This is a genomic window from Micromonospora sp. DT63 (genome assembly GCF_049841615.1).
Lineage (GTDB): Bacteria > Actinomycetota > Actinomycetes > Mycobacteriales > Micromonosporaceae > Micromonospora.
The window spans coordinates 160,099-275,441 of record NZ_JBNCKQ010000007.1; the positions used below are offsets into that span (position 1 = coordinate 160,099).

A 115,343-nucleotide genomic window follows, 5' to 3' on the forward strand; every position below is an offset into this window, starting at 1 on the left:
GTATACTTCGCGCTGATGTGGGCCGGCTCGTACGCCCTCGGCCGGGCGCTCCGCCTCGGCTACCCGCGCACGACCACCCTCGCGTTCACCGCTGCCGGCAACAACTTCGAACTCGCCATCGCCGTCGCGATCGGCACCTTCGGCGTGGCCTCCGGTCAGGCGCTCGCCGTGGTCGTCGGACCGCTGATCGAGGTGCCCGTGCTGGTCGGCCTCGTCCACGTCTCGCTCTGGGCTCGCCGCCGCTTCTTCACCCCACCCCTTGACCGAGAGGCGTCCCGATGAGCGACAAACCGAGTGTCCTGTTCGTCTGCGTCCACAACGCCGGTCGCTCCCAGATGGCCGCCGGCTGGCTGCGCCACCTCGCCGGCGACGCCGTCGAGGTCCGCTCGGCCGGCTCCGCCCCGGCCGAGACGATCAACCCCGCCGCCGTCCAGGCCATGCGCGAGGTCGGCATCGACATCACCAACCAGACCCCCACCCTCCTGGAGTACGCCACTGCGGAGTCCTCCGACGTCATCGTGACGATGGGCTGCGGCGACGCCTGCCCGGTCTTTCCGGGCCGGCGCTACGAGCACTGGAAGCTCGACGACCCGGCCGGCAAGGGCGTCGACGCCGTCCGCCCGATCCGCGACGACATCCGGGTCCGGGTGGAGCGACTCGTCGCCGAGCTGACCGCCCCCGCCTGAGCACGGACGAGGCCGACACGCGGTACTGCGGGCCAGTGCCACGACGCGACCCACCGACGGCTTCCGGCGTCCACATAGATGTGATGTATCGCCTCAGCGGCACCGGTGCGGCCTCGGGCAGCAGACGTCGATCATCGCGGTGAACATCTAATCTTCATCGTGCCCCGCCGATGTTCGTGGCACCGCCCGGCTCCGGCCGGGGCGGTGCCGTGCGAACCGGTCCGCAGCGTGGCGGAGCAGGTCGACCGGCCTGCGGGAGGGTCGGCAAGCAGCGCCGGCGCAACCCGACACCCGTCGCAACCCCGACGCGTCCGTTCGTCCGACGGGCCGGGCGGACGCCCCGACGGGCGAGGAACAGACGCGGTCACCGGAGGCCGCCCACGAGCATAAAACATTAGATCTATATCGGCACAGGTCGATCGATGTCGTTGACGCACCCGATCGAGCCTCCGTATACTCCAAATGATCATCAGATCTTTAGCCTAGTCGGGCGAGGAGCGCATGCCGCAGATCACTGGCGTCACCGTCGAGGACGTCCGCTTCCCCACCTCGCTGACCGCTGACGGGTCCGACGCCATGAACAAGGACGGCGACTACTCGGCGGCCTACGTCATCCTGCACACCGACGGCGTCGACAGCGCCGGCGTGCCGCTGGCCGGTCACGGCCTCACCTTCACCATCGGTCGGGGCAACGACATCGTCGTCGCGGCGGCGGTGCACCAGGCCCACCGCCTGGTGGGCATGGACGTGACGACGATGGCCGCCGACATGGGGGCCGTCTACCGCCTGCTCACCTCCGACTCCCAGCTGCGCTGGCTCGGGCCGGAGAAGGGCGTCATCCACCTGTCGTTGGCGGCAGTGCTGAACGCGGCCTGGGATCTGGCCGCGCGACTCGCGGACAAGCCGCTGTGGCGGCTGCTCACCGACATGTCCCCCGAGCAACTCGTCGACGTCGCCGACCTGCGCTACCTGTCCGACGCGCTGACCCGGGACGAGGCGCTGGCCATCCTGCGCGCCAAGCAGGGCACGAAGGCCGACCGTCTGGCCGAGTTGGGGCGCACCGGCTACCCGGCCTACACCACCTCGGCGGGCTGGCTCGGCTACGGCGACGACAAGCTGCGCCGGCTGTGCCAGGAGGCAGTCGACTCCGGCTACGGGTACGTCAAGCTCAAGGTCGGCGCCGACCTCGAGGACGACATCCGGCGGTGCCGGATCGCCCGGGAGATCCTCGGCCCGCACCGCAACCTGATGATCGACGCCAACCAGGTGTGGGACGTCGACCAGGCCATCGAGTGGGTCAAGGCCCTCGCCCAGTTCTCCCCACTGTGGATCGAGGAGCCGACCAGCCCGGACGACATCCTCGGCCACGCGGCCGTCCGCCGTGCCGTCGCACCCGTCGGCGTCGCCACCGGCGAGCACTGCCACAACCGGGTGATGTTCAAGCAGCTGTTCCAGGCCGAGGCCATCGACTTCTGCCAGTTGGACACCGGTCGGCTGGCCAGCATCAACGAGATCGTCGCCGTGCTGCTGCTCGCCGCGAAGTTCGACGTCCCGGTGTGCCCGCACGCCGGCGGCGTCGGGCTCTGCGAGATGGTGCAACACGTGTCGGTGCTCGACTACGTCGCGATCTCGGGGGATCTCACCGGCCGGGTGACCGAGTTCGTCGACCACCTGCACGAGCACTTCACCGACCCGTGTGTCGTCCGGGACACCGGCTGGGGCAGCGGTTACGTTCTGCCCAGCACGCCCGGCTACTCCACCCGGATGCACCCCGAATCGATCGCGCGGTACCGGTTCCCCGACGGCCTCTACTGGGCCACGGCAGACCCGGCTACGGTGTCATCTCCGGAGCCGTACGTCATCGCGGGTGGGACGGCCACCCCCGCCGGCCGCTAGGAGGTGTCATGTCCCGCACCGACGAAGTGGTGAACGGCATCAAGCGGATGATCCTCGAAGGGACGTTCAAGCCCGGGGATCGGCTGCCCATCGAGAAGGATCTCGCCGAGTCCCTCGGCGTCTCGCGGGGATCGCTGCGCGAGGGCATGTCGGCGCTGTCGATCCTCGGCATCGTCAACATCCGTCAGGGCGACGGCACGTACGTCACCAACCTCGACGCGCCGCAGCTGCTCGCCCCGATGGGCTTCGTCGTCGACTTCCAGGGCCAGGGCGACGGGCGGCACATCCACACCGTCCGCCGCCTGCTGGAGTGCGAGGCCGCCCGGTTGGCGGCGACCAGGATCACCGACGAGGCCCTCGCCCAGGCCGGGGAACTGCTCGACGAGGCGGCCCGGATCGCCGGTCGGTCGCCGCAGGACCACGAGCGGATCATGGAAATCGACATCGCGTTCCACCGGATCATCGCCGCGCACGCCGACAATCCGGTGCTCATCGGCCTGATCGAGGCGTTCGCCGGGCGCACCCTCCGCGGGCGACTCTGGCGGAGCCTGCACGAGGAGGGCGCGGACCGGCGTACCCACGACGAGCACGTGGCGATCCTGAAGGCCCTGCGGGCGCGCGACCCGGAGCGGGCCCGCACCCGGATGGCCAACCACCTGATCGGTGTGGAGGAATCGCTACAGGGGTTGCCCGACGAGAGCGAGACGGGCGTCGACGCGCAGGCGCAGTGATCGCCCGCCCGCTCCGCGCGCCAAGGGAACCGATGCCGGTCCCCCGCGCCCGGTCACGGGCGGGCGACCGCCGTCACCGCTCGTCCCGCTCCGCGCCGGTGCTGCCGGTCATCGCCGCGACCAGGTCGTCGGTGGTGACCTCGTCGGCACGCAGTCGGGCCGCCCGTCGGCCCAGGCGCAGCACCTCCACCCGATCGGCGATCTCGAGCACCTGTGGCATGTTGTGGCTGACCAGCACCACGGACATGCCAGCGTCACGGGCCCGGCGGACGACGTCGAGCACCCGCCCGGTCTGCACGACGCCCAGCGCCGCGGTCGGCTCGTCGAGGATGACCACGTTCGTCGCCCAGATGATCGCCCGCGCCACCGCCACGCACTGCCGCTGCCCACCGGACAGCATCGCGATCGGCGTGGTGACCCGCGGAATCCGCACGCCCAGCTCGGCGAGGGCCGCGGCGGCACCCTGGCGCATGGCGCGCTTGTCGAGCAGCCCCAGCCGGCCCAGCGGCCCCGAGCGCAGGATCTCCCGCCCGAGGTAGAGGTTGGCGGCGACGCTGAGATCGTCGGCGACCGCGAGATCCTGGTAGACGGTCTCCACCCCCGCGCGCCGGGCGTCCACCGGCGTCGCGAAGTGGACGGGACGACCACCCACCCGGATCTCACCCTCGTCGGGAGGGTGCACACCGGACAGCGTCTTGATCAGCGTGCTCTTTCCGGCGCCGTTGTCGCCGATGAGGGCGACGACCTCGCCCTTGCCGACGGTGAAGTCCGCGCCGCGCAGCGCCTCGACGTGGCCGAACCGCTTGACGATGCCACGGGCTTCGAGGACCGGCGGTTCGCCGGCGGCCGGCTGGTCGGTCCCGACGGTGGTGGTTGGGGCGGCGTCCATCACTGCACCGGGGGGTTGGCGCAGCTGGGCTCGAGCACCGCCTTGATCTCCGCCGAGTCGATGTTCTTCTTGGTGACGAACGTGACGCCGGTGTCCGCGGACGCCAGCGGCGCCTTGTCCCGAAGGTGCTTGACCATCTTGTCGACGCCGAAGTAGCCCATCTTGAACGGGTTCTGCACGACCAGCGCCGAGATCTGGCCGTTGCGCAGTCCGGCGATCTCGTCGGGGGCGGCGTCCCACCCGATGATGACCACCTTGCCGGACTTGCCGGCCGCCTGGATGGCCTGCGCGGCCCCGAGGACGCTCGGCTCGTTGGCCGCGAAGATGCCGGCGAGGTTGGGGTTGGCGGTGAGGATGTTCTCGGTCACCCGCCGCGCCTCGTTGACGTCACTGCGGCTTGGCTGCTGCCCGACCAGCTTGAGGTTGGGGAACTGCGCGAGGCCGGCCTTGAAGCCGTCGACCCGCTCGGTGTTGGTCTGCGAGCCGGGTTGGAACTCCACGAGCGCCACGTCGTGGTTGCCGGGGCCCAGTTCGGTGGCGAGCAGCTTGGCCGCCTCGACGGCCGACGCCTTGTTGTCGGTGGCGAAGAGCGGCACGCCCGACGGCTGCGGGCTGGTCCCCGAGTCGATCATCGCGACCGGGATGTCGGCGCCGAGCGCCTGGTCGGTGGCCGGCGCCAACGCGCGGGAGTCGGTGGCCGCGTAGACGATGCCGTCGACCTTCTTGGTGACGAAGTTCTGGATCAGGTTGACCTGACCCTCGACGTCCGTCTCGGTGGTCACCCCGTCCCACTGGACCGTGACGTCACCGGCGCGCTGCGCGGCGCACTCGGCACCCGCCTTCACCGTGTTCCAGTAGTCGGCCCCGACAGCCTTCGGCACGACGGCGAGCTTCAGCGGCCCGGCCGCGTCCTTGGTCGCGCCGTCGCCTCCGTCGCGGACCTCGACTCCGCCGCAGGCGCTGAGCAGAGCGGTCGCCGCGGCGACGGCGACGATGACCTGTGCGCGCAGAAGACGCCCTCGTGGCCGTCGGCTGGTGGTGGTGTGTGACATGGTGTGCGTCCTTCCTCTGTCGAACTCCGGGAACGGCATGTCAGCCCCGTGACTCCAGCCGCCGACGGCGGTACTGGTCGAAGTAGACGGCGGCCCAGATGATCAGGCCGACGATCACCTGCTGGTAGTGGATGCTGATGTCGAGCAGGACGGCGCCGTTGCGGACCAGGGCGATGAGGAAGGCGCCGATGATGGTCCCGACGATCCGGCCCTGCCCCCCGAACAGGCTGGCGCCGCCGATGACCGCGGCCGCGATGACGTCGAGTTCCAACGAGATGCCGTAGTTCGGCTGGCCGGAGTTGACCCTCGAGGCGGCGATCATGCCGCCCAGACCGACCAGCACACCCGCCAGGACGTACACGTAGGTCAGGTGGCGGCCCACCCCGATGCCCGAGCGACGGGCGGCCTCCAGGTTGGACCCCATGGCGTAGGTGTACTGCCCGAAGCGGGTCTGCGAGAGCAGGAACGCGACCCCGACGGCGACCACCGCGGTGATCACCACGGCGAACGGGATACCGATGATCTCGCCGTTGCCGAGCAGCTGGAACGACCGGGGCAGACCGTAGACGCCGACCGCGCCGGTCATGATGAACACCAGGCCACGGCCGACCGACATCGTCCCCAGCGTCGCGATGAACGGGGGTATCCGGGCGACGGTCACCAGCAGGCCGTTGAGCAGCCCGGCCAGGGCACCGACACCGATCGCGACAGCCGTCGCCGCCAGGAGCCCGAAACCCAGGTCACGGACGACCATCGCTCCCGCCACGCCGGCGAGCGCGGCGACCGAGCCGACCGACAGGTCGATGCCCCGGGTGATGATGACCATCGTCTGCGCGGTGGCGATGATGGCGATCACCGCGGTCTGCGCGCCGATGTTGAACAGGTTGTCGGCCGTCAGGAAGTAGGGACTGGCGAAGCTCAACGCGATGAACAGGACGACGAGCGCGGTGGCCGCCGTGAACTCACTGAGCGCGTGGGAGATGCGCTCCCGCAACCAGTCGTTGAGCGCGCCGCCCTGGGGCTCCGCGGTCGCCTCGGCCGCACTCATCGCCGACCCCGGCTCTCGTCCACTGTGCCACCGGCTCGACTTACGTCCCCGCCGGTGATCGACGCATTCCTTTCCAACCGGACCTCCCCAGGACGTCACACACGGGCCACTCCCCGCAGCGCCTGCGCGATAGATCGGATGTTTCCTGCGATCAGGCGTTACCTTGCCATGGTCACGCTCATGTTGCCAAGGTCTTACCGCCATGTTGTGGCATCGTTATGGACGTTTCGCGCACCATACGTCGGACCAAAAAAGCGTTGCCTGCGAAGGGCTGCGGCACAGGTCCTGCCGACCACCGTCGCATCAGGCCACTGTTAGCGATAACGCCTGACCGCCGCCGGGTGAGCGTCATCGCCGCAGAGTCGCGCTGCCCGACCACCGCTCACCTTGAGCATGTTATCGATAACATGCTATGTTCCGCCAAGGAGTCGAGGGCACGTCCCTCCCACTCGGAGTTGCCGACACCTCGAAGGGCATCGGGTCCCGCGACCCGGTCGACGGTCGGTGACCTGTCCGAGCCACACCTGTTCGGCGTACGCCGTGTTCCCGCGACCGCACGCGGTCGCTCCGTCATGACGTCCGCCCGCAGGCATCGCCGTCGGCGACCTGTCGCACCGTCCCGGGCTCGCCCACATCCGCCCCGCGCGTTTCCCACGGGCGGCCCACCACCGGTCCGGCAGCGACCCCTCGACTCCGGCCGCCACCACCTCGAAAGGCAGGACCATGGACAAGATCCCCGACGAACGCGCACCGCGACCCCGGTTCCGGGGCCGTCGGGTGCTGATGCCACTCGCGGCCACCCTCGCGGCGGTCGCCGCGACGGTGGCGGTGACCTCGGCCGCCAACGCCGGCACCACTCTGGGCGCTTCGGCGGCCGAGAAGGGCCGTTACTACGGCGCGGCGGTGCCCGCCTTCAAGCTGTCCGACAGCCAGTTCGCCACCATCGTGAACCGGGAGTTCAACCAGCTCACTCCCGAGAACGAGATGAAGTGGGACGCCACCGAGCCGCAGCAGGGCCGGTTCAGCTACAGCGGCGGGGACCAGATCGTCGCCCACGCCCAGGCGCACGGCATGATCGTCCGCGGCCACACGCTGCTGTGGTACCAGCAGCAGCCGGGTTGGGCGCAGAGCCTGTCCGGCACCGCGCTGCGTAACGCCGCGATCAACCACGTCACCCAGGTCGCCACCCACTTCCGGGGCAAGATCTACGCCTGGGACGTGGTGAACGAGGCGTTCGCCGACGGCGGCAGCGGCGGGCGACGGGACTCGAACCTGCAACGCACCGGCAACGACTGGATCGAGGCGGCGTTCCGCGCCGCCCGCGCCGCGGACCCGGGCGCGAAGCTCTGCTACAACGACTACAACACCGACGGCATCAACGCGAAGTCGACAGGCATCTACAACATGGTGCGCGACTTCAAGTCCCGCGGCGTACCGATCGACTGCGTCGGCTTCCAGTCCCACCTCGGCACCACGTTGGCCAGTGACTACCAGGCCAACCTCCAGCGCTTCGCCGACCTCGGCGTCGACGTGCAGATCACCGAGCTGGACATCACCCAGGGTTCCAACCAGGCCAACGCCTACGCCCAGGTGACGCGGGCATGCCTGGCCATTTCCCGCTGCACGGGCATCACCGTCTGGGGTGTCCGGGACAGCGACTCGTGGCGCGGCAACGACAACCCACTGCTGTTCGACCGCTCGGGCAACAAGAAGGCGGCGTACACGTCCGTCCTCAACGCCCTGAACTCCGGAACGCCCATTCCGACCACTCCGCCGCCGACGACCCCGCCGCCCACCACGCCGCCGCCCACGACCCCGCCGCCCACCACTCCGCCGCCGACCGGTGACGGATGCTCGGCCTCGGTGTCGCTGAACTCCTGGAACGGCGGCTTCGTCGCCACCGTCAAGGTCACCGCCGGTTCGTCGGCGCTGCGGGGTTGGACGGTCCGGGTCACGCTGCCCTCGGGCACCGCCGTCACCAACACCTGGAGCGCGCAGGCCAGCGGCTCGTCGGGCACTGTGGACTTCCGCAACGTCGACTACAACGGCCAGGTCGGCGCGGGAGCCAGCACCGAGTTCGGCTTCCAGGGCACTGGCGCCAGCCCGTCCGGCACCCCCACCTGCACCGCGAGCTGATCCGTCCTCGCTCAGCTCACCACCCCGGCACCCCCGGGGCGTCGCGGACCTGCCGCGCGCCCCGGGGGTGCCGTCCGTTCCGGCCGTCGATCATGTCGACGTCGTCGTCCACCTGAGTATTGACACTTGTCCAGGGCGGCACCATGCTCTGCTAAATCAGTTTAGCGGCGACCCGCTCCGGTCCTTCCTCTCGTCGGTACGGCGCCTGCGGGCGGGTGCGCCGTCGGGAAGGGAGTCACATGAGACTGCGCAGAGGGCTGATACCACTGCTCGCCACCCTCGTTCTGACCGCCGCCGCAGGCACGGCGTACGGAAGCCCGGGCGGCGGTCCGGGTGGCGGGGACGCCATCCGCAGCATCACCCCGATCACGACCGTCCAGACGTACGGCCAGAAGGTCTCCGCGGTGGCGATCGAGTACAGCGCGACGGTCAACCCCCGCACCCTCGACAACTCCACCTTCACGGTCGCCGACACGATCTACAACTTCCGCTTCAATCCGATCGAGGACCTGCCGAAGCTCGCCGACCGGACCGTCACGCACACCTACACCAACGGCGTGCCGTCCACCCGGGGCGACCATCGGTCGGCCCCCGGCAGGTACGTCATCGTCGAGCTGGACCCGGACGACCCGGGCGGGTGGACGGTCATCGTCTCCAAGTGCCCGACGTTCCTGTGCACCGTGAAGGTCAACCCCGACCTGCCGACCCGTGTGGTCCAGCGCCGTGACGTGCACGGCCAGCCCGGTCGCGGGGCCGGCAAGGGGCCGGTGCTCGCCCGGGCGACGCCGCGCGAGTCCCGTCCGGTCACCGAGAAGCCGGTCAACCAACTGGTCGACGAGTTCACCTACGGCTCCTTCCTCAGCGGCGGAATGGTGCTGCCGTACCACTACCACCTGCCGAGGAACTACCAGCCCGGCCGCCGGTACCCGCTGATGGTCGTGCTGCCCGGTCACGGCATGGGCTGGGACGGCGACAACCTCGGCGTCCAACTCGCCGCCGACATCCCGGCGACCGCGTGGCTGCAACCCAGCCGGACGGGCAGCACCGAGGACGTGATCGTCCTGGCGCCGCAGCACCAGCGGGTGGGTGGGGCCGCCGAGGCCGACCTGCTGGTCAAGCTGCTCGACACGTTCGTCCGCGACTTCGCCGTGGACACCCGCCGGGTGTACGCGACAACTGTGTCGTACGGCTCCCAACTGCTGTGGGAGGCGTTCGCCAAGCGGCCGGACCTGTTCGCCGGCGGGCTGGTGACCGGCGGGTTCCCGGTCAACGCCACGCAGGCGACCGCCATCGCCGCGGCCGAGGTGCCGCTCTGGATCACCCACGGCGAGCACGACCACCTGCTCAACGTCACCGGCGCGCGGAACTCCTCGGCGCTGCTGCGACAGGCGTACGTGGCCCGGGGCAAGAGCCCGGAGCAGGCGGAAGCGCTGGTGCACTACACCGAGTACGCCGACGCGGCGTTCTCGTTGCCGGACTACCACGCGGCGTTCGGTCCGACCTACTCCGACAGCGGCATCCTGCGCTGGCTGCTCGGCCAGAGCAAGCCGGCCACGGCGGGCGACTGATCGCCGCGGCGCACGGAGTGCGTGCTCCCCGGCGACCCGCCGCCGGGGAGCACGCGGTGTCGCCATCCTGCTCGGCTGAACCGGGGCTCACACCCGAGCCCGCTGGGCCACCCTGGCGACCAGCGCCTCCGCGACGTCACGCACCTTGCGGTTGGTGTCCTGGGAGATCTTCGACAGCAACGCGAACGCCTCGTCCGGCGTGCACCGCCGCTCCCCCATGATGATCCCCTTGGCCTGCTCGATCACCGCGCGACTGCGCATCGCCTCCCGCAACTGCTCCGCGAGGGTGGCGGCGCTGTCGTACAGGTGGGCGTTGGCCAGCGCCACCGCCGCGTACGCGGCGAAGTGTTCCGCGACCGCGACCGCCGGTGGATCGAAGGCGTGCGCCGTGCCGCCGTAGACGTTGAGCGCCCCCACCACCGACTCCTGGATCGGCAGCCCGATCGACAACGAGCTGCCCACGCCGACGTCACGCGCCCGCTGCGCCCACTGCGGCCAGCGCTGTTCGATGGCCATGTCCGGCAGGGAGATGGTGCCGCCGCTGGCCGAGGCGTCCAGGCACGGGCCCCGATTCTGCTCGTACTGCCGCTCGTCCAGCTCGCGGGCCAGATCGCCGGTGGACGCGGCGGTCCAACCCCGGCGACCCCGGACCAGGGTGACCGAGACCTCCGTGGCGCCGGGGACACTCCGGTTGGCCAGCGTGGCCACCCGGAGCAGCATGTCGTCGAGGCTGATCTCGTCGAGTCTGATCCGGCTCAACTCGGCAAGCGCCTGCGCGGGGTCCACCGTCGGATAGTGGCAGCATCTCGCTGGTTGGCTGCCGTCGACGTCCTGCCTACCCCCTGCGGCGCCCACTCACACCGGGGCCTGCCGGCTCAGCCGTCGAGGCAGGAGCGGACGGCAGCGGTGAGCCGGTTGGCGCGCTCGTCGCCTGCGCCGTACATCTGGTTGACCACGTAACCGAAGCCCACCTCGTGGCGCGCGTCGGCGAAGCCGAGGTTTCCGCCGGCGCCGTCGTGGCCGAAGCTGCGCTCCCCCAGCAGCGGCCGCGCCGGCGGTGAGTGCAGCAGGAAGCCGCTGCCCCAGCGCTGGCCGGTGTCGGGCGGGCCGTGTCGCTGCTGACCCCGGGAGCGGACGACCACGACGTCGTCCACCGACGCCCCGGTGAGCAGGGGGCCATCCCCGAGGTCGGACACGCAGGCGGCGTAGACCCGCGCCAGACCGTCCGCGGTGCTCACCGCGCCCGCGCCCGGGACCCCGGCGGCCTGGATGGCGGGGTCGTTGAAGCTGACCAGACCGTCGGCGTCGGCGGGGAAGGCGAACGCGCCACCCATGGTGATGCCCCGCTCGGCGACCGGGTCGACGAAGGGATCGGCGTCCGGCGGTGGCGCCAGATTCCAGGCGACGGTGTCGCGCTCGCTGGCGGGGAGCCCGAGCCAGGTCCGCAGTCCCAGCGGCCGGGCGAGGGTGTCGTGGAAGTACGCGCCGGGCAACTGGCCGGTGACCCGGTGGATGACCTCGCCGATGAGCCAGCCGTAGGTCATCGAGTGGTAGCTGTGCGCGGTGCCCGGCTGCCACAGCGGCGTCTGCGCCTCGATCGCCGCGATGACCGGATCCCAGGCGAGCACCTCGTCGAGGGTCAGCTGTCGGTCCAGCGCCGGCAGGCCGGCCTGGTGCGTGAGCAGCGAGCGTACGGGGATGTCCGCCTTGCCGTGCTGGCCGAACTCGGGCCAGTAGCGCGTCACGGGCGCGTCGAGGTCCAGCCGCCCCTGCTGCACCAGCAGGTACGCGCAGATCGCCAGGAGCCCCTTGGTACAGGAGAAGACGACGGCCGGCGTGTGCGCCGTCCAGGGCGCTCCGGTGCGGGCGTCGGCCAGCCCGCCGTACAGGTCGACGACCTTGCGGCCCCGCACATAGAGGGTGACCGCGGCGCCGACCTCGCCCCGGGAGGTGAAGTTGTCGCGGAACGTGTCGGCGACGCGCCCGTAGCGGTCGTCGACGTCGCCGTGGATCTGCGGCTGCGTGGCCACTGCCTATCCCTTCAGTGAGCCCTGGATCAGGGCCTTGATGAACTGTCGCTGGAAGATCAGGAACACGATGAGGGTAGGGGTGAGGATCAGCAGCGAACCAGCGCACAGCAGCACCAGGTCGGTGCCCCACTGGCCCTGGAACGCGCCGAGCGCCCCGGCCATCGTGCGTTTGGTGGCGTCGTCGACGAGGACGATCGCGAGCAGGAACTGGTTCCACGTCCACAGGAACATCAGGATCGTCAGCGACGCGATGGCCGGGCGGGCCAGCGGCACCTGGACCCGCCAGAACAGCTGCCAGGTGCTGCTGCCGTCCACCCGGGCGGCCTCGGACAGCTCGACCGGCACGTTGGTGAAGTGGGCGCGCATCCAGAACACCGCGAACGGCATGTAGAGGCCGATCAGCGGCAGGATGATGGCCCACCGGGTGTTGAGCAGCCCGAAGTCCTGCATCTGGTAGTAGAGCGGGGTGACCACGGCCTCGAACGGCAGGGTGAGGCCGAGCAGCAGCAGGCCGAAGACGAGCCGGCCGCCGGGCACCCGCAGCTGACCGAGCCCGAAGCCGGCCATGGTGGCGATGAGCACCGACACCGGTACGACGCCGGCCACGATGAGCAGGCTGGAGCGCAGCAGCGCGCCCATGTTGGCGGCGGTGAACGCGTCGGCGAAGTTGCCCCACTGCGGGTCGGACGGCCAGGCCAGCCCGTCGGGCACGGTGCCGCGCGGTTGCAGGGCGGCCGAGAGCATGCTCACGAACGGCAGCAGGGTGACGAGGATCAGGGCGATCAGGAAGACCCGCCCGGTCACCTGCTCACGTCGGCTCAGGTTCACGGTTTCTCCCCCCGGGTCAGTCGCTGGATCGGCAGCACGAACGCCAGCACGAGCAGCATGAGCACGACGGCGAGCGCCGAGGCCAGTCCGACCTGACGCTGCGAGAAGGCGAGGCGGTAGATCTCCAGACCGGGAACTGTGGTCTGCAGACCGGGGCCTCCGCTGGTGGAGATGTAGACGATGTCGAAGCTCGCCAGAGCGGCGATGATCGTGACGGTGAGGCAGACCCCGATCTCCTGGCGCAGGCTGGGCAGGGTGACCGCGAGGAACTCGCGGACCGGCCCCGCGCCGTCCAGCCGGGCGGCCTCGTAGAGCGCCGGATCGATCTTGCTCATGCCGGTGACCAGCAGGATCGTGCAGAGACCGAGCAGTACCCAGGCGCCGATCACCCCGACGGCGGGCAGCGCCGTGTCGAAGTCGCCGAGCCAGGCGCGGGCGAGGCCACCCAGTCCGAGTGCGCGCAACACCTGGTTGACCAGCCCGTTGGTCGACAGCAGCCAACTCCACGCGATGCCGGCCGCGACGAGTGGGATGACCTGCGGCAGGAACAGGATCGTCCGGACGACGGTCCCGAACGCGCCGGTGGTGATCCGGCGGACCATGCTCGCCACCAGCAGCCCGAGCGCGACCGGGATGAGGCTGAAGAAGACGATCAGGATGATCGCGTTGGAGATGATCTTCAGAAGGTCGCTGTCGGTGAACACGGTGACGTAGTTGTCCAGGCCCGCCCAGCGGGCGACGCCGATTCCGTTCCAGTCGTAGAACGAGTACTGGACGGTCAGGGCGAGAGGGCGCAGGACGAAGACCGCGTACATGAGCAGGGCGGGCAGGACGTACAACCAGCCGGTTCCGGCCGCGCGGGCCCACCGGCGTCGGTGGGCCCGCGTGGACGTGGAACGGGCGGGACGGCCCGTGGACGACACCTGGTCGTCCCGCCCGGTTGGTGCGCTGCCGAGGGCAGACGTCATCGGGACAGTTCCTTCGCGTACTCGGCCTGGACCGCCTTCACGTATCCCTCGGGCGTCTGCTGGCCGGCGACCAGCTTCTGCATTTCCGGCGTGATGGCGGCGGCGAAGATGCCACCGGTCGCGTTGGCGGTGAAGTCCACCGCGCCGTTCTCGGCCCCGAGCTGCTGCGCCGCCTTGAGGGTCTCGGCCAGCACCGTGTTCGGGGCCGCGGCCGGCACCGGGAGGTCGCTCGGACCACCCGGGCTGGAACCGCCGACCGTCACGGCGATCTCCCGCGCCTTGGCGTTGGTGTGGACCCAGTTCAGGAAGTACGCGGCGGTGTCCGGATTCTTGGCCTTCGCCGAGACGCCGAAGGTGTTGGGGGCGGACATCGCGACGTGCTTGCCACCGGCGGTCTCGGCGGGGAACAGGAAGAAGCCCACATTGCCGGGCATCGCCTTGTCGAGGTTGGCCGACTCCCAGTCGCCGTTGAACATGAACAGGCCGTTGCCCTTCTGGAACTGCCCCACCATGCCCGCGTAGTCCAGGGCGTTGGCGTCCTTCGGGAAGTAGCCGGCCTGGGCCCACTTCTGGATGGTCTGAGTGGCCTTCAACGCGGCCGGGGTGTCGAAGGTGGCCCCCGGCTTCTGGAAGATCCAGTCGGCGACCTGGGCCGGGTCGCCGAACTGGTTCTGCAGCGCCTGGTGCGGGAAGTTGATGCCCGCGGTGTTCTTGTTGAACTGCATGATCGGCTGGACCCCGCCGGCCTTCGCCTTCGCCAGCAGCTGTTCAAACTCGGCGACGGTGGCCGGCGGCTGGGTCATGCCGACCTGGCTGGCCAGCTTCTTGTTGTAGAAGACACCGGTGACGCTGTAGCCGAGCCCCATGCCGTAGAGCGAGCCGGTGCCCCGGGTGTCGTCGCCGACGCGCAGCTGCATGAGCTGCGAGGCCGGGAACTTGTCCCAGCCGTACGCGCTGACGTACGGGTCGAGGTTCTTGAGCAGGTCGTCCTTCACCAGGTCGACCATCGTGGGGAGCCGGATGATGTCCGGCGCGTTGTCCGAGGCCATGACGCGGGGCGCGTTCTCCACGATCACCGTGAACTGGTCCTCACGGATGGCGAACGTGACGTTCGGGTGCTGCTTGGTGAACTCGTCGGCGAGCGCCTTGGCCAGCGGGAAGCCGGTCTCCGCGTACATCTCCAGCTTGACCGGCGCGGTGCCCAGGTCGGTCTTGACGGCGGCGTCGGGCCCGGCGGTCGACGACCGGTCGGCTCCCGGAGCGCTGCACGCCGTCGCGGCGAGCCCGATCACCAGCAGCGGCGCGAGGACGAGCGCTCTGCGTCGTGGGATTTTCGTCAGCAAATCTGCCATTTCATGACTCCTAGATTCCTCCGCGCGTCCCGCGACCCAGGGCCGCGCGACGGCTCCACCGGACCACCGTGATCGGGTGAACCGCTACGACAGGTACGTCGTGGCGGGTCGCCCGGCCCCGGCAGACGTTCGGCCACAGTTGACCCTCGGCGCGGCGGCCGACGTCGTCTCCAGACGCGCCAAAAGTGGTCGCTAAACTGATTTAGCAGAGCATGCGCGTGACACGGGAGGCTGTCAAGGACAACCTGGCAACGGTCCGGAAACATCGACGTCACACCACGCCCGACCCGACCGGGGCCAGCCTCCGCGCGCCGACGCATCATGATGGGCAGGAGCGGGGCCCGTGGCACCGCGCCTGATTCGGAGGACTGATGGGCCGCAACAGAGCAACCCTGGCCGACGTCGCGCGGCGAGCCGGGCTGTCCAAGACCGCCGCGTCGATGGTGCTCAACGGCCGGGAGGGCACGCGGCTCTCGGCCGAGGCACACCAGCGCGTGTTCGCCGCCGCCGAGGAGCTGGGCTACCGGCCCAACCTCGCGGCGCGCAGCCTGCGTACCCGCAAGACCGCGACCATCGCGTTCGTCTCCGACATCGTCGCCACCACCCGCTTCGCCGGCGGCCTCATCCGCGGCGCGCTCGACGCGGCCCGCGAGCGTGACCACGTGCTGCTGATCACCGAGACGCAGGGTGACGCCACGTTCGAGCAGTACGCCATCGAGGCGATGCTCGACCGACAGGTCGACGGAGTGATCTACGCCGCCATGGCCACCCGGCGGCTGACGGTGCCCCCGGCCATCCTCGGCGGCCCGGTGGTGCTGCTCAACGCCACCAGCGCAGACGGCCTGCCCTGCGTCCTTCCCGACGACGACCGGGCCGGCCGCTCCGTCGCCACCGCCCTGTTGGAGCACGGCCACCGCGACGCCATCGCGCTGATCGGCCGCAACCGGCTCAAGGAGGACGACCCGGAGGTCTCTCTCGCCGCCCGGGCCCGCCTGCGGGGCATCCAGCAGGCGCTGGGCGACGCGGGCGTGAGCCTCCTCGCGGAGTGCTTCTGCACCGAGTGGTTGCCCGAGCACGGCTACGCCGCCATGCGCGGGCTCCTGAGCAGGCCGTCGCGACCCAGCGCGGTCATCTGCATGAACGACCGGCTGGCCTTCGGCGCGTACCAGGCGCTCGGCGAGGCGGGCCTGAGCGTTCCGGACGACATCTCGGTGATCTCGTTCGACGACGACCCGATCGCCGCCTGGCTGCGTCCCAGCCTGGCCACCACGGCGCTGCCCCACGAGCAGATGGGGCGGCGCGCGGTCGAGTTGCTCCTCGACGGCGGCGCCGCCGAGCCGTCACTCGTCGCGATGCCGCTGCGCCGACGCCGGTCCCTCGCGCCCCCCGCCGGCTGAGCCGGGCCGCCGAAGAGCGGGGCGAGGGCGACGCCCTCGTCAGCTAAACCGGTTTAGTGCTAGTTTTCCGGCCATGCTTCGTCTAGCCGACCACTGGGTGTGGGACAGCTGGTACGCGCGGGACGACAACGGCCTCTGGCACGTGTTCTTCCTGCGCGCGTCCCGCGCCCTGCACGACCCGCACCGCCGCCACCGCCGTGCCTCGATCGGCCACGCCGTCTCGACGGACCTGCGCACGTGGCGTCTGGTCGCCGACGCCCTGGTCCCCGCCGACGCGCCGGCCTGGGACGACCTCGCGACCTGGACCGGGTGCACGGTCCGCGGCCCGGACGGGCGGTGGTACCTGTACTACACCGGGGTCTCCCGAGCCGAGGACGGTCTCGTCCAACGGATCGGTCTGGCCGTCTCCGACGACCTGATCACCTGGCACCGGCACGGGTCCGGGCCCGTCGTGCAGGCCGACCCGACGTGGTACGAGCTGCTCGACACCGACCTGTGGTACGAGCAGGCATGGCGCGACCCCTGGGTGTTTCCCGACCCGGACGGCGACGGCTGGCACATGCTCATCACGGCGCGCGCCAACACGGGAGCGACGGGCACGCGCGGCGTCGTCGGCCACGCCACCTCCCCCGACCTGCTCACCTGGACCGTCCGACCGCCGCTGTCGACCCCGGCGGGGTTCGGTCACCTGGAGGTGCCCCAGGTCGGGGTCGTCGACGGGCAGCCTCTGCTGCTGTTCTCCACCGACGCGACAGCCGGCGCCCGGAGCGACGACCACCGGATCTGGGTGGCGACCGGGCAGGGCGTCCGCGGCCCGTGGGACATCGCGGCCGCCCGGCCGGTCACCCACCCGCACCTGTACGCGCCCCGACTGGTCCCCGGACCGGCCGACGACTGGTCGCTCATCGGCTTCCTCGACCACGTCGACGGGTCGTTCGTCGGTGAACTCACCGACCCCGTTCCGGTGCGCTACGACGCGTCGACCGGGCTGACGATCCAGCCGGCGAGGACGGCGGCCGCGACCTGAACCTGACCCGGTCGCCGGCTGACGAGCCGGCGACCGAGGGCAGGACCGCGACGACACAGGTCCGGGCCGGGGCGACTGCGCCCCGGCCCGCACCTATCGGCACCACCGTCAGCGCTGGGTCCACCGTTGGTTGGCGGCCCCGGTGCAGGTCCAGAGAAGCACCGTGGTCCCGTTGGCGGTCCCGTTGTTGTTGACGTCGACGCACAGGCCGGACTGCGCCCCGCTGATCGTGCCGTTCGAGTTGAGGGTCCACCGCTGGTTGGCCCCGCCGTTGCAGTCCCAGATCTGGGCCTTGCTGCCCGCCGTGGCGTTGGTCGGCGCGTCCAGGCACTTGCCGAGCGCCTGGAGGGTCTGGCCGTTGAGGGTCCAGCGCTGGTTGGCTGCCCCGTTGCAGTCCCAGATCACCGGCTGGGTCCCGTTGGTGGTGTTGCTCTGCGGGACGTCCAGGCAGCGGCCCGAGGCGACGCTGGCCAGCGCGAAGGAGGTGGTCGCGGGCGGCGGCGTGGTCGGCGGCGGGGTGCTGGTGCCGCCACCGCTGACCCGGTACACCACAGTGCCGTGCGCCGGGACGCTGGCCGAGATGCTGCCCGTGCTGGTGGTGGTGGCGTTGCTCCAGGCCTCCACCAGGGTGAAGGAGCTGCCGGACTTGCCGACTGCGGCGGCGGTGGTGGAGATCGTCGTCGTCGAGCCGCCCTGGTTGAGCAGGGCGACGGCGACGTCACCGTTGGCGAGCCGCTTGGCGAGCACGCGGCGGGTGCCGTCGAACGAGACCTGGCTGGCCTGCAACCCGAGGGAGTCCTGGTTGATGGCGATCAGGTTGCCGTTCTTGAGGATGGTCTGCGTCGCGGAGTTCATGTTGCGCACGTCGTTGCCGGCGATCAGCGGCGACGCCATGACGGCCCACATCGCGAAGTGGCTGCGCATCTCGGTGTCGTTCATGCCGCCCCGGCCGACCTCCATCATGTCCGGGTCGGTGAACGAACCCGGCCGCGCGTACGGCGCCAGGGGGACGTTGACGTTGATGATGTTCTGGATGCCCATCGGGTAGCCGTTGGTCTGCCCGGTGTCCCACGCGTTGGTGATGTCCTCGGTGGTCCGCCAGATGTTCGCCACGTCGCCCCAGTTGCGCTGCGGACCGGTCTTGGCGTGGATGCTGTTGGGGTTGATGCTGTAGAGGATCGGCCGGCCGGTCGCGGCCAGCGCGTCACGCATCTTCGCGAAGGTGGTGACCTGCTCGCTGATGCTGCCGTTCGGGGAGCACCAGTCGTACTTGAGGTAGTCGACCCCCCAGGCGGCGAACTGCCGGGCGTCCTGCGCCTCGTGGCCCTGGCTGCCGGTCGCGCCCGGGTAGCTGTTGAAGTACTGGGCGCAGGTCTTGTCGACCGGCACCTGGTAGAGGCCGAACTTCAGCCCCCGGGCGTGCAGGTAGTCGCCGAGCGCCTTCATCCCGCTCGGGAAGCGGGTCGGGTCGCCCTGGAGGTTGCCCGAGCTGTCGCGGTTCGGGTTGAACCAGCAGTCGTCGACCACGACGTACTGGTAGCCGAGATCGCGCATGCCGTTGCTGACCATCGCGTCGGCCGTCTGGCGGATCAGCCCCTCGTTGATGTTGCAACCGAACGAGTTCCAGCTGTTCCACCCCATCGGGGGTGTCCGGGCGACGCCATTCTCCAACGCCTGGGCTCCCGGGGCACGGAGGCCGACGAGGGCGGCGGCCACGAGCAGCCCGGCCGCGGCTGCCCGCCCCCAGTGACGGGCTCGGACGATTCGCTTCATACGGGAGCATCCTTTCGTGATGCCGTCCACCAGGGACAGCCGCCCGGATGAGGCGGGCATCATGATGTCTACGAGCCCACTGTTAGCGTTAACAGCAGACGCCGGTCATATTACGGAGCCGTTTCGTCGAATTCAACTACTTCCATGTCTCGACGTACTCCCCGCACGCGAACCGGCGCGGCCCCGGTCCCGTGGACCGGAGACCGCCCCGTGCGGCGAGCCGTCAACCGGCCCCGGCATGTGGCCGTTGTCGAACGCCGCCCACTGCACCGGATATCCGGCCCGGCATCCGGAGTACGCGGTGGTGACGTGCGTGCGGCTGCCCGAGGCCGGCTCCCGCGGGCTCTGCGCCGTGCAGCCGTTGTTGCGCACGAACGTGTCCCGCAACGACCGCCCCGAGGAGATGTTGAGCACCGAGTCGGTGATGCCGTGCAGACCGAAGTACGCGATGGGCTGGGTGCCGCCGCTGCACCCGCTGAGCTGGGCCCCGCTGAACACCGCCACCGCCCGGAACACGTTCGCCCGCGCACACGCCGGGGTACGCCCGGAGGGCGGGCGTACCCCGTTTCGGGTTAGCGTTAACACATCTGCTGGTCGATGACCGGCAGCAAAGGTGGGCCCCGATCTGCGGCGGCCTGCTGCCGGGGCGCCCCGGCCGGGGTGCGGCCGGCCGGGGTGCGGCCGGCCGGGGCGAACCGGATGTCAGCTACGCACCTGCCACTGCTGGTTGGTGCCGCCGTTGCACGCCCAGAGGATGAGCTTCGTGCCGTTCGCCGTCGCGGCGCCGTTGGCGTCCAGGCACAGACCCGACTGCACGCCCGTGATCGTGCCGTTGGCGTTGATGTTCCACTGCTGGTTGGCCTGGCCGTTGCAGTCCCAGATCACCACTGTGGTGCCGTTGGCGGTGCCCTGACCCGAGGCGTCCAGGCACTTGGTGCCGTACACCATCAGCTGCCGGCTCGCGGTGTGGGTCCACCGCTGGTTGGCGGCGCCGCTGATGCAGTCCCAGAGCTGGGCCTGCGTCCCGTTGGTGGTGCTGGAGTTGCCGATCTCGGCGCAGCGCCCGGACTGGACGCCGACGAGCTGGACATTCTGCGGGTTGGTGTTGCCGCCGCTCTGCACGCCGGCAGAGTTGATCACCGTCTGCGCGCCGGACGGCCAACTGCCGTTCGAGACCGTGACGTTGCCGTTGACGACGTTGCCGCGGTCGCCGTTGGTCACGTTCGTGCTGCCGTTGGTCGACCAGTTGTTGGTGACCGTGAAGTTGCCCATGTTCTCGGCGTAGTAGTAGTTGGCGGTGGCCCAGGTGCCGGTGGAGGAGAACACGTTGTTGCGGGCGGTGTAGTAGCGCGAGCCCTCGTCGAAGTAGAGCCCGAACCAGCCGTTGGTCCGCAGGCAGTAGTTCTCGTTGATGGTCCCGCCCTGGTTCGCCGACAGCGTGTAGATGCACCCGCCGTCGGTCATCTGCTGCATCACGTCGTGGATGTAGTTGCCGATGACCTGGTTGTTGGCGGCGGTGGTGGCCGTCGAGTAGCGGGGCTGGTAGTTGTAGAGACCCCGGTTGGCGTAGTGGTTGCTGCCGCCGGCGTCGTTGGCGCCCCAGCCGTACCCGACCGACAGGCCGGTGTACGGCATGTTGTAGACCTCGTTGTGCGAGACCAGCGCGGTGTTCACGTAGGTGGTCAGGATCGAGACCACGCCGCGGTACTCCAGACCGAGGTCGTGCACCCGGTTGTTGCTGATCGTGATGTTCCGGTTGACCATCCGCTGGTCGCTGGGGTGGTGGGCGTCGGCACGTACACCGCCGACCACGATGCCGCCGGCCGAGTTGCGGGCGATCTCGGAGCGCGTGACCGTGATGTTGCTGGCTCCCAGGCCGACGCCGCTGGCGTGGGCGTTGGCGTCGTTGCCGATACCGATCGCCGTCTGCCCCAGGTTGACGAACTGCGAGTCGCTGAAGGCGATGGTGTTGGCGGCCGAGACCTGCACGGCGGCCGGCATCTGGGCCCAGCTCGGGCGGGTGGCCTCGAACAGCGGGCAGCCCTCCTGGCAGGAGGTCAGGGCGTCGGACGGACGGGCCCAGGTGCCGACGATGTGCGCGCCGGTCTGCTGGTCGGCGAACCCGTTGCTGCTGCTCGGGCCGAGCCAGCTGGTGCCGGTGAAGGTGATCCCGCTGAACGAGATGTGGTGCGCGGGCGCGTCGTACGTGCCGCCCACGTTGACCAGGGACTGCAGTTGCGGCAGCTCCACGCTCACGGAGCTCATGCTCTGCCCGGCCAGCGGGATGTAGTTGAGCTGGCCGCTGCCGGGGTTGAGATACCACTCGCCCGGTGAGTCGAGGAACTCGTACGCGTTGGCCAGGTAGAACGGGCCGGCCCGGTGCGGGCGGGACAGGGTGTCGAAGCCGAACGTGTTGTTGTTCCAGGCCGGCTGCTGCATGGTCAGGAAGTTGCCGCTGATGCTCTGCACCGGCGAGTACCGGTCGGTGAACGAGCCGACGCTCTCCACCTCGACCCGGTTCTGGTTGCCGAGGTTGTTCAGGTAGCTCAGCGCGCTGTTGCTGAACCGCATGCCGCTCGTGGTGAAGGTGAAGTCGGCGCGGTTCACGGCCGTACGCGCCCGGGTGGCGACGGCGCCGTTGACGTAGAGCTGGCGGCTGTCGAGCCCGGCCGGGACGCTGGCCCGCCAGATGTTCTTTCCGGAGTCGACGAGCGACCACCCGGTGACCGCCCGGGCGCCGCTGATCGTCGGGCGGGCCGAGGCGGCGGCCCGCCAGATCACTCGGTAGCCGTTGGTGCCGGAGTCGGCGGCGGTCAGCCGCATCGGCGAGGTGAGCCGGTACACGCCGTCGGCCAGTTCCACGACGATGTCGCCGGACATGGAGCTGTTGAGCGTGCGTACCGCGGCCTGCGCGCCGGCCAGTGAGCACGGCTGGCTGGCGGAGCAGGTGCTGCCGCTGCCGGACGGGGACGCGTAGAGGGTGGTGGTCGCCGCGGAGGCCGGTGTGGCCGAGGCGGTCACGGCGACCAGGGCGGTCAGTGCCGCCGTGGCGGCGCCGGCGAAGAGCCTGCGCGCCACAGAGGTGGATGAGACGGACACGGGACAGTCTCCTGAGGTGGTGGGGGTGGGGGGACGCCTCGACGAGGCGGGTTCGGCGGGTGGGTGGGCGTTAGCGCTAACACCATGGACGTGCCGGCGCCGGTCAGGCGACGACCTTCCGTAGGTGGTGCAGGCCGTCGACGGCGAGGCGGTCCTGTGAGGGGGCCAGGGGCCGCCAGATCGACGCCGCGGTGGCGATTGTCGCGTTGTCGGCCGTGAACGACTCGATGCAGACCGCGCCCTGGTAACCGGTGCCCCGCAGGACGGAGAAGAAACGGGGCCAGTCGAAGTGGTCCGCGCCGGGTGCGCCGCGGTCGGTGCCGCTGACCTGGACGTGCTTGATGTGCGGGCCGGCCAGCGCGAGCGCCGCGTAGGGGTCGGCCTCCTCGATGTTCATGTGGTACGTGTCGATCATGATTCCGACGTTCGGGGGCAGGCCGTCGATCGCCTCGATCGTCTGCTCGACGGTGTTGACCACGCTCGTCTCGTAGCGGTTCAGCGCCTCGACGCCGATGGTCACGCCGCACTCGCCGGCCCGGTCGGCGACCGGCGCGAGGGCCCGCCGGAAGTCGGCGTAGCAGGCCGCGCGGGCCGCCGCCGACATCCGCCAGGTACGGCCGACCGACGCGTACACCGGGCCGCCGACACACGGCGCACCGACGGCCGCCGCGCTCGCCACACACCCCATGAGGTACGCGACTGTCGACTCGACGACGGCCGGCGTCGCATCCACCAGGTCCCGCCCGGGCGGGGTCACCGCGCAGACCCCGGCCGCGACGAGGCCGTGCGCGGCCAGCAGGTCCCGCGTACGGACCGGATCCCAGTCGCCGGGCTGCTCGATCGGCAGTTCGACCGCGTCGAACCCGAAGGAGGCGATCCGCGGGATCAACCGGGCGAGGGCCTCGTCGTCGACCGGCGAGGCCCACACCCAGGGGTTGACGCCAATGGCGTACACCGCAACCTACTTCCAGCGCTGCGGGTAGCCGGGCAGGTCACGGCAGCCGCACATCGCGTAGTGCAGCGGCGGCATGCTCGGGTCGAGGTACTGGTCCAGGTTGTCCTGGGTGACCGTGGGCTGCGGCAGCTTCCACGGGTTGGAGACCTGGGTTCCGTCGAGGATGTTCAGCGCGGCGATGATCGGCGTTCGCCACTGGTACGTCGGGTAGGTCGGCGCGATGGCGGTGAGCTTCTTGTCCTTCCACAGCTTCAGGAAGTCCAGCTGGTCCTCGCCGTTCATCGGCGGTACGGGCTTGCCGGCGTCCTGGAACGCCTCGACCGCCGCCACGGCTACCGCTCCGGCGTCCATCCAGACGCCGTCGATCGTGCCGTACCGCTGGATGTAGTCGTTGACGATCTTCTTGGTCTTGGCCGGGTCGCCGTCGGTGAACTCCACGCCGACGACGTCGACCTTCGCCTTGTCCAGCGCGATCTTCGCGGCGGACCAGCGGGTCTCCAGCACGTCGACGCCGGGCAGGATGCGCAGGGCCAGCAGCTTTCCGCCGGGCTTCATCTTCTGGCTGACGAACTCCGCGCCCACGTGGCCGAAGCCGTAGCCGCCCACCGGGTTGATGAAGGTCACCGGGCAGGTGGTGTTGACCCCCCGGTCGAAGACGACCACCGGAAGGCCCGCCTGGCAGGCGGCCTCGACGGCCGGGGTGAGCGTGGCGGTGGTGTTCGGCGAGACGATGAGGGCGTCGCACTTCTTGCCGAGCAGGTCGTTGATGTCGGCGATCTGCTTCTGGTCCTTGCCCTCGGCGTCGACGTGCACGAACTCGCTGATCCGGCTCCGCTGCGCCTCGACCTCGGCCTGCATGGTCTTGAACCCGACCTGCCGCCAGGGGTTGTTCAGCGCCGCGTTGGAGAAGCAGATCTTGTGCTTGCCGGGCTTCTTGAACTTCGCGGTGTCCACCATCTTCGGGTTGAGCACCTGCTCCCACGGCTTGTCGGCCGGCCCGGTGGGGGCGGCGTCGAGCAGGGCCAACTCGTTGTCGTAGTCGGCCTGCACGAAGAACTTGGACTGCTCCCCGGTGCCCGAACCGGCCGCCGCGGAGGCGGTGCCCGACGGTGACGCCGTCGGCTCGTCGGTGGCGCATCCCGCGAGCACCAGGACGCTCGCCGCGGCCAGGGCGGTCATGGATCGTCTCATCGAATCACCTTTATCTGGAGGAGGAGGAACGCAGGGACGAGACCGCCACGGCGAGCAGGATGATCACGCCCTGGACGGTCGATCTGTGGGCACCGGAGACGCCGGTGAAATTCATCAGCGCGAAGAGCGTCTCGAGGGTCAGGGCACCGAGCATCGCCCCGACGACCGAGCCACGGCCCCCACCGAGGGCGACCCCGCCGAGCACGACCGCGGTGATCGCCCCGAACTCCAGCCCGACGCCGGCCTGGAACGACACACCGCTGTACCCGCCCAGAAGGATCGCCGCGACCGCCGCCGCGAGGCCGCTGAGCATGAACGCGATCGTCTTGGTGCGCGCGACCCGCACGCCGCTCAGCTCGGCGGTGCGCGGATTGTCCCCGACCGCGACCAGCGTGCGACCGAAGTCGGAGCGCGTCAGCACGACGGCGATCGCCGCGACGACCACCAGGACGAGCAGCGCGTACGGAATGCGGCCCAGCAGCGGCACGTCCTCGATGGCCCGTCGCCCGAAGCGGCGGAACTCCTCGGAGAGCCCGCCCTTCGGAGCGCCGTCGGACCACAGGTACACGGCGCCGACGAGGATCAGGAACATGCCGAGGGTCGTGATGAAGGACGGCACCCGCAGCACCGTCGTGACCAGACCGTTGACCAGCCCGACGAGCGCGCCGCCGACGAGCAGCAGCGCGACCACCGGCCAGGTGTGCGACGGATCGCTGTCGATGAGCCGGGCGGCGACGACGACCTGCGCCGTGACCAGGGAGCCGACGGAGAGGTCGAACTCCCCGCAGACGATCACGAAGTACTGACCGGCGGCGAGCAGGATGATCGGCGCGGAGCGCCCGAGGAACGACATCAGCGACGACGGCGCGAGGAAGTCGGGCTGGACGAACGCCACGAGGATCAGCAGCACCACCAGGAGCGCGACGATCGGCGCGATCCCGTCGGTGCGGATCCGCAGCGGCAGCGGACGACGTTCGGCGACCCGCATGGTCAGGACCCCGCCTTTCGCATGGCCCGTCGGGCGTAGACGGCGACCGCGGCGATGATGATCACGCCGCGGATCACCTGCTTGAAGAACGCGTCAACCTCGAGCTGGTTGAACACCGCGTCGATGCTGGCGAGCAGCAGCACGCCCCCGATCGTGCCGAGCACTCCCCCGCGCCCACCCGCGAGGGCGGTGCCGCCGAGGACCACCGCGGCGATCGACTCCAGGTCGTAGAGCCCCTCGGTGCCCACCCGGGGGGCGCCGGAGCCGAGTCGACTGGCCAGATAGACGCCGGCCAGGCCGGCGCAGAGGGAACACAACACGTGGGCGGTGATGAGGACCCGGTCGTTGCGGACGCCGGAGAGCCGGGCGACCTCCGGGTCGCCGCCGACCGCGACCAGGTGGTGACCGAAGCGGGTACGCGACAGGGCGAACCAGGCCGCCGCGGTCACGGCGAGCAGCAACAGAAAGGACACCGGGACCGGCCCGATCCGCTGGTACCCGAGGGTCCGCACGAGAGCCGGCGCACTTTCGCCGGCCGGACCGTCGTAACCGTTGTCGAGGTAGCCCTTGAGCAGCAACCCGACGCCGAGGGTCGCGATGAACGCGTTGATCCGCAGTTTGGTGACGAGCACGCCGTTGAGCAGCCCGATTGCGGCGCTGACCGCGAGCGCAAGCCCGATCGCCGGAAGCAACGCGCCGTCGCTGCCGTTCATCGCCTCGGCCGCCACGAGGGTGCTCAGGCTGATCACGTACGCCACGGAGAGGTCGAGCGAACCGCCGAGAATGACAAGGGTCTGCCCGACGGCGACGAGCCCGAGGCCGGCGGCGACGTGCAGCAGACTCACCGTCGTCGACTGGTTGAAGAGCTGGCCGCCGTCGAGCATGACGACCAGCCAGCCGATGACCAGGGTGAGGGCCAGGGCCACGAACACGCCCGGCACGGCATGCCGGGCCGGACGAAGCGAGAGGGCGGTCACGGAGCTGCCTCCATTCGCGACTGCGGGGCTCGCAAACCCGGCTCACTCCTCACGCTCATCGGAGCCATCTCCATTCGCGACTGCGGGGCTCGCAAACCCGGCTCACTCCTCGCGCTCATCGGGGCCGTCTCCATTCGCGACTGCGGGGCCTGCAGGACCGGCTCATTTCTCGCGCTCACGCGGCGGCCTCCCGGACGGCGCCGACCGCGAGGGCGACGACGTCCTCCTCGGTCGCGGCGGCCGGCAGCTCGCCCGCGATCCGGCCGTCGCGCAGGACGACTATCCGGTCGCTCATGCCGAGCAGCTCCGGCAGCTCGGACGAGATCATCAGAACGGCCGCGCCGTCAGTCGCGAGGCGGCGGACGAGATCGTGGATGGCCGACTTCGCGCCCACGTCGATGCCCCGGGTCGGCTCGTCGAAGAGCAGGATCCGGGGTGTCAGCGCGAGCCATCGGGCCAGGACGACCTTCTGCTGGTTGCCGCCGGAGAGGAAGCGGATCTCCTGGTCGTCGCCGGCGGCACGGACCTCCACGGCGTCGAGCAGCTCACGCACCCGTGCGGTGCGGGCGGCACGACCGGACCGTGCCGCGAACACGGCCCGGCTGGCGAGCAGAGCATTGTCCAGCACCGACTGCCGGGCCACGATGCCCTCACCCTTGCGGTCCTCGGTGACGTACGCGATGCCCGCCCGCATTGCGGCACGCGGCGAGCGCAGCCGCACCGGCTCGCCGTCGAGCTCGACGTCACCGGTCGTGAACGGGGCCACCCCGAAGAGCGCACGGGCCAGCGCCGATCGTCCCGAACCCTGCAGGCCGCCGACGCCGAGCACCTCGCCGGCGCGCAACTCCAGGTCCACACCCCGCAGCTTCCGGTTGCCCCCGCCGCGGACGGTGAGTCGCACCGGCCCACGGTCGGCAGGGTCGGCCCGCTGCGGGTAGTAGTTGGACAGCTCACGGCCGACCATGTGCCGCACCAGCTCGTCCGTGTTGGTCCGCGCGGTATCCAGGGTCGTCACCCGGCGGCCGTCCTTGAGAACCGTGATCCGGCTGGACAGGTCGAAGACCTCGGTGAGCCGGTGCGAGACGTAGAGAAGGCCGATGCCGCGTTCCTGGAGCCGGCGGACCAGCCCGTAGAGCAGCTCGACCTCCTGGTCTGCCAGCGCGGCGGTCGGCTCGTCCATGATGAGCAGCCGCGCGTCCAGAGCGAGCGCCTTGGCAATCTCGACGACCTGCTGCTGAGCGACGCCGAGCTGCCCCACCCGGGAGTCGGCCGGCAGCGCGGTCTCCCCGATCGAGGCGAGCAGGCGCCGGGTGCGGTCCAGCATCTCGCGGCGGTCGACCAGCCCGCGCCGGACCGGTTCGTGACCCAGGTAGACGTTGTCCGCGACAGTGCGCTCGGGCAGGAGGTTGAACTCCTGGTGGATGATGCCGACGCCGGCCCGCTGCGCGTCGCGGGGGCCGTGGAACACGCGCGGTTGACCGGCGAACTCGACGGTGCCCTCGTCCGGGGCGTACCCACCCGAGACGATCTTCATGAGCGTCGACTTGCCGGCGCCGTTCTCACCGACGACCGCGTGGACCTCGCCCGGTGCCACGTCGAGGTCGACGCCCTCGAGGACGCGCACCCCGAGAAACGACTTGCCGATGCCCCGCAGGGCCAGCAGCGGCGCCGGTTGTGGATCTGCCATCCCGATAGCCCTTACAGATAGTAGTCATCGATGAGATCCGTACACCGGCCGGTAGGCCGTTCGATGCGCTGAGCGACGCACTTTCGCAGGTCTCAGCGGAACTTGCGTTTTTATGGTGCAAACATTTCCTTGACATCGAGGAAACATCACACGTATGAAGATAGATGTTTGGATGCGGGTCCGCAATCCTCGATCTGCAGCGACTGCCAGGCCCGGCACTCGATCGGCGCGAGTGTTGGCTCGGGCACGTCAGGCCCGGGCACCCCTACTGGGGAGTAACATCCGACGCCCGACGTTACATTGACACCCATCGATCAATAGCTCATCCTGACCTCGCAGACCATGGACGAGACCACAGCCCACGTCACGCTGTGTGACGTCCTGCGGGGCTGACTGCCGTTTCGGCGGACGGCACGACGACCGCGACCAGCACACCCGTGGCCCACGCGCGCCCAGGCACAACCTGGCGCGTGCCGGACCCGTGCTCGCAATCGGAGTTGCCCGCCCAGACCTAGGAGACGGCATGCGTCGCCCCACAATCCTCATCGGAATGATCGTCGGCCTGTTACTGGCGCTCGGCCTGGCCCCGCCGGCGTCGGCCGCCCCGGCCTTCCGCGCCCTGTTGTTCACCAAGACCGTCGGCTACCGGCACGACTCGATCCCCGCCGGAATCTCGATGTTCCAGCAGCAGGCGGCCGCGAACAACTTCGAGCTGGTGCAGACCGAGGACGCGAGCGTCTTCACGCCCGCCAACCTCGCCACCTTCGACGTCGTCATCATGTTCCAGACCTCCGGCATGGTCTGGACCTCGGCCTCGCAGCGCCAGGCCATCGAGGGCTACCTCGCCAGCGGCAAGGGCATCGTGGGCGTGCACAACGCCACCGACATGGGCATCGAGTCCGAGTACCCGTGGTGGGACCAGACCATCAACGGCGGCGCTCACATGCCCGAGCACTCCCCCGGCGTGCTCGCCGGCACGGCCATCGTCGCCGACAAGCAGCACCCGTCGACGGTCGGCCTGCCGGACCGCTGGAGCCGCAGCGAGGAGTGGTACAACTTCGACTCCAACCCGCGGGGCAACGTGCACGTCCTGGTGACCGCCGACGAGCGCACGTACAACCCGGGCTCGCGGGCGATGGGCCCGGACCACCCGATCTCGTGGTGCCGCAACGCCGGCGGCGGCCGGGTGTGGGCCACCGCGATGGGCCACGCGATCGAGTCGTACAGCGAGACGAACTTCCGCAACCACGTCCTCGGTGGCGTCAAGTGGGCGGCCGGCAACCAGCCCGGGGACTGCGGCGGCACCGTCTGGAGCAACTTCGAGAAGCGCACCCTGGACGACAACACCGCCGACCCGATGGCGCTGGCAGTGCTGCCGGACGGCCGCGTGCTCTACGTCCAGCGGGGCGGCCAGGTCAAGATCTTCAAGCCGAGCACCAACAGCACCGTCACGGCCGCCACGCTGAGCGTCTACACCGGCGGTGAGGACGGTCTCACCGGCGTCGCGATAGACCCGGCCTTCGCCAGCAACGGATACGTGTACGTCTACCACTCGCCGGCGAGCAGCACGACCGACGTCAACCGGGTGTCCCGCTACACGCTCACCGGTGACACCCTGAACCTGTCCACCGAGGCCCGGATCATCGACATCCCCGCGTACCGGGACCGGACCTTCGCCGAGCCCGGGCACACCGGCGGCTACATCGAGTTCGGCCCGGACGGCAACCTCTACATCGGCACCGGCGACGACACGCCGCCCAACCTCGACCCGAACTGGCAGGGGTACGCCCCGCTGGACTGGCGGTCCGGCAAGTCCAACCTGGACGCCGCCCGCTCCGCCGGCAACACGAACGACCTGCGCGGCAAGCTGCTGCGCATCAAGCCGTCGGCCACCGGTGGCTACACCATCCCGACGGGCAACCTCTACCCCCAGGGCACCGCGCAGACCCGGCCCGAGGTCTACGCCATGGGCTTCCGTAACCCGTTCCGCTTCTCGATCGACCCCGCCACCGGCTGGGTCTACCTGGCCGACTACGGCCCCGACCGCAACCCGCCGACGACCAACCGGGGCCCTGAGGGGCTCGTCGAACTCAACGTGATCAAGGCAGCCGGCAACTACGGCTGGCCCTTCTGTCACGGCAACAACCAGCCGTACGCGCCGTTCAACCCGGACACCGGCGTCGTCGGGGCGAAGTTCAACTGCAACGCCCCGGTCAACAACTCGCCCAACAACACCGGCCTGGTCAACCTCAAGCCGATCGTCGCGCCCAACATCTGGTACGGCTACCCCGCGTCGACGACCTTCCCGGAGCTGGGCTCCGGCGGGTCGGCGCCGATGGGTGGGCCGGTCTACCGCTACAACGCGGCGAACCCCTCGGCGACGAAGTTCCCGGCCTACTACGACGGCGTGCACTTCTTCTACGAGTGGTCGCGCAACTTCATCAAGGAAACGCACTTCGACTCGTCGACGGCTGTCACCCGGACCAACTCGTTCATGCCCGGCGGCAACTTCAACAAACCGATGGACATGGAGTTCGGCCCGGACGGCTCGCTGTACCTGCTGGAGTGGGGTTCCAACTTCGGCGGCGGCAACAACGACTCGGGGCTCTACCGCATCGACTACATCCAGGGTGGACGTTCACCGATCGCGAAGGCCGTCGGCACGCCCACCAGCGGCAGCGCCCCGCTGACCGTCCAGTTCAGCAGCGCCGGCACGGCGGACCCGGACGCCGGCAACACCCTCAGCTACCAGTGGACCTTCGGTGACGGCGGCACGTCCACGGCGGCCAACCCGGCACACACCTACACCACCAACGGCAACTACACGGCGCAGTTGAAGGTCACCGACAACACCGGCAAGACCGGCTTCGCCAACGTGCAGATCACCGTCGGCAACACCGCCCCGGTGGTCACCATCAACGTGCCGCCCAACGGCGGCATGCTGAACTTCGGCGACAAGGTCTCGTACACGGTCAGTGTCTCCGACCCCGGCGGCGCGGCCATCGACTGCACCAAGGTGTTCGTCAACCCGGCTCTGGGACACGACGACCACGCGCACGAGACCACCGAGTACCCCGGTTGCTCGGGCACCATCTCCACCGACCTGCTCGGTGGGCACCCCGAAGGGGCGAACCTGTACTACGTGCTCAACGCCCGCTACACCGACGACGGTGGCTCGGGTGGCGCGGCGCCGCTGACCGGCTACGCGACGGCGATCCTGCAGCCCAAGCACAAGCAGGCCGAGTACTTCAGCAGCCAGTCCGGCGTCCGGGTCGTCGACCAGAGCGCCGCGGAGAGCGGCAAGCGTGTCGGTGACATCTCCAACAACGACTGGGTGGCGTTCAACCCGATGAGCCTGTCGGGCATCAGCAACGTCAGCTACCGGCTGTCGTCACCGAGCGGTGGTGGTTCCATCGAGCTGCGGGCCGACTCGCCGACCGGCACCCTCCTGGCCACCACGACGGTGCCCAGCACCGGCGGCTGGGACAACTACCAGTCCACGCCGGCGGTCAGCGTCGCGGCCCTGTCCGGGACGCACACCCTCTACATGGTGTTCAAGGGCAGCTCGTCCAACTGGTTCGACCTCGACGCGTTCACCTTCGGCGGCAACGGCGTAGGGGTCCCCGGCACCGACGGCGGAGGAATCGCCGGCCGCACCTGGACCCTCACGGCGCAGCACAGCGGCAAGCTGATGGACGTCAGCGGCAACTCCACCGCCGACGGCGCCCAGGTCGTGCAGTGGGCGGCCACCGGCGGCAACAACCAGAAGTGGCAGGCGGTGGACGCCGGTGGCGGCGCCGTCTACCTCAAGGCGGTGCACAGCGGCAAGTGCCTCGACGTCACCGGCGGGTCGACCGCACAGGGCGCCTTCCTGCAACACAGCACCTGCACCAACGCCAACCAGCAGAAGTTCACCGTGACGGCGACCGGCACCGCCGGGATCTACACGGTCAAGAGCGCGCTGAGCGGGCTCTGCCTGGACGTCAACGGCGCCTCGACTGCCGACGGGGCCCGGCTGCTGCAGTGGGGCTGCCACAGCGCCACCAACCAGCAGTGGCGGTTCAGCGCGGTCTAGCGACCGGACGGTAGCTCCGACAGGACGCCGGCCACCCGATCGCAGGATCGGGTGGCCGGCGCACCGCGTTCACGGGTGTGTCGTCACCCGCCGAGCAGCCCGGCGTCGCGCAGCGCCGCCCAGAGCTGCTCCGGCACGTCCGCGTCGGACCGGCGCAGGGTCTCGGTCACCTGGGCCGCGTCGCGCACGCCGACCACTGTCGAGACCACCGCCGGATGCCGGCGGACGAACGCCAACGCCGCCTGCGGGAGGGTGACGCCGTACGCCTGACAGACCGCCGCGATCCGCCGCGCCCGCTCGATCAGCTCCGGCGGCGCCTGCTGATAGTTGTAGACCGCGTCGGCCGGCGGCTGGTCGCGGGCCAGCAGCCCCGAGTTGTAGACCCCGGCGATCACCACGCCGACCCCACGGGCCTGCGCGGCGGGTAGCAGGTCGTCGAGCGCGCCCTGTTCGAGAAGGGTGTAGCGGCCGGCGCACATGACCACGTCGATGTCGGTCTCCTGGACGAACCGGGCCAGCATCGCCGACTGGTTCATGCCGGCCCCGATCGCGCCGATGACGCCCTGGTCGCGCAGCTCCACCAGCGCGGGTACCGCCTCGGTGGCCGCCTGCTCCCAGTGCTCGTCCGGGTCGTGCAGGTACACCACGTCGACGCGGTCCAGGCCGGTGCGCTCCAGGCTGGCCTCCAACGACCGGCGTACGCCGTCGCGGCTGAAGTCCCAGACCCGCCGCAGGTCGGCCGGCACGTCGAAGCCCTCCGAGTCGCGCTCCCCCGCGGTCTCCGGCGAGGGTACGAGCAGCCGCCCGACCTTCGTCGACACCACGTACTCGTCGCGCGGCCGGGACCGCAGCGCGGCGCCGAGGCGCCGTTCGGACAGGCCGAGGCCGTAGTGCGGCGCCGTGTCGAAGTACCGGATGCCGGCGGCCCAGGCGGCGTCGACAGCCGCGGCGAACTCGTCGTCGGACGTCCCCCGGTACAGGTTGCCACCCTGCGCCGCGCCGAAGCCCAGCTCGGTGAGGCGGACCGCCGGGCGGCGGGGCAGCGCTCGGGCCGTCATGACGCCTCCAGCCGGTACGCACGGTGCGCGGTCTCCCGCCAGATCGCCGCCTGCTCCTCGTCACCGAGTGGTGCCACCAGGTCGGCGAGTACGGCGACCCAGCGGGTGTAGGAGCTGGCGAGCAGGCACACCGGCCAGTCCGAGCCGAACATGAGCCGTTGCGGGCCGAACACGTCGAGCGCGTGGTCGACGGCGGGCCGCAGGTCGTCGGCCGTCCAGGACGATCCGTCCACCTCGGTCACCAGGCCGGAGAGCTTCGCGGTGACGTTCGGCTCGGCGGCGAGCGCCCGCAGGTTGGCCGGCCAGTCGCCGAGGCCCCCCGCGCCGAGCGCCGGTTTGGCGAGGTGATCCAGGACGAACGACACCTCGGGCAGGTCGCGGACGAGCCGGGTGGCCGCCGGCAGTTGGTGGTCGCGGACCAGCAGGTCGTAGGCGAGGCCGGCCGCGCCGACCGCCGCGATGCCCCGCCGGACGTCGCGTCGGTCGAGGTACGCCGGGTCGGGTTCGGACTGGACCAGGTGCCGGATGCCCACCAACCGCTCGCCGCCGCGTACCGCGCGGAGCCGGTCGAGGCGCTCGTCGATGTCGTCGGCGGTGAGGTTCACCCAGCCGACGACCCCGCTGATGAGCGGGTCGTCGGCCGCGATGCCCAGCAGGTGCTCCGTCTCCGCCACGGAGGCGATGGACTGCACGACGACGGTCTCGGTGACGCCCGCGGCGCGTGCCGCCGGGGCGAGATCCGCCGGGGTGAAGTCGTTGTCGATCGCCGCCATCGTGTCCGGGTCGATCCAGGGTTGCGGGTGACGGGCACGGACCCAGAGGTGGTGGTGGGCGTCGACGATGCCGGGGCGCCCGGCCGGCGAGGGATACGTCATCGGCCCAACCAGCCGCCGTCGACGGGCAGGACCGTGCCGTGCACGTAGTCCGAGGCCGCGGCGGCCAGGAACACGGTGGCGCCGGCCAGGTCGTCGGCGCGTCCCCACCGGCCGGCCGGGATCCGGCCCACGATCGCGTCGTTGCGGGCGGGGTCGTCGCGGAGCGCCTGGGTGTTGTCGGTGGCGATGTACCCGGGCGCGATCGCGTTGACGTTCACCCCTCTGCCCGCCCACTCGTTGGACAGGGCCTTGGTCAGCCCGGCGAGGCCGGACTTCGCCGCGGTGTAGCTCGCGACGTTGATGCCGCCCTGGAAGCTCAGCAGCGAGGCGGTAAAAATGATCTTTCCGCGGCCACTGTCGACCATCCGCCGACCGATCTCCCGGCTCAACACGAACTGGCTGGACAGGTTCACCTGCACCACCCGGTCCCACATCTCGTCGGGGTGCTCGGCGGCCGGCGCCCGGGCGATCGTGCCGCCGTTGTTCACGAGGATGTCCACCGGCGCCACCGCCGCGGCCTCCTCGGCCAACCGGTACACCGCGGCCCGGTCACCCAGGTCCGTGCGGATGCCGGTGAACCGGCGACCCGCCGCCTCGACCCGCCGCTGCACCTCACTGCCCGCGGACTCCATCTGCGCCGACACCCCGATGATGTCCGCGCCGGCCACCGCCAGGGCCTCCGCCATCGCCAGGCCGATCCCCCGCCGTGCGCCGGTCACCAGCGCGGTACGTCCGGTCAGGTCGAACAGGGCGCTCATCGGCCCTCCTCCCGCCAGTCGAGCAGCACCTTCATGACGCCGCCGCCACCCTCCAGAGCCGTGAACGCGTCCGTGACACCGGCCACGGGCAGCACCCGGGAGATCAGCTCCCGGGCCGGGATGACGCCGGCCGCGACCAGCCGGATCGCCTCCACCACGTCCTCGCGCTGGTACAACCGCGCGCCCAGCAACTCCAGCTCCCGCCAGAAGAACCGGTGCAGGTTGACCGGACGCGGCTGCGGGTGGATCGCCACCATCACCAGCCGGCCCCGGGTGGTCAGCACATCCACGGCCGTGCCGACCCCGGCGGCGGAACCGGACACCTCGAACGCGACATCCGCGCCCGCGCCCCCGGTCCGCTCGTTCACGAGCGCCACCACATCGGTCGGCCCCGGGTCCACGGCCTCGATCCCGATCCCCGACGCGACTCCGCGCCGGAAGCCGTCCGGTTCCACGAGCAGGACCTCGGCCCCGCGCGCCCGGGCGACGGCCGCGATGAGGACGCCCACCGGACCGCCGCCGACGACCACCACGTGCTCTCCGGACGTCACCTTCGCCCGTCCGACGTCGTGCACCGCCACCGCGACCGGCTCGACCAGCGCCGCGTGGTCCAGCGGCAGATCGTCGGGGAGCGCAAGCACCAACTCGGCCGGCACCGTCCACGACGACTGCATCGCGCCGGGCGAGTCGATGCCGAGGAAGTCCATCGCGTGGCAGATGTGCGAATTGCCGCGGCGGCACGCCGGGCACCGCCCGCAGGCGCGGGTCGGCATCACGGTGACGGGCTGCCCGACGGTCAGCCCGGTGACGCCGTCGCCCAGCGCGGCGACCCGGCCCGACATCTCGTGGCCGATCACCGCCGACGCGCCCACCCGGGCGTCCATGTCGCCGTGGAAGATGTGCAGGTCCGTGCCGCAGATCCCGGTGTACGCCACCGCGATCCGCACCTGGCCGGGGCCCGGCGGTTCTGGGGCACGGTCCTCGATTCCGAGATCACGCGCACCCCGGTAGACAACTGCCTTCACTGCTGCTCCGTCTCAACGTCGTTGGTTCGTACGGGTGCGTACGCCAGGGGCGGCGAGATCCGCATCCGTTGTGTCGGCGCCATCGACACGGTAATCATCCGACCAATCCTGGTCCAGAGGCGGCTTGGGGTCGGACGGTGTCAATGCCGCAGGGGCGCCACGTCGTTCTGGGACGGGACGGCGTCGGCGAGCAGGGCATCGACCCGGACAGCCGGAACTGTGGGCATGTGCTCGGCCACCGACAGCAGGCGCTTACCGGCCCGCTCCGGTCGGACGTTCGGGCTGCCGGCGGTCGGGTCGCCGGCCCGGTCTGCGGCCGCTGCGATCGCCACCTCGTCGACCCGGATGCCCAGTCCCGGTGTGTCGCCGAGAATGAACGCGCCGTCCTCGACGTGCAGGTCGAGGCCGATACCCGCGGGCGGCCGCAGATCCTGTAGTTCGCTGACCAGGTGGTTCGGCACCGAGGTGGCGGCGTGCAGCAGCCCGACCGGGATGTTGCCGATGGGGCTGACGGGCAGGTCGTGGGCATGCGCCAGGGCCGCCACCCGCAGGAAGTGGGTGACACCCCAGACGGCCGCCATCTGAACGATGTCGACAGCGCCCGCTCCGATCAGCGGGCGGTACTGCTCCAGCCCGGTGAGGTTCTCGCCGGTGGCGATCGACGCCCGGACGCCCCGGCCGACGGCCGCCAGGCCCTCGGCGTCCCAGCGGCGGACCGGCTCCTCGATCCAGATCAGATCGAGGGTGCGTTCCAGCTCGGCCACGTGCCGCACGGCCTGCTTACGCGACCACGCCTCGTTGACGTCGAGCATCAGGCCGGGCCGCCGGCCGTGGCCCGCCTCGGTCAGCACCTCCCGCACCAGGGTGAGCCGGTGCCGGTCCCGCTCGATGTCGAGGCCACCCTTGAGTTTCGCGGCCCGCAGGCCGTACCCGGCGTAGACCTCGTACTCCGCGACCAGCTCGTCGTCGGTCAGACCGATGTCGAGGCCGGAGGCGTAGGCGGGAACACGTCGGTCCCGCCCGCCGAGCAGCCGCCAGAGCGGCTCACCGGCGAGCTGCGCCTTGATGTCCCACAGGGCCGTGTCCAGTGCGCCGATCGTCCCGAACACCAGCCCGCCGTGACCGGCCTTGAAGGTGTGTCGGAGCATCCGGTCGTACAGGCTGGTCACCGCGCGGGGATCCTCCCCCTCGATGGCCGGGAAGATCCTCTCGATCTCCACGTGCGGGCCCAGGCCGACGCCGCTGATCCCCGCGTCGGTCTCGACGATGGTGATCGGCAGCGTCGTGACGCCGTCGGGAAACACGCCGTTGGCGTCGCCGACCGGCCGGCCCCACTCCTGGACCGTCGTCAGGGTTCGATACCCGGTGATACGCATGTCAGCCTTTCGTGGAACCAGCGGCGACGCCGTCGGCGATCTGGCGCTGAAGGAACAGGTAGACCGCCAGGACGGGGATCGCCGCGATGAGCACCCCGGAGGCGAACGTCGGAATGTCCTCGGAGTACTGCCCCCGCAGCGAGGTCACCCCGACCATGAGGGTCCGGTGGTCGGCCGACGGCATCAGCAGCAGCGAGATGAGCACGTCGTTCCAGCAGAACAGCGTGTTGAGGATGCCCACGGACAGCAGCGCCGGAGCGCCCAGCGGCAGCATGATCCGCCGGTACACGCCGTACACGGTGTTGCCGTCGATCCGGGCCGCGTCGACGATCTCCGCGGGGATGGTCTTGTAGTAGCTGGTCATCAGAAAGACCGTGAAGGGCAGGAACTGCGCGACGTACGCGAGGATCAGCCCCGGGTACGTGTCGACGAGGCCGCTGTCCGCCATGACCCGGGCCAGCGGCACCATGATCACCTGGAAGGGGATGAAGAGCGCCGCGAGGCAGCCGATGAACAGCGCCGTCGAGCCCCGGAAGCGCAGTTGGCTCAGCGCGAAGCCGGCCATCGACCCGAATAGCAGCAGCAGGAACACTGAGCAGCCCACCACCAGGATCGAGTTCGCGGTATACCGGCCCATGCCGATGCTTGTCCACGCCGTGGTGATGTTCTCGAAGCGCAGCGAGTCGGCAAGCGAGAACCGGTCGAGAATGTACTCCCGGCGGGTCTTCATGGCGACGTTCGCAGTGAACAACAGGGGATAGATCGTCGCTACCGCGAGGAGCCCCATCGGGATCACGAGCAACCATCTGCCCAGTCGGACGCGGGACATCAGTCCTCCCTCCCCGCTCGTCGGAGCAGCTTGAGCTGCAACAGCCCGACGACGAGCATGATGACGAACAGGACAGTGGACGCGGCCGACGCGAGCGCCGGCCTGTTCATCTGCCCCTGCTGGATCCAGATGTAGTACTCCGGCAGGTACGTCGAGCCCTCCGGGCCGCCACTGGTCATGACGTAGAGCAGGCCGAACATGGACGTCAGCATCCCGATCATCGTGGTCACGAAGACGAACTGGATGGTGCGGGAGAGGCTGGGAATGATCACGTGCCAGATCACCTGGGCCAGGGACGCGCCGTCCACTCGGGCGGCGTCCAGCAGCGCGGCGTCCAGGGTCGCGAAGCCCGCGAGGAAGACGACCAGGGCCATCCCGAAGGTCGCCCACACGTGCACCCCGACGACCGCGAACATCGCGACGTCCGGATCACCGAGCCAGTCCACCGGGCCGATGCCCACCGAGGACAGGACAACGTTGACAGGACCGTCAAACGAGAGCAGCAGGTTGAAGATCGCGCCGACGATGACCGGCGACAGCACGGCCGGGAAGAAGTAGACGCTGCGGTAGAACCGGTGCCCCGGTACGCGCAGGTAGATGAACGTGGCGAGCAGACCCGGGATGGCCACCGCCACCGGCAGGAGCAGCACCAGCAGCCCCACGTTGCGCAGCGCCTGTTGGAACAGGGGATCGTGCAGCAGGTCGACGTAGTTGGCGAAACCGACCATCGCGCCGTCGCGGTCACCGTCGCCGGTGAAGGAGAAGTTGACGCCGAGCAGCAGCGGCCACAGCCGCAGCAGCACGAGGATCAGGACTGCCGGGGCGACCAGCACGAAGGGTGCCAGTTGCTCGGCACGGCGGCCGCCGGCGGCACGCCGGGAAACGGCGCGGTCGCGCGGCGGCGGTGCGGAGGGCGGGACCCCGCCGGCCCGCCCGGCCGAAGCCGAGCGGACCGACGGGAGCGACTTACCGATCGTCACGAGATCAGCCCGCCGTGTCCGAGGCTGCCATCTGCTTCACGACCTCGTCGACGCTCGTCGAGCCGCTGAGCAACTGCTGCGAGAGGCGGCCCATCAGGTCGAGCGACTTCGAGGAGAGCGCCACGTGTGGCGCCGGCTTGCCGGTCTTGAGCGCGCCGACGATCGTGGTGACGGCCGGCCCGCTCGCCGACACGTCGATCGTGGTGTCCGCGGTGATCGCGCCGGCGTTGGCGTAGAACGCCTTCAGGGCGTCGGTGGAGGTCAGCGAGCGCACCAGGTCGGCGGCCACCTTCGGGTCCTTGGTCCACTTGGCGACCGCGTAACCGATACCACCGTCGTACGGCAGGCTCGGGGTGGCGCCACTGGTCACCGTCGGGGCCATCATGACGCCGAGCTTCTCGGGCGTGACGAACTCGTTGAAGTCCTTCCAGTGCCCGATGTCCGACATCAGCCCGATGATGTGGGCGGCCTTACCGGACTGGAAGACGGCGAAGGCGTCGTTGAACATCGCTGTGGAGTTGGCCCCGTCGTTGTTCAGCTTCGCGGTGCCGGTCTCCTTCCACAGCTCGAAGAGCCGCTTCACGTTGGGCGAGTTCCAGTCGCGCTTGCCGGCGATCCAGTTGTCGTACTCCTGCGGGGTCAGGACGCCCGATGCCATGGCCGACAGGAAGAACTGGATGCCGTAGCCCTCCTTGTTGCCGAGGGCGAAGCACTTGGCACCTGTTGCCTTGGTGATGGTGCCGCAGTTGGCGATGAACTCAGCCCACGTCGTGGCCGGCTTCGCCGGGTCGAGGCCGGCCTTCTCGTAGAGCGCCTTGTTGTAGTAGATCGGGTGGCCCTGCAGGGTCACCGGAGCGGCGTAGGTCTTGCCGCCCTTGGCGAACGCTTCCCAGCCGGCCAGCCGCTCCCGGTCCTCGCCGACGTACTCGTCGAGCGGCTGGAGCGAGTCCACCCGGTCGCGGATCTGGCCGCCACCGTTGAACAGGATGACGTCCGGCCCCTTGCCCGACTGGATGGCCGCACCCAGCAGCGTGTAGTACTGATCGAACGGCTGGGCCACGAACTCGACCGTGACGTCCTTGTGCTTCCTGGCGAAGTCGGCCTTGGCCTTCTCCACGTACTGCGCGGAGCTGGCCTCGCCGGACTTCCAGTCCCAGACGACCAACTTCTTGTCCGAGCCTCCGGACGATGAACCCGAACCTGTCGCGCTTCCACAGCCTGTCAGGGCCAGCCCTGCAACGAGGACCGCGGACCACACTGCTCGTTGCTTCATCGTTGCTCACCTTCATATGGGGAGTGGCCGAGGAAACGGCCGTCGATGCAAGATTGACGAGAACGTAACTCGTATGACGTGTGACGTCAACGGTTGGCCGTACACTGGTGCGGACTCGTGGGCCCGCTCCCGCGGCTACGCGGAGGTGAACGTGACGACATCGAACCAGCCGGCCGTCAATGGCGCGACGGCACCGACCTGGGCTCGCCGCCCGGCCAATCTGGCTCAGGCGATCACCGCCGAGCTGGTGACCCGGATCGTCCAGGGAGTTCACCCGTCCGGCACGCCGCTGCCCCCCGAGCCGGTGCTCTGCGAGACCTTCTCCGTGAGCCGGACGGTCATCCGGGAAGCGGTGAAGATCCTGCAGGAGAAGGGGCTCGTGCAGGTCCGTCAGGGCAGCGGAACGCTCGTCACCCCACCCTCGGCGTGGGACATGCTCGACGAGCTCGTCCTCGCGGCGACCATCGCCGAGGACGACACCCTGGCGATCCTCGACGACCTGGTGGTCACCCGACGGGTGCTGGAGTCCGACATGGCCAACGTCGCCGCGCGGCTCGCGGACGAGGAGACCGTCGACCGGCTGCGGGCCCTGGTGGACCGGATGGACGAGCTGGTGGACGACCACGTCGCCTACCAGGAGCACGACCGCGCCTTTCACGACACGGTCATGCAGGCGTCGGGCAACCGGATCGCCCGGGGTGTCGTCCGGTCCCTGGAGAGCCAGGTCGTCAACACCGCGCGCTACATGGGCCAGCCGGAGCGGGCCATGTGCGTGGCATCGAACCAGGGGCACCGGCGCATCTACGAGCGCATCGCCGCCCACGATCCCGACGGGGCCGCGCAGGCGATGTTCACGCACATCACCGAGGCGTGGCTCGTGCGGCGCAGCGGGCCGGGCAGCCCGACGCGGCTGCAGCGCTGACGACCCGTCGCGGCGGCGCCGACGAGCCGGTCGCCGGGCGTTGGCGACCCGGTCCGGCCGGCCCGCGACGGCGGCGCGGAAATCCAGATTCGTCCATCGCTTGAGAATGTTAGCGATAACAGACTACCCTCGGGCCGCAGAGGCGAAGGGCACGCTTCACCGCTCCACTCGATCCGCCGAGGTCGATGGAGTAGCGCATGACCAACGCCCGCTGGTGGGTGTCCGGGCCTCCCTCAGGGACGTTGACCACCGCCGTTGACAACGGCGGGCCGCCGCGCGCGGGAGCCATGGTGGACCCCCGATCCCTCCTGCCGTTCCCGCGGCACGGCCACCACCGAGGTCCCCAAGCGACCCGCGACGACACGCGGCACCCGCCAGCGAGAACGGCGAACCGTGCCCCGCCGTTGTGACCCACCCTGGAGGTACCGATGCACCCCACACCGCCACCACGGACGAAGAACCGGCTCCGGCGCGGCGTCGCCCTGCTCGTGAGCCTGCTGCTCATCCCGGCGCTGGCGCCGGCCACGGCAGCCCACGCGGACAACCCCATCGTCCAGCACATCTACACCGCCGACCCCGCTCCCCTGGTGTACAACGGGCGGGTCTACCTCTACACCGGCCACGACGAGGACGGCTCCACGTACTTCACCATGAAGGACTGGCGGGTGTGGTCGTCGGCCGACATGGTCAACTGGACCGATCACGGCTCGCCCCTGAGCGTGAGCACCTTCAGCTGGGCGAGCGCCAACGCGTGGGCCGGCCAGGTCGTCGCGCGCAACGGCAAGTTCTACTGGTACGTGCCGGTGACCGCCCGGGCGACCAACTCGATGGCCATCGGCGTCGCGGTCTCCGACAGCCCGACCGGGCCGTTCCGGGACGCCATCGGCCGTCCGCTGGTGGGCAACGGCGAGATCGATCCCACCGTGTTCATCGACGACGACGGCCAGGCGTACCTGTACTGGGGTAACCCGAACCTGTGGTACGTCCGGCTGAACGCGGACATGATCTCCTACAGCGGCAGCGCCACCAAGATCCCGCTCACCACCGCCGGGTTCGGCACCCGGACGGGGAACACGAGTCGGCCGACCCTCTACGAAGAGGGCCCGTGGGTCTACAAGCGCAACGGCATCTACTACAACGTGTTCGCGGCGGAGTGCTGCTCCGAGTTCATCGGTTACTCGACCGCGACCGGCCCGACCGGCCCCTGGACCTATCGCGGGACGGTCATGCCCCGCCAGGGCGCGAGCTTCACCAACCACCCCGGAGTCATCGACTTCAACGGCGGCTCGTACTTCTTCTACCACAACGGAGCGTTGCCCGGTGGCGGTGGTTACACCCGTTCGGTGGCCGTGGAGAAGTTCACCTACAACACCAACGGCACCATCCCGACGATCAACATGACCACGACGGGCGCCCCCCAGATCGGCACCCTGAACCCGTACGTGCGGCAGGAGGCCGAGACGATCGCCTGGGGCTCCGGCATCGAGACCGAGCCGGCCGGCGAGGGTGGGATGAACGTCGGGTTCATCGAGAACGGGGACTACATCAAGGTCAAGGGCGTGGGCTTCGGTACGGGCGCGACGTCCTTCTCCGCCCGCGTCGCCTCGGCCACGTCCGGTGGCACCATCGAACTGCGCCTCGGTAGCCCCACCGGCACCCGGGTGGGCAGCTGCGCGGTGCCGGGCACCGGCGGGTGGCAGACCTGGCAGACCGTCTCCTGCCCGGTCAGCGGCGCCACCGGGACCCAGGACCTGTACCTGCGCTTCACCGGCGGCAGCGGCAACCTGTTCAACATCAACTGGTGGCAGTTCCAGGCCAGCGGCACCACGACGCCCAGCCCGACCCCGACGCCGACGCCCACTGCGACCCCCACCCCGACGCCCACCCCGACGCCCACTCCGACCCTCACCCCGACACCGACGGTCCCGGCCGGGGAGTCCTGCGCGGTGACCAACACCGTGGTCAACACGTGGCAGGGCGGATTCGAAGGACGACTGACGGTCACCAACTCCGGGGCCTCGTCGCTCAACGGGTGGCGGGTCACCTTCACCCTCCCCAGTGGGCAGACGGTGTCCCAGGCCTGGAACGGCACCGTCACCCAGACGGGCAACCAGGTGACCGTCGCGAACGCCGCCTACAACGGGCAGCTCGCGCCGGGAACGTCCACCACCGCGGGCTACCTCAGCACGAGCGCCACCACGAGTCCTCCCACCATCACCCCGACCTGCTCGCCCGCCTGAGGGTCACCCACCCCCAAGAACACCCCCACCCCGTCCCCACCCCGCCCGCCGCCGACGTTGATCATGAATGTGGTGCCCCTGATACGCCGATAGGGGAGCAGCACATTCCTGGTCGACGGGGTGGGGAGGGGGTGGGGTGGGGGTCCTAGAAGTCGTCGTCGAAGGCCACCGTCCCGGTCACCCCCACCTGGTACGCCGACACCCGCCGCTCGAAGAAGTTGGACAGCTCCTGGACGTCCTGCAACTCCATGAAGGCGAAGGGGTTGGCCGACCCGTAGTGCGGGGCGATACCGAGCTGGACGAGACGACGGTCGGCGACGTGCTGGAGATACTCCCGCATGTCCGCCAGGGTCAGACCGGGCACGCCCTGACCCACCAGGTCCTCGGCGAACTGGACCTCACACTCGACGGCCTCGGTGAGCATCTGGCGGACCTGGTCGGCGAGGTCGTCGTCGAACAGGTCGGGCTCCTCGGCCCGCACGGTGTCCACCACGTCGAATGCGAACGCCATGTGCATCGACTCGTCGCGGAAGACCCAGTTCGTGCCGGAGGCCAGGCCGTGCAGCAGGCCGCGGGAGCGCAGGAAGTAGACGTACGCGAACGCGCCGTAGAAGAACAATCCCTCGATGCAGGCGGCGAAGCAGATGAGGTTGAGCAGGAACGCGCGCCGGTCGTCCCGGGTCCGCAGCTCGCGCAACTCGCCCAACGAGTCGATCCAGCGGAAGCAGAACTCGGCCTTGCGGCGGATCGAGGGGATGTTCTCGATGGCGGCGAAGGCGGCGAACCGTTCGGTCTCGTCGGGCACGTACGTGTCGAGCAGGTTGAGGTAGAACTGGACGTGCACGGCCTCCTCGAACAGCTGCCGCGACAGGTAGAGGCGGCCTTCCGGACTGTTGACGTGCTGGTACAGGTTGAGCACGAGGTTGTTGGCGACGATCGTGTCGCCGGTGGCGAAGAACGCGACGAGCCGGCTGACCAGGTGCCGCTCGGCCGGCGACAGCCGGTCCAGGTCGGCGAGGTCGGCGTGCAGGTCGACCTCCTCGACAGTCCAGGTGTTGCGGATGGCGGCGCGGAACCGGTCGAAGAAGTGCGGGTAGCGCATCGGGCGCAGAGTGAGATCCATCCCGGGGTCGAGCAGCATGTGCGTGGTCCTCGTGTCGGCGGTGGTGTCGGCGATCGGGTCGGCGGTGGTCACTGGCAGGCCTCGCACGACTCGGGGTTCTCCAGCGAGCACGCCAGCGCCTCCGCGTCGACGGCAACTGGTGCGACAGCGCTGACGGTGGCCTGCTGGATGCGCGTGGCGGGGCGGGAGCGCAGGTAGTAGGTGGTCTTGAGCCCGGCCTTCCAGGCGTACAGGTACATCGAGGAGAGCTTGCCGATGGTGGGCGAGGCCAGGAACAGGTTCAGCGACTGGGACTGGTCGATGAACGGGGCGCGGGCGGCGGCCAGGTCGATCAACGCCCGCTGCGGCAGCTCCCACGCGGTGCGGAACAGCTCCCGCACGTCGGCCGGGAGTTCCGCGAGGTCCTGCACCGACCCCTCCGCGCGCCGGATCGCCGAGCGGATCTGCTCGGTCCACAGACCACGTGCCTTCAGCTCGCGGACCAGGGCCGTGTTGACCTGAAGGAACTCCCCGGACAGGGTCTCGCGCTTGAACAGGTTGGACACCTGCGGTTCGACGCACTCGTAACAACCGGCGATCGAGGCGATCGTCGCGGTCGGGGCGACCGCCACCAGCAGCGAGTTGCGCAGCCCGTACTCACCGACCCGCTGGCGCAGCGCGGCCCACCGCGCGGTCTGCGTACCCTCGACGCCCCACAGGTCGGGCTGGAGCTGGCCCCGCGCGGCCCGGGTCTGCGCGTACGCCGGATGCGCGCCGACCTCGCGCGCCAGGTCGGCGGAGGTCTCCAGCGCGGTCAGGTACAGCTCCTCGCTGATCCGGGTGGACAGCTCCCGCGCGGCAGGCGAGTCGAACGGCAGCCGCAGCGCGAAGAACACGTCCTGCAGGCCCATCAGCCCGAGCCCCACCGGCCGCCACCGGGGGTTGCTCGCCGCCGCCTGCGGTGTCGGGTAGTAGTTGATGTCGATGACCCGGTCGAGGAACGTCACCGCCGTCCGGACGGTGGCGCGCAGTCGCGGCCAGTCGATGCCGTTCTCGGTCAGGTGGGCGGCGACGTTCACCGAGCCGAGGTTGCACACCGCGGTCTCGCCGTCGCTGGACACCTCGATGATCTCGGTGCACAGGTTGGACAGGTGCACCACGTTGCCCGACTCGGCCGTCTGGTTGCACAGCCGGTTGGCCGCGTCCTTGAAGGTCATCCACCCGTTGCCGGTCTGCGCCAGAGTGCGCATCATCTTCCCGTACAGCTCCCGCGCCGGCACCTGCCGCACGTAGCGGCCCTGCGCCTCGGCCGCCCGGTACGCGGCGTCGAACCGCTCCCCCCACAGGTCGGGCAGCTCGGGAACCTCGTTCGGGTCGAACAGCGACCACACCTCGTCGGCCTCGACACGGCGCATGAACTCGTCCGGGATCCAGTTGGCGAGGTTCAGGTTGTGCGTACGCCGGGCGTCCTCGCCGGTGTTGTCCCGCAGTTGCAGGAACTCCTCGACGTCCGGGTGCCACGGCTCCAGGTAGACGCAGGCCGCGCCCTTGCGCCGGCCACCCTGGTTGACCGCGGCGACGCTCGCGTCAAGGGTGCGCAGCCACGGCACGATCCCGTTGGACTGCCCGTTCGTGCCGCGGATCAGCGCGCCCCGGGACCGGACCCGGGAGTACGCGATGCCGATGCCACCGGCGAACTTGGACAGGCTCGCGACCTGGGCGTAGCGCTGGTAGATCGAGTCCAGCTCGTCGCGCGGCGAGTCGACGAGGTAGCACGACGACATCTGCGTGTGCCGGGTGCCCGAGTTGAACAGCGTCGGTGAGCTGGGCAGATAGGCCAGGCTGGACATCAGCCGGTAGAAGTCCACGGCCTCGTCCGGCGTACGGGACAGACCGCAGGCCACGCGCAGCAGCCAGTACTGCGGGGTCTCCAGCACCAACCGGGTGGTGGGGTGGCGCAGCAGGTACCTGTCGTAGACCGTGCGCAGGCCGAAGTACTCGAACCTCCGGTCGCCGTCCCGGTCGATGGCGTCGTCGAACGTTCCCGCGTGCGCGGCGACGAAGGCGGCGGTCTCATCCCCGATCAGCCCCTGCGCGTGGCCGGTCCGGATCGCCGCGCTGAACGAGGTGACGCCCTGTCGGCGTACCTCCCGGTCGATGTGGCCGGCCAGCAGCCGGGCGGCGAGGCGCGAGTACTGCGGCTCCGTACCGATCATCTCGGCCGCGGTCTGGATGGTCAGCCGGTCCCGCTCGGCCGTCGTCGCGCCGTCGTACAGGCCGCTGACCGTGCGGGTCGCCACCCGCAGCGGGTCGACGTCGGGCAGGTCGTCGGCCAAGCGCTCGACCTCGGCGACGAGCGTGCGCACGTCCACCGCCTCGCGGGCGCCGTCGCGTTCGCGGACCTGCGTCGGCGTACCCCGGCGGGCCGTGCCGCCGCCGGTCGCGGCTACCTCGGTAACTGTCACCACTCACTCCTCGCGAGCTTGAGACCTGACGGCCCTCGGCACGGGGAGACCGACACCAGCGGACGCCACGCCTCAGCGGGCGCGGATCCGAAAGGCGTCGGCCGTCCCACGCGGCCTCGGACCACCGCCCACCCGGATGCGGGTACGCGGCGCGCTGGCAGGTCTTCGGACTCGCGGGCACGACCGGTGTTCACCCGGTCCCCTACTGGCCGTCGCTTCCCAGGCCAAGTGGCGGCCCAGTGCTGATGACGGCTGTCGTTCCCACTCACCGCTGCGGGGCAGTCCCGGAATTCCACCGGGTTCCCTCTTGCCTCGGCCACCCTGGGATGAGTGGCCGAACCAGCTGCGGTCGACACCATATATAGGGGCGACTGGGTTTGTCACACCCCACATGTCGGGTCCGGGCGTGTCGCGGTCGTCGGTGACGGTCCTCGTCGATCCGGTCGGCGACGGCGGGCGCGCGAGCATCGGGCGGCGTCGCATTCGGACCTCGCCGCCGGCTTGACCGAGGAGAACCGGCACCGATACGGTCAACCCACTATCTGCGGCGACGCGAGGGAAGCCGGTGAGAATCCGGCGCGGTCGCGCCACTGTGAGCGGTCCCCGACTACGGGGCCGCGAGCCAGGACGCTCGGTCGTCCGCAGCCTTGCGATGGGGACGCGTCATCCCCGAGGAGGTTCGTGCACGCATGTCCAGTTCCACGTCCAGCCAGCCGCTGGTGCACCCCGCTGCCCCGACCCGTCTCCTGTGGACGGTCCTGGCCACCGTCGCCGTGCTCAGCCTGCTGGCCTATCTCGTCGCCTTCGACCAGGGTGCCGTCTCGCGCAGCGGGATGTACCTGCACGAGCTGATGCACGACGGCCGGCACCTGCTCGGTGTCCCGTGCCACTGACCGGCACCGGCACCGCACCCACGTTCGTCACGGTTCTCCTGCGCGGGCTGCTCGCCGGCCTGGTGGCCGGCCTGCTCGCCGGAACGTTCGCCTACGTCGTCGGCGAACCCCACGTCGAGGCGGCCATCGCCATCGAGGAGGCGGCGACACACGCCGACCCCGCCACCGGTGGGCACCAGCACGACGAGGACGCCCTGGTCAGCAGGAACGGCCAGCGCGGCGGGCTGTTCCTGGCCACCGCCCTCTTCGGCGCCGCGATGGGTGGCCTGCTGGCCACCGCGTACGTCCTGCTGAACCGGCGGCGGCGCACGGTGGACGACGGGTGGTCCGGGCTGCTGCTGGCCGGCGGCGCGCTGCTCGGGGCGGTGATCGTGCCGTTCGTCAAGTACCCGCCGAACCCTCCGGCGGTCGGCGACCCGGCCACCATCGACCAGCGCACGGTCACCTACCTGCTGCTGGTGGTCCTCGGCCTGGTGGCGGTCTGGTCCGGTTCGCTGGGTTACCGGGCGGTCGGCGAGCAGGCGCCGGTGTGGCTGCGCGCCGCGGCGGCCGTCGGCGGTTTCCTGCTGGTCACCGGCGTGGCCTACCTGGTGCTGCCGTCGTTCCAGGAGGTCCCGGGCGACTTTCCCGCCACGCTGCTGTGGAGCTTCCGGCTCGCCTCCCTCGGCACCCAGGTGGTGCTGTGGACCGGGATCGGCCTGCTCTTCGCCGCACTGATGCACCGGCAGCGCGCGGTCACCGACGCACGACTGGCCGGGTGAACCCCACCAGCCTGCGGCTGGTCGCCCACGGTCACACCGCCGCACTGCGGCGGGCCCGGTTCGGCGGGGACGACGCACTGGACGAGGGCGGCCGCAACGCCGCCCTCGCCCTGTCTCCCGGTGTGCTGGGTCGGCGGGCGCCGTCGGACGACACCGACGCCTGCCTGTCCAGCCCCGCGGCGGCGGCCGTCCAGACCGCGTACGCCCTCGGCCTCGCGCCCGCCGTGGAGACGGCGCTGGCCGACTGCGACTACGGCGACTGGACCGCCCGGTCGCTGCAGGAGATCGCCGGCGCGCAGCCCGACGCGCTGCGCGAGTGGCTGTCCACCCCGGACGCCGCGCCGCACGGGGGCGAATCCGTCGCCGCCGTGCACGAGCGCGTCGGCCGGTGGCTGGACGGACAGCGCGGCCTCGGCCGACGGGTCACCGCCGTCACCCACCCGCTCGTGATCCGGGTCGCTGTCGTACACGCCCTGGGACTGCCGCTGGTGACGTACCGGCAGTTGGACGTCGAGCCGTTGGCGATCGTCCGGCTCACTGACCACGGCCGACGGTGGCAGCTCCGGCTGAGCGCGCCCCCGGCACCCGTGACCGGCTGACGAGGGTCGACCACGGCTCCTGTAGAGCTGCCCCAGATGTGGGGCGGCATCGACGGACCCGGGCCCGACGGGATCGGATCGTTGGTCACTGCCCGGCGCCGGCACTGACCGTCAGCGCCGGCGTCGCCGGAGGATCGTGGCCGTCGGCGGCGCATGGACGCCGGCGGGCGGCGCGGCGGCGGGCGGCGCGGCGGCGGGCGGCGCGGCGGCGGGCGGCGCGGCGGCGGCATTGACGTTCAGCGGGATGGCAATGCCGGGCGGTGGGTTGCAACAGGGCGTCAGAGCCGGACAGCGGTGGGGTCTGGGCGACCGGCAGGCGCATAGGCCGGTGAGCGACATACCGCAGAGGTATAAATATGACTCTGAGGTATGTGCCTCACGGGCGACAGGGCCTCACCGGCCGCGCGGAGCGACAAGCCACGAAAGGCCGTCAGCCGAGCGGGCGGACCCGGAACGGGTGTCGGGCGGGCCGTGGAGCACGGCCCGCCCGACTGGTGTCGTTCCCTGCTTACTTCGGGGCGGTGACCGTGAACGGTTGGGACACCGCCGTCTTCGACGTGACGCCGGACAGCGTCACGCTCGTCACGCCCGGCTGCGCCGAATCCGGAACGGTGACGATCGCGCCGGAGACCACGCCGTCGCCGTTCGCACGCACCGTGCCGACCACACGACCCTCGCCGACACGAACCGAGATCGCCTCGTTCGGCGCGAACCCGGAACCGTCGACCGTGATCGACGAACCGCGTGGTCCGGACGTCGTGGGCAGCGACACCCGCGGCTCGTAGGCCGGGCTCGCCGGGCGCGCGGTCACCTGGACGGTGGCCGTCGCCGGCGTACCCGAGGAGGCGCCGGTGGCGCTGACGGCGTACCGGCCCGGTGCCGTGTCCCCCGACGTCGCGACGGAGGCGCGGACCGTGCCCGTCGCGGACGCCGAGACCGTCACGCTCCGCGTCGTGCCGGCGGCCAGAACCACAGTCACCCGCTCGCCGGCGGCGAACCCGCTGCCGTCGACCGTGACCGTTTCACCGGCGGCGACCTGCTGCGTGCCGGACACCGCGAGCGTCGGTTGCGGCCCGGCACGCCGGACGGTGACGGCGAAGGTGGCCGTGCTGCTCGACAGCGTGTCCCACGCCGTGACGTGCACCGTGTAGGTGCCCTCCCGCACGTAGGTGTGCTGGCCGCTCAGCGCGCCGTCCGCGCCGACCGTGACGTCGTCCGGGACCGTGCCGTCGCCCCACTGGACGCGGGCGCGGTAGCCGGCCGCGCCGGGGACACCGCCGGTCACCGACCCGAGGTTCGCCGCGAGGACCTTGCCGGCGTCGACGCTCTGGTCGGCGGGGGTGGCGGTCGCCAGCGCGGCGGCCGGCGTGCCGTCGTCGGCGACGGCGAACACGTGGATCCGGCCCGCCGAGCGGGGATCGCCGGTCTGCGTCGGCAGGGTCACCGAGACCAGCGTCCTACCCGCCGGGATCTGGTACGGCGTGGTGGCGAACAGGAACGGCTGCGCGCCGTCGCGGCTCGTGCCACTGAGCCGGTACGCGGATTTCGCGACGACGATGTTGCCGTACGACGGGGTGCCGTTGGCGTTGCCGCCCAGCGTCCAGTCACTGAACTGGATCGGGATGCTGGCGGTGCTGCCGTCGCTGAACGTCGCCGTGCCGGTGGTGCTCTGGTTGCCCTGCGTGCCGGCGCCGATGAACGAGATGTTCCGGGCGTCGGACGGCAGGTGCAGAGCGATCGTCGCGCCGTTGCCGGTGGCGTTGTCCGGTTGCCCGGCCGGGACCTGCGGCAGCGTGAAGCCCAGCGCCGTGCCCGGCACCTGCTGCCGCTGCCCCTGCGTCACGCCGGCTGCGGCCAGGGCGGCCCGCGAGTACGCCCACGACTTCGCGTCGCAGTCCGCCGCGAGGGTGCCCTCGTCGCCGACGCACACGGTGTCGAACGCCGCGGTGAGACCGTTCTTCGGCGCGTACGCGACGTCGACGCCGACCGTCACCGAGCCCTGGCCGGTGCCGTCGGTGACGGTGACGTTCGCCTGGTGGTAGCCGGGCGTGGCGTAGGTGTGTTCGCCGCTGACGCGGTACACGGCCCGCGAACTCAGCGTCAGGGTGCCCGCGGTGGCCGGTGAGCCGTCACCCCAGTCAATCGTCGCGCGGTAGTCCTCGGCGACGCCGCCGGTGACGGTGGCCAGCGCCACCGTCGCGGGTGCGCCGGAGAGCGCGTGCGCGCCGTCGGTGGCGGTCACCGTGATGTCGCCGCCGGCCAGGTCGAGGTCGCCGCCGGCGAGCAGCTCGATCTCGGCGAGGGTCGGCTGCGCGGCGCCGACGGTCTTCGTCACGACGAGGCGGAACTGGGAGTACCGCCCCGGCTTGTCGATCTGGAACGGCCGGGTCTGGTTGCGCCAGCGGAACACCTCGCCCGCACGGGAGTCCAGGGTGCTCCAGGTGAGGCCGTCGGTGGAGCCCTGCAACCGCCAGTCCGCCGCGTCACCGGCGCCCGCGCCGGAGGTGATCGTGTAGTACGTCGGCTTCTGGCGGCCACCACGGGAGGCCCAGCTGATCTGCGGCGTGCCCGACGACGCGGTCAGCTGCGTGGTCGACGAGTCGTCGAACAGCTTCGACGCGTCCTGACCGCCACTGGAGGTGGCGGTGCCCAGACCGGGGCCGGTGACGTCCTGCAACGGCTGCGGCGCCGCGTCACCCTTCGTCAACGACGGCGGACCGTCGTTGCGGCCGGTGCCCCAGGACGACGGGTTCGGTCCCATCTGGAAGTCGATCGTGCCGCCCCGGGCGAGCGCGGACACCTCGACGGACACGCCGCGCTGCTTCTTGCCGTTGACCGTGACGCTCTGCACGTACACGTTGCGGGTGCTGTTGTTCGCGGCGTTGACCACGATGTCGCCGGTCGGGCGGTGGACCGTCATCCTGGTGAACTGCGGCGAGCCGATGGCCCAGTGGGTCGAGCCGGCCTGCAGGGGGTAGATGCCCAGCGAGCTGAGGACGTACCAGGCCGACATCTCGCCGTTGTCCTCGTCGCCCAGGTAGCCCTGGCCGATCTCGCTGCCGACGTACAGGCGCTGCATGATCTCGCGCACGGTCGCCTGCGTCTTCGCCGGTGCGCCGGCGATGTCGTACAGGTACGGAATGTGGTGCGACGGCTGGTTGCTCATGCCGAGCTGACCGAGGCGCACCGCGCGGGCCTCGAGCATCTCGTGGATGATCCCGCCGTAGCCGCCGGGGCGGTCGGCGTTCTCCGGGGTGGCGAAGAAGGTGTCCAGCTTGTCGCGCAGGGCCTTCTGCCCGCCGTACAGGTTGATCAGGCCCTGCGGGTCCTGCTGAGCGGTGAACGCGAAGTTCCACCCGTTGGTCTCGGTGTAGACGCCGCCCCAGTCCAGCGGGTCACCGGCGAGGAACGTGCCGGAGGCGTCGCGGCCCTGGAAGAGCTTGGTCTTCTCATCGAAGAGGTGGACGTAGTTGCGGGCCCGCTCCAGGAAGTACCGCGACTCCTCCTTGAGCTGGTCGCGCCGCGACCTGGGCGTGGCCGGGTCCTTCGCCAGGGCGGCGGCCATGTTGCCGATGCCGTAGTCGTTGATGTAGCCCTCCAGCGCCCACGACACCGACTCCCCCGTGGAGGTGGGCGTGTAGCCGAGGAACAGCGAGGTCTCGATGCCCTTGCGGCCGACCGCGCCCCGCCCGGACGCGACCGTCGCGTCCTTGACTGCAGCGTCGTACGCCGCGAGCGGGTCGGGCAGTTTGACCCCGGTGAGGTACGCCTGAGCGAGAGCCACGTTCGCGCTGGTGCCGGTCATCAGGTCGGCGTAGCCGGGCGAGGACCAGCGGGCGATCCAGCCGCCGTCCCGGTAGTGCTGGACGAAACCGTCGGAGATCCTGGCGGCGACATCCGGGTAGAGCAGCGAGTAGGCGGGCCACACGGTGCGGTAGGTGTCCCAGAAGCCGTTGTTGACGTAGATCTGGCCGTCGACGATCTTCGCGCCGGTCCGGGTCGCGGTCGACGTGCCGGTCGGCGCCGACACCGGGCTGGCGTACTGCCAGTGGGGTGCGGCGGCGGTGCCGGTGTTCTCCGACTGGGAGTTCGGGTACAGGTTCAGCCGGTACAGGTTCGAGTACATGGTGACCAGCTGCGTCTCGGTCGCGCCCCGCAGCTCGACCCGGCCGAGGCGGTCCTTCCACGCCGCGGTGGCGGCGTCGCGGATCGCATCGAAGCTCCGGCCGGTCACCTCCAGGTCGAGGTTGCGGCGGGCCTGGTCGACCGACAGGAACGAGGTGGCGATCCGCATCGTCACCTGGCGTTCGGTGGAGACGTCGAAGGTGGCGGACGTCGCGGTGGACGCCGTCGGCGCCCGGTCGAAGGTGCCGGAGACGAACATGCGGCTGCGCCCGGCGGACAGGCCGCTGCCGTTGTCGACCCAGCCGGTGAAGGTGCCGTCGGCGCCGATGGCGAACGTGCCCTTGGCGAAGACGAGGCTTCCGGTCGCCGGGCCGGCGCCGAAGGTGAACCGCATGATCCCGGCGTGGTCGGTGGGCGACATCTCCGCCACCAGACCGCTCTGCGTCGTGACCCGGTAGAGGTCCGGCTGTGCCGTCTCGTCGTCGTGCCGGAAGGCGAGCGCCCGGCTGGCGGGTGACCCGGTGAGAGGAACGTCGCCGGCCACCGGCATCACCGACATCTGGTTGCGGTCACCCATCCACGGGCTCGGCTCGTGGGAGATCGCGAGGCCCTGCAACGTGGGCAGGTTGGCCGCGTTGTTGGCACGGTGGTACTCGTACTCCCAGGAGTCGGAGGTCGCGTCGGTCACCGGGGTGAAGAAGTTGAAGCCGTTCGGCACCGCGGTGATCGGCAGGTTGTTGCCGCGTGAGAACCCGCCAGTCGAGTTGGTCCCGCGCCGGGTGTCGACGTAGTTGGTCAGCCGGGAGCCGTCGATCGCCGCCGGCGTGCCGGTCAGCTCGACGTCGTCGAGCCAGCCCTGGAACCGGGTCTCCCCGGTGGCCTGCGGGTTGTCGTAGGCGAGCAGGATGCGGTCGATCGTCTTGCCCCGGGCGACGGCGCCGATGTCGGCGCGCACCTGGTTCCACTGGTCGGCGTAGAGCACCTTCGACGCGCCCTGGCCGGCCGGCGTCAGCGCGTAGCCGTGCTGGTCGACAGCCGAGCGTCCACTCAGGTAGCTGCCGTCGGTGAAGTGCAGGTCAAGAGCCGCGTAGGTGGACGGGTACCGCGCGTCCTGGCCGGTGAACTCGGGGAAGATCCGGTAGGACAGGCGGGTGTTCGGCCCGACCGGGATGTCGACGTCGAACAGCCGGTTCGTCGCGTACGAGCGGCCGTCGGCCTCGGCGCCGCCGGAGTAGCGCAGCGCGGCCAGCCCGGTGAAGCCGACGCTCGGCTTCGTCGTGTAGCCGCCGACCGGCCCGGGGCCGACGCCGGTGACCATGGGCGTGGCGGGCGGGCGGACGTCCGAGCCGTCGCTGATGTCCCAGCTGGCGAGCTGGGACAGGGAGGCACCGGAGTTCGCGGAGATGGACAGCCGGTACCAGCCGTACGCGGTCGTGTTGGCGACGCGGTACGTGTTGGTGGCGAACCGCTTGGCGAAGCGCTGCTGCGTCTGCCGGTCCAGGTCCGTCCAGGTGTTGCCGTCGGTGGACCCCTGGAGGGTGAAGTCGCGGGGGTCACGGGTCGGTTCGTCGTCCGCCGAGGTCAGCGCGTACCGCGCCACGACCGCCGGCTTCGCCAGCCGGTACGTGATCCAGCCGGTCGGTTCGAACGCCAGCCACTTGGTCGACGGGTTCCCGTCGGCGAGGTTCGCGGCGATCTCGTTCGGTGGGTTCTGGGCGCTCGCGGTCACGGCGTCGACCTGGCCGAGCAGGCTGCCGGGCAGGTTCGCGCTGCTCGATCCGCTCAGGTTGCCCTGCACGGGCCGGCCCGAGGAGTCGACCTCGACGGTGCTGGTGGCGGGTTGCGGGTCGGCCGACTCGAACGAGGAGCTGAAGGAGCCCGGTGGGGCGGCGCTGGGCGCGGCGTTGGCCAGGGGCGCGGCGACGACCAGCCCCAGCGGCAGCAGGGCGGCGGTGGTCGCGGCGGCCAGCCGGAGGGAAACGGTGCGCGCACGGGGGCGATACGGCATGGGGGCGGGGCCTTTCGACTCGATCCGGTCGAGTACGTCGTACGGCTGGGCGAAGGGGACGGTGGCTGCTGCGGTCGACAGTGGAGGGACGGGTCGGGCCTGACATCGTTGTCATCGGACGTGCGTGACAAGCGAGGGCAGACCCGGTGGATGTTGGGCAGATGTTTCCGGGCGGCCACGGCCCTGTCAATGGGTTGACCGAAAGGGAACACGCCGACCGGGGCGTCCGGGCTGGACAGCACCGATGCGCGGCGCTCAGCGACCGCCCGCGGCCAGCTCGGCCAGCATCCCCTCACAGCTGCGGACGACGACCTCCGCGCCCCGGCGCTGGGCCAGCGGGAGCAGAGGATCCTCGGCCCGGTCCCGCCACCGCCACTGAGCGTCGGCGGCGACCTCCCAGAGCCGCTGCACTGTCGCCTCGTGCTCCACGCCCAACCGCGCGGCCAGGCCAACCCCGTCGCCGCCCACCAGGCGCTGCGCCTCGGCCGCCAGCTCCGCGTCGAAACCGAGGCGGGCGTTGCGCAGCGCCACCAGCAGGCGCAGCTCCCGGAACTCGTGCGCGCCCGCCAGGATCTGCTCGATGGCGGCGACCAGCTCGTCGGCCCCACGCACCGGCTCGGCCCGCACCAGGGCCTCCACCGCGGCCAGCGCCGAACGTGCCTTGAGGGTGTCGCGCCGATCGACGAAACAGCGGGTCATCGACTCCCGCAGCTCGGTGAGCCCACTGCGCCGGATCAGCTCGGCCGACAACGTCACCCGGGTGTCGAACCCGCCCCGCACCAGGGTCGTCGCGAGCCGGATCCCGAAGAGCCCGAACCGATCCAGCAGACCGGCGCGCACCTCCGGGTCCAGGTGCACCGGAAGTTCGCCACGGACGAAACGGTCGGCGGAGAGCAGGTGGGCCTCCAACTCGGCGCGGGACGCCCCGGCCAGCGTCGCGAGCGCGGCGAAGTCGGACTCGCTGAGCATCCGGCCCGCGAGGCCGATCGCGCCGCTGCACGCCACCACGTTCACGGCCAACGCGCCCACCCGGGGATCCCGATGGTGCCGTCGGGCCAGCTGGCGGGCGGTGAGCAGCCCGTCGATCCGACCGCCGCCCACCTCGTCCGCCCGGGACAACACCATGATCACATTCACCGGGGCGGCCTGCCCGACCACACTGTCCCGAGCGGACTCCAACACCCGCAGGTCACTGTCGCGACCGTCGCGGCTCAGGAACAGCACCGCGTCCGAGTCCCGCAGCACACGGTCCAGCACCGGCGCGTGGCCCTGCTCGTCGACCGCAGCGAGCGCCGGGGTGTCGATAAGCGTCACCTGCCGCAACGCCCGCGTCGGCCACCGCACCACGATGTCGCGCACCTCCCCGACCCGCCAACCCAGATCCACCCGCATCCCGGTCGCCGACTTGACCACAGTCAGCTCCTGGGGAGGCTGGCCCACTGGATAGGCGGTGGCGTGCGGCGAAGGGCCGTCCTCGTACCAGGTGAAGACGCCGTCCGCGCCCTCGACCGGCGCGACCTCCTCCCCCATCAACGCGTTCAGCACCGTCGACTTGCCGGCACGCCAGGGGCCGGCCACCGCGATCCGCAGCGGCTGCTCCAACCGCGTCACCTGGTGCCGCAACCGCGCGACGGCCCGCGCGTCGTGCTGGTAGACGTCCATGGCCTGGTGCAGCAGCCCCCACGCCGCCTCGTCCAACCGCACCCCGACCGTCATGCCCGGGGCTCCAACAGCACAGGTGTGGACCGGGCGCCGGTCAGCTGCTGGGACTGCTCGTAGAGCGCGGCGAGGCGGGTCATCTTCAGCCGGATCTCCCGCTGCCGCTGGTCGCGCAGGGCGACGTCGGTGTCGGCCTCCTGCTTCGCGCTGCGGAACGACTGCACGATGGCCTCCTGCAACTCCTCGGTCAGCCCCGTGAAGTGATCGCGCAGCATCCGCTGCACCTGGCGGGTGGCGTCCCGGCAGTCCCGGACCATCCGGACGAAGAACTCGTCGACATGCCGCTGGATGGCCGTCTTGACTGTCGCCTGCCGGCGGCGCAGCAGCTGCTTGCCCTCGTCACGGATGCTCTTGCCGCCGAAGAGCGCACCGATGCCGACCGAGACCGGGTTGATCATCGGCATTCCGGCCAGGGTCGTCGCGAGGCCGAACATCAGCATGCCGCCGTACGAGCCCTTCATGCCCGTGAACAACTTCTGGCCGGTGGTGAACCGGTCGATCCTCGGTCGCTCCAGGTCCGGCAGCCGGTCGCCGAGATCCGCCGGCATCGTCATCGACCAGGGCGGCAGCACGTCGTAGCCGTACCTGTTGAAGTTGGCGGCCACCCGACGGGCGATCCAGTCGCAGCGCTGGATCAGCCACTCGTGGTTGGCTTCCGCGGCCTCGACGAGGCTGCGCTCCAGCCACTCGGCGAAGGTGTCCCAGGCGACGAGGGGGTCCGCCGTGTCGAACGCCTCGTCCACGGCACGCAGGATCTGGCGGGTGCGGTCGCGCAGGTCGTACTCGATGTCGGAGAGCAGATCCGCCATCTCGTCGGCGAGCGTGTTCTGCCAACGGGTGGAGCAGCGGCGCAGCTCGTCGACCTCCCGCTGGGCGGCGTGCAGCCGGGAGATCGGCCCGGACTGCTCCTCGGCCTCCTGTGTCGCCAGCTCGGCGCGCAGCGGCGCGGCCAGTTGCTCCACCACCGTACGGGCCACCGCCTGCACCGACGCCCGCGCCAGGTGGTCGGCCTTGCCCGTCAGGTCCCGCTGCAGGCGGGCGATCAGCGCCGGAAAACCGGACTCGGCATTGAGGTCGCGGTCGTCGATCGCCGCAGCGCCCAGCCGCAGGGTCGCCGACACCGGGATCAGCGGCGCCGCGACGCCGGCGTCGGCGAGGTGCTGCCGGTTGCGCTCGGCAACCGCGCGCCAGTCCGCCACGAGATCGGTCTTGCTCTGCACCACCACCACGTTCGGCTGCGACCGCGTCACGTGCAGCAGCATGTCCAGCTCGGCGACCGAGAGTTCCCGGGTCGAGTCCGAGACCAGCAGCACGGCGTCGGCGCGGGTGGAGGCGGCGACCTCCGCGGCCCCACCGAGCGCAGCCGCCTGGTCGGTGCCCGGAGTGTCCACCAACACCAGTCCGGCGGCGAGCAACGCGCGGGGCAGGCCGATCTCGACGTACGCCGGACCGCCGCCCGGCCGCCGTCCGACCGTGCCGGACACCCCGGCCGCGACCTGGTCGAGCGCCAGGGGGGTCCGCTCGACGAGCGTCGCGGCCGAGGCGCCGGCGGCGGGCCGTCCCGAAACCTGCGGCGCCTGGACGACGGCAGCGGAGGCGGCCTCGGCGTGCTGCACCACTGTGGGCAGGACCGTGGTGCGACCGTCACCGACCGGGCACGCCGGCGCGTTGATGATCGCGTTGATGAGCTGACTCTTGCCCTGGTTCGGCTCGCCGACGACCAGGACCCGCAGCTTCGGGTCCAGCAGTTGGGCACGCTTGTTGCGGACCGTCTGGAGCAGGTCGCCGCGACCGTGTGTGTTGCACGTCCGGGCGATCTCGTCCAGTACGTCCAACCAGATCCCCGCCATCACCGCACCAAGTGTGCGGATTTCGGCTCAATTATCAAGAGGAACCGGAAGGGAAACCGGAGAGAGCCGGGCCGCCCGAGGCGACCCGGCCTCCCGCTTCCAACGGGAATTCCCGTCAGAGCAGACCGCCGGTGATGCCGAGCAACCCGTGGTCCGACGAGGCGGGCCCCCCGTCGTGCAGGTCGCCGGTCACACCGTCGGTGACCCCTCCGGTCACGTCACCGACAGTGCCGGTGACCCCGGGGAGGAGACTGTCCACGTGGTGCGTGACACCGCCCACCACGGACGGGACGTCCACCGGCGGCACCACGCCGCCGACGGCACCGTGCCCGAGGCCCAGACCACCCAGGGTGTCGTGGACGCCCAGGGAGCCGACGATGCCGTCGACCTGGCCGTGCACGCCGGAGAGGGCACCGCCGGTCACGTCGCCGCCGAGTACCGGGTCGGTGACGCCGAGCACACCGGTCGGGTCCCCGACGGTGCCGGTCACGCCGCCCAGAACCGGGTCGGCGATGCCGTCGACCGGCTGCACCACGTCCGCGTCGAGGGTGTGCGCGACGTCGGCCACACCGGTCAGGTCGGTGTCGAGGCCGCTCGGGCCGATGCCCAGGCCGACACCCGGAAGCACGGTCACCCCGGCGGCCACGGTCGTCGGGTCCACGGCGATGGCGCCGAGCACACCGGCCTTGACGTCCACGCCGGCCGGCGAACTGGTGACGCTGATCTGCTGCGCCACGCTCTGCAGCTGGCCGACCACATCGGTGGCGTCGGTCACCAGCGGGTCGAACCCGAGCTGCCCGACGGCCGGAACCAGCGGCGCGAGGCCCTGCCCCGGCGCGTAGTCGACCACGAGCGGCACCACGTCCTGCACGTCGGCGGCCGTGATGTCACTGAGCCCCGCGGCGTGCAGCGCGCCCTCCGGGTCGAGGTCGAAGGCCGACCGCGCGTCGGGGTTGGTCAGCAGGTCGAGCACGAAGTCGTGGAGGGTCTGTTGCGAGTCCATGTGCCGGTTCTCCTCGGATTGGCGTCGGCGACCGTCGTTCGTCGACAGTGACGTTATTGCGGGGGCCGATCCCGGACATCGGGGCTCGGCCCGCATCCGATCCCGCCGCGTTAGGGCCTTGATCGGCTCCACCGTTAGGGGGACTGGGGGAAAGCGTCTCGGGCAGATTAGGGTCCCGACCAGGGAGCGATCTCTGGTACGAACGTAGGAGCCCGCGGGTTTCGCCGGGGGTGGGTCGCCGGGCAGCGCCGGCGCCATCGCCACCAGAGGGCCGACTCGCGGAAAGAGAAGAGACGGATGCCGTACGTCCTGGGGATCGACATCGGAAGCACCAACACCGCCGCCGCCGTCGCACGGCGCGACGGCCGGACCTGGACGCGCCCGGAGGCTGTTCCGCTCAACGCCGGCTCCCCCCTCGTACCGTCGGTGCTGCACCTGGCCGAGGACGGCGCCCTGCACATCGGCGGGACCGCCACCGACGACGGCAGCCGCACCACCAGGGACTTCGTCCGCCGCATCGGCGACGACGTGCCCCTGCTGCTCGGCGGCGAGCCGTGCGCGCCGCAGACGCTCACCGCGGAACTGGCGGCGTGGGTGGTGGAGCAGGTGCAGGCCGCCGAGGGCGGTCCGGCCGAGGCGGTCGTGCTCAGCCACCCGGCGGCCTGGCGGCCGTACCGGCGGGAGCTGCTGCACCGGGCGCTCACCGACCTCGGTCTGCGCAGCGTCACGCTGCCGCCCCGCACCGTCACGGTCGCCGAGAGCCACGCGGCCCGCGGGTTCGACGGCACCACGGCCGCCGTCTACGCGTTGGGGGGCGCCAGTTTCGAGGCGGCCCTCGTGCGGCGCACCCCGCGCGGCACCTACGAGAGCTTCGGCACCCCGCAGGGTCTCGACCCGATCGGCGGCGCCGACTTCGACGAACTGCTGGCCAGCCACGTCCGCACCGTGCTGTCGCGGGAGTTGGCCGCCACCGGCCGTCGGGAGCACCAGGCCGCCCTGCGCGGGCTGCCGGCCGAGTGTGACCGGGTCAAGCGGGCGCTGACCGTCGAGCTGGCCGCCGACGTGGTGTTGAGCCTGCCGACCGGCCCGGCGCGGATACCGGTGACCCGCGCGCAGTTCGAGGCGATGATCCGCCCGACCGTGCAGGCCACGGTGGACCTCCTGCTGCGCACCGTGCAGGGCGCCGGCCTGACGCCGACGCAGCTCGACGGCGTCCTGCTGGCCGGCGGCTCGGCCCGCATCCCGCTGGTCACCGAGCTGATCACGGCGGCGCTTCCGGTCCCGGTCGAGGTGGAGCCGGACGCGCAGCTCACCGCCGCCACCGGGGCGGCGAGCGCGGCCTGCCAGGTGGTGTCACCCCGCCCCCGGCACCCCCCTGCGGTCCGCGACCCGGCGCCGGTCGCCAGCTCCGGCCGGGCCGCCATCCCGGCCCTGCGCCGGCCGCGGAACCACGCCACCGATCCGGGCGAGCCGCCACCGCGCCCTCCGGTCCGGATCCTCCCCCTCGACCTGCCGCAGGCGTCCCGTCTGGCACTGACGCTCAGCCGGGGACGCGAAGGATGACCACAATGATCATGAATGACGTCGTCGAGTCCCGACTGGTGCTCGGCAGAGCGCCCAAGGCCCTGCTGGACCGGGTCGCCGACGATCCGACCGGCCCGCTCCTGGTCGGCCTGGCCGGCCCCGCCGGCCACGGCAAGACCGCGCTGCTCGCCGAGCTGACGCGCATCGGGCGACGGGCCGGGCTCACCGTACGCACGGGCGTACCGGAGCCGACCGATCCCGTCGACCCGGCCGAGCTGCTGCTGGTCGACGACGCGCACCTGCTCGACGACGAGCGGGTCGGCGTGCTGCTGGATCTGGTCGCCACCCGACGGCACCGACTGGTCGTCGCCCACCGGCCCTGGCCCCGGTCGGTGGCCCTCTCCGAGCTGACCGACGTGCTGCGCCGTGAAGGGCAGGCCGTGCTGCTCGGCCCGTACGGGCGGGAGCAGACCGCGGCCCACCTCGCCGCCGCGGCGCCCGAGCTGGCGCACCGTGGCGACCTGGTCGACTACGTGCACACGCAGACCGGTGGCGTCCCCCGCGACGTCGAGCGGCTGACCCGTGGCCTGCGCGCGGTCCCGGCCCTGAGCAGCGCCCCGACCGAACCGCCCCGGTCCGTCGTCCTCGAGTTCGCCCCGGAGCTGGAGATCCAGCCCACCGCCGTACGACGGCTGCTGCTCGCGGTCGCAGCCGGCGTACCGCTGCCGGTGACCATGCTCGGCCCGCTGCTCGACCAGGAGCCGGAGGCGGTCGACGAGCTGATCGCCACGACCCGGGCCGCCGGGCTGATCGGCGCCGACGGCCGGCTCACGCCGATCGTCCGGCGGGCCGTCACCACACTCAGCCCGGCCACCGAACGCAGCGCGGTCTGGCGTCGCCTCACCGAGTTGCAGCTCGCCCGGGGCGGCCCGGTGCTGCCGCTGGTGCGCTCGCTGCTCGCGGTGGGCGTGCTCGGCGACTGCCCCGCCCCGACGCTTGCCGCGGCGGCGCAGGAGGCGCTTGCCGACGAGCCGGCCTTCGCCGCCGATCTGTTCGCCGCCGCAACCGCGGCCGGACACCCGACGAGCGCCCGGCAGGCGCTCGCCGCCGCGCTCGCCGGCAACCTCGACGACGCGCTGCGCCTGGCGGACCGGCTGCTGGCCGCAGCCGATCCGACGGACCGCGCCGAGGCAGCAGTGGTGGCCGCCACCGCTCTGGCGCACCGCGGCCACACCGGCCGCAGCGTCGAGCTGTACCGCTGGTCGGGCACCGCATCGTCGCTGGCGTACGCCACCGTCGGCGGGCTCGCCACCGGCGACCTGACCGCAGCCGGGCCGCCGGTGGACGAGTCGGCCGGCGAACCGCCCACACTGCACGCGAGCGCCGCCCGGCTGATGGCCCAGGGCGTCCGCGAGAGCGTCACCGGCACGCCGAGCGCCGCGCTCTCCGCGCTCGTGCAGGCCGCCGCGCTGCTGGAGCCGGACGGCCGGGCGGCGCTCCTGCCGGACAGTCCCGCCGCGCTGGCCGCCCTGACCGCCGTGCACTCGGGCGAGCTGGACATCGCCGAGCAGGTGCTGCACCGGGCGCAGGCCGCCGGGGTCGGCGGTCCGCTGATGGCCCGCCGACACCGGCTGTTGCAGGCCTGGATCCTGATGGTCCGGGGCCAGACGCTCGCCGCCGCCGAACGCCTCGCCACGGTGACCGCCGACGAACGGCCGTTGGAGTCCCGTGACCTGCTCTTCGCCGCCGCGCTGCGGATGGGCATCGGTCGGCGCACCAGCGACCTCGGCGCGCTCAAGCGAGGGTGGGGGCAGGCCCTGGAGGCGGTGGTCCGCCATCCCGTCGACCTGTTCACGCTGCTGCCACTTGGCGAACTGGCCATCGCGGGCGCACGACTGGGCGACGCGGCCCGGTTGGCACCGTACCTGCGGGAGGGTCGCGCGCTGCTCGACCGGCTCGGCGCTCCGACACTGTGGAGCGTTCCGCTGCACTGGAGCGGGTTGCACGCGGCCATCCTGAGCGGCGAGCCGACGGCCGCCGACGACCACGTCGCCGCCCTGCTGGCCGCCGCCGACCACAGCCGCTACGCCGCAGTTGTCGCCGCGGCCGCCGAGAGCTGGGTCGAGGTGCTGCGGGGCGTGGTCGACCCGGTGCGGGTGGAGGCCGCCGCCCGTGGCCTGCACGACACCGGACTGTGCTGGGACGGCGCGCGCCTCGCCGGGCAGGCCGCGATCCGCACCTCGGACCGGCGGGCGATGACCACCCTGCTCGAATGCGCCCGCGTGCTCCAGGGCCGGCCGGCCGCCGCCACCGGTGGGCCGCGACCGCCCGCCGGCGAGAGCGCCACCCCGGCGGCCGACGCCATCGCCGCCCCCACCCAGCAGGGGCTCAGCGACCGGGAGTACGAGGTGGCCGAGCTGGTGCTGACCGGGCTGACCTACCGGGAGATCGGTGATCGGCTCTTCATCTCGGCGAAGACCGTGGAGCACCACGTGGCCCGCATGCGCAACCGGTTGAACTGCGCGAACCGTGCCGAGCTGCTGGCCCTGCTGCGGACCGTCGTCGCCGACCGGGCCAGCGACGCCGCCGGGCAGCCCTGGCCGCAGCGGTCGGCGCGATGAGCCGGACGTGCCACGGGTCACCGCGAACCGGGCGGAGCGCGACGTGACGCACAACCCCGAACGGCGACTGCGGGTCCGGTTCGTCGCCGCGGCGGCGGTGCTGCTCACGCTCTGGTCGTACGCGGCCTACCTGACCGGTCAGGACGCGGTCGACCTGCTGCGGGTGCGGACCCTGGCCGACACCCTGGGCCAGCCCATCGACCGGCTGATCCTCAGCCTGCAGACCGAGCGCCGGGTGACCGCCGAGGCGCTGGCCGGGTCGGCGCCGGCGCGGACCGCGCTGGCCGGGGCGCGCGAGGTGACCGACCGGGCGACGGCGGACGTCCGGGCGTTTCCGGCCGGCCGCGATCTGCGCCTGCTCAGCGCCGGGGCGGTGCGTGATCGGGCCGAGGCGCTCGTGCGGCGGTTGAACGGGCTCGGCGCCGTCCGGTCCCAGGTGGACGCCGGGTACCTCGACCGCACCAAGGCGACCGACGGGTACGACCAGCTCGTCGACGCCGCCTTCGACGTGTACGGACCGGAGTGGGGCGCGTACGAGAGCAGGTTGGCGATCGAGACCCGCGCGGTGATCGCGCTGGCCCGCGCCCGCGAGCTGCTCGCCCGGGAGGACACCCTGATCAGCGCGGCCGTCCTGAGCGGTCGGATCACCGCCGAGGAGCGGCGCCGGCTGGTCGAGCTGGTGACCACCCAGCGGTACGCCCGCGCCGAGGCTGCGGCCGGCCTGCCGGCCGGCGGCCGGGGGGCGCACCAGCGTCTCGCGGCGGCCCCGGAGTTCGCGGGCCTGCTCGCGGTGGAGGACGCGCTGCTGCGGACGGACCGGGCCGACGCGCTGCGCGGGATCAGCGCGGCGGACTGGCGGACGACGGCGGACGCCGCGCTCGGCGCTCTGCACGAGCTGGTGACGACCACCGCCCGCGGGAGCGTCGAACGGGCCACGCCGGGGGCGGCGGTGATCGTCGGGCGGACCGGCGCGGTGGTGGGGCTCGGGCTGATCGCCGTGCTGGCGGTGCTGCTCGGCTGGGCCGCCACCGTGCGCCGTCTGACCGACGGGCGGGCCCGCCCGGGCACCGACCCGAGCCGACCCGAGCCAGTGCCGGCACCACCCGCCGACGACCAGCCGCCCGCCGAACAAACCATCAGCGGGCCGGTCGAGGACCGTCGCGCCGGGGACCTGTTGGTGCGGGTCACCCGGCGCAACCAGGTCCTGCTGCGCGATCAGCTCGACCTGCTGGACGCGATGCAGCGGCGGGAGCGCAGCGCCGAGGAGGCCGACGAGCTGTTCCAGCTCGACCACCTCACCACCCGGATCCGCCGCAACGTCGAGAAGGTGATCACCCTCGCCGGCGCGACCCCGGCCCGCCGCTGGCGACGTCCGGTCCCCCTGCTCGACGTCACGCGCGGCGCGGTCGCCGAGGTGCCGGAATACCACCGCGTCCTGGTCGCGCCGCACTGGCCGTGGTCGCTCGCCGGGCCCGCCGTCACGGACGTCGTGCACCTGCTGGCCGAGCTGATCGAGAACGCCCTGACCTTCTCGGGCACCGACACCACAGTCCGGGTCGCTGGTGAGCACCGGCCGCACGGCTGCGCGGTCGTGGTGGTCGACGACGGTCCCGGCCTCGACGAGACCGCGTTGAGCGAGGCCAATCACCTGCTCACGAACCCGCCCACCCACCCGCCCGCCGACGCCACGGGGTTGCACACGGTCGCCCTGCTGGCCGCCCGCTGCGGTGCCCGCGTCACGTTGCGGCCCAGTCGGCGCGGCGGGACGGCCGCGATCGTGCACCTGCCTGCGGAACTGGTCACGGTGACCGGCGGACCTGCCGTGGCGGTCCCCGGGCCCGCGCACCGGCCGGGTCACGACGGGCCCGACGCGCCCGACGCGGCCAGGACGGGCGGGGCGGGCGGCACGGGCGAGTTGCCGATGCGGGTCCGCCAGTCCCGGGCCGCCGGGCCCGAATCCGGGCTCAGGTGGCCCGACCCCGGCAGCACCGGCCCCGACACCGTCGAGCTGCCGGTCACGAGAGCAACGAGGAGACATCGATGACGCATGCAGTGGTCACCGCGGACAGCCTGACCGGCGCGCTGGACCGTCTGGTCGACCGGGTACGCGGGGCGGAGTTCGCCGTGGTGCTCTCCCCGGACGGGCTCCCGCTCGGCAGTTCCCGACGGGTGGAGGCGAAGCTGGCCGAACAGATCTCCGGCGTGGTCGCGGGCCTGCTGGCATTGGGGCTGGCCGCCACCCGCACCTGCGACGCGGGCGGGCTGCGCCAGATCGTCGTGCAGATGTCGCGGGCGTTCCTGTTCGTCGCCACCATCGGAAACGGGACGATCCTCACCGTCCGGATCGCCGGCGACGAGACCGAGGTGGGTGACATGGCGTACGAGGTCGCGCTCTTCGTGGGGCAGGCCGAACGGCACCTGCCGATCACCCTGAGCCCCGCCTCCGCGGCGAGAAGCGGGGAATCCGGTGCACAGCGCCAACTCCGCTGACGAGGCGTGGTACGACGACGACGCCGGCCCGGTGGCCCGTCCGTACACGATGACCGGTGGGCGCACCGCTCCCGAGCGGGGCCGCTTCGACCTCATCTCGCTGGTCGTCGCGCGGCGGTCGGCCACACCACCCACGGCACTCTTCCCCGAACAGGCGCGCATCGTCGAGCTGTGTCACCATCCAGTGTCGGTGGCCGAGGTCAGCGCCGAGCTGGATCTGCCCCTGGGCACCGTCCGGGTCCTCCTCGGTGACCTGCTCGGGGCGGGTCTGGTCGAGACGCACGAACCACCGACGCTGTCGGAGCTGCCGTCGCAGGAGCTGCTCGAGTCGATACTTGTCGGGTTGCGCGCCCTGTGACGGGTCGGGTGCCACCGCGATCCATGGGTCGCGGGTTGGCGTCCGGTGATGAAGTGAAGGGGAGAGGCAGTGCCGGCAACACCGCCGCAGCCACGGCGTACTGTGGCGATCATTCTGCTGGACCGGATCGTGGCCGCCGCCGCAGCCGTACGGCGGGTGGTCACCGGCCGGGGCGATGTGTCGCGGGCCACCTGGATCGCCGTGCTCGCGGCGCTCGGCGTGGTGGTGGCGACGGTGGTCTCCATCATCGGCGTGGTGCGTACGCCGGAGCAGTTGGCGCCGGTGACCCTCGATCCGCCCCCGTCGGTGGACCAGTTGGGCACCCCGGCGGCGGGTACGCCCCGGGGGCAGGCGATACCGGCGGCCAGCAGCCCGCCCACGTCCGCGCCGCCGTCGGCAAGCGCGGCCCCGCCGCACGCCGAGCCGCCGACCAGCGCGCCGGCGGTGACCCCCTCGTCGGCGTCGCCGACCCCGGCCGCGCTCGCCGCCGACTTCGCGATCGAGGAGAAGGCCCTGCTCAGCTACGGCGCCGCCGTGACGGTCAGCAATCCGGGGCCTGCTCCGGTGGCACAGTGGACGCTGGCCATCACGCTGCCCCGGGAGTCGCTGCGCGTCAGCGCGGTCCAGGGCGCGCGGGCCACGCAGGACGGCGCGGTGTGGACGTTCGTGCCGGACGGGAGCGCCGGGCAGGTGCCGGGCAGCGCCTCGGTCCGGGTGACGTTCCGGGTCAACGGCGCGGCGGTCGGCGCGACGCCCACGGCGTGCACGATCGACGGGGTGGCCTGCGCAGGGCTGCCGGACTGACGGCCGCCGGCCGTCCGGTGGCGCGCGTCGCTCATGCTGAAGGGGTGATTCGCTTCGTCCTGAACGTCCTGTGGCTCATCTTCGGTGGTGGCCTCGTGCTGGCGATCGGCTACGGCTTCGCCGCGCTGGTCTGCTTCGTCCTGGTCGTCACCATCCCGTTCGGCGTCGCCTCGTTGCGCCTCGCTGTCTACTCGTTGTGGCCCTTCGGTCGCACCCTGGTGCCCAAGCCGGGTGCGGGCGTCGGCTCCGGGCTGGCGAACGTGCTGTGGGTGGTGCTGGCGGGCTGGTGGCTCGCCCTGTCGCACATTCTCGCGGGCATCGCGCTCTGCGTCACGATCATCGGAATTCCCTTCGGCATCGCCAACTTCAAGCTCGTCCCGGCCGCGTTCTGGCCGCTGGGCCGGGAGGTCGTGGACGCGCCGTGACCCGTCGCCGGGTCGCCCGCGTAACAACGGGCGACCCGGCCCGGACCGTCACCGTCGATAGTGGACACTTTGAGGCGCCACCCCCGCCGTCGAACCCCCGATTGGAGCCTGGCATGGCCGGCCCGGACGCCGAACTCACCGCGACGCTTGCGCCCGACGTGCCGCACGCGGCGCGGATCTGGAACTACTGGATGGGCGGCAAGGACAACTTCCAGTCCGATCGGGCGGCCGGTGACGCGGTCGCCGAGGTCTACCCGGAGATCGTCCTGATGGCACAGCAGTCCCGCCGGTTCCTGGTGCGGGCCGTACGCCATCTGGCCGCCGAGGCGGGTATCCGGCAGTTCCTGGACATCGGCACGGGCCTGCCCACCATGCAGAACACCCACGCGGTCGCCCAGGGCGTCGCGCCCGACTCGCGGATCGTCTACGTCGACAACGACCCGATGGTCCTCGTGCACGCGCGCGCGTTGCTGGCCAGCACGACCGCGCAGGGCGTCACCACGTACGTCCCGGCCGACTACCACGACCCGGAGAGGATCCTCGCCGAGGCGGCGCGGACGCTGGACTTCGACCAACCGATCGCTGTCATGTTCATGGGTGTGCTGGGGTACGAGCCGGACCTGGCCGTGGTGCGCTCGATCGTCGCTCGGACGATGGACGCGACCGCGTCCGGCAGCCACCTGGTGCTCTGGGATGGCACCAACACCAGTCCGGCGGTGGTCTCCGGCGCGCAGCGGTTGGCCGAGAACGGTGGTGTGCCGTACATCCTGCGCAGCCCGACGGATCTCGCCAGCTGCTTCTCCGGGCTGACGATGGTGGAGCCCGGCCTCGTGCCGATCCCGTTGTGGCGCCCGGACGACGCCGACGCCGAGGGGATCGACGCCTACGGCGCCGTGGCCCGCAAACCCTGACGGGCGCGGGCCACGGCCCGGTCATCGGTCACCGGTCAGCGACCGCAGGCCAGCAGCAGAGCGTCGGGAACCGCGCTGGTGGTCACGAGCAGGCCGAACGTCGTCGCGCCGCCCGGCGCGAGTGTCCCGTTGTAGGAGGCGTTGCGGACCGTGACGTCGGCGCCGGCCGTCTCAGCGACCCCGCGCCAGACCGTCTGGATGCGCTCGTCGCCGGCCCACCGCCAGGAGACGCTCCACCCGTCCAGCGCCTGCGTGCCGGTGCTGCGCACCGTCACCGTGGCGACGAAACCGGTGCCCCAGCGGGAGTCGATGGTGGCCGTCGCCCGGCACGCCGCCAGCGCGGCGGTCCGGGCCGGTCCGATCATGTACGGGTCCCGCCGGCCATCGGCGTCACTGACCCGGTACCAGTACTCGGTGTCGGGCGTCAGCTGGCCGACGGTGACGGTCCCGTTGGTCTCCGGCCCGGTGACGGCCTGGGCCACCGGCGCCTGCCACTGTTGGGCGTCCTCCCGGCTGGCGAAGAGGCTGACGGTCATCGGCGGGTTGTAACCGCAGGGCGGGCGGAACAGGATCGAGTACGACAGCGTCACGCTCGTGGTGGTCACCGCGGTCACCGACACGCCTATCGGTAGGGCCGGCGGGCAGGTCGGGGTCGGTGACGGCGACAGGGTGGGTACGGGCGTGGGGGCCGGCGCGGCCCCGGCGGAGCCGGTCGTGCCGGCCCAGCCGGCCAACGCCATGGTCGTGACTGCCAGGAAGATGCGGAGCATCGGTACCTCCGGGAAGACCGTCGCCGTCGCGGTCGAGGATGGGCGACCGACCGTGCGGGGCCGGACGTGCGGCGGCCGCCCGACGGCGATCGGCATGCGGCCGCTGACGAGGACTGCCCGGCGCGGGTGGTGTGACCACCTCGCGCGTCCCCGCATCCGGAAAAGACCTGACGCGCCGGCTCCCCGAGCGCGCGAAGCACAGCATCGCATTCGACAACCGTCGATACAAGCGCGCCCACCGGTGAGCGGCGGCGGCAGCGGGTCGTCGACGCAAGCCCGTCGAGAAGCGGCTGCCTGCTCCTCGCCGCGGGGACACGTGCCGGTCCCCTGAACCGACGATCATCCATCGTGGCCTGTCAATTCGATGCGGGAGCACACCATGCGTGACAGAAGCAGCACGAACCGGCGATCCCGGGTGGCGAGGGCACTGACCGCGACGGCCGCCGTGGCGGCACTCACCGTCGCCCCGCTCGCGGCGCCGGAACCCGCCACCGCCGCCGTCAGCCGTGCCGAGCTGGCCCTGCGCTGGGCGCCCGTGCACTACCAGGACGTCGACGCCACCGGCACCCACGCCCTGGGCGGTCAGTCCGACTATCTCACCGCCGTGGACTTCGACGGCGACCTGTCCGGGCGCAACAACTGGGACCGTGCCGGCCAGTCCGGCACCTCCCTCGCGGCGCACGCGTACTACTCGGTCGTGGAGACGAGCACCCACTGGTACATCACGTACCTGTTCTTCCACCCGCGGGACTGGACCGATCACCCGTTCTTCGAGACCGAACACGAGAACGACGGCGAGGGAGTTCTCTTCGCGATCGAGCGCGACGGTACCCCGTACGGCGTCCTGCGCGGCGCGGTGACTGTCGCGCACAGCGACTTCTACTCGTACACGCCGGCCGGCAGCACCTGGACCAGTGGCCGGGAGAGCGTCGACGGCACCCTGCAGTTCCAGACCTCACCGCACGACTCCTTCGCGCACCCGGTGACCGCGCAGGAGGCGCAGGGGCACGGCCTGAAGGCGTATCCGCAGTACGCCATCAACGGCGACGGCCTGGTCTACTACCCGTCGACGGTGGCCGAGACGCCGAGCAGCGGCGACGACCGCGACGTGCGGTACCAGCTCGTCGACATCTTCGCCGCCGGGGGTCTGTGGGCGCAGCGGACCAACGCGAACCTGTTCGCCAGCCTCGGCACGTTCGCCGGCGACACCTCCGGCGACTGCGGCTCGGGCACCTGGAGCTGCTCGGCGAACTCCGCGAACGCCCCCTGGGGCTGGGACGACGGCAACGACGTACCCGCGCGCGGCGAGCTGGCCAGCGACCCGGCGAAGCTGTCCGCCGAGTACTTCACGGTCCCGGCCGGGCTGGCGCGCAGCTACAGCTACAACCCGTACGCCGGCGCCGCCGCGGCGCTGGCCGAGGCGGCCAGGACAGCAGCGCCCACCGTCGACTGACCGACGGCTCACCTGCGCGGCCGGCCCGTTCTGGGCCGGCCGCGCACCGGCTCACACGCCGCCGCCGGGCGCGTCGGCCGCCCCGGAGCGGTCGCGCCGCGCCGCGCCAGCACGTAGCCTGCGCGGATGCGACACACCCTCGCACCCGGTGACGAGACCCTGCACGGTCACTTCTCCCCCGACAGTCCGCCGGCCCTCACCATCGACCCCGGCGACACCGTCACCTACCGCACCCTGGACTGCTGGTGGTCGGCCGGCCCCTACCCGGGCGGAGCGAACCGGGACCGGCCCCGGGTCCCGCAGCATCGGCCCGATCACGGGCATGCGCTGACCGGGCCGGTAGCGGTCCGCGGCGCGCGGGCCGGCCAGACCCTCGCGGTACGCATCGACGCGATAGTCCCGGGCGCCTGGGGAACGACTGTGGCCGGCGGGTGGCCGAGCGGGTTCAACAAGCGCTACGGCGTCGAGGCCGACGGCGTGGTGCACGCCTGGGAGCTGGACCCGGTGGCGTTGACCGGCCGCAACCAGCACGGCCACACGGTGGCGCTGCGCCCGTTCATGGGGGTGCTCGGCATGCCGCCCGCCGAGCCGGGGAGGCACTCGACAATTCCGCCCCGGCCGTGCGGCGGCAACCTGGACTGCAAGGACCTGACCGCCGGCAGCACCCTGCTGCTGCCGATCCCGGTCGACGGGGCGCTGTTCTCGGTGGGGGACGGGCACGCCGCGCAGGGCGACGGCGAGGTCGGCGGTACGGCGATCGAGTGCCCGATGGACGAGGTGACGCTTACCTTCGACGTCCGCGACGACTTCCCGGTCACCGGCCCGGTGGCCCGCACCGCCGACGCCTGGCTGACGCTGGGCGTGGGCGCGTCCCTCGACGACGCGACGTTCATGGCCCTGGACGGGATGCTGACCCTGCTGCAACGGCTGCACGGCCTCCGCCGACCGGACGCGGTGGCGCTGGCCAGCGTCGTCGTCGACGTGCGGGTGACCCAGATCGTCAACCAGACCGTCGGCGCGCACGCGGTGCTGCGCGACGACGCGCTGCGCTGAGCCGCCACAGCGACCGCCCGTGCCGCTTCGCGACGCCGGACGCTGTCAGCGCAGCCGGCGGGCGGTGAACCTCGCCGGCGGCTCGGCGATCGCGTCCTGTGCCGCGACCAGCTGGATCTCCCGGGTGCCCGCCGCGAGGGTCGCCTCAAGGACGGCGAAGACCGAGGAGATGGTGCGCTCCAACGCGGTAGCGGGTGAGCCGGAGGTCAACAGGTGCGCCAGGTACAGCGCTGCCGTGACGTCACCCCCGCCGTTCGGATTGATCGGCAGCAGCGGCGTGGTCACCGCCCAGGCGCCCTCGTCGGAGACCGCCACCACCTCCAGCGCGTCCGCCGGCACGTCGCCGTGCAGCACGCTCGTGACCAGGACGTGCCGCGGTCCGGTGGCGCGAACGACGTCGACGGCCTCCAGCACCTCCGCCAGCGTGGACGTCGTACGGCCGGCGAGGAAGTCCAACTCGAAGTGGTTCGGCGTGATGATGTCGGCGCGCGGCACGACCGTGTCGCGCAGGTACTCCGGAATGCCGGGTCGGACGAACATGCCCCGACCGATGTCGCCCATCACCGGGTCGCAGCAGTACACGGCGGCCGGGTTGGCGGCCTTGACCTCGGCCACCGCGTCCAGGATCACGGCGCCCATCGCCGGATCACCCTGGTAGCCGGACAGCACCGCGTCGGCGCCACCGAGGACCCCCCGGTCGGCGATGCCCGCGATCACCTCGGCCACGTCGGCGGCGGCCAGCAGCGGCCCGCGCCACGCGCCGTACCCGGTGTGGTTGGAGAAGTGGACCGTCAGGACGGGCCAGACCTCGTGCCCGAGTCGCTGGAGGGGAAAGACGGCGGCGGAGTTGCCGACATGGCCGTAGGCGACCGACGACTGGATGGACAGGATCTGCACCGACCCATCATGGCTGCCTTCGACGAGACGCGGCGCACGGCCCGCCGAATCTGTCGGCTGGCCCACTCCGGCCAACCGGTACGCGCCGGACGGGCCGCGCCACGGCCGACCCGCGAGCCGGCGCCACCACAGCGCGGTCGGGCGTGCGGTGCCACCCGCAGAGCACGCCCCCGGGCGGCCCGGACCGTGTCGTCCGAGCCGCCCGAGGTCCTCCGTCAGCGGGTCGTCAGCCGCCGAGGCTCGCCGCGGCGGAGGCGATCGACGAGGCGAAGTAGCTCACCTGCGTGTAGACGCCCGGGTAGTTGGGTCGGGCGCAACCGTTGCCCCAGCTGACGATGCCGACCTGGATCCACGCGTTGGTGGCGTCGCGGCGGAACATCGGGCCACCCGAGTCGCCCTGGCAGGTGTCCGTACCGCCGCTGGCGTAGCCGGCGCAGATCTCCTCGGCGGGGATCAGGTCGCCGCCGTAGTTGGAGTTGCAGGTGGAGTCGCTGACGAACGGCACGGTGGCCTTGAGCAGGTACCGCTGCTGGCTGCCGCCCTCGCGCGCGGCGCCCCAGCCGGCGATGGTGAAGGTGCCGCTGTCGTACGCGGTGGTGGTGGCGATCTTCAACGTGCTCAGCCCGGTCACGGGGGTGGCCAGGCGGATCAGCGCCCAGTCCTTTCCGGAGCCGTTGTAGCCGGGAGCGCGGTAGACGTAGTTGGACCGGACGGTGATCCGGCTGGACGACTGGAGGTCGACGGTCCCGAGTGTCGCGGTGATGCTGGTGTTGGTGCCGGTCGAGCCCACGCAGTGCGCCGCGGTGAGCACCAGCCGGGAGCTGTAGAGGGCCCCGCCGCACCCCATCGAGAGCCGCACCATGAACGGGAACTCACCCTGCGCGGCGCGGGTGCCGCCGACGACGTTCGGCGTGACGGGGTTGTCGGCCGCGGCAGCGGGCGCCGCGAGGGTGAGGCTGGCCGCGGCCAGCGCGGCGGCCACCAGGCCGGTGAGGGTACGCCAGCGAACCATGCATTCCTCCGCATCCGGACGGCACGCCTTGTGAGCGCGCCTCGAGTCGAGATAGCGATCAGCATATTGAGATGCATGGATGTTGCGGGTCATCCCCGCTGGGTCGTATCCCCGCGTTATGGGGCCGAGGCGTCGTCCTCGCGCCGGCCACGCCGATCCGGGCGACGGCCACGGTCGGCGCCGACGGCCAGGAGCCGAGCAGATCGACAAGGCTGGAAAGGGCGCTGGTGTCGGGGACAAGGTCCATCGCGGCCTCCGGGTTAGAGCCCCACCATCCGCGCTCCGCGGAGGGCTTCCCCCGGGCCCGGCGTATCGACGGGCGCCACAGTCATTGTGGCAGCCCCCGACGACCAGGGGAACCGGCAGCCGCCGACGGCGCGGAGCGCGGTCAGTCCCGCCACTCCTTGGCGAGCAGCTCGTAGGAGCTGATCCGGTCGGCGTGCGCGTGCGTGATCGTGGTGATCAGCAGCTCGTCGGCGTCCGTGACGTCCCGCAGGGCCCGCAGCCGCTCGGTGACCGTGCCGGGTGATCCGACGAACTGCGTGTCGACCCGGTCCGCGACGAGCCGACGGTCGGCGTCGGTCCAGGGCAGCGCGGCGGCCTGTTCCGGGCTGGGGAACGGGATGGCGCCCTCGCCACTGCGGATGCTGCGCACCCAGGGCCCGTACGGCGCGGAGAGACGGCGTGCGGCCTCGTCGGTCTCGGCGACCACCACGTCGGCGGAGACCACCACGTACGGCTGCGCCAATCCGGCCGAGGGCCGGAACGCGGCCCGGTAGGCGGCGACCGCGTCGAGCACCGAGGAGGGGCTGACGTGGTAGTTGGCGGCGAACGGCAGGCCCAGCGCGCCGGCGAGTTGTGCGCTCTCCCCGCCGCTGCTGCCCAGCAGCCACACCCGCAGGTCGGCGCCCTCCCCCGGAACGGCGTGCGCGTCCAGGCCGTCGGCGTCGGTGTAGTCGCCGCGCAGCAGGGCCAGGACGTCGGCCACCTGGTCGGCGAAGGCCGGCGGTTGCGCCCCCGGCTGGTGCAGCAGCGCGCTGGTCAGGGCGAATCGTGGAGAGGCGAGCACGCTGGCGTAGGAGAACGGCGGCGGGATCAGCAGCCCGTCGACCACCCGGGCCTCGGCCTGCGGCGGCGGAGCGGACGCGGCGGGTTCCCGGGAGGCCTCCACCCGCCGCTGTCCGGACCGGCCCAGGCCGAGGTCGATTCTCCCCGGATACAGGGCGGCGAGGGTGCCGAACTCCTCGACCACCGACAGGGCGGTGCGGTGGCCGACCTGGACCGCGCCGGAGCCGACGCGGAGCACACTGGTGGCCGAGGCCACCTGCCCGATGAGCACGGCCGGCGCCGAACTGGCCACGCCTGCGGCGAGGTGGTGCTCGGCCAGCCAGTAGCGGTGGTAGCCGGACTGCTCGGCCCGGCCGGCCAGGTCGACGGTGTTGCGCAGCGCCTCGGTGACGGTGCCGCCGGCGGGAACCGGAGAGAGATCGAGAACGGACAGAGGGGTCGCTGACATGGTGGTCCCCGTTTCTGGTCAGGCCGTCGTGGCGGCGGTCACCGGCGCGCGGAACGGGCGGCTGGGAATCTCGCGGCGCAGCACCGGAGCCACCTCGGCCTGGAACAGCTCCAGGCTCTCCCGGTGCTGCTTGTCGGTCAGCCCGTCGTGGTCGGCCTGGAGGTGGATGACCTCGTGGCCGAACCGCTCGTGGTAGCGCAGCACCTTGTCGATGATCTGCTGCGGACTTCCCACAAGCATCGAGCTGCGCTCGATGGCGTCGGACAGGGTGTGGAAGACCGGCGGGACGCCGAGCCGGCGGAACGCGGCGAGCCGGGCGTCGAAGATCGGCCGATACCTCTCGACCGCCTCCTGCGACGTGCGCGCCACGTGGAACCCCGCGGTCCCGGCGCCGACGAGGGCGTCCGCCGGGTCGTGTCCGTAGTGGACCCACCGTTCCCGGTAGTGGCGGATGAGGTCAGCGTAGGGCTCGATGGGGTTGGTGACGTTGGCGGAGAAGATCGGATCGCCGTGGCGGGCCGCGAGGTCGACCGACTCCCTGCTGGTGGCACTGCCGTGCCAGACCCGGATGGGCTGTTGCAGCGGGCGGGGCCAGGTCTCGGCCTCGGTCAGCGACGGTCGGTACGTCCCGGACCAGGTCACCTTCTCCTCCCGCCAGAGCCGACGGAACAGCTCGTAACCCTCCCGGTTGCGGTCCCACTGGTCGTCGGCGGTGACGTGGAAGAGCTGCGCCTGCGCGGCGCCGTTGCCCTTGCCGATGATCAGTTCGAGTCGGCCGTCGGAGAGATGGTCGAGGGTGGCGTAGTCCTCGTAGGCGCGGACCGGGTCGAGCAGGCTCAGGGTGGTGACCGCGGTGAAGAGCCGGATCGTGGCGGTCCGGGCCGCTATGTGGCTCAGCACCACCGGCGGCGAGGAGGAGATGAAGGGACGTTCGTGCCGCTCGCCGACGCCGAACCCGTCGAAGCCGAGTTCCTCGGCGAGAACGGCGGTGTCCACCACCTCGCGGAACCGCTCGGTGGTGCTGCGGCGACGACCGGTGACCGGATCGGGCAGGTGGGTGATCAGGGTTATCAACAGGAACTTCATGCGGCGACCATCACTTTCGGCGGGGTCGGGGGCGGGCGGGGCCGAGGCCGAGGTGGTCACGCAGGGTGGTGCCGGTGTACTCGGCGCGGAACACGCCGCGCTCCTGCAACAGCGGGACGACCCGGTCGACGAACTCGTCGAGACCGCCCGGGGTCAGGTGCGGCACCAGGATGAACCCGTCGGCGGCGTCGGACTGCACGAAGTGGTTCATCCGCTCGGCGACCTGCCGCGCGGTGCCGACGAACGACTGCCGACCGGTGACCTCGATGACCAGGTCACGCATGCCGAGGCCCTTCTCCTCGGCCAGGGCCCGCCACTGCCGGGCGGTGGCGACCGGGTCGGGGTACATGCCGGCCCGGCCCCTGCTGATCGTGTCGGCACTGACGTCCGGGTCCTCGGCGGGAAGCGGGCCGTCGGGGTCGTACCCGGACAGGTCCCGGTTCCACAGCTGCTCCACGAGCAGGATCGCGGTCTGCGGGCTGACCTGCTGGCGGCGGATGTGGTGGGCGCGTTCCTGTGCCTCGGCGTCGGTGTCGCCGAGGACGAAGGTGACCCCGGGAATGATCTTCAACTCGTCGGGGCGACGGCCGTACCGGGCCAGCCGGGACTTCACGTCCCGGTAGAACTCCTGACCGGCCTCCAGGGTGCCGTGTCGGGAGAAGATCGCATCGGCGCTGGACACCGCGAACTCGCGCCCGTCGGGCGAGTCGCCGGCCTGCAGGATCACCGGGTGTACCTGCGGGCTGCGCGGCACGGTGAAGTGCCCGGCGATGTCGAACTGGTCGCCGTGGTGGGTGAAGGCGCCCGGGTCGGCGTCCGTGACGTACCGGCCGGTGTCCCGGGCCCCCACGATCGCCTCCGCCGGCCACGACTCCCACAGCGTCCGGGCGGTACGCACGAACTCGGCGGCCCGCTCGTAGCGCAGCGAACGGTCGAGGTAACCGCCCCGGCGGAAGTTCTCCCCGGTGAACGCGTCGGAAGTCGTGACGACGTTCCAGGCGGCCCGCCCACCGGAGAGGTGGTCGAGGCTGGCCAACTGCCGGGCCAGCTCGTACGGCTCCCGGAAGGTGGTGTTGAGCGTGCCGGCCAGGCCCAGGTGGGTGGTGACCGCGGCGAGGGCGGAGAGCAGGGTCAACGTGTCCGGGCGGCCGACCACGTCCAGGTCGTGGATGCGGCCCCGCTGCTCGCGCAGACGAAGCCCTTCGGCGAGGAAGAAGAAGTCGAACTTGCCCCGTTCCGCCGTGCGGGCCAGGTGGACGAAGGAGGAGAAGTCGATCTGGCTGCCGGAGTCCGGATCGCTCCACACGGTGGTGTTGTTCACGCCGGGAAAGTGCGCGGCCAGGATTATCTGCTTGGGCATGGCGGTCTCCAGACTCAGGCGGTCGTGGCGACGGCGTAGCGGCTTGCCGGTCGGGTCAGGCCGAGCAGCCCACGCAGCGTCCCGCCCGGATATGCGGCGCGGAACAGACCGCGTTCGCGCAGCGCCGGCACCAGCGCCCGGGTGATCGCGGTCAGATCGTCGGGGAGGACGGCCGGCCGCAGCCGGAAACCGTCCACTCCGGCCCGGTGCCACTCGACCAGCAGGTCGACCAGCTGACCCGGGGTACCGGAGAAGAGGGCGGCGTCCGACGTGAACCGCGCGCCGTGCAGGTCGTCGAGACGAGCCCTGCGCCGGCGGGCCAGCGTCGGCGTCTCGTCGAGCAGCACGACCAGGTCGGCGAGCACGCGCAGCGGAGGCCCGCTGCGCCCGACGGTCTCCTCGACCGCCCGGACCTCCCCGACGATGGCGGCGACGTGCCCGGGGTCGGTCGGGGTGACGAAGACGACGTCGGCGTGCCGGGCGGCGAAGGCGTACGGCACCGACGAGTGGGCCAGCGCGGCGACCACCGGCTGTCCCTGCGGTGACCGCGGCACGATGGAGGGGCCCTTGACGGAGAACCACCGCCCGGTGAAGTCGACGTAGTGCAGCCGGTCCCGGTCCACGAAGCGGCCGGTCGCCACGTCCCGGATCTCGGCGTCGTCCTGCCAGCTGTCCCAGAGTCGGCGCACCACCTCCACCGCGTCGCCGGCCTCGGCGATGAGGTCGCCGACGAGCCGTAACGTCTCCGGTTCGTCGAGCCGGGCCGGGTCCAGCACGGGGATCTCGCGGCGACCGAAGTGCCCGGCCTCGGCCCGCCGGGCCGAGACCCGGGGCCGCCAACCGGCCCGCCCACCGCTGATGTGGTCCAGCGTGGCCACGGCCGTCGAGACGTGGAACGGTTCGGTGTGCGTGGTGCTGGTGGTCGGGACCAGCCCGATGTGCCGGGTCAGCGGGGCGATCCGCGCCGCGATCTGCACCGCGTCGAGGCGCCCCCGGAGCTCGTCGGCGCGGCCGTCCGGGCCGTCGGACCGCGACGACTGGAGGTCGAGGCTGTCCTCGATGGTCAGCAGATCCACTGTGGCGCTCTCGGCCTCGCTGGCGAGTCCGGCCCAGTAGCGGGCGGTCAGCGGCGCGGACGCGCCGGCCCGCGAGAGCCGCCAGGCGGCCGGGTGCCAGCCCAGGCCGTCCAGTGCCACGGCCAGGTGCAGGGTCTTCTCGGTCATGGGCGTACCTCCTGCGGTCGGCCGGTCGTGACGAGCGTGGGCAACGCGTCGAGCAGGGACCGGGTGTGGTCGTGCCGGGGGTAGGTGAAGACGTCGCCGACCGGGCCCTGCTCGACCACCGCGCCGTCGTGCATGACCAGCACGCGGTCGCTGAGGTGGTGCACCACGCCCAGGTCGTGGGAGATGAAGAGCAGCGCCGTGCCGTCGGTGGCCCGCAGCTCGGCCAGCAGGTCGAGGACCTGGGCCTGGACCGAGACGTCGAGCGCGGAGACCGGTTCGTCGCAGACGATCAGGGTGGGTCGCGGGGCGATCGCGCGGGCGATGGCGACCCGCTGCCGCTGTCCGCCGGAGAGCTGCCGGGGGTGCCGGTCGAGGAGCTCCGGCCCGAGGCCGACGCGACGCAGCAGGTCGACGACGTGGTCGCGGCGGTCGCTCCGATCGACGTCGGCGTCGAGGTTCTCCCCGACGACCTGGGCCACGCGGTAGCGCGGGTCGAAGGAGCTCAGGGGGTCCTGGGAGATCAGTTGCAGCCGGCGGCGCAGCGGGCGACGGCTCCGCTCGGGCACCCCGGACCACGGCGCCTTCTCGAAGGTGACCGCGCCGGAGTCGGCGGTCAGGAGACCGGCGACGATCCGGGCCAGGGTGCTCTTACCGGACCCGGACTCCCCCACCAGCCCCAACGTCTCGCCCCGCGCGATGGAGAAGGAGACGTCCCGCACGACCGTGTGGTCGCCGTACCTCCTGGTCAGCCCGACCGCGTCGAGCACCGTGTCGTCCGGGCGAACCTCGGGACGGGCGGGCAGCGCCTCCCGTCGCGCAACGCCGCCGTCCCGCGGAACCGCGGCGGCGGCGAGCCGGTGCCCCCGCGACGACGCCGAGGGCACCGCAGCCAGCAACTGCCTGGTGTACGGATGTGCCGGGGCCCGCAGCAGTCCTGCGGTGGGGCCGTGCTCGACGATCCGACCGTCCCGCATGACGAGCACCCGGTCGGCGACCTGAGCGACCACCGCCAAATCGTGGCTGATCAGCAGCAGGCTCACCCCGGCTGCCTGCCGCTCGGCGAGCAGCCGCAGGATCTGCGCCTGCACGGTGACGTCCAGCGCGGTGGTCGGCTCGTCGGCGATGAGCAGGGCCGGTTCCCCGGCGATCGCCGAGGCGATGAGCGCCCGCTGTCGCAGCCCTCCGGAGAGCTGGTGCGGGTACTGCCGGGCGCGGCGCTCCGGCTCCGGGAGGTGGACCTCGTCGAGCAGGTGGGTGACCCGGCCGGCCCGTTCGCGGCGGCCGACGATGCCGTGGGTGGTGAGCACCTCGCCGATCTCGGCGCCCACGGTGCGCAGCGGGTCGAGAGAGACCAACGCGTCCTGCAGGACGAGCCCGGCGAGCCGTCCGCGTACCCGTCGCCAGTCCCGTGGGCGGTGGCCCCGGACATCCTGACCGGCAAGGTCGAGCCGGGCGGCGCGGACCGTCGCGCCCGGGCCGGCGAGGCCGACCAGGGTACGGGCGGTGACGCTCTTGCCGGACCCGGACTCGCCGACGATTGCCACGCACTCACCGCGCTCGACGGTGAGGCTGATCCCCCGGACCGCCGCGACCCGTCCGGTGGGGGTTTCGAAGTCGACGTGCAGGTCCTCGACCGCGAGCAGGGGGGCCATCAGCGCCGCCGCCCGTCGAAGCGGGTCTGCCAGTGCCGCCCGACGACAGTCAACGCCACCACTGTCGCGGTGACCGCGACGCCGGGCAGGACGGTGATCCACCAGGCCACCTGCAGGTAGTTGCGTCCCTCGGAGAGCATCGCGCCCCACTCGGGCGACGGCGGCTGGGGCCCCATGCCGAGGAAGCTGAGCCCCGCGGCGATCATGACCGCCTCGCCGAGCCCGATCACCGCGAGAACCGGCACCGGGCCGATCACATTGGGCAGGACGTGCCGCGCCACCAGCCGGGGCCGGGACAGACCGAAGGTGACTGCCTGCTCGACGTACGCGGCGCGGCGGACGAGCAGTGTCTGACCACGCACCACCCGGGCGTGGTGCGGCAGGGTGGCGACGCCGATGGCGACGATCAGGCTGACGGTGCCCGGCCCGGCGACGGCGATGAACAGCAGCGCCAGGAGCAGGATCGGAAACGCCGAGATGGCGTCGAAGGCGCGGCTGAGGGTCTCGTCGGCGAGCCGGTGTGTGAGGCCGGCGAGCAGACCGAGCAGCACGCCGCCGGTGACCGCGATCGCCGTGGCCGCCACCCCGATGGTGAGCGAGTGCCCGGCGCCGTGCACGACCCGGGTCCACATGTCACGGCCGAGGTGGTCGGTGCCGAACCAGTGCGCGGCGCTCGGCGCTTCGAACACTCTCAGCGGGTCCGCCGCGAGCGGGTCACCGGGCGCCAGGACCGCCGGCCAGGCCGCGGCGACCACGAGCAGGATCAGGTACGCCCCGGCGGTGAGTAGCCCTGGCCGCCACCGACGTCGGCGGACGGTCGGGGCGGGCGGGGTGGACGGGTCAGGTGTGTGCGCGTCGGTGGTTGCCGGGGCCAGGGTGACTGTCATCGGAATCAGCTCCTTCGCAGGCGCGGGTCGACCAGTAGGTAGGTCAGGTCAGCGATGGTGTTGACCGCGACGTAGACGGCGGCGGACAGGGTCACCACCGCCAGCACCACCGGCATGTCCTTGCTGGTCACCGCCGTGAGGGTGACCTGGCCGAGGCCGGGTCGACCGAAGACCTGCTCGACGATGACGGCGCCGCCGAGCAGGATGCCGAAGAGCCAGCCGGCCAGGGTGACGGCCGGCAGCAGCGCGTGCCGCAGCGCGTGCCGCAGGAGCACCGTCCGTTCCCGTACGCCCCGGGCCCGGGCGGTCAGCACGAACGGCTCGTCGAGTGCCCGGTCGAGCCCGTCGCGCAGCACCTGGGCGAGGAGTCCGGCGATGGGCAGCGCCAGGGTGACGGCGGGCAGCACCAGCGCGCCGACGCCCCGGTCGCCGGAGACCGGAAACAGTCCGAACCGGAACGACAGCACGCTGAGCAGCACGATGCCGATCAGGAAGGGCGGGGTGGAGACCAGCAGCAGTTCGGCGCCGGAGCTGGCCCGCCGGAGCCAGGGACGGCGGTCCCCGGCGGTGGCGACGGAGAGGACGAGGGCGAGCAGCACCCCGAGTCCCGCGGCGGCGAGGGCGAGGGTGAGGGTGGGTGCGAGCTGTTCGCCGATCACCTCGACGACGGGCCGTTGCAGGAGGTAGGAGCGGCCCAGGTCGCCGCCGGCGAGCCGCCGCAGGTAGTCGAGGTACTGGACGACGGCGGGCCGGTCCAGGCTCCACTCGGCGATGATCTCGGCGCGGATCTGCGGGGTGTCCGCCCCGTCGCCGACGATGGTGTCCACGGTGTCTCCGGGCGCGACAAGCAGGGCCAGGTACGCGGCGGTGGCGGCGGCCCAGAGGACTACCAGCCCGGCGGCGAGCCGGCGAGCCGCCGCGCGCAGTGGTGAGCTGTTCATGTCACCTGCCGATCCACAGGTCGTACGCGCTGGCCGGAACCCCGGCGGTGGGCTCGAAGTGGACCCCGCCGACACTGGTGCTGGCCGCGATCTGGTCGGCCGGCGCGTAGAGCGGGAGCACCAGGGCCTGCTCGGCGACCACCCGCTGTTGCAGCTGCGCGTAGATGCCGGCCCGCCTTGTCGGGTCGGCGGTGGCCTGACCGGATTCCAGGAGCTGGTCGATGCGGGGATCGTTGGCGCGGGTGCGGTTGATGCCGCCCTTCGAGTGCAGCAGCAGATTCAGCGCGGCTCCCGCGTCGGTGTCGGCCCGCGAGTTGTCGAAGACCTCGTACTCGTTGCGTTCGAACGCCTGGGTGGCGGTGCCCTGGTCGACAAGCGCGATCTTCAGGTCGATGCCGGCGCTCTGCTTCACGGCGGCCTGTATCGCCTGCGCGAGGACATCGCGGCGGTCGCGGATGTACGGGGCGGCCTGCACCAGCCGTACGGTGAGCCGCCGGCCGTCGCGCACCCGGAAGCCGTCCGCGTCACGCGCCACCCAGCCGGCCTGGTCGAGCAGGGCGTTCGCCGTGGCGATGTCGCCGCCGTACCCACCGTCGAGGCTCTTGTCGTAGAGCGGGCTGGACGGACTGATCACGCTCCAGGCGCGGGTGGCGGTGTCGCGGTAAACCGACTTCAGCACGGTGTCGACGTCGACGGCCTCCCGGAACGCCTGCCGGACCCGCAGGTCGTCGAAGGGCGCGTGCGAGGTGTTGAAGTAGTAGGAGTAGGCGGAGCCGGAGTTCAGCTCCCGGTGAAGGCGCAGCGTCCGGTTGGCGGTGACCAGAGGTTGGTCGGTGGCGGGTACGCCCTCGACGAGCTGCACCTGACGGGAGGTGAGGGCGCCGACGCGCACCGCCGACTCCTTGAGGAACCGGTAGGTAATCTCGTCGAGGTAGGCGGGGCCGGTGTGGGTCGCGGTGGGCGGCGCCCAGTCGTAACCGGGATTGCGCCGGTAGTGCAACTCCTGGCCGGGGACGTAGCGGTCCAGCACGAACGGCCCGGTGCCGACGACGTCGACGCCGCCGGCCTTGAGGTTCTTCGCCTCGCGCAGCGACTTCGGCGAGACCTGGGCGCCCTGCGGGGAGGCGAGGAAGTCGAGGATGAGCACGTCGGGCGTGCTGAGGGTGAGCCGTACGGTGCGCCGGTCGACCACCTCGGCGGCCGTGAGGTTGCGCAGTTGCACGGCGGCGACACCCGGCGCGTACCCGGGCTCGCGGAGCTTGTCGATGTTGGCCTTGACCGCCGCCGCGTCCAGCGGCGTCCCGTCGGTGAAGGTCACCCCGTCGCGCAGCGTCAGGGTGTAGGACAGGCCGTCCGGGGCGGCCTGCCAGCCGGTGGCGAGCCAGGGCACCAGCTTCCCCTGCTTGTCGTACGTGAGCAGGGACTCGAAGGTGTTCCAGACCAGGAGACGGGCCTTGGCCTGGGCGTACTGGTGCGGGTTGAGGGTGATCGGCTCGGTCTCCACGGCCCAGGTGAGGGCACCTCCGGAGCGCGGCTCCCCGGCCGCCTCGGCAGCGGGGGCGGAGCCGGTGGAGCAGCCGGTGACGACGGCGAGCAGCGGGACGAGTACGGCGACGGCGAGCGTACGCAGACGGCGGGCGGGCATGGCGAGGACTCCTGTCGAGACAGGCGGATTTCGGGTACGCCGACACCCGGCCCCAGCGCGGATGGGCGGGGGCCGGTCAGGGGTGTCGGCGCGGATGGCTCGGCGGTCGGCTCGGCGGTGAGCCCCACCTCGGCGGCCGCTGTGGCGGGCCGGGTACGGGCGGTGGTGCCGGGTCAGGCCAGACAGGAACTCGACCACACCCGACCGAAGTCGATGTGGCCGCGGATCGTCAGCCGCAGCTCGCTGGACATGAGCCGAGTCCACCTTCACCGCCGGGGCGGTGTCAACAAGTCGATCGATGGATGTCGGGTATCGCACGCGACGGGGCGGATTCGTTGACGCAATACCTACTAAGGCTATAGGATTTAAAGGGATTGCGCCCGGTCGGACGGGCCGGACCCGCACGCGAGCCGGGACCGGCCAGCCGTCCGACGCCGGTTCAGTCCAGATCGAGCAGGATCTTCCCCCGCACCCGACGGTCCCGCAGCGCGCCGACCGCCTCCCCGAGGCGGTGCCACGAACCGCGCCAGCCGATCGGCGCCCGCAACACTCCCCGGGCCACAAGGTCCACCAACTGCGCCAGATCCGCGCCCGGCGCCGACGTGTCGCCGAAGGAACGCAGCGTTCGCGCGGCGCCCGGGGCGAAGGTTGAGTTCACCGGGAAGACTGCCGACGCCCCCGACGCCCAGCCGATGCTGTGCAGCACCCCACCCGGCGCCAGCAGACCCCACGCGGCCACCAACTGGGTGCCACCCACGGTCTCCAGCACCACGTCGACCGGCTCGACGCCGCCATCGAGGCCAACGATCACCTCGTGGGCGCCGAGCGCGGCCAGCCCCTCGCCCCGCGCCGCCGAGCCGACCGCCGCGAGCACGTACGCGCCGAAGTGCCGGGCGAGCTGGACCGCCACTCGACCCACTCCCCCGGACGCGCCGGTGACCAGCACCCGGCGACCGGCCAGCGGACCGGACGCCCGCAGCGTCCGCAGCGCGGTGAGGCCGACCATCGGCAGCGCGGCCACCTCGGCCAGGTCGACGGCCGGGGGAACCACCGCGACACTGTCCACCTCGAACACCGCACGCTGCGCCCAGGCGCCCGGCCCGAAGGCGAGCACCCGGTCGCCCGGCCGGGGGCCGGAGCCGTCCTCGGCGCCGCGCAGCACGTGCCCGGCGGCGTCGTGGCCGAGCACGCTGCCGATCGGCCAGACGTCGAGGTGGCGGACCTCGCCCGCGTTGAGGCGGCGTGCCGCACCTCGACGAGCACCTGCCCCGGCCCGGGTGCGGGATCGGGAACCTCCGTGATCCGGAACCCGTCGACAGCGTCCGGTGCGGCGACGATGGCACGCATGGCAACCTCCCGAGTCGTGGTGGGCCGGCGCTCCGTTCCGCTCGCGGCAGGTGTGGGCATTCGCAGCCCCACGCCGGCCGGGATGGCCCTCCGGTGGTGAGCCGTCAGGCGGCGACCCGACGGACCGGCCCGTCCGGAGCGTCCGCGAGACCGGCGTAGCGGCCTCGGTGGTAGAGCAACGGCGAGCCCACGTCGGCGTGCCACAGCAGTTCCGGCTCGGCCAGCACCACGACGTGGTCGCCGACGGTCACCCGGTCGACGACCCGACACAGGAGCCAGGCAAGGGTGCCGTCGAGAATTGGCGCACCCTGCGGGCCCGGCCGCCACCGGGTGGGCGTGGCGAACCTGTCGATGCCGCTGGTGGCAAAGGTCTGGGCCACCTCGTGCTGGTCATGGGCGAGCAGATGCACCGCCACGTGCCGGGCCCGCGCCAGCGTTGGCCAACTCGACGAACCGACGCTCAGGCAGAACGAGACGATCGGTGGCGTCAGCGATACGGAGGTGAACGAGGTCGCGGTGAAGCCGACCGGCGGTGAGCCGGGGACGGTGACCACCGTGACGGTGCTGGCCTGGTGACGCAGCAACGTCCGCAGCGCGTCGGCGTCGGCGTCGGTCGCGTCGTCCGCGGACGAGGTCATGGCGTTCCTCCCGAGGGTGGGGTCCAGGCGGCAGGGACGGCCCGCTCAGGCCGGGCCGAGCGCCGCCGGACAGAGCTGCGCGGCGATCCTCATCAGGTCGACGACTCGGCGGGAGGTGAACAGCCGAACAAGCAGCATGAACCGATTTTCCTATCAAACAGGTAGGATTTCAAGTCCTGGGGGGTCGCCCTCCGCGGCCCCGCCCTCCGGTGTCGGGCCCTGTCGACGGGCGTGTCGGTGCGCTGTCGGCGCGGTGTCAGGCGACCGGCGCACGCTCTGGGACATGACAAGCGATCTGGTGATCGAGGCCGAGGGCCTCGTCAAGACATTCGGGAAGACGAGGGCGCTGCAGGGCGTGGACCTCGCCGTACCCCGGGGGACCGTGCTCGGCGTGCTCGGCCCCAACGGCGCTGGCAAGACCACCGCCGTGCGCATCCTCTCCACGCTGCTCACCCCGGACGCCGGCAGCGCCCGGATCGGCGGCTTCGACGTCGTCCGGGACGCCGAGCGGGTCCGCCAGAGCATCGGCCTCACCGGCCAGTACGCCTCGGTCGACGAGGACCTGACCGGGCGGCAGAACCTGGAGCTGTTCGGGACGCTGCTGGAGCTGGGTCGCGCCGGCGCCCGGCGGCGGGCCACCGAACTGCTGGACTGGTTCGACCTGACCGACGCCGCCAACCGGCCCGCCAAGACCTACTCCGGGGGCATGCGGCGGCGGCTGGACCTGGCCGCCAGCCTGGTCGGCTCGCCGGACGTGATCTTCCTGGACGAGCCGACGACCGGGCTGGACCCGGCCAAGCGCGAGGACATGTGGGACGTGGTCCGGTCACTGGTGACCAACGGCTCGACGGTGCTGCTCACCACCCAGTACCTGGAGGAGGCCGACGCGCTGGCCGACGCGATCACGGTGATCGACCACGGCCGGGTCATCGCGCACGACACGCCCGAAGGGCTCAAGCGGGTCGTCGGCGGACAGACCCTCGAAGTCCGGCCCGCGGACCTGGCGCAGCTCCCCCGGACCGCGGCGATCCTCACCGAGGTCGGCTCCGGCGGGCAGGCCGACGAGATCCGCAAGGGCGTGCTCGCGGTGCCGGTCACCGACGACACGGCCCTGACCGAGAGCGTCGCGCGGTTCGCCGCCGCCGGCATCTCCGTCACCGAACTCTCCCTGCACCTGCCGAGTCTCGACGAGGTGTTCTTCACCCTCACCGGGCGTACGGCAGCCGAGGACGACACCACTTCCCGTACGGAGGTAGCGGCATGAGCACCCTGGTCGGCGCACCACCCACGGCAAGCTCCGCGCTGTCGACGGCCACCCCGAAGCCGCGACCCTTCCGGCTCGTGCGGCACTCGCTGGCCCTGGCCAAACGCAGCCTCATCAAGACCTGGCGTACGCCCGAGGCGCTGATCGACGTCACGCTGCAGCCGGTGCTGTTCCTCATCATCTTCGTCTACATCTTCGGCGGCGCGGTCGCCGGATCCACCCACGACTACCTGCAGTTCCTGCTGCCCGGAATCCTGGCGCAGACCATCGCCACCGGCGCCATCGCGATCGGCGTCAACCTCAACACCGACATCGCCAAGGGCATCTTCGACAGGTTCCGGTCGCTGCCGATCCCCCGCTCCGCACCACTGGTCGGGGCAGTGCTGGGCGACGTCGTCCGGTACGTGATCGTCACGGTCTCGACCCTCGCGATCGGTTACCTGATGGGTTTCCGGATCGACACCGACCCGTTCCGGGCGATCGCCGGTTGCGTGCTCGCGGTGCTGTTCGCGCTCTGCCTGAGCTGGCTGCCGGTCTACGTGTCGATGAAGGTCCGCACCCCCGGCGCCGTGCAGGGCCTGATGTTCGCCCTGATCATGCCGCTGAGCTTCGGGTCGAACGTGTTCGTCGGCACCGACACCCTGCCCGGCTGGATGCAGGCCTTCGTGAACGTCAACCCGATGACCCACCTGGTGGCATCGGTACGCGGACTGTTCCTCGGCACCCCGCTCGACGCGCACGTGTGGTGGACCCTCGCCTGGTGCGCCGGCTTCGTGGCGGTGTTCATGCCGCTGGCGCTGCGCGCGTACCGCAGGAAGATCTAGGCGAGCAGGTCCTCCATCAGCTCGCGGACCCGGGCGACGGCCGCGGCCACCGGCCGGGCCCGCCAGGCGGCCAGCAACGACTCACGCTGCTCCTCGTCACCGAGGGCGGCGTCGAGTCGTTCGCTGCGTCCGCTCGGGAAGAACAGCTCCATGTGCGTCCCGAGCCGCTTCGCGAGCGCGGACAGTTCGCGGGTGGTGGCGACGTCGTCCCGGTACGCGGCGAGGTCCGCGCCGCCGGACGCCCACGCCCCGATCACCGGCAGGTCCTTCGAGTTGAGCGCGTCGTCGCGGGCGAGCGCCAGCAACGTGGCCGCCTGGGCGGCGGCGTCGGTGCCCGACGCCCCCCGCGCCTCGGCGACCCGCAGGTACAGGACCGCCACCGAGGCCCGCAGCATCACGCGCGGCTGCGGTGGCGGGCCGGTCCAGCCGGCAAGGGTGCGGGTCACCTCGCCGGCGTGTACCAGCGCCTCGTCGTAGCGCTCGCGCTGCCAGGCGAGGTGCGCCAGGCCGAGAAGCGCCTGCGCGACGTCCATCTGCTCGGCCTGGCCCGGCGTCGCCGTCTCACCGAGTCGCCGCTCCGCGTCCGCGTCGCCGGTCAGGGCGAGCTGCACGTCCAGCCGCACCCGGATCGACCGCGCGTCCTGCTGGGCGCCGATCATCTCCATGTGCCGGACGCTGCGCGCCAGCCACTCGGCGGACCGCCCCTCCCGGCCCGGGAGCAGGAACTGCCCGACGGCGCCCGCGGCCATCGCCATGCCCCAGTGGTCGCCCGCGACCTCGAAGCGGTGGTACGCCTGCTCGGCGTCCTCGATCGACGCCTCCGGCAGGCCGCTGTTCTCCCGTACCGCCGCGCGCGCGATCAGGCCGAGCGCCTGCACGTACGGGTCCGGGTGCGCGATCATCTCGGTCGCAGTCTTCAGGCTCCGCTCCGGGTCGGACTCGTCGAAGCCGGGCAACGCCAGCGCGAACGCGGTCAGCCGCGGCGACACCTCGGCGGGCCGTTCCGCGAGCAGCGTGCGCAGGGCGCGTCGCGCGAGAACGGCGGGCCGCAGGTCCGCGCTGATGCCGCTGTTCACGCTGATCAGCACGGACGTCCAGGCGAGTCGGTCCGCGTGGGGCAGGGGTCGGCCGCTGGCCCGGCCCCGCAGGATCGCCGAGCGTCGACGCCGCCGCGGCTCGTCGACGTGGAGCAGCCCGCGCGCCCACGCGAGGACCTCCACATGCAGGCCACGCACCGTCCAGAGGTGCAGCAGCGCGGTGGCGACGTCGACGACGGCTGGCTCGTCGTCCTGCGCCAGCGCCCACCGCAGGCCCGCGACCAGGTTGTCCTGCTCGGCGGCGCAACGGTCCAGCGCATCGACCTGGCCGGGACCCACGAGGCGACCGGCGAGCCCGACCGCCTCGTCCCGGGCCCAGCCGACCAGACCGGCCATCGCCCCGCCCCGGTCACCAGCGGCGTCCAGGCGGGCCTCGCCGTACTCCCGGACGGTCTCCAACATCCGGTAGCGGGGCTGCCCGTCCCCCTCGACCAGGGTCAGCAGGGACTGTTCGACGAGCCTCGCCAGACCCCGCCGTACGTCCGGGGTCTGCGCGACAGCGGCGGCGAGGTCCGCGGTGAACGGCGCGGGGATGACCGCGACCCGCGCAAGCAGCGCACGGTCGTCGGGGGCGAGCAGTTCCCGGCTCCAGTCGACCATCGCCCACAGGCTCGCGTGCCGTTCCGGCAGGCCCCGCAGCGCGTCGTCCAGCAGCGCGAACCGGTCGGTCAGCCCGGCGAGCACGTCGTCGATCGGCATGTGCCGCAGTCGCGCGGCGGCCAGTTCGAGGGCCAGCGGCAGGTTGTCGAGCCGGTTGCACAGCGCGAGAGCCCGCGCGGTGTCCCAGGTCGGCACCGCGCCGCCGGCCCGCGCCCGGGACTCGATCAACCCGAGCGCGTCGGCGTCCGGCAGGGCGGTCAGTCGGTGCACCCACTCGCCGGCCAGGCCCAGCGGCGCACGACTGGTCGCGAGCACCGCGACCTCCGGGGAGGTCACCGCGAGCAGGTCGGCGACGACGCCCGCCACCGCGTCGAGGACGTGCTCGCAGTTGTCCAGCACGACCAGCCCGTCGAGATCCGGCGCCAACGCCCGCAGCCGCTCCTCGGGGCTGAGCACCCGCCGTTCCAGGCCCAGGTTGCCGCCGGTCGTCGAGGTGTCCGCGCCACCGAGCGCCGCGAGCACCGTGGGCAGCACCTCGTCGGGCGAGCGCAGCCCGGCCAGCTCGACGACGCGTACCGCCTGCCCGGCCGCCGCCGTGCGCCGCGTGACCTCGGCCGCGAGGCGGGTCTTGCCGGCGCCGCCGACCGCCACGATCGTCACGAGGGCGGACTCGTCGAGCGCCGCGTCCAGGGCCTCGACGTCGCGCTCGCGGCCGACGAGGGCGGTCATCGGCCGGCGCCACGCGGCGGGCAGGGCGATCCGCGCCGGCAGGCGGGGTGGCGCGACGACGGCCGGCGCGGTGAGCTCGCCGCGCAGCAGCGCCAGATGGACCTGGGTGATCACCGGTGCCGGGTCGGTGCCGTAGCGCTCGGCCAGGTCGTCACGGAGGCGCTCGACCACCTCCAACGCCTCCGCCTCCCGCCCCTGCGCGGCGAGCACCCGCACGAGCAGGGCGGCGGACGGCTCGTCCGGGGGCGTCCGGGCGGCGAGCCGGCGCAGGTCCGCCTCGTCGTACGGCCCCGCTCCGGCGAGCGCCGCCTCGGCGCGCAGCGCGGCGACGTCGGCGAACAGGCGGGCGTCCTCGGTGGTGACGATCTCCGGTACCTCGGGGAACAGGGCACGGGCCCGGTCGGCCGAGTCGCGGGCCGCCCGCGCGTCGCCGGTCCGCAGGGCGGCACGCCCGTGATCGAGGAGCGCCCGCGCCTCGACCGCGTCGACGGTGACCTCGTCGGCGGGCAGGCGGTATCCCCCCGGCACCGCCACCACGGGCAGCCCGAGACGGCGTACGCGGGACACGAGCGCCTGCACCGCGCCTGTCGCGTCGTCGGGTGGCGCCCCGTCCCACACCGCGTCCACGAGCAGGCTGGTGGAGACCGCCCGGCCCCGCGCGTCGACGAGTGCGCGCAGCACGGCCGCCAGCCGCTCGCCCCGGACCGGCCGGCCGTCGACGGCGAGGGGGCCGAGGATCGTGATCTGCACGGAACCAGCATCCCCCACGCCGACCACCGCACCGAGCAGGGTGTCGGGCGGCGTGCGGGTCTTCAGGGGTGGGCGGCGCGGCGCGGGATGCGTCCAGGACGGCGTGGTGCGTACAGTTTCGGGTCGGACTTGGGGTGGGCCGGGGGAATCCGGCACAGGAAACGGGACGAGACAACGACGCATGACAGTGGACAAGATTGCCCAAAACGGTCAGGACGGCATTGACCGGAACCGGCTGGAGACCTGTCTCAGCGTCTTCGAGGCGTTGGAGGCCCTTCCGCCCGACCACCCGGACGTGGTGCGGGTGCAGCGGGCCACCGCGAAGCTCTACAAGGTGATCAAGCAGCGGCGACGCGAGGAGCGGCGCGACGCCATCCTCGCGGCCGACCGGGCGGTGACGGAGGCCACGGCCACCGGCGCCCCCGGCCGGATCGACGACGAGACCCAGGGCATCCCCCTCGCCTCCCCCACCACCGGCACGACTGCGGGATTCCTGCACAACCCGCGTGGCTGCTACATCTGCAAGCAGCGCTACCGCGAGGTGGACGCCTTCTACCACCAGCTCTGCCCGACCTGCGCCGCCCTGAACCGGGAACGCCGCGACGCCCGTACCGACCTGACCGGCCGGCGCGCGCTGCTCACCGGCGGCCGAGCCAAGATCGGCATGTACATCGCGCTGCGGCTGCTGCGCGACGGCGCGCACACCACGGTGACCACACGGTTCCCGCACGACGCGGTCCGCCGCTTCGCCGCGATGCCGGACAGCGCGGACTGGCTGCACCGCCTCCGGATCGTCGGAATCGACCTGCGCGACCCCGCCCAGGTGATCGCCCTGGCCGACTCGGTCAGCAGTCAGGGCCCCCTCGACATCCTGATCAACAACGCGGCGCAGACGGTCCGCCGCTCCCCCGGGGCGTACGCCCAGCTCGTCGCCGCCGAGGCCGCGGCGCTGCCGGACGGCCCCCTGCCGGAGCTGATCACGTTCGCCAAGCCGACCGGCCCCGGTGGCCCGGCGGGGAGCCTGACCGCCGGCACCGGGTCGACGGCGCTCACCCCGCACGCGCTCACCGCGTTGGCGTTGACGAGCGGCTCCGCGTCGCCCGAGCGGATCGCGGCGTCCACGGCCATCGACGCCGGCGGTCTGGTGCCGGACCTCGACTCGGTGAACAGCTGGGTCCAGCGGGTGCAGGAGGTCGACCCGGTCGAGCTGCTCGAGGTGCAGCTGTGCAACGTCACCGCGCCGTTCGTGCTGGTCAGCCGGCTACGCCCGGCGATGGCCGCAGCGAAGGCCCGCCGCAAGTACGTGGTGAACGTCTCAGCGATGGAGGGCCAGTTCGGCCGCGGCTACAAGGGCCCCGGGCACCCGCACACCAACATGGCCAAGGCCGCGTTGAACATGCTGACCCGCACCAGCGCCCAGGAGATGCTGACCGACGGCATCCTGATGACAAGCGTCGACACCGGTTGGATCACCGACGAGCGGCCCCACCCGACCAAGATGCGGCTGGCCGACGAGGGGTTCCACGCCCCGCTGGACCTGGTCGACGGCGCGGCCCGGGTGTACGACCCGATCGTCCGCGGCGAGCAGGGCGAGGACCTGTACGGCTGCTTCCTGAAGGACTACGCGCCCTGCGCCTGGTGAACGACGCTCGACGAGGAGAAACACATGTCATCTGACCAGTGGCCGACGCTTGACGAGCTGCAGCGCGAGGAGACCGAGCTGGAGCTCGCGGGCCTGACCGAGACCGACGCGTACGAGCTGGGCGTGCGGGCCGTCACCGCCGCCGCGCAGCGGGGGCTCCCGATCTCCGTGGGCGTGTGGCGGACCGGGCGGCAGTTGTTCCACTGTGGCCTGCCCGGCTCGACGGCGGACAACGACGGGTGGCTGCGCCGCAAGGGGCGCGTGGTGATGCGGTTCGAGCACTCGTCGCTCTACATGGCCCGGCTCTGCCGGGACAAGCAGACGACGCTCACCGAGAAGTTCGGCCTGCCGGCCGCACGCTACGCCGCCGCCGGAGGCGCCGTGCCGCTGCGTGTTCGTGGCACCGGCGTGGTGGGCTGGATGGGCGTCTCCGGCCTTCCGCAGCTGGACGACCACCGCTTTGTCGTCGACATCCTGCGCGGCGACGCGCGCTGACCCCGGGCAACCGCCGGACGCCGCCCGCCCGCCGCACATCGGCGTCGGCGGGCGGCGTCGGCGCGCGTCCGGGTGACCGTCAGCCCGAGCGGCGGTTCGCGCGCAGGGCGCCCAGGATCACGCCGGGTGTGGCCAGCGACAGCGGGTGCTCCCGCAGGGAGACGACCTCGTTGAACCGCCGGGCGGTCGCCACGTCCGTGACTGTCGCCGTGAGGATCTGCCGGCTGACCCAGCTGGAGACCCGGTAGCCGCGCGGGTAGGGACCGTCGACGTGCGGCAACGCCAGGTCGGCGGAGGTCGAGGTCGACCAGGCGGCGTCGACCACGACCTTCTGCAGTGCGAGGAAGTGTCGGGCGGGCTCGCTCAGGTCGGGGTCGGAGCGCAGGTACGCCGACAGGCAGGCCGCGTGCAGGGCCGCAGCCGTCATCCCCTGCCCGTACACCGGGTTGAACGACGCGACGGCGTCACCGACGCTGACGAGTCGCGCCGGGAACCGCCGCAGCGCGTGGAAGTCCCGCCGGCGACTGTCGGCGTGGTGGTAGGTCTGGACGTCGCCGAGCATCTCCTGCCCGGCGACCTCGCCGAACTCCGGCGGGAACTGCTCCCGCAGCCGGCGGACGAAGTCCTGGGCGGTGCGGCCCGGGCGGTCCTTCCCGTAGCCGGCCATCATGGCCATCCACCGGCCGTCCTCGATGGCGAAGAAGGCGGCGCCGGCGATGTCAGTCATGGTCCGCGGCGTGTGCAGGGCGAGGACGACTGTCGTCTCCGGAGACGGCTCGGGGCGGCGGAACAGCGCTGTCGCGTAGTTGAGGTGCACGGCCATCCGACGGGTGGCGGGCCGTTCCCAGCCGGCCTGCTCCAGCCACTCGGAGAGCCGGCTGGACCGCCCCATGGCGTCCACCACGAGGTCGGCGCCCTCGACGCCGGGCACCTGACCGGCCTCGTAGCGGACGCCGGTGACCGCGTCGCCGTCGCACACGAGACCCGTGGCACGGGCGGTGACCGTCTTGACGTTGGGCAGTCGGAGCACCTGCTGACGGATCAGCCCCTCCAGCAGCGGCCGGCTGCCGGCGAGGCTGTCGTCGTCGTCGGGTACGACCACCTTCCGTCGGCCGTCGAGGTAGCTGCGCCGGGCGGCCGGCGGCGCCTCGATCGCCCCGTGGGCCAGCGCCTGCTGGCGGAACCCGGGGAACAGCTGCTCGAGCTGGAGCAGGCCGCCGGGCAGCAGCGCGTGCAGTTGCGTCCCCTGTGGCACGCCGGGTCGGGCGCCGCTGAGCTGCGGGTCGTCCCGGTCGAGAAGGAGCACGCTTTCCGCGTGGTCGGACAGGACCCGGGCGGCCAGGAGGCCGGCGACACTGCCGCCGACCACCACCGCCTTACCCAGGCGCGGAGTGGGTTGGTCGGGGGGTCGCACGGCGTTCAACGCGGCGAAGACCCGAACCGGGGAGAGGGACATCGTGCTCTCCAAGGGGTACGAGGTGTGGCACCGATCGTTGCACAGCGTCGAGCTCCGACCGTCGCCCCGACACGTCCGCCCAGGTGTCGGATACCGACATGCCGCTGGACGCGGTCGGCGCACCCCGACCGGCGAACAGGCCGTCAGCCCGCGACGACGGCCGGTTCCCGGTCGCGGCGGCGTCCGGCGGTGAAGCTGACGATTCCCAGGCCCAGCCCGACGACCGCCAGGACCAGGCCGACCCGCGCCGGCGCGAGGTAGCCGAGCCCGGCGGCGATGGCGACGCTGCCCAGGGCCGCGCCCAGGCTGTTGGCGATGTTCATGGCGGACTGGTTGAGCGCCGCGCCCATCAGTTGGGCGCCGGGGGCGACAGTGATCAGGCGTGCCTGCAGGACCGGACCGAGGTAGAGGCTCGTCGCGCCGACCAGGAACGCGCCCACGAACAGGCCCACGCGGTTCGACGCGACGAGGCTGAACACACCGATGCTGACGATCATGGCGATGAAGCCGATCATCATGCTGCGGCGCAGGTCCCGGTCGGCGAGCCAGCCGCCCAGGGCGTTGCCGACTGTCATGCCGAGACCCACGGCGACCAGCACCCACGGGACGGTCGCGGCGGAGAGGCCGGCGACGTCGGTGGTGACCGGCGCGATGTAGGAGTCGACGGCGAAGAACCCGGCGAAGCCGATCGCTCCGGTGGCCGCGACCAGCCAGACCTGCGGGGTCCGCAGGGAGCGCAGTTCGGCGGCCGGCGAGCCGTCCGCCGCCGCGGCGACCTCCGGGACGACCGCCAGCACCGCCAGCAGCGTGAGCAGGAAGACCCCGGCGATCACCAGGTACGCCGCACGCCAGCCGGCCGCCTGGCCGAGCCGGGTGATCAGCGGTACGCCCACCACGTTGCTCACCGTCAGCCCACCGAGCACGGTGGCGAAGCCCCGGGCCTCGTTGCCGGGGCCCATCAGGGTCGCCGCGAGCAGGCCGGCCGCACCGAAGTACGCGCCGTGCGGCAGCCCCGCGACGAACCGCGCCACCAGCACCAGCTCGAAGTTCGGGGCGGTCGCGGAGGCGATCGTGCCGACGGCGAAGAGGACGAGCAGCCCGAGCACGAGCTTGCGGCGCGGCAGGCGCGCGCTGAGGGCGGCGATCAGCGGGGCGCCGACGACCACGCCCAGCGCGTACGCGGTGATCATCCAACCGGCCTGGGCCACCGCGTCCGACGACGATCGGGCGTACTCCTGCGGGAGCAGGCCGCGGGCCATCTCGGGTAGCAGACCCATCGCCACGAACTCCGTCAGGCCGACCGCCACGCCGCCCAGGGCCAGGGCCGCCAGCGCCGCCAGGCGCTGACCTCTGCTCAGTCCGTTCACCGGGCGAATTTAGCAACAGCGTTGCGTAATAGGCTGGTGAGATGACGCGCACCACAGCCGACGTGACGTTCCTGCGCGGATACAACCAGGCGCTCGTCCTGGCCGTGGGGCGTACCGTGCGGACGTTCGAGCGGTCGACGGTCGTCGACGCCACCGGCCTCACACCGCAGGCGGTTTCCAAGGTCATCGCCCGCCTGGCCGCCGACGGGCTGATCCGCCCCGCCGGCGTCCGCCGCCTGGGCATCGGCAAACCCGCGGTCGTCTACGAGCTGGTCCCCGACAGCCGGTACGCCATCGGTGCGCACGTCGCCCGACGCACGCTGCGGCTGGTCCTGGTCGATCTGGCCGGCACCGTGCGCCACTCCACCGTCAACCCGCTGCCCGACGACTTCACCCCGGAGCACCTCCTCGACGCCCTGCGGGTCGGCGTCGACGCGATCACCGCCGGCGACGACCTGCGCGGGCGGCTGACCGGGGTGGGTCTCGGCATGATCGGGCCGCTCGACCACGCCAACGGGCTGGTCCGGGACGCGCACGGCCTGCGGCACTGGCACGACGTACCGCTGCGTGAGCTGGCCGAGGCGCACCTGGGGCTACCGGTGCACCTGGACAAGGACGTGACCGCCGGGATCACGGCCGAGGCGTGGCGGCACGGCGCGACGTTCGGCGACGCGGCGCTCATCATGGTCGAATCCGGCATCGGCGGTGGCTTCTGGCTGGGCGGCGCCGCCCACCGGGGCGCGCACACCAATGCCGGCGAGTTCGGGCACACGGTCGTCGACCTGGACGGGCCCCGCTGCGTCTGCGGACGCCACGGCTGCCTGGAGGTCGTGCACCTGCGCGCCGCGGAGGCGGGAGACGTCGCCCGCGCGGCCCGCGTCCTGGCCGTCGGCGTCGTCAACCTGCTCCAGACCCTCGACCTCGCCCACGTGGTGCTGGCCGGCGCGGATCTGCTGCGCCACGCGGAGGACTACCGCGCCGCGGTCGAGCGGGCCGTCCGCACCGACGTGCCGCGCGCGGACTGGCTGACGCCGACGGTGACCCTGTCCGGGCTGGGCGCGGACGTCATCGCCGCCGGGGCCGCGATGCAGGTGCTCGACCAGCTCTACGGCATCCCCGACCTGACCCTCGGCGCCCCGCTCACGATCGCTCGACGGACCTCATTGCGGACGGCCGGAGCGTAGGGCGGTCACCGTGGGTCGGCGTCCGTGTGGACGCAGCCGCTGGCCGGGCTCTCGCTGGCGCTGATCACCGCGTCGAGTCGGTCCCTGACCTGGACGAGTTGGTCGATCTGTCGGGTGATGCGGTCGCGTTCGCCGTTCAGCAGGGCACGCGACTGCGGGGTGTTGACCTTGGCGTCGACGCAGGGCAGCAGATCCAGGATCGTCCGGCTGGACAGGCCCGCGGCGTACAACGTCTGGATGAGCTGGACCCGATCCAGCGCCTTCTCGTCGTAGTGGCGCTGGCCGCCGCCGCTGCGCTCGGGGATCAGCAGCGACTGCTCCTCGTAGTAACGCAGGGCGCGCACCGACACACCCGTGCTGGTGGCGAGTTCCCCGATCCGCACGACCACTCCCCCACTGCCGGTGACAGCCGCCACACAACCTTGTCCCTCACGTCCACGTCAGGTTTTAGCGTAGGCCGCGTACCAGTCCTCGTCCAACCCCAGCGGAGGCATCATGCGGATCTCGGGCTCGATCGCGCTGGTCACCGGCGCCAACCGTGGCATCGGCCGGCACTTCACCCACCTACTCCTCGAACGCGGCGCGGCGAAGGTGTACGCCACGGCCCGCGACCCCGAACAGATCGACATCCCCGGCGTCGAGAGGCTGCGCCTGGACATCACCGACCCGCAGGCGGTGCGGGACGCCGCAGCGGTCGCTTCCGACGTGACCCTGCTCGTCAACAACGCCGGAATCACCACCCGGACCAATCTCGTCACCGGCGACCTACGCCTGGTCCGATCCGAGATGGACACCAACTTCTACGGCACCCTCGACATGGTGCGCGCGTTCGCCCCGGTTCTGGGCGCCAACGGCGGCGGCGCCATCCTCAACGTCCTGTCGGCGTTGTCGTGGTTCTCCTACGACGGGGCGAACGCCTACAGCGCCGCCAAGGCGGCCGAGTGGAGCCTGACCAACGGCGTCCGGCTCGAACTGGCCGCGCAGGGCACGCTGGTGACCGGGCTGCACCTGGGCGCCGCCGACACCGACATGATGGCGGACTACGACGGCGTCAAGATGAACCCCGCCGACGTCGTCCGCGCCGCCCTCGACGGCATCGAGGCCGGCCAGCTCGAGGTGCTCGCCGACGAGTGGAGCGCTCACGTCAAGGCGTCCCTCGCCGGCGATCCGAGCGCGTTCTACGGCACGGCCGTCGCCGGCTGACACGCCACGACGGCGGCGGCCGGCCACCCCGACGTGACCGGCCGTCGCCGCGCGCCGCAGTCGGAGCCGGGCAGGACCGGCGGGCAGTCGGGGGCCTCACATACCGGTCGGCTCGGGAGCGTCGCTGCGCGGGTGCGCCAGGACGAACCGCTGCACTGCCGCGCCGCTGACCGTGGCACAGAACTGCCGGTACCCGGCCTGCGCACCCCAGTGCGACAGTGCGAGGGGCCGGCCGGCCGGGAACGCCCCGTAGTCGAGGTCCCACGGCGCGACCACGAACCTGCCGCCGTAGCTGTCGTCGCCGAACGTCCGGGCCAACGCCCGCAGTGCCTCGATCTGGTCGGGGGCGAGCGGTTCGACGTACCACAGCACGGTGTAGCCGTGTTCCAGGTTGTGGACCAGTGTCTCGATGGGCGGGCGGTCACGGGCGACATAGAAGCGGCGCACGGTCGGGGCGGGCACCACGAAGTGCGGCCCGGACGACGGTGGGACCAGGTCGTACCGGACGCGGGTGACGTACGGCTCGGCGGTCCCCGGGCCGACGTGCAGGCCCGCGCCACTGATCCGGTCGGTCAGCTCCGGATCACAGCCGGCCCGGTCGGCGTCGACCCCGATCGCGGCGGCCGGTCGGCGGGAGGCCGGGTCGGCGTACGCGCGCAGGAACGGGGTGGCCGCCACCACGAGCAGGACGGCGCCGAGCGCGGTGACCGCCGCGGCGATTCTCGGCCCGTACCCGGAGCGTGCCTCAGCCACGGCCCACTCCCTGCGCCCGCAGGTGGGCGGCGGTCCACTCCAGCACCGTCTCCACCGGTGGCATCCCCCGGCCGGCGAGGGTGCCGGTGCTCAGCGCGAGCACGGGAACGGGCGGCACGACGCCGTACCCGTCGGCGCGCAACCGCGCCACGTTGCGCTGCACGGCGGGTCGCTGCCACATCGCGGCGTTCATCGACGGCACCAGCACGACGGGAGCGGCGGCGGCCAGCACGCAGGTGGCGACCAGGGTGTCGGCGATTCCCAGGGCGGCCTTGGCCAGGGTGTTGGCGGTGGCGGGCAGGACGAGCACCAGATCCGCCCACCCCGTCAGGGTCAGGTGCGTGACCTCGCTGGTCGCCTCCTCGTCGGTCAGCGCCGGGTGTCCGGTCAGGAGGGCGAACGACGCGGCCGGGACGAAGCGGGCGGCGGCGGGAGTGAGCACGACCCGCACGTCGAGTCCCAACGCGTGGCGCATCACCATGATCGACTGAGGCAGTGTCAGCACATCCGCGGATCCGCAGGCGGCGACGAGGATCCGCCGCGCCGGGAACGCCTGCGGGTCGTCGGCGGAGACCTCCGGGCGCTGCGGCGCCCCGGTCACGGTACGGGTGTCCATGCGTCGCCTCCTGCGTGGGCGGGTTCGTCATCGGTCAACTGGCAGCGGACCAGGTCGGCGTACACGCCCCCGGCCCGCAGCAGGTCGTCGTGCCGGCCGCGCTCCACGAGCCGGCCATCGGCGACGACGAGGATCTGGTCGGCGTTACGGACGGTGCTCAGCCGGTGGGCCACGACGATCCGGGTGCAGCGCATCGCCGAGATCGCCTCGTCGACGCGCCGCTCGGTTGCCACGTCGAGGTGGCTGGTCGCCTCGTCGAGCAGCAGCACGGCGGGCTGGCCCGCCAGGGCCCGCGCGATGGACAGCCGCTGCCGCTGCCCACCCGAGAGCGCCTGGCCCCGCTCGGCGACCTGGGTGTCGTAGCCCATCGGCATCGCCGCGATGTCCTCGTCGATGGCGGCGGCCTCGGCGGCCGCCCGGATCGCCGGCATGCCGACACCCGGATGCACCAGGCTGATGTTGCGCCGGATGGAGTCGCGGAACAGGTAGCTCTCCTGCAACACCACCCCGAACTGGCGGCGCAGAGCTGTCGGGTCGATGCGCGACAGGGGCACCCCGTCGAACAGGATCTCCCCGCCGGTGGGCCGGTAGAGGCCGGTCAGCAGCATGGCCAGGGTGCTCTTGCCGCTGCCCGAGGGCCCCACCACCGCGACCTTCTCCCCCGGTGCGACGTCGAAGGAGATGTCCCGCAGCACCGGTGCCGCGCCACCGTCGTAGCGGAAGCTCAGGTCGCGGACGGTGATCCGGCCGGTGAGGCGGGGCGTCGGCAGGTCGGGGTCCCCGGCGGGCTCCGGCCGGGCGGCGAAGACGTCCCGCAGGCGCTGCAGGTGCGACACGACCGACTGGAGCACCTGCGCGCTGCTCACCAGTGAGGCCAACGGGGTGAGCGCGGACAACGCCAACGCCTGCAGGCCCAGTGTCGCACCGAGGCCGGCGCCCTCGAAGAGCCGGCCGGTGCCGAGCCACAGCAACGCCAGCGGCCCGGCGAGTTGGACGCTCGCGGTGATGTTGGCGACCGTTGCCGAGAGCCGGTTCTGGGCGATGTCGGCGTCCAGCGCTGTGGTGTAGCGGCGCAGCCAACCGTCGTACACCTGCCGTTCGGCGCCCATCGACTTGACCGTCGCGATGCCCGACAGCGCCTCCATCAACGCGCTCTCCGCGTCGGCCTGCACGGTGAGGTGCCGCTGGGTCAGCCGCAGCAGCCGACCGTTGACGAGCGCGACGGCCACCACCTGGACGACACCGATCGCGGCGGCGAGCCCGGCGAAGGTGAGGTCCCTGGCCACCAGCACCGCGAAGTACGCGATCACCAGCACACCGTCGATCACCGCCGTCAGCACCTGGGTGGTGACCAGTTCGCGCAGCAGGATGCTGCTGGACAACCGCTGCATCAGGTCGCCGCCGGCCCGCTGCTGGAAGAACGCGTACGGCAGCCGCAGCAGGTGCCCGAACAGGCGGGTCATCAGCGCGGCGTCCACACTGGCCTGCAACGTGACCAGGAGCCGGGAGCGCAGATAGGCCACGCCGAACTGGGTGAGCACCAGCGCCGCGATGCCCAACGCCAGGTACGGCATGAGGCCGGTCTCCCGGGCCGGCATGATCTGGTCGAAGGCGACAGTCGTGGCCAACGGCAGGGCCAGTCCCAGGGTCTGGAGCACCAGGGAGACGCCGAACGCCGTGCCCAGCCGGGGCAGGAAGGGCCGCAGCAGCGGGTGCGCGCGCCGCCAACGGGCCAGCGGGCCGGGCCGGGAGACGGCGGGCTCGGGCACGGCCTCGGGATCGGGGGTGAAGGTCAGCACCGTGCCGCTGAAGCCGGCCGCGAACTCGGCGGCGCTGAGCAGCCGACGCCCGAGCGCCGGGTCGACGAGCCGCACACCTCGCGCGCCGACGTGTTCCACCACGACGAAGTGGGAGTCCTCCCAGTGGGCGACGGCCGGCAGGGGCAGCTGCGCGACCTGGGCGGCGTCGGCGCGGAACGCGCGGGCCCGCAACCCGAACCGGGAGGACGCGGTCAGCAGCGCCCGCGCGGTGACGCCGTCGCGGCCGATGTCGAGCCCCTCGCGCACCCGGGCCAGCGAGGCGCGTACGCCGTGCCGGCGGGCGATCATGGCCAGGCACGCGGCGCCGCAGTCGGTGTCGGTCATCTGCATCACCAGCGGCACCCGCTGCCGGCGCCACCACGCCCGGGCGCTGGTCAGGCGGCCCACTGTCGCCTCCGGACGCCGAGCGCGCCGGTGCGCGCGTCCGCCGGTGGTGCCAGCACGAGAACCGACGGCACCCGCTCGGGTGCGGCCAGCCGCAGCAGGGCGAGCCCGATCCCCGACAGGCCGGTCATCAGCTCCGGCGTGGCGAGGGCCGTCGGGTTGGCACAGCGCCAGCCACCGCCGAGGCCGTCGCGCAGCACCGCCGCCGCGGGCGCCGCCGCCTGCTGGGGGACGGCCGTCAGCAGCAGGTCGAGGTTGCCGAGGTCGCCGTGGCACAGCGAGTGGTTACGACCGAAGCCGGTGGCGAGCGTCGTCCGGACGGCCGTGTCGATCTCCGCGTCCAGGCCCTCGTCGGGGCCGAGGGCGTCGCGCAGCAGCAGCCGCGACAGCCCCACCCCGGGGGCACCGTGGCACCAGGTGACGGTGCTCTCCCCCGGCCGGCGCAGGTCAGCCCAGTTCGCCAGCTCAGGGCGGAACAAACTGCTGTCGTACGCGAGCACGCGGGCCGCCGCGTCGGTGTAGCCGGGATCGCCGGTCACCTGCCCGGCCCGGGCCAGCGCGGCGGCGATGCCCGCGGAGCCGTGCGACAGTCCGCCGAGGGGGTCGCCGGAGGCACCGCGGGCCGGGTGCGGGTAGCGCTCGGCGGCGGCGCGAAGTCGCGCGGCGGCGGCGCTCAGGGCGGGCTCGACCCGGTCGGGGTCCAGACCCGCGCCGGAGACGGCGAGGACGGCGCCGGCGTACCCGTCGACGAGGTCGACGGCCTGCTCGCTGGCGGCCAGCGTGACGATCCGCGCCAGCGCCACGTCGACCGCCGGCGCGAACCGGTCGGTCCGCCACAGCGCTCCGAGGTGCCCGAAGGTGTACAGCAGGCCCGACCAACCGGTGAACGCGCCGATCCGGTCGCCGGGAATCCGCTGGTCGAGGACGCGGGCGGCCAGCCCGGCAGCCGCCCGGGCGGCGAGGTCGGTGAATCGCCGTGCACCGGTGAGTCGGCCGGCGTGGGCCAGGAAGAGCGCCACGCCCGCGACGCCGTCGTAGAGGTGCGGGCCGAGCGGCGTCGGCGCCCACCGGCCCGGGTCGGTGGTCGAGGGCGTGAGCCCGAACCAGGTCGGCTCGGCACCTGCGCTGGCGAGACCGGCGACCACGTCCGCGACCTCGGCCGCGGCGGCCAGGTAGGCCGCCGGCGCGGGTGTCGGCACGGGCGGCAGCTCCGCCAGCCGCCAGCGCACCCGCGCGTGGGGCGCGTCGGTGGCGTCCACCCGGGTGGTGAAGGCGGCCTCGATCAGCCAGCGCTGCCGCGTCAGGTCGGCCGGTCCGAGCCGGGCGAGCCGGCGACGCGCCTCGTCGAGCCCGGATCGGGCCAGCAGGCCCGGCAGTCGCTGCCCCCGGCTGCTCCAGAGGTCCCGCGAGTCCACCCGGGTGGTGAACATCGGCACGTCGCGGCGGGCCAGGTCGGCGCGCTCCGCCCCGACGGTGGCCGCCAGCATCGGCAGTTCCGCCACCCCCGACCAGAGCCAGTCGTACAGCCGCTCGGTGTCCAGGCCGTCCTGCAGCGCGTCGGTGTGCAGCGCCGCGTCGCGCAGCCGCAGGTACGTGCGGGTGGGGCGGAGCACGACACGGATCTCGTCGGCGGCGAACGCGGTGAGCGGCCCGTGCGGGGCCAGCAGATCGTCGCGGACGGCGACGAGGAGGCGCGTCATCGACTCGAACCCCCGCACCACCTGCGGCAGGTGCTCGGCGACGTCGGTCGCCGCGCCGGCGGTGGCGAGGTTCTGCCGGTCCTGCTCGTCGTGGTGGTGACCGGGAGCGCACAGTCGCATCTCGTCGGTCCCCTCGGCCTGCCACGCCGAGCAGTTGCAGCCGTCTCCGAGCGGTCCGGCGGCCTCGTCGGCGCGCGGCAGCAGGCCGACCGCGAGCACCGAGTCGGCGATCGCGTCGCCGCCCCGAAAGCTCGTGGACCGGACGACCGCCGGGGTGAACACGGTCTCCAGGTCGATCAGGACCGGATGCTCACCGTGGGCGACCACGTTCTCCTGGTGGCAGTCGGTGGCGCCGATGGCCTGCAACAGGGCCAGCAGGGCCCCGAAGCGGTAGGCGTAGCGGCGCTGACCGGCCGTCGTGGCGGCGGCGCGCGTGTCGACGTACGCGGCCCAGCCGTACTCGCCGCGCGGCAGCACGGTGAAGGTGTGCAGGTCGGCGCCGCGGTCGTTGAGCCAGGCCAGCAGCTGCTGGAACCGGGCCTCGACGGCGATCGGGCGGGGCTTGTAGACCAGCCGCAGCCCACTGTCGAACGTCGCCACCAGCACCCGGCGGCCGTCGCGGTGCGGATCGCCGGTCCCCTCGACCTCGACCAGGCGACCGATCGGGGCACCGGAGTGGAAGGTCGCCGCGAGCGTCGGCGCGTCGGCGCGGAGCCGGTGCAGGAACTCGACGGTCCGCTCGGCCCAGGCGCGGGTCAGCCCGTACGCCTGCCGGGCCAGGACCGGGTAGTCGGCCAGCAGGTCCAGCGCCGCCCCGGAAGCGCGGTACCTGCCGAAGAACGCCATGAAGCGCTCCTGCGGAGTCTTTTCGGACGACGTGCCGTGCAGCCGGTCGATGTTGAGTTCCAGGACGACGGCCCGGCTCAGGAGCACGACCAGCTCGTCGAGCAGGCCGGTCAGTCCGAGCCGGTCCGCGTCGGCGGGCAGCGGCACGGCGTCGCCGGCGAGGTCGCGAGTCCGACGTGCCACCTGGGCGCGGGCCTGTGCGACCAGGGGCGCCACCAGGACGAGACAGGCGTCGAGTGGGCGACCGGGCAGCAGGTCGGGGCCGATCTCCCCGTCCGCCGCTCGCGTGTAGCAGGCCAGCAGGTCGTCGATCCAGGCCGGCGTCCCGTGCAGACGTGCGGCGAGCAGCTCGGGCGTCTCGTCGAGCAGAGCGAGGAGCACCTGCTCGTCGATACCCTCCGCCGTCAGCCGGCTTCGCCAGTCCTCGTCGTCGGTGAACGCGCCGGCGGTGCGCCACCGCGACAGCCGCCACCGCGACCGCTCGCCGGGCAGCGACGCCGTCGGCGCGGGCGCGGCCAGCCGTTCGGCGATGCTCAGCGCGGCCAGGAGGCGCTGCTCGACGCGGGCGCTCGGGTCGTCGGTGGCGCGGTGCGGGTGTTCGGACATGCGGGGCTCCCGTGGCGGTGGTTGGGCGGAACGACGGGGTCCGGGCCAGGCCCGGACCCCGTGCGGACCCGAGGGTTCGAAATCAGCAGACGCAGTGGCAGCACGCGTTGGTGTGGCCGCCGGTCGCGGCGGCGCCGCCGGCCACGGTCTCCAACTGGTCGCGGTCCAGCTCGACCAGACCGGCCGGGTGGGTCTCGACGGCCTCGGGCGAGGCGGCGCGGCGGTACTCGTCCTTCCAGCTGCTGACGATGTCGGTGATGGACATTCGTGGCTCCTTTCGCGACGACCGTCGGCCTGTCCGGCGGTCGCTTGCAGAAATCAGCCTGCGGGCGGCGGGGGTGCCGGCACATGAGTAGCGGCTACCTCATCCCGGGCCGGTCGTGTCACGCGGACGACAACCGAACCGTGGGTTCGGGGCGTCAGGTGTGCAGGCATGTCTGGAAGCTGACGGCGCCACCGGGCGGGGGTGTGTGAGGGTGGGGCCCGCGCCACCCAGACCGCCGCGGTACACACGGTCCGGCCAAGCGAGCGGATCGAGGACGGAGATGGCGACCGGGCCCGGGGCGGGCACCCGGCCGGGTTGAAGGGGTTCCGTGGCTGCATCAGGTGGTTTCGTCGACGGGGACGCCGGCTGGCCGTTCGTCGGCAGGGCACGCGAGCGTGACCGGGCGGTCGAGGCGCTCACCGCGTCAGCGGGTTGGGGGGTCCTGCTCACCGGCGATCCGGGGGTGGGCAAGAGCCGACTCTTGGAGGAGGTCCTGGCCGAGGCGCTGCGGCGCCAGCATGTCGTGTTGCGGGTCACCGCCACTCCGGGCTGGCGTGGCGTGCCGTTCGGCGTGCTCGCCAGCCGGCTGCCCCAGCCGTCGGACGCGAGTGTCGCCGACGTCTTTCGCGACGTCGAGCGCCGGCTGCGCGAGGTCGCGGCGGGCCGGGGCGTGGTGGTCGGGGTGGACGACCTCAACTGGCTGGACGACGCGTCCGGGGCGCTCCTGGAACGCCTCGTCGTGGGTGGCACCGTGCGGGTGGTCGCGAGTGTCCGGGGTGACGCCCTGGCCGCGGCGCCGGTCGCGGCGTTGCACCGCTTCCGCGCGGTCGACCGGGTCCACGTGCCGCCACTGGACCCGGACGAGACGGCAGTGCTGGTCCGCGAGGGTCTCGGCGGCCCGGTCGACGGCCTGACGGTCGGCGCGCTGTGGCGGATCAGTCAGGGCAACCCGCTCTTTCTGCGCGAGGCGCTCCGGTGCGGGTTGCGCGACGGCGGCCTGGTCCAGCGCGACGGGATGTGGACGTGGCCCGCCGAGTCGCTGTGCTCCACGCACCTGTCCGACCTCATCGAGCAGACCCTCGGCACGCTCACCGCCCAGGAGGCCGAGGCGTTGCGGTACGTCGCGCACGCCGAGCCGGCTCCGCTGGCGCTGATCGAGCGGACCGTCGATTCGCCCGTCGCGGAACGGCTCGAGGAGCGCGGCCTGATCCGCCTGGTCCGGCATGACACGGGCGTGCTGGTGCAGACCAGCCATCCGCTGTACGCCGAGGTGGTCCGCAACCGCACCGGGGAGCTACGGGCCCGCCGGCTGCGCCGGACCCTGGCCGAGGCGCTGGCGGGCGTCGACGGCGTCGGCACCGAGGCCCGGGCCCGGATCGCGGCCTGGCGCTGCGAGGCGGATCTGCCTGTCGATCCGGACGACCTACTGGCGGCGTCGGAGTACGCGTTGCGCCGCCACGACGCGCCGCTGGCCGAGCGGCTGGGCCGGAGGGTCGACTCGGCGCGGGGCGACTGGCAGGTGGGCCGGGCGTTGGTGGCTCAGGGGCGCGGCGACGAGGCCGACGGGCACCTGGCACGCGCCGCGGCCAACCTCGACGACGCGCGCGACCGCGCCGAGGCGACGGCGCTGCGAGCGCTGAACATGTACTGGGGAGAGCGACGGCCGGACCGCGCCCGCGAGGTGATCGACGGGGGCCGTCGTGACCTGCCCGCCGACGCGCGCGCCGGGCTGCTCGCGGCGGAGGTGGGTATCGCGGCGTTCGGCGGCGACGCGGGGGGCGCCCGCGCCCTGATGGCACGCCTGGCCGCCGACCGGCCCCGGGACCCGCTGTTGGCGACGGCGGTCGCGGCGTTGCTGCCGTACCTGCTGCTGTTCGACGGGCAGCCGGGGCAGGCGGTGCGGATGTTCGACACCGGAGAGGTCGACATCCCGGAGACGTGGCCGACGATGCGCGCCGCGACGCAGGCCTGCCACGTGCAGGCGCTGGTGCTGTCCGGACGACTGCACGACGCCGAGCGGCTGGCGCAACGCTACTACCGGGACGCGGTCACGCGGGGCGCGGCGGACGCGGTGGGTCTGCTCGCCTTCTCCCTGGGCAAGTGCGCCTACCACGCCGGGCAGATGCGGCGGTCGATGCGCTGGCTGCACGAGGCGCGGACCCTCACCGCCGACCGTACGCTGTTCCCGATCCGCGACTACGTGCTGTCGGCGAACGCGTACGTGGCGGCGCAGGTGGGTGAGCTGGCGGAGAGCGGGAGGTTGCTGCGGCAGCTCGTCGACGATCGCTCCGACGGCGGCGGGCCGCACGGCGGCGGGCTGGTGGCCATCGACGCCGAGCTGACCGCCGCCTGGCTGACCGCCGCGGAGGGCCGCCCGGCGACGGCCGTCGCCACGCTGCGGGAGTTGCAGGGGCGTGCCGGGCAGGCAACGACGGTCACCGTCGAGTGCCTGCACCTGCTGTCCCGCCTGGAGCCCGGGGCCGCCACCGCCGAGCGGCTGCGCACGGTCACCGCCGACTGTGACAGTCCACTGTTCGCGCTGTGGTCCGACTACGCCCACGCGCTCGCCGCCGACGACCCGGCCGCGCTGGAACGCGTCGGCAGCGCCCTGGAGGCGAGCGGCTACCTGACGCTCGGGCTGGAGGCCGTGGTCGCCGCCGAGCGGGCCTGCCAGCGTCGAGGCGACCAGCGCCGGGCCAACCTGCTGGCCCGGCGCGCGGACCTGCTGCGGGAGCGGTGCGGCGGATACTGGCCCCCGTTGAGCCCCCGGCCGTCGGACCGGGACGGGCTCACCCCCCGGGAGCGACAGATCTGCGAACTGGCCTCGGCCGGGCACGACAACGCCGCAATCGCGGCCAAGCTGGTGTTGTCGGTGCGGACGGTGGAGAACCACCTCCAGCGGGCGTACGTGAAGCTCGGCGTGCGGGGCCGCGGCGGACTCCCGACGGCGATCGGGGCGCAGCGGGCGGGGTAGGCGCGCGGGGGCTCACCCGGTGACCCGCTGGCGTCGGGTCGGACGACCGTGTGCCGTCCGACCCGACGCCAGCTGGCGTCGATCCGCTGGCTAGAGCCGGGCGGCGCCGGCCGCGGTGGCCTCCTGCACCGCCGAGGTACGACGAACCTCGGCCCGCTGGTCGCCCGCGTCGTCCCGGTCGGCGGCGGCCATCCGAGCCGCCCGGTTGGCGCCCGGCGCGGCCTGGTCGCCCGTCACGCCACCGCGGATGCGGTTGTTCGCGGCCACCTGCGCGGCCGGGTTGTTGCCCGTCACCGTCAACTGGCCGTTGATGATGTTGTCGTCGACGGTGACGCCGCCGGTGGTGGTGGTGACGCTGACGTCCGCGCCCCAGTAGCCGCCGGACGCGCAGCTGTCCAGAGCGCCGTTCGGGCCGAGCTGGACGCCGCCGAGGTTGCCGGCGAACGTGGCCCGACCCCGCACGGCGCTGCCGCACACGACACTGCCGGTGGCGCTGTTGAGCACCGACAGGGTGCCGTCGACGAACGAGTCGTGCACGTCGGTGTAGTAGGTGCCGGTGCTGCTGACGTTGCGCGTCACCTGGGTGCCGCCGTCGAGCCGTACCTCACCGGCGCCGACGGTGACGTTCCCGCCGATCGTCGCCGCCTCGGCGAACAGGAAACTGTCGATGGTGGCCGAGCCCTTCGGCCGGACGGTCACCGCACCGGTCTGGGCGTTGGAGAGGTAGACCCCGTAACCGCCGGCGGCCAGCACCACCTGGCCGTCGACGCTCGTCTCGGTGGCGTCGAGGTAGCCGTCGGCGGCGACGCGTACCTCGCCGCTGACCCGGCCACCGGTCACCACCAGGTTCGCGCCGGCGGCGACTGTGACGTTGCCGGTGATCGTGGTGCCGGTCAGCGCGCACGACTCACCGGCCGGGACGAGCAGGTCGTTGGGCACGGTCACCGCACCGCCGGTGCCGATGCAGTGGGTGACCAGGTCGGCGTGGGCGGTGGGCGCCACGGCCAGCACCGAGGCGGCGATGACGGCGGTCACGGTGGCCAGCTTGGCGACGGTACGTCCGGGCATCGTGGTACTCCCTGTCGATGAGATTCGGGTGCTCATGCGCCGACGTCCGATCCGGCCGCGGCCCGGACGATGGCGCCCTGCTGCCGCTTGGTGAGCGTTCCGGCGCTCACCAGAGCGGTGGTGACCGCCTCGACGTGTCGGACGAAGGCGGCGTGGCCGGGGTAGTCGGCGTGTTCGTCGATCAGATCGTTGATGGTGCAGCCGTCGCCGGTGTCGGCGTTGACCACGCCGGTGTCGGCACCGTCGATGATCACCGTGTCGCGGGTGTCGGACGCGGGGCAGGCGTCGGTGCCGTCGGCCACCACCGTGAAGGTGCTGGACTGCTCGGCGGCGGCGTTCCCCGCAGTGTCGGTCGCCCGGTAGCGCAGGGTGTGCGCCCCGGGGGTGCGGACGGTGACCGGGCCGGCGTACGCGGTCCAGCCGCCGGAGTCGAGCGCGTACTCGACAGACGCCACGCCCGAGCCGGCGTCGGTCGCGGTGACAGTGACGGTCGCCGCGCCGACGTAGGCGCCGTCGGCGTTCCGCTCGCCGGTGACCGCGGCGGCCACCGTCGGCGGCGTGTCGTCTTCCTCGGGCGGGGCGACGACGGTGAAGTGGGACATCTGCTCCGCCGACGTGTTGCCGGCGACGTCGGTCGCCCGGAAGTGCAGCATGTGCATCCCGACCGCGGTCACCACGACCGGGTTCGTGTACGCGGTGAAGGCGGCGTCGTCGAGGGCGTACTCGATGGTGGCGACGCCCGATCCGGCGTCGGTGGCGGTGAGTGTGGCGGTGGCCGTACCGACGTAGTTGCCGTCGCCGTCGCGGTCGCCGGCCAGCGCGGCCGTGACCACCGGCGCGGTGGTGTCCTCCTCGGTCGGTTCGACGATCCGGAACGACACCGAGCCGACAGTGCTCGTGTTGCCGGCCTGGTCGGTGGCCCGGAACTGCACCGAGTGGTCACCGACCGCGCTGATGCGCACCGGCTGGGTGTACGGCGCGAAGCTGGTGTCGTCGACCTGGTACTCGACGGTCTGCACGCCCGATCCGGCGTCGGTGGCCGCGACGGTCACCGTCGCCGCACCGACGTAGTTGCCGTCCTGGTCGCGGTCGCCCGACACGGCGGCGGTGACCGTCGGCGGCGTGGTGTCGTCGCCTCCCCCGCCGTCGGTGACCACCAGTTCGCCGACCATCTGGCTGTGGCCGGGGATCGAGCAGAAGTAGCGGTACCGGCCCGGGGTCAGCGTGACCGTCGCCTGGTGGCGGCCGTTGTTGGCGTCGAACGGGCTGGCCAGGATGTTGACTGTGACGTCGTGGTTGTAGCCCTCGGTGCTGGTGTCGAAGGTCAGGGTGTGCGGCATTCCGGTCGTGTTGCCGGTGGCCGCGCTGTTCTCCCAGATGATCGTCGCCGCGCCGGCCACCGCCTGGGTGGGCGCGGACTTGTAGCGGGTGATGTTGTCGTCGGCGGTCCAGGTCAGCACCTGGTCCGCGGCGGCGCGCGGTGCGGCGGAGGCGGGTGGCGCGGCCAACGCCGTGACCGTGAGCAGGAGCGCCGCCACCGCGGCCGTGAGTCGTCGGATCATCGTCTCTCCTAGAGCTCGCGCACGCGGATGTTGCGGAACTCGGTCAGGTCGTTGTCACCGTGGTTCTGCAGGCCGATGAAGCCGGACAGGAACTGCCGCAGGTCGGTGGGCGGATCGCCGGCCCGGGAGGACTCCTTGCCGGGCGTGTTGTCGAACTCGTTGATCACCACGCCGTTGCGGATCATCGTGTAGTGCTGCCCGACCACCCGGATCTCGTAGTCGTTCCACACGTTCTTCGGGGTGACGCCGGCCTGGGCGAGCGGCACCGGGTCGAAGTTGTAGACCGAGCCGGTCTTCTGTGGCTCGCCGGTCTCTCCGTCGTAGATCTGGATCTCGTGTCCGCAGTAGATCGCCATCCAGGCCGGCGAGGTCCGGGCCGACCCGACCGTGCCGCAGCTGCCCGGTGGCCGCTGCTCCAGTGGGGTTCGCAGGTCCGGGAAGCGGACGAACACGCCGGTGTTGGCCCGGTTGGTGCCCGGTGCGATGTCCTTGAACTGCACCTTCAGCGAGAAGTCGCCCAACTCCCTGGTGTGCCAGAGCATGCCGAGGCCGCCGCTGGAACGCAGTGCCCCGTCCGGCTGGATGCTGAACGATCCCGTCGGCGCCTGCTGCCAACCGCGCAGCGACTCGGCGGTGCCGTCGTAGAGCGGCTCGTATCCGGTGCGCCCGTCCCGGCCGATGTCGGACGCGGCGGCCAGGCGGGTGAGCGTGCCCGCTTCACGGGCGTTGAGCAGGCCGTCGTCCTGCATCGCGCGGGTCACCGCACTCACGTGCCGGACGAAGGCGTTGTGGTCGGGCCAGGTGCTCTCGTCGTCGATCAGGTCGTTGATCGTGCACCCCTGCCCGACCGTGCGGCTGGGCACGCCGGTGTCCGTGTCGCCGAGCCAGACCGTGGCCCGGGAGTCCGGCACCGCGCAGCCGACAGTGACTGTGGTCTGCACCGTCGCCGTCTCGCCGTCGGCGTACGTGACGGTGAGCTTCGCGGTGTAGGTGCCGACCTTGGCGTACGTGTGCCGGGGGTCCGCCTCGGTCGACGTGGTGCCGTCGCCGAACTCCCAGCGGTGGCTCACGCCGCCGGACTTCGAGCCGGTGAAGGCGATCGTCAACGGCTTGTTCTGCACGGCGACGGAGGTCGCCGCCGGTGCCGGGGTGGGCGCTCCGCCGGTGTAGGTGATCCGGATGAGCTTCTGGTTGGGGTGCAGGCTGAAGAAGCCGCCTCCGTAGTCGAGCAGGTAGAGCGCGCCGTCCGGGCCGAACTTGGCGTCCATCCAGCTCTGGAGTCTGGTGTCGCCGTTGCCGCTGGGGATGATGGCCCGCAGCGACTCGGCGTACACCGGCGGGGTGGCCGTCGGCACGCCGGCGGGGTCGACGGTGACCGCGACCCGGTTGGCGGCGTTCGACTGGTCGCCGATGAACCACTTCTCGTCCCAGTACGCCGGCCACGCCACCGTGCTGTCCGGATCGACCCGGTCGCGGTGGTAGGTGGGACCGGACATGATGGCCTGCCCGCCGCCGCGCAGGTACGGCTGCGTGTAGGTGGCGTCGGCCGCGACGTACGTCGGGAGGCCGCTGCCGTCGGTGCGCTTCGGGAAGACCGGTCCGCCGCCGTCCGGCGAGTACCAGATCATGTTGTCCCGGGCTGCCGGGATGTCCACCAGCCCGGTGTTACGCGGTGAGGTGTTCTTCAGGTCGCCGCAGTCGTACCAGCCGGTCAGCATCGTCGCGTCGGTGCTGCTGCGGTCCCGGTACGGCTGCCGGTTGCCCATGCAGTACGGCCAGCCCTGGTTGCCGGCCGACGTGATGATCGTGGCGGTCTCGTACTTGGCCGGGCCGAGGGTGGGGCTGGGCGACGAGGCGTCCGGGCCGACCCAGCCGGCGGTCAGCCACTGGTGCTCCGGGTCGATCTGGAGGCGGGCGATGTTGCGTACGCCCATCACGTAGATCTCCGGGCGGGTCTTCTCGGTGCCGGGCGGGAACAGGTTGCCCTCCGGGATGGTGTACGTCCCGTCCGCCTCCGGGTGGATCCGGATGATCTTGCCGGCGAGGTCGTTGGTGTTACCCGCCGTACGACGGGCGTCCTGGAACGAGATGCCCTGGTACTCCTGCGTCCAGTTGTTGCCGGAGTAGCCCTGCGACCCCTCGGAGGAGTTGTTGTCGCCGGAGCCGACGTAGAGGTTGCCCTTGGCGTCGAACGCCATGCCGCCGCCGGCGTGGCAGCAGCTGTGGATCTGCACCGGGAACTTCAGCAGGTCCTTGCGGGTGGCCTGGTCGATGGTCTGCGCCTCGCGGTCGTAGGTGAACCGGGAGACGGTGCGCTGCCCGACCCGCTTGACCCGGTCGATCGACTCGTGCGGCATCCAGTAGACGTAGAGCCAGCCGTTCTCGGCGAACTTCGGGTCGGGCACGATGCCGAGCAGGCCCTCCTCGTTCTTCACCAACTCCGAGCCGCTGCCCCGGTTGCCCATCACCTCCAGGGTGGTGAGCAGCTTGACCTGCCTGGTCCGCGGGTCCCAGGAGTGGATGGTGCCGCAGCCCAGGCCGACCTTCGGGTCGTTCCAGTCCGCGATCGGGCCGGTCGGGCAGGCCGCCTTGCCGACGTAGAAGACCGTGCCGTCCGGCGCGATGGTGAGCCCGTGCGGCTCGCCGATCTGGTCCAGCTGCCCGGTCTGGTTGGCGGCGGTGAGCCGCTCCACCTTGTAGTTCGCGGCGATCGTCGCCTGGCAGTCGCCGCGCACGCGGCCGGTGGTCCAGTTCAGCGCCCCGGCCAGGTGCGTACGGAACGCCTCCTCGCCGTAGCTGCCCTCGGTGTGGCCCATGCCGGTGTAGAACGACCGGCCGCCGTCGTAGTCCCGGCACCAGGACACCGGGTGGAACGGGCCGTTGGCGCCCGGACCCGGGTCGTAGTGCCGTTCCTCGACCTGGGCGAGGGTGTGCACGCTGCCGATCGGGTTCGGGTCCCAGTTGTCCCAGCGGTCCGAGCGGGTGAGGGTCAGCGGCAGCGACGCCGTGGCCGGGTGTTTGCGGTCCAGGATGTCGACGACGGCCCGGTTCACGGGGGTCGGCGGCGGCGCGGTGGCCGCGCCGGTGAACAGGCGCAGATCGGCGAGCTGGATCAACGGCTCACCGCTGTTGGCGGTGATGTTCAGCCGGTAGCGGCTGAACTCCTGCGGCGCGGCGATGTCGAACCGGCGGGTCTGGAACCGCTCCGCGAAGCTCTGGTTGGTGCGTCGGTCCAGATCGGACCAGTTCTGCCCGTCGCTGGAGCCCTGCAGGGTCCAGTCCTTCGGGTCCCGCCCGACGAAGTCGTTGGC

General features: G+C 72.0%; 84 protein-coding genes, 2 pseudogenes and 2 riboswitches (1 of these 88 running past the window's edge). Of the genes and pseudogenes, 31 read left to right on the forward strand and 55 right to left on the reverse strand.

Annotation, left to right across the window (positions count from 1 at the left end; all coding sequences use genetic code 11):
- The 4 genes from ACLQ27_RS24745 to ACLQ27_RS24760 form a co-directional block, all read left to right on the forward strand.
- Positions 1-282 (forward strand): arsenic resistance protein (locus ACLQ27_RS24745; protein ID WP_425868871.1); only part of this gene is annotated, 282 nt, incomplete at its 5' end.
- Positions 279-686, forward strand: coding sequence for an arsenate reductase ArsC (locus ACLQ27_RS24750; RefSeq protein WP_425868873.1), 408 nt, complete (start codon positions 279-281; stop codon positions 684-686). The genes ACLQ27_RS24745 and ACLQ27_RS24750, both read left to right, overlap by 4 nt.
- A gap of 501 nt (positions 687-1,187) precedes the next feature.
- On the forward strand, positions 1,188-2,582 hold the full coding sequence (locus ACLQ27_RS24755) for an enolase C-terminal domain-like protein (RefSeq protein WP_425868875.1): 1,395 nt from the start codon (positions 1,188-1,190) through the stop codon (positions 2,580-2,582).
- An 8-nt stretch (positions 2,583-2,590) separates the two neighbouring features.
- Entirely contained in the window at positions 2,591-3,313 is a 723-nt protein-coding gene (locus ACLQ27_RS24760; protein ID WP_234583961.1) for a FadR/GntR family transcriptional regulator, read from the forward strand.
- Between the two features lie 73 nt (positions 3,314-3,386).
- Here ACLQ27_RS24760 and ACLQ27_RS24765 read toward each other — a convergent pair whose 3' ends face one another.
- From ACLQ27_RS24765 to ACLQ27_RS24775, 3 genes are read right to left on the reverse strand one after another with little or no spacing between them, the layout of a single operon-like run.
- The gene (locus tag ACLQ27_RS24765) at positions 3,387-4,202 is read right to left on the reverse strand and encodes an ATP-binding cassette domain-containing protein (RefSeq protein ID WP_234583967.1); all 816 of its coding nucleotides are present in this window, start codon (positions 4,200-4,202) and stop codon (positions 3,387-3,389) included.
- Positions 4,202-5,254, reverse strand: a complete 1,053-nt coding sequence (locus ACLQ27_RS24770) for an ABC transporter substrate-binding protein (RefSeq protein ID WP_234583968.1) — start codon at positions 5,252-5,254, stop codon at positions 4,202-4,204. Before ACLQ27_RS24770 ends, ACLQ27_RS24765 begins: the two co-directional genes overlap by 1 nt.
- Before the next feature lie 40 nt (positions 5,255-5,294).
- Positions 5,295-6,302 (reverse strand): ABC transporter permease, encoded by a 1,008-nt coding sequence (locus ACLQ27_RS24775; protein ID WP_357489723.1) that lies wholly within the window; start codon positions 6,300-6,302, stop codon positions 5,295-5,297.
- Between the two features lie 723 nt (positions 6,303-7,025).
- Here ACLQ27_RS24775 and ACLQ27_RS24780 point away from each other — a divergent pair.
- Together ACLQ27_RS24780 and ACLQ27_RS24785 are read left to right on the forward strand one after the other, a co-directional pair.
- The gene (locus ACLQ27_RS24780; RefSeq protein WP_425868878.1) at positions 7,026-8,438 is read left to right on the forward strand and encodes an endo-1,4-beta-xylanase; all 1,413 of its coding nucleotides are present in this window, start codon (positions 7,026-7,028) and stop codon (positions 8,436-8,438) included.
- Positions 8,439-8,677: 239 nt separating this feature from the next.
- Complete coding sequence (locus ACLQ27_RS24785) at positions 8,678-10,006, forward strand: hypothetical protein (RefSeq protein WP_425868880.1); 1,329 nt, start codon at positions 8,678-8,680, stop codon at positions 10,004-10,006.
- Between the two features lie 87 nt (positions 10,007-10,093).
- On the opposite strand, the gene ACLQ27_RS24790 is transcribed toward ACLQ27_RS24785, so the two are convergent.
- The 5 genes from ACLQ27_RS24790 to ACLQ27_RS24810 all read right to left on the reverse strand — a co-directional run bounded on the left by ACLQ27_RS24790 (position 10,094) and on the right by ACLQ27_RS24810 (position 15,184).
- Entirely contained in the window at positions 10,094-10,792 is a 699-nt protein-coding gene (locus ACLQ27_RS24790) for a GAF and ANTAR domain-containing protein (RefSeq protein WP_357489718.1), read from the reverse strand.
- A gap of 89 nt (positions 10,793-10,881) precedes the next feature.
- On the reverse strand, positions 10,882-12,036 hold the full coding sequence (locus ACLQ27_RS24795) for a serine hydrolase domain-containing protein (protein WP_425868882.1): 1,155 nt from the start codon (positions 12,034-12,036) through the stop codon (positions 10,882-10,884).
- A 3-nt stretch (positions 12,037-12,039) separates the two neighbouring features.
- Entirely contained in the window at positions 12,040-12,864 is an 825-nt protein-coding gene (locus tag ACLQ27_RS24800; RefSeq protein WP_234583974.1) for a carbohydrate ABC transporter permease, read from the reverse strand.
- On the reverse strand, positions 12,861-13,832 hold the full coding sequence (locus ACLQ27_RS24805; RefSeq protein WP_234583976.1) for a carbohydrate ABC transporter permease: 972 nt from the start codon (positions 13,830-13,832) through the stop codon (positions 12,861-12,863). The genes ACLQ27_RS24800 and ACLQ27_RS24805 overlap by 4 nt, the downstream gene beginning before the upstream one ends.
- Positions 13,829-15,184 (reverse strand): ABC transporter substrate-binding protein, encoded by a 1,356-nt coding sequence (locus tag ACLQ27_RS24810; protein ID WP_425868885.1) that lies wholly within the window; start codon positions 15,182-15,184, stop codon positions 13,829-13,831. Before ACLQ27_RS24810 ends, ACLQ27_RS24805 begins: the two co-directional genes overlap by 4 nt.
- Positions 15,185-15,555: 371 nt before the next feature.
- Between ACLQ27_RS24810 and ACLQ27_RS24815 the strand changes: the two genes are divergently transcribed.
- Both ACLQ27_RS24815 and ACLQ27_RS24820 read left to right on the forward strand, forming a co-directional pair.
- Positions 15,556-16,581, forward strand: a complete 1,026-nt coding sequence (locus ACLQ27_RS24815; protein ID WP_234583979.1) for a LacI family DNA-binding transcriptional regulator — start codon at positions 15,556-15,558, stop codon at positions 16,579-16,581.
- A 61-nt stretch (positions 16,582-16,642) separates the two neighbouring features.
- Positions 16,643-17,608, forward strand: a pseudogene (locus ACLQ27_RS24820) (family 43 glycosylhydrolase); the annotation flags it as partial.
- Between the two features lie 108 nt (positions 17,609-17,716).
- Here ACLQ27_RS24820 and ACLQ27_RS24825 read toward each other — a convergent pair.
- The 8 genes and pseudogenes from ACLQ27_RS24825 to ACLQ27_RS24860 form a co-directional block, all read right to left on the reverse strand.
- On the reverse strand, positions 17,717-19,381 hold the full coding sequence (locus ACLQ27_RS24825; RefSeq protein ID WP_425868887.1) for a glycoside hydrolase family 27 protein: 1,665 nt from the start codon (positions 19,379-19,381) through the stop codon (positions 17,717-17,719).
- 132 nt (positions 19,382-19,513) lie between these two features.
- A pseudogene (locus ACLQ27_RS24830) lies at positions 19,514-19,915 on the reverse strand (hypothetical protein); the annotation flags it as partial.
- Between the two features lie 168 nt (positions 19,916-20,083).
- Positions 20,084-22,480 carry an RICIN domain-containing protein gene (locus tag ACLQ27_RS24835; RefSeq protein WP_425868889.1) on the reverse strand — a complete coding sequence of 799 codons (2,397 nt, stop codon included), beginning with the start codon at positions 22,478-22,480 and terminating at the stop codon, positions 20,084-20,086.
- A 103-nt stretch (positions 22,481-22,583) separates the two neighbouring features.
- Positions 22,584-23,435, reverse strand: coding sequence for a sugar phosphate isomerase/epimerase family protein (locus tag ACLQ27_RS24840; RefSeq protein ID WP_425868891.1), 852 nt, complete (start codon positions 23,433-23,435; stop codon positions 22,584-22,586).
- A 6-nt stretch (positions 23,436-23,441) separates the two neighbouring features.
- Positions 23,442-24,626, reverse strand: coding sequence for a substrate-binding domain-containing protein (locus tag ACLQ27_RS24845; RefSeq protein WP_357489708.1), 1,185 nt, complete (start codon positions 24,624-24,626; stop codon positions 23,442-23,444).
- 10 nt (positions 24,627-24,636) lie between these two features.
- Complete coding sequence (locus ACLQ27_RS24850; protein ID WP_425868893.1) at positions 24,637-25,614, reverse strand: ABC transporter permease; 978 nt, start codon at positions 25,612-25,614, stop codon at positions 24,637-24,639.
- Between the two features lie 2 nt (positions 25,615-25,616).
- The gene (locus ACLQ27_RS24855) at positions 25,617-26,591 is read right to left on the reverse strand and encodes an ABC transporter permease (protein WP_357489706.1); all 975 of its coding nucleotides are present in this window, start codon (positions 26,589-26,591) and stop codon (positions 25,617-25,619) included.
- Between the two features lie 175 nt (positions 26,592-26,766).
- On the reverse strand, positions 26,767-28,278 hold the full coding sequence (locus ACLQ27_RS24860) for a sugar ABC transporter ATP-binding protein (protein ID WP_425868895.1): 1,512 nt from the start codon (positions 28,276-28,278) through the stop codon (positions 26,767-26,769).
- Positions 28,279-28,801: 523 nt separating this feature from the next.
- Between ACLQ27_RS24860 and ACLQ27_RS24865 the strand changes: the two genes are divergently transcribed.
- Positions 28,802-32,353, forward strand: a complete 3,552-nt coding sequence (locus ACLQ27_RS24865; RefSeq protein WP_357489703.1) for a ThuA domain-containing protein — start codon at positions 28,802-28,804, stop codon at positions 32,351-32,353.
- Positions 32,354-32,436: 83 nt separating this feature from the next.
- Here the strand turns inward: ACLQ27_RS24865 and ACLQ27_RS24870 are convergent, their stop codons facing one another.
- The 8 genes from ACLQ27_RS24870 to ACLQ27_RS24905 all read right to left on the reverse strand — a co-directional run bounded on the left by ACLQ27_RS24870 (position 32,437) and on the right by ACLQ27_RS24905 (position 40,419).
- Positions 32,437-33,411: an aldo/keto reductase gene (locus tag ACLQ27_RS24870; protein WP_357489702.1), complete on the reverse strand. Its 975-nt coding sequence runs from the start codon at positions 33,409-33,411 to the stop codon at positions 32,437-32,439.
- Positions 33,408-34,286, reverse strand: a complete 879-nt coding sequence (locus ACLQ27_RS24875) for an amidohydrolase family protein (protein WP_357489700.1) — start codon at positions 34,284-34,286, stop codon at positions 33,408-33,410. Before ACLQ27_RS24875 ends, ACLQ27_RS24870 begins: the two co-directional genes overlap by 4 nt.
- A complete protein-coding gene (locus ACLQ27_RS24880; RefSeq protein ID WP_357489698.1) occupies positions 34,283-35,044 on the reverse strand; it encodes an SDR family NAD(P)-dependent oxidoreductase in 762 nt (253 codons plus the stop codon). The genes ACLQ27_RS24875 and ACLQ27_RS24880 overlap by 4 nt, the downstream gene beginning before the upstream one ends.
- Positions 35,041-36,069, reverse strand: a complete 1,029-nt coding sequence (locus tag ACLQ27_RS24885; RefSeq protein WP_234584012.1) for a zinc-dependent alcohol dehydrogenase — start codon at positions 36,067-36,069, stop codon at positions 35,041-35,043. The genes ACLQ27_RS24880 and ACLQ27_RS24885 overlap by 4 nt, the downstream gene beginning before the upstream one ends.
- Positions 36,070-36,209: 140 nt before the next feature.
- The gene (locus tag ACLQ27_RS24890; RefSeq protein WP_425868898.1) at positions 36,210-37,445 is read right to left on the reverse strand and encodes a mandelate racemase/muconate lactonizing enzyme family protein; all 1,236 of its coding nucleotides are present in this window, start codon (positions 37,443-37,445) and stop codon (positions 36,210-36,212) included.
- Position 37,446: 1 nt separating this feature from the next.
- Positions 37,447-38,274 (reverse strand): carbohydrate ABC transporter permease, encoded by an 828-nt coding sequence (locus ACLQ27_RS24895; protein WP_357489695.1) that lies wholly within the window; start codon positions 38,272-38,274, stop codon positions 37,447-37,449.
- Positions 38,274-39,254: a carbohydrate ABC transporter permease gene (locus ACLQ27_RS24900; protein WP_234584015.1), complete on the reverse strand. Its 981-nt coding sequence runs from the start codon at positions 39,252-39,254 to the stop codon at positions 38,274-38,276. Before ACLQ27_RS24900 ends, ACLQ27_RS24895 begins: the two co-directional genes overlap by 1 nt.
- 4 nt (positions 39,255-39,258) lie before the next feature.
- Positions 39,259-40,419 carry an ABC transporter substrate-binding protein gene (locus tag ACLQ27_RS24905; RefSeq protein WP_357574884.1) on the reverse strand — a complete coding sequence of 387 codons (1,161 nt, stop codon included), beginning with the start codon at positions 40,417-40,419 and terminating at the stop codon, positions 39,259-39,261.
- Between the two features lie 259 nt (positions 40,420-40,678).
- Between ACLQ27_RS24905 and ACLQ27_RS24910 the strand changes: the two genes are divergently transcribed.
- Both ACLQ27_RS24910 and ACLQ27_RS24915 read left to right on the forward strand, forming a co-directional pair.
- Positions 40,679-41,449: a FadR/GntR family transcriptional regulator gene (locus ACLQ27_RS24910; protein WP_357489691.1), complete on the forward strand. Its 771-nt coding sequence runs from the start codon at positions 40,679-40,681 to the stop codon at positions 41,447-41,449.
- A 428-nt stretch (positions 41,450-41,877) separates the two neighbouring features.
- Positions 41,878-43,689: a family 43 glycosylhydrolase gene (locus tag ACLQ27_RS24915; RefSeq protein WP_357489690.1), complete on the forward strand. Its 1,812-nt coding sequence runs from the start codon at positions 41,878-41,880 to the stop codon at positions 43,687-43,689.
- Between the two features lie 145 nt (positions 43,690-43,834).
- Here the strand turns inward: ACLQ27_RS24915 and ACLQ27_RS24920 are convergent, their stop codons facing one another.
- Positions 43,835-44,830 carry a ribonucleotide-diphosphate reductase subunit beta gene (locus tag ACLQ27_RS24920; protein WP_357574909.1) on the reverse strand — a complete coding sequence of 332 codons (996 nt, stop codon included), beginning with the start codon at positions 44,828-44,830 and terminating at the stop codon, positions 43,835-43,837.
- A 50-nt stretch (positions 44,831-44,880) separates the two neighbouring features.
- Positions 44,881-47,259: a ribonucleoside-diphosphate reductase subunit alpha gene (locus ACLQ27_RS24925; protein ID WP_425868902.1), complete on the reverse strand. Its 2,379-nt coding sequence runs from the start codon at positions 47,257-47,259 to the stop codon at positions 44,881-44,883.
- Between the two features lie 136 nt (positions 47,260-47,395).
- A riboswitch (cobalamin riboswitch) is annotated at positions 47,396-47,615 on the reverse strand.
- A 198-nt stretch (positions 47,616-47,813) separates the two neighbouring features.
- Positions 47,814-47,887: riboswitch (cobalamin riboswitch) on the forward strand.
- A gap of 58 nt (positions 47,888-47,945) precedes the next feature.
- Here ACLQ27_RS24925 and ACLQ27_RS24930 point away from each other — a divergent pair.
- From ACLQ27_RS24930 to ACLQ27_RS24940, 3 genes are read left to right on the forward strand one after another with little or no spacing between them, the layout of a single operon-like run.
- On the forward strand, positions 47,946-48,149 hold the full coding sequence (locus ACLQ27_RS24930) for a CbtB domain-containing protein (protein WP_234584025.1): 204 nt from the start codon (positions 47,946-47,948) through the stop codon (positions 48,147-48,149).
- The gene (locus tag ACLQ27_RS24935; RefSeq protein WP_357574882.1) at positions 48,140-48,910 is read left to right on the forward strand and encodes a CbtA family protein; all 771 of its coding nucleotides are present in this window, start codon (positions 48,140-48,142) and stop codon (positions 48,908-48,910) included. The genes ACLQ27_RS24930 and ACLQ27_RS24935 overlap by 10 nt, the downstream gene beginning before the upstream one ends.
- Complete coding sequence (locus ACLQ27_RS24940) at positions 48,907-49,509, forward strand: histidine phosphatase family protein (RefSeq protein WP_425868904.1); 603 nt, start codon at positions 48,907-48,909, stop codon at positions 49,507-49,509. The genes ACLQ27_RS24935 and ACLQ27_RS24940 overlap by 4 nt, the downstream gene beginning before the upstream one ends.
- Before the next feature lie 508 nt (positions 49,510-50,017).
- On the opposite strand, the gene ACLQ27_RS24945 is transcribed toward ACLQ27_RS24940, so the two are convergent.
- The 4 genes from ACLQ27_RS24945 to ACLQ27_RS24960 all read right to left on the reverse strand — a co-directional run bounded on the left by ACLQ27_RS24945 (position 50,018) and on the right by ACLQ27_RS24960 (position 60,214).
- On the reverse strand, positions 50,018-55,642 hold the full coding sequence (locus ACLQ27_RS24945; protein WP_357489685.1) for a GH92 family glycosyl hydrolase: 5,625 nt from the start codon (positions 55,640-55,642) through the stop codon (positions 50,018-50,020).
- Positions 55,643-55,897: 255 nt separating this feature from the next.
- Positions 55,898-57,358 carry a hypothetical protein gene (locus ACLQ27_RS24950; RefSeq protein ID WP_425868906.1) on the reverse strand — a complete coding sequence of 487 codons (1,461 nt, stop codon included), beginning with the start codon at positions 57,356-57,358 and terminating at the stop codon, positions 55,898-55,900.
- Positions 57,355-59,211 (reverse strand): dynamin family protein, encoded by a 1,857-nt coding sequence (locus tag ACLQ27_RS24955; protein WP_425869101.1) that lies wholly within the window; start codon positions 59,209-59,211, stop codon positions 57,355-57,357. Before ACLQ27_RS24955 ends, ACLQ27_RS24950 begins: the two co-directional genes overlap by 4 nt.
- A gap of 115 nt (positions 59,212-59,326) precedes the next feature.
- A complete protein-coding gene (locus ACLQ27_RS24960; protein ID WP_425868908.1) occupies positions 59,327-60,214 on the reverse strand; it encodes an IniB N-terminal domain-containing protein in 888 nt (295 codons plus the stop codon).
- A 297-nt stretch (positions 60,215-60,511) separates the two neighbouring features.
- Between ACLQ27_RS24960 and ACLQ27_RS24965 the strand changes: the two genes are divergently transcribed.
- From ACLQ27_RS24965 to ACLQ27_RS25000, 8 genes are all read left to right on the forward strand, one after another.
- Positions 60,512-61,777, forward strand: a complete 1,266-nt coding sequence (locus ACLQ27_RS24965; protein WP_425868910.1) for an Hsp70 family protein — start codon at positions 60,512-60,514, stop codon at positions 61,775-61,777.
- Positions 61,778-61,782: 5 nt separating this feature from the next.
- Positions 61,783-64,359 (forward strand): LuxR C-terminal-related transcriptional regulator, encoded by a 2,577-nt coding sequence (locus ACLQ27_RS24970; RefSeq protein ID WP_425868912.1) that lies wholly within the window; start codon positions 61,783-61,785, stop codon positions 64,357-64,359.
- 43 nt (positions 64,360-64,402) lie between these two features.
- Positions 64,403-66,403 carry a nitrate- and nitrite sensing domain-containing protein gene (locus tag ACLQ27_RS24975; RefSeq protein ID WP_425868914.1) on the forward strand — a complete coding sequence of 667 codons (2,001 nt, stop codon included), beginning with the start codon at positions 64,403-64,405 and terminating at the stop codon, positions 66,401-66,403.
- Positions 66,400-66,849 (forward strand): roadblock/LC7 domain-containing protein, encoded by a 450-nt coding sequence (locus tag ACLQ27_RS24980; RefSeq protein ID WP_234581717.1) that lies wholly within the window; start codon positions 66,400-66,402, stop codon positions 66,847-66,849. The genes ACLQ27_RS24975 and ACLQ27_RS24980 overlap by 4 nt, the downstream gene beginning before the upstream one ends.
- Positions 66,827-67,207, forward strand: a complete 381-nt coding sequence (locus ACLQ27_RS24985) for a DUF742 domain-containing protein (RefSeq protein WP_357489671.1) — start codon at positions 66,827-66,829, stop codon at positions 67,205-67,207. Before ACLQ27_RS24980 ends, ACLQ27_RS24985 begins: the two co-directional genes overlap by 23 nt.
- Positions 67,208-67,276: 69 nt before the next feature.
- Positions 67,277-68,011 carry a cellulose binding domain-containing protein gene (locus tag ACLQ27_RS24990; protein ID WP_357489669.1) on the forward strand — a complete coding sequence of 245 codons (735 nt, stop codon included), beginning with the start codon at positions 67,277-67,279 and terminating at the stop codon, positions 68,009-68,011.
- A gap of 44 nt (positions 68,012-68,055) precedes the next feature.
- Positions 68,056-68,436 carry a YccF domain-containing protein gene (locus tag ACLQ27_RS24995; protein ID WP_234581719.1) on the forward strand — a complete coding sequence of 127 codons (381 nt, stop codon included), beginning with the start codon at positions 68,056-68,058 and terminating at the stop codon, positions 68,434-68,436.
- A gap of 113 nt (positions 68,437-68,549) precedes the next feature.
- Positions 68,550-69,347: an SAM-dependent methyltransferase gene (locus ACLQ27_RS25000; protein ID WP_357574872.1), complete on the forward strand. Its 798-nt coding sequence runs from the start codon at positions 68,550-68,552 to the stop codon at positions 69,345-69,347.
- A 35-nt stretch (positions 69,348-69,382) separates the two neighbouring features.
- On the opposite strand, the gene ACLQ27_RS25005 is transcribed toward ACLQ27_RS25000, so the two are convergent.
- A complete protein-coding gene (locus ACLQ27_RS25005) occupies positions 69,383-70,117 on the reverse strand; it encodes a cellulose binding domain-containing protein (RefSeq protein WP_357489665.1) in 735 nt (244 codons plus the stop codon).
- Positions 70,118-70,496: 379 nt separating this feature from the next.
- Between ACLQ27_RS25005 and ACLQ27_RS25010 the strand changes: the two genes are divergently transcribed.
- Together ACLQ27_RS25010 and ACLQ27_RS25015 are read left to right on the forward strand one after the other, a co-directional pair.
- Positions 70,497-71,570, forward strand: coding sequence for a hypothetical protein (locus ACLQ27_RS25010; RefSeq protein ID WP_425868918.1), 1,074 nt, complete (start codon positions 70,497-70,499; stop codon positions 71,568-71,570).
- Positions 71,571-71,696: 126 nt separating this feature from the next.
- Positions 71,697-72,623, forward strand: a complete 927-nt coding sequence (locus ACLQ27_RS25015; RefSeq protein ID WP_234581723.1) for an acetamidase/formamidase family protein — start codon at positions 71,697-71,699, stop codon at positions 72,621-72,623.
- A 45-nt stretch (positions 72,624-72,668) separates the two neighbouring features.
- Here ACLQ27_RS25015 and pdxY read toward each other — a convergent pair whose 3' ends face one another.
- The 12 genes from pdxY to ACLQ27_RS25075 form a co-directional block, all read right to left on the reverse strand.
- Positions 72,669-73,520, reverse strand: a complete 852-nt coding sequence (gene pdxY / locus ACLQ27_RS25020; RefSeq protein WP_425868920.1) for a pyridoxal kinase PdxY — start codon at positions 73,518-73,520, stop codon at positions 72,669-72,671.
- 226 nt (positions 73,521-73,746) lie between these two features.
- Positions 73,747-74,532: a S1 family peptidase gene (locus tag ACLQ27_RS25025; RefSeq protein ID WP_234581725.1), complete on the reverse strand. Its 786-nt coding sequence runs from the start codon at positions 74,530-74,532 to the stop codon at positions 73,747-73,749.
- 388 nt (positions 74,533-74,920) lie between these two features.
- Complete coding sequence (locus ACLQ27_RS25030; RefSeq protein WP_425868922.1) at positions 74,921-76,048, reverse strand: LLM class flavin-dependent oxidoreductase; 1,128 nt, start codon at positions 76,046-76,048, stop codon at positions 74,921-74,923.
- An 18-nt stretch (positions 76,049-76,066) separates the two neighbouring features.
- Positions 76,067-77,134 (reverse strand): LLM class flavin-dependent oxidoreductase, encoded by a 1,068-nt coding sequence (locus ACLQ27_RS25035; protein WP_357489654.1) that lies wholly within the window; start codon positions 77,132-77,134, stop codon positions 76,067-76,069.
- A 10-nt stretch (positions 77,135-77,144) separates the two neighbouring features.
- The gene (locus tag ACLQ27_RS25040; protein WP_425868925.1) at positions 77,145-78,494 is read right to left on the reverse strand and encodes an NtaA/DmoA family FMN-dependent monooxygenase; all 1,350 of its coding nucleotides are present in this window, start codon (positions 78,492-78,494) and stop codon (positions 77,145-77,147) included.
- Positions 78,495-78,508: 14 nt separating this feature from the next.
- Entirely contained in the window at positions 78,509-79,717 is a 1,209-nt protein-coding gene (locus tag ACLQ27_RS25045) for an LLM class flavin-dependent oxidoreductase (protein WP_425868927.1), read from the reverse strand.
- Positions 79,714-81,369 (reverse strand): dipeptide ABC transporter ATP-binding protein, encoded by a 1,656-nt coding sequence (locus ACLQ27_RS25050; RefSeq protein WP_425868929.1) that lies wholly within the window; start codon positions 81,367-81,369, stop codon positions 79,714-79,716. Before ACLQ27_RS25050 ends, ACLQ27_RS25045 begins: the two co-directional genes overlap by 4 nt.
- Positions 81,369-82,256 (reverse strand): ABC transporter permease, encoded by an 888-nt coding sequence (locus ACLQ27_RS25055; RefSeq protein WP_425868931.1) that lies wholly within the window; start codon positions 82,254-82,256, stop codon positions 81,369-81,371. The genes ACLQ27_RS25050 and ACLQ27_RS25055 overlap by 1 nt, the downstream gene beginning before the upstream one ends.
- Before the next feature lie 5 nt (positions 82,257-82,261).
- Complete coding sequence (locus tag ACLQ27_RS25060) at positions 82,262-83,197, reverse strand: ABC transporter permease (protein ID WP_425868932.1); 936 nt, start codon at positions 83,195-83,197, stop codon at positions 82,262-82,264.
- A gap of 1 nt (position 83,198) precedes the next feature.
- Entirely contained in the window at positions 83,199-84,842 is a 1,644-nt protein-coding gene (locus tag ACLQ27_RS25065; protein WP_425868934.1) for an ABC transporter substrate-binding protein, read from the reverse strand.
- A gap of 439 nt (positions 84,843-85,281) precedes the next feature.
- Entirely contained in the window at positions 85,282-86,031 is a 750-nt protein-coding gene (locus ACLQ27_RS25070) for a zinc-binding dehydrogenase (protein ID WP_425868936.1), read from the reverse strand.
- A gap of 262 nt (positions 86,032-86,293) precedes the next feature.
- Positions 86,294-86,827: a flavin reductase family protein gene (locus ACLQ27_RS25075; RefSeq protein ID WP_425868937.1), complete on the reverse strand. Its 534-nt coding sequence runs from the start codon at positions 86,825-86,827 to the stop codon at positions 86,294-86,296.
- A 283-nt stretch (positions 86,828-87,110) separates the two neighbouring features.
- Between ACLQ27_RS25075 and ACLQ27_RS25080 the strand changes: the two genes are divergently transcribed.
- Together ACLQ27_RS25080 and ACLQ27_RS25085 are read left to right on the forward strand one after the other, a co-directional pair.
- The gene (locus ACLQ27_RS25080) at positions 87,111-88,091 is read left to right on the forward strand and encodes an ATP-binding cassette domain-containing protein (protein WP_234581727.1); all 981 of its coding nucleotides are present in this window, start codon (positions 87,111-87,113) and stop codon (positions 88,089-88,091) included.
- A complete protein-coding gene (locus ACLQ27_RS25085) occupies positions 88,088-88,915 on the forward strand; it encodes an ABC transporter permease (RefSeq protein WP_357489636.1) in 828 nt (275 codons plus the stop codon). Before ACLQ27_RS25080 ends, ACLQ27_RS25085 begins: the two co-directional genes overlap by 4 nt.
- Here ACLQ27_RS25085 and ACLQ27_RS25090 read toward each other — a convergent pair.
- Complete coding sequence (locus ACLQ27_RS25090; RefSeq protein ID WP_425868939.1) at positions 88,912-92,091, reverse strand: BTAD domain-containing putative transcriptional regulator; 3,180 nt, start codon at positions 92,089-92,091, stop codon at positions 88,912-88,914. The two genes, ACLQ27_RS25085 and ACLQ27_RS25090, sit on opposite strands and share 4 nt — an antisense overlap.
- A 181-nt stretch (positions 92,092-92,272) precedes the next feature.
- On the opposite strand from ACLQ27_RS25090, the gene ACLQ27_RS25095 reads away from it, so the two are divergent.
- Together ACLQ27_RS25095 and ACLQ27_RS25100 are read left to right on the forward strand one after the other, a co-directional pair.
- Positions 92,273-93,733, forward strand: a complete 1,461-nt coding sequence (locus ACLQ27_RS25095) for an SDR family NAD(P)-dependent oxidoreductase (protein WP_357489632.1) — start codon at positions 92,273-92,275, stop codon at positions 93,731-93,733.
- A 24-nt stretch (positions 93,734-93,757) separates the two neighbouring features.
- Complete coding sequence (locus ACLQ27_RS25100) at positions 93,758-94,228, forward strand: heme-degrading domain-containing protein (protein WP_357489630.1); 471 nt, start codon at positions 93,758-93,760, stop codon at positions 94,226-94,228.
- A gap of 79 nt (positions 94,229-94,307) precedes the next feature.
- Here ACLQ27_RS25100 and ACLQ27_RS25105 read toward each other — a convergent pair whose 3' ends face one another.
- Together ACLQ27_RS25105 and ACLQ27_RS25110 are read right to left on the reverse strand one after the other, a co-directional pair.
- The gene (locus tag ACLQ27_RS25105; RefSeq protein ID WP_357489628.1) at positions 94,308-95,684 is read right to left on the reverse strand and encodes an FAD-dependent oxidoreductase; all 1,377 of its coding nucleotides are present in this window, start codon (positions 95,682-95,684) and stop codon (positions 94,308-94,310) included.
- 143 nt (positions 95,685-95,827) lie between these two features.
- Positions 95,828-97,051, reverse strand: a complete 1,224-nt coding sequence (locus tag ACLQ27_RS25110) for an MFS transporter (protein ID WP_357489626.1) — start codon at positions 97,049-97,051, stop codon at positions 95,828-95,830.
- Positions 97,052-97,092: 41 nt separating this feature from the next.
- Between ACLQ27_RS25110 and ACLQ27_RS25115 the strand changes: the two genes are divergently transcribed.
- Positions 97,093-98,235: an ROK family protein gene (locus ACLQ27_RS25115; RefSeq protein ID WP_357489624.1), complete on the forward strand. Its 1,143-nt coding sequence runs from the start codon at positions 97,093-97,095 to the stop codon at positions 98,233-98,235.
- A 5-nt stretch (positions 98,236-98,240) separates the two neighbouring features.
- Here ACLQ27_RS25115 and ACLQ27_RS25120 read toward each other — a convergent pair whose 3' ends face one another.
- Complete coding sequence (locus ACLQ27_RS25120) at positions 98,241-98,618, reverse strand: MerR family transcriptional regulator (RefSeq protein WP_357489622.1); 378 nt, start codon at positions 98,616-98,618, stop codon at positions 98,241-98,243.
- 112 nt (positions 98,619-98,730) lie between these two features.
- On the opposite strand from ACLQ27_RS25120, the gene ACLQ27_RS25125 reads away from it, so the two are divergent.
- Positions 98,731-99,438, forward strand: coding sequence for an SDR family oxidoreductase (locus tag ACLQ27_RS25125; protein WP_357489621.1), 708 nt, complete (start codon positions 98,731-98,733; stop codon positions 99,436-99,438).
- 96 nt (positions 99,439-99,534) lie between these two features.
- Here ACLQ27_RS25125 and ACLQ27_RS25130 read toward each other — a convergent pair whose 3' ends face one another.
- From ACLQ27_RS25130 to ACLQ27_RS25150, 5 genes are all read right to left on the reverse strand, one after another.
- The gene (locus ACLQ27_RS25130) at positions 99,535-100,191 is read right to left on the reverse strand and encodes a DUF3105 domain-containing protein (RefSeq protein ID WP_425868943.1); all 657 of its coding nucleotides are present in this window, start codon (positions 100,189-100,191) and stop codon (positions 99,535-99,537) included.
- Positions 100,184-100,807, reverse strand: coding sequence for a flavoprotein (locus ACLQ27_RS25135; RefSeq protein WP_357489618.1), 624 nt, complete (start codon positions 100,805-100,807; stop codon positions 100,184-100,186). Before ACLQ27_RS25135 ends, ACLQ27_RS25130 begins: the two co-directional genes overlap by 8 nt.
- Positions 100,789-103,014, reverse strand: coding sequence for a peptidase domain-containing ABC transporter (locus ACLQ27_RS25140; protein WP_357489616.1), 2,226 nt, complete (start codon positions 103,012-103,014; stop codon positions 100,789-100,791). The genes ACLQ27_RS25135 and ACLQ27_RS25140 overlap by 19 nt, the downstream gene beginning before the upstream one ends.
- Positions 103,002-106,163 carry a type 2 lanthipeptide synthetase LanM family protein gene (locus ACLQ27_RS25145; RefSeq protein ID WP_425868945.1) on the reverse strand — a complete coding sequence of 1,054 codons (3,162 nt, stop codon included), beginning with the start codon at positions 106,161-106,163 and terminating at the stop codon, positions 103,002-103,004. Before ACLQ27_RS25145 ends, ACLQ27_RS25140 begins: the two co-directional genes overlap by 13 nt.
- An 82-nt stretch (positions 106,164-106,245) precedes the next feature.
- Positions 106,246-106,428 (reverse strand): mersacidin/lichenicidin family type 2 lantibiotic, encoded by a 183-nt coding sequence (locus ACLQ27_RS25150; RefSeq protein ID WP_357489613.1) that lies wholly within the window; start codon positions 106,426-106,428, stop codon positions 106,246-106,248.
- Between the two features lie 328 nt (positions 106,429-106,756).
- Between ACLQ27_RS25150 and ACLQ27_RS25155 the strand changes: the two genes are divergently transcribed.
- Positions 106,757-109,402 (forward strand): AAA family ATPase, encoded by a 2,646-nt coding sequence (locus ACLQ27_RS25155; RefSeq protein WP_357574851.1) that lies wholly within the window; start codon positions 106,757-106,759, stop codon positions 109,400-109,402.
- A 90-nt stretch (positions 109,403-109,492) separates the two neighbouring features.
- Here ACLQ27_RS25155 and ACLQ27_RS25160 read toward each other — a convergent pair whose 3' ends face one another.
- The 3 genes in view from ACLQ27_RS25160 to ACLQ27_RS25170 are tightly spaced (at most 32 nt apart) and all read right to left on the reverse strand, a layout consistent with a single transcriptional unit that may run on beyond the window.
- Entirely contained in the window at positions 109,493-110,470 is a 978-nt protein-coding gene (locus ACLQ27_RS25160) for a hypothetical protein (protein ID WP_357574850.1), read from the reverse strand.
- A gap of 32 nt (positions 110,471-110,502) precedes the next feature.
- Positions 110,503-112,032 (reverse strand): cupredoxin domain-containing protein, encoded by a 1,530-nt coding sequence (locus tag ACLQ27_RS25165; RefSeq protein ID WP_357574849.1) that lies wholly within the window; start codon positions 112,030-112,032, stop codon positions 110,503-110,505.
- 8 nt (positions 112,033-112,040) lie between these two features.
- A protein-coding gene (locus ACLQ27_RS25170; RefSeq protein WP_425868948.1) for a ThuA domain-containing protein crosses the window boundary here: on the reverse strand, positions 112,041-115,343 show its 3' portion. The gene runs 645 nt beyond the window's last position; only the last 3,303 of its 3,948 coding nucleotides appear in the window; the start codon falls outside the window, past its right edge; its stop codon occupies positions 112,041-112,043.

What these genes read in the sequence shown, in the direction of transcription:
- ACLQ27_RS25135 (WP_357489618.1), bottom strand. Translation starts at nt 100,807, where the DNA reads ATGGACACCCGTACCGTGACCGGGGCGCCGCAGCGCCCGGAGGTCTCC.
- ACLQ27_RS24865 (WP_357489703.1), top strand. Translation starts at nt 28,802, where the DNA reads ATGCGTCGCCCCACAATCCTCATCGGAATGATCGTCGGCCTGTTACTG.
- ACLQ27_RS24945 (WP_357489685.1), bottom strand. Translation starts at nt 55,642, where the DNA reads ATGCCGTATCGCCCCCGTGCGCGCACCGTTTCCCTCCGGCTGGCCGCC.
- ACLQ27_RS25165 (WP_357574849.1), bottom strand. Translation starts at nt 112,032, where the DNA reads ATGATCCGACGACTCACGGCCGCGGTGGCGGCGCTCCTGCTCACGGTC.
- ACLQ27_RS24825 (WP_425868887.1), bottom strand. Translation starts at nt 19,381, where the DNA reads ATGAAGCGAATCGTCCGAGCCCGTCACTGGGGGCGGGCAGCCGCGGCC.
- ACLQ27_RS24750 (WP_425868873.1), top strand. Translation starts at nt 279, where the DNA reads ATGAGCGACAAACCGAGTGTCCTGTTCGTCTGCGTCCACAACGCCGGT.
- ACLQ27_RS24760 (WP_234583961.1), top strand. Translation starts at nt 2,591, where the DNA reads ATGTCCCGCACCGACGAAGTGGTGAACGGCATCAAGCGGATGATCCTC.
- ACLQ27_RS24895 (WP_357489695.1), bottom strand. Translation starts at nt 38,274, where the DNA reads ATGTCCCGCGTCCGACTGGGCAGATGGTTGCTCGTGATCCCGATGGGG.
- ACLQ27_RS24980 (WP_234581717.1), top strand. Translation starts at nt 66,400, where the DNA reads ATGACGCATGCAGTGGTCACCGCGGACAGCCTGACCGGCGCGCTGGAC.
- ACLQ27_RS24755 (WP_425868875.1), top strand. Translation starts at nt 1,188, where the DNA reads ATGCCGCAGATCACTGGCGTCACCGTCGAGGACGTCCGCTTCCCCACC.
- ACLQ27_RS24965 (WP_425868910.1), top strand. Translation starts at nt 60,512, where the DNA reads ATGCCGTACGTCCTGGGGATCGACATCGGAAGCACCAACACCGCCGCC.
- ACLQ27_RS24950 (WP_425868906.1), bottom strand. Translation starts at nt 57,358, where the DNA reads ATGACGGTCGGGGTGCGGTTGGACGAGGCGGCGTGGGGGCTGCTGCAC.
- ACLQ27_RS25100 (WP_357489630.1), top strand. Translation starts at nt 93,758, where the DNA reads ATGTCATCTGACCAGTGGCCGACGCTTGACGAGCTGCAGCGCGAGGAG.
- ACLQ27_RS25080 (WP_234581727.1), top strand. Translation starts at nt 87,111, where the DNA reads ATGACAAGCGATCTGGTGATCGAGGCCGAGGGCCTCGTCAAGACATTC.
- ACLQ27_RS24765 (WP_234583967.1), bottom strand. Translation starts at nt 4,202, where the DNA reads ATGGACGCCGCCCCAACCACCACCGTCGGGACCGACCAGCCGGCCGCC.
- ACLQ27_RS24785 (WP_425868880.1), top strand. Translation starts at nt 8,678, where the DNA reads ATGAGACTGCGCAGAGGGCTGATACCACTGCTCGCCACCCTCGTTCTG.
- ACLQ27_RS24780 (WP_425868878.1), top strand. Translation starts at nt 7,026, where the DNA reads ATGGACAAGATCCCCGACGAACGCGCACCGCGACCCCGGTTCCGGGGC.
- ACLQ27_RS24955 (WP_425869101.1), bottom strand. Translation starts at nt 59,211, where the DNA reads ATGGCGGGGATCTGGTTGGACGTACTGGACGAGATCGCCCGGACGTGC.
- ACLQ27_RS24815 (WP_234583979.1), top strand. Translation starts at nt 15,556, where the DNA reads ATGGGCCGCAACAGAGCAACCCTGGCCGACGTCGCGCGGCGAGCCGGG.
- ACLQ27_RS24875 (WP_357489700.1), bottom strand. Translation starts at nt 34,286, where the DNA reads ATGACGTATCCCTCGCCGGCCGGGCGCCCCGGCATCGTCGACGCCCAC.
- ACLQ27_RS25105 (WP_357489628.1), bottom strand. Translation starts at nt 95,684, where the DNA reads ATGTCCCTCTCCCCGGTTCGGGTCTTCGCCGCGTTGAACGCCGTGCGA.
- ACLQ27_RS25000 (WP_357574872.1), top strand. Translation starts at nt 68,550, where the DNA reads ATGGCCGGCCCGGACGCCGAACTCACCGCGACGCTTGCGCCCGACGTG.
- ACLQ27_RS25025 (WP_234581725.1), bottom strand. Translation starts at nt 74,532, where the DNA reads ATGGTTCGCTGGCGTACCCTCACCGGCCTGGTGGCCGCCGCGCTGGCC.
- ACLQ27_RS25160 (WP_357574850.1), bottom strand. Translation starts at nt 110,470, where the DNA reads ATGCCCGGACGTACCGTCGCCAAGCTGGCCACCGTGACCGCCGTCATC.
- ACLQ27_RS25015 (WP_234581723.1), top strand. Translation starts at nt 71,697, where the DNA reads ATGCGACACACCCTCGCACCCGGTGACGAGACCCTGCACGGTCACTTC.
- ACLQ27_RS25115 (WP_357489624.1), top strand. Translation starts at nt 97,093, where the DNA reads ATGACGCGCACCACAGCCGACGTGACGTTCCTGCGCGGATACAACCAG.
- ACLQ27_RS25045 (WP_425868927.1), bottom strand. Translation starts at nt 79,717, where the DNA reads ATGACCGAGAAGACCCTGCACCTGGCCGTGGCACTGGACGGCCTGGGC.
- ACLQ27_RS25035 (WP_357489654.1), bottom strand. Translation starts at nt 77,134, where the DNA reads ATGAAGTTCCTGTTGATAACCCTGATCACCCACCTGCCCGATCCGGTC.
- ACLQ27_RS24860 (WP_425868895.1), bottom strand. Translation starts at nt 28,278, where the DNA reads ATGGCAGATCCACAACCGGCGCCGCTGCTGGCCCTGCGGGGCATCGGC.
- ACLQ27_RS24890 (WP_425868898.1), bottom strand. Translation starts at nt 37,445, where the DNA reads ATGCGTATCACCGGGTATCGAACCCTGACGACGGTCCAGGAGTGGGGC.
- ACLQ27_RS24850 (WP_425868893.1), bottom strand. Translation starts at nt 25,614, where the DNA reads ATGCGGGTCGCCGAACGTCGTCCGCTGCCGCTGCGGATCCGCACCGAC.
- ACLQ27_RS25040 (WP_425868925.1), bottom strand. Translation starts at nt 78,494, where the DNA reads ATGCCCAAGCAGATAATCCTGGCCGCGCACTTTCCCGGCGTGAACAAC.
- ACLQ27_RS25065 (WP_425868934.1), bottom strand. Translation starts at nt 84,842, where the DNA reads ATGCCCGCCCGCCGTCTGCGTACGCTCGCCGTCGCCGTACTCGTCCCG.
- ACLQ27_RS24960 (WP_425868908.1), bottom strand. Translation starts at nt 60,214, where the DNA reads ATGGACTCGCAACAGACCCTCCACGACTTCGTGCTCGACCTGCTGACC.
- ACLQ27_RS24845 (WP_357489708.1), bottom strand. Translation starts at nt 24,626, where the DNA reads ATGAGACGATCCATGACCGCCCTGGCCGCGGCGAGCGTCCTGGTGCTC.
- ACLQ27_RS24930 (WP_234584025.1), top strand. Translation starts at nt 47,946, where the DNA reads ATGTCCAGTTCCACGTCCAGCCAGCCGCTGGTGCACCCCGCTGCCCCG.
- ACLQ27_RS25075 (WP_425868937.1), bottom strand. Translation starts at nt 86,827, where the DNA reads ATGACCTCGTCCGCGGACGACGCGACCGACGCCGACGCCGACGCGCTG.
- ACLQ27_RS25085 (WP_357489636.1), top strand. Translation starts at nt 88,088, where the DNA reads ATGAGCACCCTGGTCGGCGCACCACCCACGGCAAGCTCCGCGCTGTCG.
- ACLQ27_RS24880 (WP_357489698.1), bottom strand. Translation starts at nt 35,044, where the DNA reads ATGAGCGCCCTGTTCGACCTGACCGGACGTACCGCGCTGGTGACCGGC.
- ACLQ27_RS25060 (WP_425868932.1), bottom strand. Translation starts at nt 83,197, where the DNA reads ATGAACAGCTCACCACTGCGCGCGGCGGCTCGCCGGCTCGCCGCCGGG.
- ACLQ27_RS24775 (WP_357489723.1), bottom strand. Translation starts at nt 6,302, where the DNA reads ATGAGTGCGGCCGAGGCGACCGCGGAGCCCCAGGGCGGCGCGCTCAAC.
- ACLQ27_RS25125 (WP_357489621.1), top strand. Translation starts at nt 98,731, where the DNA reads ATGCGGATCTCGGGCTCGATCGCGCTGGTCACCGGCGCCAACCGTGGC.
- ACLQ27_RS25005 (WP_357489665.1), bottom strand. Translation starts at nt 70,117, where the DNA reads ATGCTCCGCATCTTCCTGGCAGTCACGACCATGGCGTTGGCCGGCTGG.
- ACLQ27_RS25030 (WP_425868922.1), bottom strand. Translation starts at nt 76,048, where the DNA reads ATGTCAGCGACCCCTCTGTCCGTTCTCGATCTCTCTCCGGTTCCCGCC.
- ACLQ27_RS25010 (WP_425868918.1), top strand. Translation starts at nt 70,497, where the DNA reads ATGCGTGACAGAAGCAGCACGAACCGGCGATCCCGGGTGGCGAGGGCA.
- ACLQ27_RS25150 (WP_357489613.1), bottom strand. Translation starts at nt 106,428, where the DNA reads ATGTCCATCACCGACATCGTCAGCAGCTGGAAGGACGAGTACCGCCGC.
- ACLQ27_RS24805 (WP_234583976.1), bottom strand. Translation starts at nt 13,832, where the DNA reads ATGACGTCTGCCCTCGGCAGCGCACCAACCGGGCGGGACGACCAGGTG.
- ACLQ27_RS24810 (WP_425868885.1), bottom strand. Translation starts at nt 15,184, where the DNA reads ATGGCAGATTTGCTGACGAAAATCCCACGACGCAGAGCGCTCGTCCTC.
- ACLQ27_RS25095 (WP_357489632.1), top strand. Translation starts at nt 92,273, where the DNA reads ATGACAGTGGACAAGATTGCCCAAAACGGTCAGGACGGCATTGACCGG.
- ACLQ27_RS24970 (WP_425868912.1), top strand. Translation starts at nt 61,783, where the DNA reads ATGATCATGAATGACGTCGTCGAGTCCCGACTGGTGCTCGGCAGAGCG.
- ACLQ27_RS24870 (WP_357489702.1), bottom strand. Translation starts at nt 33,411, where the DNA reads ATGACGGCCCGAGCGCTGCCCCGCCGCCCGGCGGTCCGCCTCACCGAG.
- ACLQ27_RS25050 (WP_425868929.1), bottom strand. Translation starts at nt 81,369, where the DNA reads ATGGCCCCCCTGCTCGCGGTCGAGGACCTGCACGTCGACTTCGAAACC.
- ACLQ27_RS24915 (WP_357489690.1), top strand. Translation starts at nt 41,878, where the DNA reads ATGCACCCCACACCGCCACCACGGACGAAGAACCGGCTCCGGCGCGGC.
- ACLQ27_RS24770 (WP_234583968.1), bottom strand. Translation starts at nt 5,254, where the DNA reads ATGTCACACACCACCACCAGCCGACGGCCACGAGGGCGTCTTCTGCGC.
- ACLQ27_RS24920 (WP_357574909.1), bottom strand. Translation starts at nt 44,830, where the DNA reads ATGCTGCTCGACCCCGGGATGGATCTCACTCTGCGCCCGATGCGCTAC.
- ACLQ27_RS25145 (WP_425868945.1), bottom strand. Translation starts at nt 106,163, where the DNA reads ATGTCCGAACACCCGCACCGCGCCACCGACGACCCGAGCGCCCGCGTC.
- ACLQ27_RS25055 (WP_425868931.1), bottom strand. Translation starts at nt 82,256, where the DNA reads ATGACAGTCACCCTGGCCCCGGCAACCACCGACGCGCACACACCTGAC.